We start from the raw sequence: 115,343 nt of genomic DNA on the forward strand, positions 1-115,343 counted from the left end.
ATGTAATGGGCAAATTGTTGCTCACGTTCAGTGACTTGCTCATCTTGGAATAAGATATACTCTAAAGCATTAATACTACGATAAGAGTATTTAAATAAGGCAGTTTTGGGATCATTTGTCCCATTAAGCGCTCGTGTTAATTGGGCTTGCCAGTCTTCCTTTCCTTGTTTAAAAATATCAATACGTCCGGGGGTATCTAAAAATTCTTCATTAAGTTCACCCAATATATAGGTGGTTTGAACGGCTTTCCAGTCTTTGATAAGTTGTAAAAAAGGGGGGCGAACCGTATCAACATGATTAATTTTTTGATCACTGGCTAAAGCGGTTGCTAATCGTTCACAAGAAAGGTGGGCAGATTGTGCATTGGGAAGAATGACTTCATCATAAATATAAGTGAGTGGTTGCGTGAGGTCAGGAGCAGCTATACTAGAAGAAAAACTGGCTAAACTTACCATTGTACTGGATAGGCTTAGGCAAATAAATTGTTTAAGATTAAAGTATTTCATTATAAAGACTCCAAAAATTTAAATAAGTCTTGCCGTTCTTGTTCTGAAAGCTGTCGAAAGGCTTCACGTGCTTGTGTGGCTTGACCACCATGCCAAGCAATAGCTTCTGCAAGGGTTCTTGCTCTACCATCATGTAAGTAAAAGGTTTTATAACTATTTCGCCATAAAGGAGCGGTACGCCATTCTGAGGCACTAGCATCAAACTCGGGACGTTGGTCAGCAAGCTCCTCGCCCATATCATGTAATAAGAAATCGCTATAGGGGTAGAAAACTTTGCCCGTCTCCGTGGTTTGCTGGCTTTGATGACAGTGGATACATTGTGATTTGGCAAAAATTTCTTGCCCTCGCTCTATACTGGCAATTACTTTTTGTTGTGCTTCTTGGGAGAGGCCTTGCTGACGTAAACTAGCCTCTCTTTTAGCAGACGATAGGGGTTGAGGGGGTAAGGGTAATTGCCCTGTATAAAAAGCAATAGAATATAAGCGTTGAGTAGATAAATTAAAAGGTTCTTCACCTGCCAAAATACGTCCTTGAGGGGCATTTAGGCAAGCTGTTTGTGCTGGTGTACATGATTCATGTGGAAAGTACAGAGAAGTTAATCCCATATCATTAAGAGCAGCATCAGCTGACTGCATAACAAGATTGGCTTGTGATGCTTTCCAACCAAATTTTCCGACAGTTTTTTCTTTTGAGATAGCATCATATACCCAATTGACTTTGCCTGCTAACCACGGTGTTTGTTCTTGTTGTTTTTGCTGGGTTTGTAGTAGGTGAGTATTAGGAATGGCTTCGATTAAAGATAAACCAATGGTAAAGGGAGCAAGGCGAATACTCGTGCCAGTTTCTTTTGCAAGAGGCCCGTACCCTAAGTTTTGAAGCTCCAGTTCCCAGTATCGTAGAGGCAAAACCGTACCATCATTAAAAATAAAATCTTTTGTTTTAGCATGAAATAGGGGGGTGGCTTCTGCTGCAACACTGGTTATATTATTGGGCGATAATTGATAACCATAAACAGGATCAGGCACGGTAATTTGAGTAGAGTCTCGCTTAGCGTGTTGGCTTGCTTGGCTTAATTTGACAATTAAGTGTTTCCAATTGGGGTTAAAGTCAATTTTTTGCCGTTCTTCCTGTGTGAAACGTGGTTTTTTGAGTTTGGTTTCATGACAACTGACACAGGCATTTGTATTAAATAAAGGGCCTAACCCATCTCTTGCCGTGGTTGAGCTAGGGGCGGCTACCCATGGTAGGTGAAAAAAGGAGCGCCCTTGAGCAAGAGCGTCCTCTTCGGGGAGTAAGTAGGAGGCATTCGCCCACGCATGGTTCATTAGTGTTAAAAAGCCTACTACAAATGTCCAATATAATGTGCGAAATACCATCACTTTCTACTAACCCTCTATTTTGGTTTCTTCTGAATCGGTTACATCCTCTTCTGATAAATTAATATCAAATGCTTTACCGACCGTAATCATTTGATCACCCAAACGGCGCATCTGATTTTTCATGCTCACAATATTGCGAGATTCTTTTTCATGCTCTGGTTTGATTTGGTAGTCAAAATGCATCTGAGAAGAGGCTAAGGTATTTATTTTCTGAATACGCGATTGAATATCATCAATCAGTTTACTTATTGTGGCTTTATCGGTATTTGATAAGCCATCCCATAGAGCAGGGCCTACTTTTTTACCATTCATTTCCCCTTTGAGAATATCCACAAAACCTTGGAAGTTCTGGGCAATATCGCGGTGTGTATTATCAGAGAAGCAAGAATGCTCATCTTCTTCACTTGGGGTGAGAACGGCAACGGCAACACGTTCATTGGCTAATTCAGACTTCATAAAAACACCTAAGCCAGCAATAATTTGGCGAAGTGCTTCTTTAGGGGGAATATTTTTATCGGCTTCTGCCCCTTTGAGCTGTCCTAGTAAAGCAGCACGGTATAAACCTGTATTGGTGTCTTTTGTATCACGTTCAGGAGCCCATGCTTGCGTAATAGTCGTTAAATCAGCCACTAATTTTTCGGCTGCTGCATTAAGGTAGGCTTTGCGGCGATCCGCAAATTGATCACTCGTATAATCGCTAAGTGGTCGCTGACCTGCTGTTGTAGGACCATGTGTGATGGTATCCGCTACAAAGCTATTATAATCTTGGTCTTGTCCCCATAGTAAGAATTCAATGGCATGGTAGCCTGTTGCGACATTGGCTTCACCACCATTTTCATTGAGATCAGTGAGGACTTCTGGGGTAATTGTATCAATATTAACGGCTTTAGCCTCTTCACCTGTAGGGGTAAATTTACCTGTACTATCAATAATATTGCCAGAGGTACGTTTACCATCTGCATCAATGGTATAGTCAATCATCACCTCATCAAGTGGCCATGCATTGATCTGTGATTCAAGGCTACCATAAGCATCTGCTACCCAGCCTTCTTCGGCATCAATAGGCCCATTAGAAAGACGGAATGGCTCTGTTAAACCATAAGATTCTCGTGATTGAAGCCACGCTTTTTTGGCAGTATTCAGCGTGGCTTCAGTCGGTGTTTGTGTAAAGGCTTGTAGAGCAGTTTGTAGGGCTTTAGCATCTTTTAAGCTATCGGCATAGAGTGTATAAGCTTGTTCGGCATAAGTCCCTAGCACTACTGATGGTGAGATGGCATGTGCATGTTGATGAGCAAAAGCGACTGATGTTGTTGATGGAATAATAGTAGGAACTGTCATTAAAATACCGCCCATCACTAAGGCAAGGGATAAGCGATGAAGAGTGGTAGAGTATTTCATTTTTTCTCCTTTTGATAAATAAGAATTATTCTTATTGTATCACTTATATTACTAAGCTTTACACTTATCTTTATCTTTGAAACAATAAGTTAGGTTTAAAGTATAAGTATTATTATTTTGTATGAGCAGTGTTTCAGTTATGCTAGTGGCAGTGATAAGTTGCTATAAAAATTAAAAAGCAGATAAGTGTTGATAGTGCTTATCTGCTTGTTTAATGGTGTAATACGGTTGCTATTACTTGTTATGGGAGCGCCTTAACGGCGAGCAGGGCAGTCATTGACGCGTCCCCATGCTTTATTGGGCCCACAATATTGTTCTCGTACCCTACCAACACAAGAAGCACGCTCAAAGAATCCTAATTGGCGACATTGTGCCAACTCTTGTCGGAAAGCACCTTCCCAGTTTTGAGTTGTGGCGGTTGTTGTTTCCTGCCGTGCTTGTCCTATAGGACGTGTTTTAATCGATTGATTAACTGAATTAGAGACCGTTACTGTCGATGTTGTTGTCGGTACAGTCGTTTCAACAGAGGCGGTTTTCGCAGAAGTAATATTATCTGCTTTGATTGCCCAATCTACCTTAACCTCATTAGTAGGTATGCCCATTAGTCCACTCATCAGTGGTTGAGCGGGCTGTCTCATAATGGGGAGTCCTTTTTCATCTACTGGTGGTGGAGGGTCATCTTTGCTAACGTTAGGAAGGTTTGCTTGCTTAGGAGCGTGTTCAACCAGCCATTCACCAGCTGAAAGTCCGCCAACGGTTGCAGCACCAGCAAGTACAAGTAAAGTAAAAAATAATAAACGCCAACTCATAGAAAAACCTTTTAAAATCAGTGGTTATCATGAAAGACTTGACCACCATGCTCTCGCATTGCGTGGAATTTGATGTCAGGATTTAATTCTTCGGCTACTCTTAATTGTGCCATAGAACTGATTAAGAAAGCAGGTGCATCCACCACATCATAGGCGATATGTTGTGCATTACTTGTCATAAATTTTTTCAAGGCAGCAGGATTATCGCTCGTAAACCAACGTGCCATGGTATAGCGTGAAGGCATCAAACGAGCATCTACACCGTATTCTGTTTTAAGACGATGCACAACGACTTCAAATTGTAATTGTCCTACCGCGCCTAGTAGCAATGCACCACCTGCCGCTTCTGGTCTAAATACTTGAATAGCCCCTTCTTCCCCTAATTGTGTTAGTCCTGTACGGAGTTGTTTACTACGTAAGGGGTCTTTTACCTCGACTGCTTGGAATAATTCAGGGGCGAAGAAAGGTAATCCTGTAAATTGAAGCTGTTCACCTTCGGTGAGTACATCACCTAAGTGTAATACACCATGATTAGGAATACCAATCACATCGCCGGCATAGGCTTCATCAAGTAGCTCTCGCCGTTGAGAAAGAAAGGAAACCACATTATTAGGACGAATTTCTTTATTGGTACGGCTAACTTTTAGACGCATTCCACGCTCAAATCGCCCAGAACTCACACGGACAAACGCCACTCGGTCTCGATGTGCAGGATCCATATTGGCTTGTACCTTAAAAACAACCCCTGTGAATTTGGCTTCTTCAGGTTCTACCACACGCTGTAGAGCTTGACGAGAGCCTGGTTTAGGTGCCCATTCTACTAGGGTATCAAGCACTTCTTGTACCCCAAAATTATTGACTGCTGAACCAAAGAAAACAGGGGTTTGTTTCCCTGCTAAAAAGGCCTCGGGTGAGAAAGAGGGGGTTGCTTCTTGGATAAGCTCAATTTCTTCAAGGGCTTTTTCGTAGTAAGAACCAAATTTTTCTTTGATTAAGGGGTTATGTAAACCGTCAATGGTTTCTTCATTCTCATTTAATCGCTCTTGCCCTGCTTTAAAAAGACGCATACGGTCATGACGAAGGTCAAACACACCACCAAAATGTTTACCCATACCAATAGGCCATGAGAAAGGAATAGCGTCCATGCCTAGATGGGATTCAATTTCACTGAGTAGGTCAAGGGGTTCTTTTACTTCTCGGTCAAATTTATTCACAAAGGTAATAATCGGTGTATTTCTTGCTCGGCAAACTTGTAGTAAGCGAATGGTTTGAGGCTCAATACCATTGGCGGCATCAATCACCATAATGGCAGCATCAACAGCGGTCAGTACACGGTAGGTATCTTCAGAAAAGTCTTGGTGCCCGGGGGTATCCAATAGATTGATAACACAGTCCTTATACTCCATTTGCATGACAGAAGAGGCAACAGAAATTCCCCGTTGTTTTTCAATTTCCATCCAATCTGAAGCCGCATGACGAGAGGCTTTGCGTGCTTTTACACTACCTGCAATCTGGATCGCACCAGAGAAAAGTAATAATTTTTCAGTCAGTGTGGTTTTACCCGCATCAGGGTGGGAAATAATTGCAAACGTACGGCGACGTGCAACTTCTTGTGCAATGGACAAAGATGACATCTTGATATGTGTAATAAATGAAAGAAACGAGTTATTTTAACTCAAAAAAGCTTAGCTGTATAAAGTAAAGAGAAGATGGTTTAAACCTAAGTAATGGTGGCATGTTATTGCTGTTATGTAGAGGAGGTGGAAGAATAGATAAGGTTGTAGATTTCTGTTGTCTTGATGGGAATCAGTTAGTAAGTGTGTTGGATGAATTAAGTGGTGGCGGTTGTTAAATTTTTTTGCGTTTATGATGAATGATTTTGTGTTGTATGAGGAGTAGGTTAAGAATATTTTTTAATTAAATTATTTTTATTTTTATTTTTTTATTTATTTTTTTTTTTTTTGATTTAAAATTATGGACTTTTAGCATTATAGTGTACCTATTTTTGTAGGAAGAGGAATTATGTCTGAATTAAATCATTCAAGCTATGCTGATTTAAACCCAAAATGGCAAAAACGTTTTGCTTTCTTTGACAAATATGGCACAAAAGAAAGTGCACCAGAATATAAAGAAGCCTATAAAGCACTTTCTTTTAAGGATCGTCGCATACAGGGAATGAATTTTTATGCTTTCTTTTTTGGGTTAATCTACTTCTTTATATTAGGGCTTTGGCGAAAAAATCTTGCTTTGATAGGATTGTTTGTTGGTTTATTCCTTGTTTTGGACTTTGGAGTAGATATGTTATCCATTAATATACCAGAGAAAACAATTGATAGAATATTTAACTTGGTAATCATGTGGACTTATGGATCAATAGCCAATAAAGCGTATTATCTACATAAAGTAAAAGGTTCTAAAAGTTGGAATCCTTTTGAGTCATAATCAGGTTATTTATAGCACGCAAAAGCGTGCTTTTTTATGTTGAGTATAGAGGCAATATTTTTTAGTATCTTGTGATAGTGTGCTTTTTCTCTTCCCAAAAAAGCAAAAAAACCTGAGGCTCAGTGCAATGTCTGGATAATCGACAAAGCGTATTGCTACAGGGTGGATTACTGGACAGTGTAAAAATAGATAGAACAGATGTCAAGTGATTTTTAAAGTTAGGTTAATCTAATTAATATAACCTTTAGGTTTATTATGCTCCATAATGATAGTTGATATTTAGGGGGGTATAAAGGGAAGAGGGATAATGGCTGTTTAGTTATGTCTGTATATATTAAGAACCCCTATTCCTTAAAAGATTTTGCAATACGTATCGATAAAAAGTAAAATAAACTCCATATGTCTTGAATCACTATCATCAAGTAGATATAGTATAGGTGTCAATACAGTATCTGGTTCGCTGAAGTGTGTATTTATTTTAATATTTTGATAAAGAGATTTTATTCATGAAAAAATTCCGTCTTTTACTGGCATTATTTATCACTGCTTTTTTAGCTGGGTGTGGTTATAACCAAATTCAAACATTAGATGAGAGTGTAAAAGCCTCATGGTCAGAGACATTGAACCAATACCAACGCCGAGCAGATCTTGTTCCCCAATTGGTTTCTAGTGTTAATGCTTATATGGTGCATGAGCGTGATGTATTAACGCAAGTGGCTGATGCTCGTTCACGAGTGGGTTCTTTGCAAATATCTGCGGATAAATTACCCACTGAAGAAGAGTTAGCTCAATTCCAAGCGGCACAGAGTCAATTAAGCTCGGCGCTTTCTCGTTTATTAGCAGTATCAGAAAACTACCCTGACCTAAAAGCTAATGCTTTATTCCAAGATCTAAATGTACAACTTGAAGGAACAGAAAATCGTATTGCAACCGCACGAGGACGTTATATCAAAGAAGTACAAACCTATAATACGTATATTCGCCAATTCCCTCAAGTGATTACGGCAAAAATTTTTGGCTATTCGGTTAAACCTAATTTTGGGGTAGAGAATCAAGCTGAAATTATGAAAGCCCCTACCTTACAATTTGATAACCGTCCAGCGACAGCACAGTAATGAAACGCATTTTACGATTATTGCTTGGTCTGTTACTACTGGTAAGTGCCAGTAGTCTTTGGGCGCAAGAACCGGCTATTCCTGCATTAAGTAATTATGCAACGGATACGACAGGGACATTAAGTGCAAGTGAGCTTGAGCGACTTAACAGACAACTCAAAGCACTGGATCAAGAAACAGGGTCTCAGATTTTTATCTTAATGATTCCTACGGTGCAGCCTGATACAATTGAAAGCTATGCGGTTCGTGTATTTGAAGCGTGGAAAGTTGGTCGTAAAGGGATTGATGATGGGGTGCTTTTTGTTATTGCCAAAGAAGACAGACGTAATCGTATTGAAGTTGGCTATGGTTTAGAGGGGGCAATCCCTGATGTGGTGGCTTCTCGATTATTAAGAAATACGGTTGCCCCTTATTTTCAACAAGGTCAGTTTGCACAAGGTATTGAGGCGGCTGTTGCTGAGATGACCCAGCTGATTAAAAAAGAAAATTTACCTCAGCAGCAAATACGTAGTGATGATGTTGATGGTTTAGGTTTGGCAGGTCTCGTTATTATTTTCTTTATTGCGTGTATCTTGGCTGTTTTTATACACCCTATTTTTGGCGCATTTATAGCGGGTCAAGTGGCTTTTGGGCTGTTAGAGTCTGCCGTTATTGCTGTTGGGTTGGCAGCTATTGTATTGATTGTTGCTAGTATTTTACGGACTATTTTTAAAGCACCATTAAGTGCAGTCAGTAAGCAACTGAATTCAAGTAATGCACGTCGTCGCCATAATCCTTGGAAGAATGGAGGTTTTGGCGGAGGCTTTGGCGGCGGTGGTTTTGGTGGTTTTGGGGGCGGCGGCTTCGGTGGAGGCGGTGGCGGCTCAAGTGGTGGCGGAGGTGCTTCAGGTGGCTGGTAAGTGGTTAAATCAAATGGGGCTGACACAATTTTATGGGGTATATTTAAAACATAAATTTTTTACAGATGCCCTATTACAAAGGCTAAGTGAAGCGATTCAAGCCAGTGAACAAAACCATGCGGGTGAATTAGTCTTAGCGATTGAGGTGCAATCCCCTAAAGATAATTTATTAAGTCATGAGCGGGCATTAGAGGTATTTGGTCGCTTAAAGGTATGGGATACACCTTATCGTACGGGTGTTTTGCTGTATCTAAACCTCTCTTTACAAACGATAGAGATTATTGCAGATCGTGGTATTGAGGTCTCTAATACGGTTTGGGAAGAGGTTTGTACACAATTATCGCAACATCTGGCGAATAAGGACTATGAGAAAGGCTTGCAAGAAGCGATAGTAGCGATTGAGCAAGTATTGATTAATGCTTGTGGGCATCTGCCTGTGAATACACCTAATGCGCTATCGGATAAACCCGTAGTATTATAGTGGTAATGGTTACGGCTGTATTTTAGTGATATTTTAGGGCTACCATTAAGTGAGAAGTAGCCCTATTATTTCTTTATCACCTATCAACTATTTAAATATTAAAACTGTTTACTCAAGTTATTTATCGCTTGTTCTCTATCAGCACTGTTTTCAAAAGAAGATGACATACTTGACCATGAGGGATAGGCACGAGCCAGGTGAATGCTTTCAGGGAGCTTGCCTGTTTGCCATTGTGTCAGTGTGGACTGATCTAAGGTGATTTTATGTTGGGCAGCATGACCTCTTTTTTCAAGAATATCTATTAATTGTAATCCCCGTAAACCAAGTAATCGGATAACCGCATCATCAACACTTAATTCTTCATAGCCTTGGATTTTACCGATTAGTCGTTTGCCTACTTTATCAAATCCTTGCCATACACTCCCTACAACACCCCCTAATAAAGCGGCTGCTCCTAGACTTAATCCCCCTGTAAAAACATCGATAGTTGCCCCTGCTGCTGCCCCAGCCGCAAAGCCTTTACCCACTTGAATGCCCATATCGACCAAGGCATCAGGGTGAAATAAGTCCATTCCCCAGCGTTCCCCTTGAATGGGTAAGGGTTGTGCTGGGTAGTCTTGTTCTGCAAATCGGTAGTGTTTTAGTATATCCTTGATAAATTGATGCTCTCTTTTTCGGATGGTCTCTTGTAGAAAAGCCGATTGTACTTGTAGGCTTTCAGCATCTGTTTGGGTACTGACTTTGAAAGCCGCCACATCAATTAAGGTGCTTGCTAACATTGTAAAGGCAATGCGTTTGCGTAATTGACGTTGTTGTTTAATTTGCTCTGCTAGGGTGGTAAGTGATGGTGAGTGTTTATCTAAGACAAGGGCAAGTTTTTGATAGAGTTGTTCCTTTCCGTCTATGGCAGGTGCAACAGTATCAAATTCAATACTCATGTGAATCCCTAATCGAGCAAGGGTATCTCGCCATGCAGTGAGATGATTTTGAGGACTATGAATAAAGTTTAAAATGGCAATCAGTGGTTTACCACATCGGGCAAGAATGGCTAGCTCATCTTTATGTTTTGCCAAAACAGGGTCGCGAATATCGACTACATATAGCCCTGCATCACATTGTAATAGCTGACGTAATACGCGTGCTTCTTGTTCAAATCGACCGTGGCTTTCAGGGGAAGTTAAGAAATAGTGAATACTATCAGGCCCATCTAGTCGTTTGGGGTGGGATTGTTGTAGTTGATCCAGATAATCCCATAAGCCTATACTGTCTTCTATACCGGGTGTGTCATGCAGTTCAATCGTGGCTTGATTATCTATCTGAATTGTTGCCCCTTCTACATGGCGTGTTGTGCCGGGTGCATTTTGTACCTCACCAAAAGCCCGATCTTCTAGTAAGGTTCGCATTAAAGAGGTTTTACCTGTATTGGTATGACCAACAATAGCAAGACGGAGTAAATCAGGTGTTGTCATAAGGCTATCCATGAAGAAAGCTGTTGAGGGTGAGTGAAAAGTCGTGATCGGTCAATACCAATATCGCTTAGTGTTTTTTCCCATAAAGATAGACGGTCTGAAGAAGACGATGTGGTATATAAATAAACGGCTATTTGTTGGCTGTATTTTGCTATATCACGTATAAAATAGGCAATTCCACGATCAGGTGTTTGGGTTGCATCACAAACCAATAATAAGTCTTGTATAGGTTGTTGGATAAGCTGATCGAGTAGTTGATGGCGATCTTCTCGTGATTCAATATTACCTGCTATACTGACCGAGTGATGAAAGGTTAATGAATGTAGTATATCTGGTGTCGGTAGTTCTATGCCAATAACGATGCGTTGCGTTGTCCATTGTGTAATGGTGGAGCTTGGTTCAATCGTTGGTAGTGTATAAGGCGTTGCTGGACTATCTGTTCCTATCCGTTCTGTCTGTAGCTGAAAGCGTTGTGCCAGTGTGGCATATGCTGGTGAAGAAAGGTCGATAGACAGATGTTGAATACTTTTTCTGGTGCGTAATAAACAAAAGAGTAAACTGATAAAACGTACGAATACGCCCCAAATAAGGACTTGCCCCAGTAGCCAATAAGACCAGCTTTTTTGTATATCTACCGTATTATCAGCAGATGAGATCACCATCGTATCGGGTATCGGAAAACCAAAGAAAGAGGGAACTTTACCGAGTAAGTGGGTGAGTGTTGTAAATGTTTGCTGGGATAAGATAGTGGTTTCCCATGCAAAGGTGTAGGATTTGCCTGTCCAGAGTATGAGCAGTGTCAGTGAGGCAGTTGTTAGTATGATAAGCCAAAAAGCATGGCTCAATGTACCTAGTATCCAGCGAATAGCCTTTGCTTGTTTTAAGGCAGAGATAAAAGAATGCGCCACCAACGAGGTATGGGGGCTACGTGCCATTTTTTGGCTTAACCATAACCAGCATTTTCCTAGTGTTGTCTGTGGTGTTTTAAAAAAAGATAATAGCCATAATAAATAGGTAATGGCATGTAAACCAAGTAGTGCTGCAAGGGCAAGTGCTAGGTTAATATGGTTTTGCTGGGTAGCACTGAGTGCAAGGCTAATACCTGTTATCACTCCAAAAAAGGCTAAGAGGTAAAGGGCTAAGGAGGCAGATTTTGTCCATTGTTGAATGATGGTTAATATGCCTTCTCGTTGGGCGATAAGCGTGGCTCGGCGTATGATTTTGTTTTCAATGCTGGGAGAGGTGTCTCGTTGTAATTGACGCATAATGGTGCTGTCATCCAGCGGCCCCCAGTTTTCTTCTTTTTGCCGAATGGTTTCGGTTATCCAAAAATCGTTAAATTGCACGGTGCTTATATGATAAAAATAAAGGTAGGCTTTATTTTAACCTAGAATTTATTTGGGTTTTAGGGGAGAATTGATTATTTTTTATCAAGAGATAATATTGCTTAATCATAAGATTAACTATTTTAGATATGAAGTATTTTTATCATAAGTATCGTATTTATTAAAAATATGTTTCTACAGTGTATAACTATTTATAACACTTATAAAAATATACCATTAAAACCCACTCAATAAAAAAGCTAACCAAAAGGGGACAATCAGGCTTAGCACAGCACCAATATAAATAGCGAGTGCAATAGCATGATTACCTGCTGCTTTTTTAATAATCGGGAGGGTGGTATCCATGGCGGTAGCCCCTGCAATAGCGATAGAGGGGTTAGGGTATAATGCTCCCATAAAGAATAAAACAACAATAGCGATAATTTCTCTAAAGAGATCAGTCAATACGGCAATTGCCCCATAAAATTCTCCCCACTCTGCCGTTACCATTGCCCCTGATAGGGAGAACCAACCAAAGCCACCTGCTAAAACAAGGCCTTGTTGTAACGTGAGATTCATCATCCATGCAAGTAGCATACCGCCAAGAGAAGAGGTTATCAGAATAGCAATAGGCATTAAGAGGAGGGGTTTATGGATAGTCTTAAATGAAAATGGGGCATTAATAATATCAACCCCTATAATAAACAGTAAAAGGTAGAGAAAGGTATTTGATGAGGGCATGAATGAGGTATTCCAACCCAGATACACTAACCCTTGTGCCAATACATCACCTAAGATAATAGCGAGTAATGCAAAGGCACATTCTTTGAGAATATGCCAAATGCTCAGTAGAGAGACTTTATTTTTCTGTTTTTTAATGGGCTGTGGATATAAGAGATAAATACCGATACCGACAAAGAAACTACACCCAATAGAAAAAATAAGTGCTAATTTAATGACATCAACAATATTCTGTAAATTTTCTACCACCAAGCCAAATTTATAGCCAATAGCAAAAAGAAGTACCCAGATAAAGGGAGATAATAATTTAACAATTCGACAAGAGAGTTGTTCTGATCCAAATCGTCCTACAATCATACCCACGAGAAGGGAAAGAAAAATAGGATACAATGCCATCAGAATATCAATCATAAGTGTCTCTTTATAGGGTGTGATGTTGTTCTACTATTGATTTTAAACGTGTTTTATGGGTGGTAGTCCATTCGTCTTTTGTCATGCTATAGACAACAGAATCCCTGACGGTACCATCTCGCCGTAATTGATCGCCTCGAATAATGCCATCTTTTTTAGCCCCAAGACGTTCAATCGCTTTTTGAGAGCGTTCGTTTAGAATATCGGTTCGCCATGCCACGACATTTGCCTTTAGACTTTCAAAAGCATAATAGAGTAAAAGATATTTGGCGGCAGTATTTGCAAAGGTACGTTGGTAGGACTGGGCATACCAGGTATAACCAATATGTAAACGCGCACATTCAGGAATAATAGAATAATAGCGTGTTGTACCAATAATTTCTTTGGTTTTGGCATCTCTAATTGTAAAAACCAGTGCTTTTCCTTGTGCTTGTTCATGTAAAGCCTGTTTGATATATTGTGCTTCTTGGTCTGGTGCAGGCACGGAGGCATAATGTATTTTCCATAGTTCACCATCTTCTGCTGCTTTGGCTAATCCCGGCTCGTGGGCGGGTTTCATTGGTTCTAAAATAAGCCCAAATCCCTCTAATTGCACAGGGTGAAAGGGAAGCGTAAATGGTGTAACGGTGGTCATGTGAGAGGTTTCCTTTTGTGAAATATGGATGCTGTCGTGTGGTGGATAGTAAAAAGATAATGACTACGATGTGTATTCTCGAATAATTTCTTCGGCTAAATAGGCATCACTCAAGCAATGTATATCGGCAATTCCTTCGCTCATTAATTCATAGGTTTTTGAACGCATAAAGTAATCTAGTGCTTGGGCTAATGAGATATGTAATTGCTCTGCAAGTAATACAATAATTCGGGCATACTTGCGTTGTAAGAGAACAGGATTTGCCATCATAATATTTCACTACCTTTGAAAATAAGATGTTGATTTAAAATGGTTTGATTAAGAAAACAAATTTGTTGATTATTTTCTTCATATGTAGAATAAACTAGCGTTGTTTACATTATTTTAAGATAATAGTACGATGAATATACACAAAAACACTCGCTTATTACCTCGCCAAAGAGAAGAGATTTGGCTAGCTTACACGCAAAACAAACAAAATGTCACTTCTTTAGCGAAAGAATACAAGGTTTCTCGCCCCACCATCTATAAGATACTCAAACTCGCTCGTGGTCGATTATTAAAACCTCAGACCAGTATCAATAATCGGTTTAGACAGGCTAAATTTGGGATTAAACGCTTAGCCAAAGTAGAAAAGTCCATCCAAGAACGATTAAAAAAACAAGCCAAACGCTATAATAAATCCTATCCTGGCGAGATGGTTCATGTCGATACAAAACGCTTGCCTTTACTGAAAGGACAACACACGCAAAGTCAAAGGGAATATCTGTTTGTGGCTATCGATGATTACTCGCGTGAATTATATGCGGCTATTATGCCAGATAAAACCGCCTTTAGCGCAGCTACGTTCTTAACCCAACATCTGATAGACCCTTGTCCTTATACCATAGAGGTTATTTACTCGGATAATGGAACAGAATACAAAGGAACAAAAGAACATGAGTTTGGTAAAGCCTGTTATCAACATCATATCAATCAAAAATTTACTAAAGTCGCCAATCCTAAAACCAATGGAAAAGCAGAAAGGGTGATTAGAACCTTAATGCAAATGTGGCATGATAAACATGAATTTACCGATAGCCAGCATAGAAAACAGGAGCTTACCCGATTTATTAATTTCTACAACACCGTAAAACCACATAGTGCTCTTGTTTACCAAGATCAACTTGGTCATAAACGGACACTGACACCTTACGAATATTTAGAAATTTATTTTGCAAATAGTGTAAACAACGCTTGAGTTTCTAACACTTCATACATTAATCGACCTGATGCTTCCTGTTTTGTAATTAAGTTTTCTGTGAGTAATTCAATTGTATTAAAAATACGGTCATTGGCTACCCCTCCCAGTATAATATCAAAAGTTTCAACAGCAATACCTATACGATTGGCTAAGATAAAATCAAGCCATTGTTCACTATAAGAATAAAATGTTTTAGTGTGAAACTGTGTAAATAAGGTTTCATCAAATTCATAGTAATTAAGTACGGCATTTTTCCTAAGCGTTTGAAACGCATCGTCCAATTAATGGCCTGTTGCTTAATCGGTATTGTATAAAAACCTTGTCCGAAGTCTAAGTTTTTGCGTGAAAAGGTAATATTGGGTTGAGTAACTTCTACTGTTGAGCCATGGTACAAAATCATAATAAATTCTTCTCTTGCATTAAACCAATAATATCTTCCACTAAATAGTCCTTGCCAAGCGTATGTAATATTTCGTAATTTGCCACAATATAATCTTGTAATAAACCACTTTTTGCTAATTTTTGATAGATTAAAGTAGTTGGCATACAAAGTTTTTTAGCAATAAAATCAATGCAAAAGAGTACAAACTCAAGCTCTTGTTGGTGATGAATTTGAAATGTTGTGCCAATGTCTTTCATACTGTTTTACTAAAAACTAGCCGTAGTGTTTAATGGGATATATTTTTATTTATTTTAATGGAATGTTTTTCTTTAAGTTTACCACCTATAGGATATGTTTACTAGCCATTAAGGAAAGGGTATAACTATCTTATCAACTTAAATAGGGAATGTAGGCAGAAGGACTTAATTATATGGTATCTACCTAATGCTCTACGCATACAATTAAAAGTAGTTAAGTAAATTTGACTTTTTGTGAGATGATTTTATAATGAAATTTTTATAAACAAAAAAGAGAGGTAAGACAATGCGTTCATTATTTATTGCCATCAGTTTAGCCATGGGGGTTTCAAGTGTCGCCCTTGCGCAATCCTATCAAGAAATCAAAATTGGTACGGCACCAGCCTATGCGCCTTTTGAGTACAAGAATGAACAAGGTGAGTTGGTAGGGTTTGATATCGATGTTGCACATGCTATCTGTGAGCGATTAAAAACCAAATGTGTTTGGGTTGAACAACCATTTGAATCGTTGATGCCTGGTTTGCAAGCGCGTAAGTTTGATATTATCCATTCAGGTCTAACACATAATGCCATGCGAGAAAAGGTGATTAATTTCTCAGAAGATATTTATGCGATTCCCACTCAATTATTGGCAAAAAAAGGCAGTGGTTTTGAGCCAACGGTAGAGTCGCTTAAAGGCAAACGGGTCGGTGCTTTACAAGGGAGTGCACAAGAAGCCTATGCTAAACAAGAATGGGGGAAGAAAGGGGTAAAAATTGTTTCTTATACCGAGCAAGTACAGACCTTTATCGATTTAGCCGCAGGACGAATTGATGCCGCGATTATAGAGAAACCAAATGGTTATGCTGGCTTTTTGAGTAAACCTGAAGGGCAAGATTATGAATATGTTGGAGAGCCTTTAGAGCATCCTTTATTAGCGAATAAAATTGGTATTGGTTTGCGTAAACAAGATAAGCAATTAAAAGCGGATATTGATGCCGCTATTTTGGCATTACGTCAAGAAGGTGTTATTGCTAAATTAGCAGAAAAACATTTTCAAGCAGGTGAGTTAAACCTACTGGATTAGTAAGGATAGTCTATTATCTTTTTATACAAAAAGATAGTATAAATTCTTACGGATGTGATAGTAAAAGTGGCTCGTTTAGTCTAACTAAATGTAGCCACTTTTGCTTGATAGCAGATAGGGGTTTTAATAAAAATAATATATCACCTAAATAGGTTCTGGTGAATGCTATCTTTTGTCGTATTTTTGATGAGAAATCATCTCTTATGGTTATAGGGATTTTCCCTTAGTTAAGGGTAGGGGTAGCAGATGGGTACCCTTATCCTTTTTGAGAGGGTAGCAGTGATCTGATAAGAGCACAAAAAAGAGAGGACGGTATCCCCTCTTTTTTATTAACTCCTTGTTAATATTACGGTATTAGAAAGGTATCCCTTTAATTTACCCTTGTTGATAAAGCGAATAATAGAGCAGAAGATAGTCGTAAAATCGCTTAAATAATGTGTTTTATGATGTTTTCTTTAGGTATAAAAAATAATGTTATGCCAAATAATATACTTGCTCAAATAAATATTGGTTTTTATAATGAGACGTTTCCAACCATAAAGTGAGGTCAGACAATGCGTTCATTATTCATAACTCTTGGCTTGGTGATGGGTTTCACCAGTATGGCTTTTGCAAACCAAGAAAGTAGAGAAATTAAAATTGGTACGGAATCGGCTTATGCCCCATTTGAGTACAAAAATGAAAAGGGTGAGTTAGTCGGATTTGATATTGATGTGGGTAATGCTATTTGTGAAAAATTAAACGCAAAATGCGTATGGGTAGAGCAACCTTTTGAGTCGCTTTTACCGGGGTTACAAGCACGTAAATTTGATATTGTTCATGCGAGCTTGACGCATAATGCAGCCCGTGAGAAAGTGATTAATTTCTCTGAGAGTGTTTATGCAATTCCTACGCAGTTATTAGCTAAAAAAGGGAGTGGTCTTGAGCCAACGGTAGAGTCGCTTAAAGGTAAACGGGTCGGTGCTTTACAAGGAAGTGCGCAAGAAGCGTATGCTAAACAAGTATGGGGTAAGAAAGGGGTAAAAATTGTTTCTTATACCGAGCAAGATCAAACCTTTATTGACCTAGGTGCAGGACGTATTGATGCGGCCATTCTGGAAAAACCAAATGGTTATGCTGGCTTACTCAGTAAACCAGAGGGTAAAGATTACGAATATGTGGGTGAGCCACTTGTCCATCCTTTATTGGCCAATAAAATTGGATTGGGTTTTCGTAAACAGGATAAGCAATTAAAAGCAGAAGTCGATGAGGCAATTTTAGCTTTGCGCAAAGAAGGTGTTATTGCTCAGTTAGCTGAAAAATATTTCCAAAAAGATGAATTAGATTTGCTTGACTAATCTATCAATAAGGTATAAAAAGCGATTATGATCGTGATAGAATGAAGGGCTTATATTGAGAATATTTTTTGCTCTTCATTTCGATCATTTTAAATGAGGTGGTGTGATACATAACAAGTATGTATCGTGCTTTTTAAGAGTGTTATTTAAAAGGCGTTTATGTTTTTAGACGGTTATGCCAATCAGGTCTTGACGGGAACGATAGAGACGATTAAGTTGGCTTTCTTTTCTTTATTAGTTGCTTTTGTTTTGGGGCTTTTAGCCGCAGCAGGCAAATTATTTGGTAATTGGTTTTTTAGAGTATGGGCACAGGTCTATACAACCGTTATCCGAAGTATTCCTGATTTGGTGTTGATGCTATTGGTATTTTTTGGGATTCAACAACTGCTTAATGCGTTTACAGATGCAATACAGATAGATCAGATTGATCTTGATCCTTTTGTAACAGGGATTCTAACGATTGGTTTTATTTATGGTGCTTATTTTGCAGAAACCTTCCGTGGGGCTTTTTTAGCAGTACCTAAAGGGCAGTTAGAAGCTGGAAAAGCCTATGGTCTGACCAAGTACCAAATTTTTATGCGTATTTTATTCCCACAGATGATGCGTTTTGCTTTGCCGGGGATTGGTAATAATTGGTTGATTGTCTTAAAAGCAACGGCATTAGTCTCTATTATTGGGTTAGCGGATATTGTGTTGGTATCACAACAAGCTGGGCGAGCAACTGGGAAGATGTTCTTTTTTATCCTTGTGGCAGGGGTTATTTATCTTATTCTAACAACACTATCTAATCTGGTATTGTGGTGGTTAGAGAAGAAGTATTCAGCAGGGGTTCGAGAGGCTAAATTATGATCGAAGCTGTTGATAATTTTTTAATGATTTTAAATGACTACTGGAAACCCTTTATCTTTTGGGATGGTACAGAGTTCTCAGGGTTAGCGGTAACGCTATGGTTATTGGTTCTTTCGGTAAGTCTTGGCTTTGTGCTAGCCTTACCTTTATCGATTGCACGCGTTTCTAAAAACCGTTGGATGAGTGGTTCGGTTTGGTTATTTACCTATATCTTTCGGGGAACGCCACTTTATATCCAGATTTTGTTAATTTATAGCGGTATGATTAGTTTAGATTGGGTAAAAAATGAACCAATGCTAAACGATTTCTTCATGAGTGGTTATAATTGTGTCGTTTTAGCCTTAATGTTAAATACATTAGCTTATACGATTGAGATTTTTGCAGGTTATATCAAATCCACTAATCACGGAGAAGTAGAAGCGGCTTATGCCTTTGGTATGAGTAAAGCAAAGGTTTATCGCCGAATTATTTTACCTTCTGCTTTACGTCGAGCCATTCCTGCGTATAGTAATGAAGTGATTTTGATGTTGCATTCTACGTCATTGGCGTTTACTGCAACAGTGCCTGATATTTTAAAAGTCGCTCGTGATGCTAACTCAGAAACCTATCTGACATTTACCTCTTATGGTACAGCTGCACTGATTTATATGGTGATGTCATTTATTATTGTGGCAATATTTAGAATGATTGAGCGTAGAGCGCTTGCTTTTTTAGCCTACGAAAAGAAATAGGAAGATTATGTTTAAATTAGATATAAAAGATATTCATAAATCATATGGTGAAAATGAGGTACTTAAAGGCGTATCTTTACAAGCCAAAGCAGGGGATGTGATTGCGATTATTGGTTCAAGTGGATCAGGCAAAAGTACCTTTTTACGCTGCATTAACTTCCTTGAGTTCCCCAATAGTGGTTCTATTTCGCTGATGGGTGAAACAGTAGAGATTATTAAAGATAAACGGGGTAATGGCCGTGTACGAGATGAGAAAAAATTACAATCTTTCCGTACCAAATTAGCCATGGTGTTTCAGCATTTTAATTTATGGGCACATATGACAGCCCTAGAAAATATTATTGAAGCCCCTATTCATGTTTTGGGGTTGAGTAAAGAAGAAGCGATTAAACGGGCGCGTCATTATCTTCAAAAAGTGGGTTTGCCAGAAGCGGTAGAGCACCAGTATCCCTCACAAATGTCGGGTGGTCAGCAACAGCGTGTAGCCATTGCACGTGCATTGGCGATGGAGCCTGAAGTGATGTTGTTTGATGAACCTACCTCAGCATTAGACCCTGAATTGGTTGGTGAGGTCTTAAAAGTGATGCAACAATTGGCAGAAGAAGGGCGAACGATGATTGTGGTAACGCATGAAATGGGGTTTGCACGTAATTTGGCAACACAGGTGATGTTCTTACATAAAGGTTGTGTAGAAGAACAAGGTACACCGGATGAGGTCTTTAATCATACGAAAAGCCCTCGTCTTCAACAGTTCTTATCAGGTAATTTAAAATAAATGACACTAGCGACTGCCCTCTTTTTATTACTTCTAGGGTGTTTTAGTGGCTTTCTAGCTGGTTTATTGGGGGTTGGTGGAGGAATGACGATCGTTCCTTTCCTTACCCTGATTTTTGGTATCTATCAATTAGTACCTAGTGAGTATGTCGTGCATTCTGCTATTGCGACAGCAATGGCAACGATTGTATTCACTTCTTTGTCCAGTATGCAAGCGCACCACCGTATGGGAGGGGTCATTTGGCGAATTGTTCTACAAATAACACCGGGGATTATACTGGGCGGTTTTTTATCGGGTACGCTGATTTTCCAGTGGCTTAATATGGCATGGTTGTCATTTGTATTTGCTTTATTTGTTTTTTATTCTGCCTACAATATGTTGATGAATAAAAAGCCTAAACCTAGTCGCCAATTACCCGGTTGGTTAGGTATGACGGGGGTCGGTGTAGTGATTGGGGCTGTTTCTGGGCTTGTAGGGGCTGGTGGTGGATTTATGTCTGTGCCTTTTATGGTCTGGTCTAATGTTCCTCTCAAAAAAGCGGTTTCTACTTCGGCGGCTATTGGTTTTCCGATTGCTGTTGCCAATAGTTTTGCCTATATTGTCGGTGGGTGGAATACCTTAGGTGAGCATGACGGTATGATTGGATATCTGTACTGGCCAGCCCTTTTGCTTTTAATCTCTATGAGTATGCTATTTGCACCATTAGGTGCAAAATATGCGCAGATATTGCCCGTTGATAAGCTCAAAAAGATTTTTGCTTTATTACTTTTTGTGATTGCGTCTATGATGATGCATAAGGCATTAGAGGCTTTCGGTTTAATCGGCTAATATAAGAAAGGCATGGAGAGGATTCCATGCCTTTTGTGTATCATGATAATTTAATGATTTAGGCTAAAAATAAACAGCCTACTATATAGGCAAAAATATCAATACAAGCTACTTATTTTTTATTAAAAATCACCAAAGGCTCTTCGCCATTCCATGGCATTAAAGGAACGGTTGAAAGGCTATTATAGGGAGAGCCATCAATAATTTTTTCACTTAATACAAGATAAATAATGGCATTATTTTCTATATCGGTGAGACGGGTAATATTAAGATCTTTGAATAAGAAACTCATTTTTTGTGTAAAGACTTTTTCCTTTTTAGGCGGAATACCCTTTGTTGATTTAAGAGGGCCTACTTGATGGCAAGAAAGGGCAAAGCGAGAAGGATTTTCGGCAACCCCTAATGCCCCTGAAATTCCACCTGTTTTGGCATAAGATAGATGACAAACAATACCGTCAATATCAGGGTCTTTAAAGGCTTTGACACATACCTTATCATTATTAACAACACGCCAAGTGGTACTAACGCAAGCAAGCTCTTCCTGTGCTTGTGCTGTTTGAAAAGGACTTAAAAATAAAGTGAGTAAAAAGAACAAAGTGAGGTATTTTTTCATAGCAAATCCTAAGCGATAGAGATAGTCCTTTTATTATAGCGTAAGGTGTTGTTTGGTATAGGCTTTTTGAGTAACCCCCTGACTTTGCTAGTCTTAGCGTAGTGAATTAGGTACAATGAAGCAATGATGATAAAAATTATCGTAAGAGTATCTGAAAAGACAGTAAGATGAGTACCTTAGAAAAACTACGCATTGATAAATGGTTATGGGCGGCACGATTTTATAAAACACGTTCGTTAGCCGCAGATGAAATCGGTAAAGGTCGAGTATTGATTAACGGACAATTATGTAAGCCTGCTCGAGAAGTGAAAGTAGGCGATAGTGTTATCATTCGACAAACGCAAATGGAACGTGAGGTAGAAGTAAAAGCCTTGAGTAGTGTTAGAGGGCCTGCACCTGTTGCCCAAACACTTTATGAAGAAACGGCTGAAAGTATTACCAAGCGAGAAGCCGAGCGAGAGCGCCGCCGTTTTGTCTATGAACCAGCTGATGACTACACCAAAGGGCGACCCACCAAAAAAGATCGCCGAGAGTTAGAACATTGGCGTAGGGTATTTTAATACTTATTATCGATAGATTCTGATGTCATAAGAGGAATATATTTATGCGTACATTGCGTTTTTCAGCAGCCCCTACCGTTTTTTTATTTATCGCGTTGCCTGCTATATTGGGTATATTGGTGATGGTGGTATTGTCGATGTATTACGGGATAACAAAAGGGGGATTAACGTCTCTTGAATGGTATATTAGTCTATTAGTGCTATTACATAGCTTTGGTATGTATGCTGTGCCTTTTTTAGTATTGGGGATTATCACTGTCTTTTTATTGGATAGGGGATTAGGTTCAACAGGGGTACTCTTACTGAGTGTGATATCGGCGGTTATTCTTGCGGTATGGAATATTATTATTAGTGATGAGGTTGTACCTATTGTATTGGTGTTGTTGTTAGGATTTATTGGTGTGTATTGCCTATTACTATGGGCATCTGTACCGATAGAAGAGCGTAAAGTCCCTAAACTCTTTTCTTATGATTGATTTTTAAACCTAGGATTTTCCCTAGGTTTTGTTTTTTTGACCCTTTTTAAAGGGTTTTCCCTCTTATGATAAAAAGTGCTTTATTTATATAATATTTGTCAATCTTTTATAAATATACGATATTTTCCTCTGGAAAAGGAGAGTTTACCTTATGGAATCTTTAAATGAGTTTATTGCGAATATTGGGGGCTTAGTCTGGGGCCCCTATATGCTAACGTTTTTGGTGGGTACGGGAGTATATCTCACCCTACGATTAGCTTTTTTACAGGTGCGTATGTTGCCTTTTGCCTTAAAACAGGCATTTAGTAAACATCCTAATACAGATAATCATGAGGGGGATATTTCACATTTTGGTGCCTTGATGACGGCATTATCAGCGACAATTGGTACAGGTAATATTGCTGGTGTAGCGACAGCGGTGGTGCTAGGTGGTGCTGGTGCGGTATTCTGGATGTGGGTGAGTGCTTTTTTTGGTATGGCGACCAAATATGCAGAAGGTATTTTGGCAGTTAAGTATCGTGTAACCAATAGCAAAGGTGAAATGAGTGGTGGCCCGATGTATTACCTTGAGAGAGGGTGTAATCTTAAATGGTTAGCCATTCTTTTTGCACTTTTTGGGACGATTGCTTCTTTTGGTATTGGTAGTTCAGTACAGTCGAACTCTGTCGCTGCCTCTTTACAAACCAGTTTAGATATTGATACATGGAAAACGGGTATTGTGCTCACCATTTTTACGGGTTTAGTAATTTTAGGTGGTATTAAAGGCATCTCTCGTGCAGCATCTATTATTGTTCCCTTTATGGCAATTGTCTATGTGGCTGGTGGTATTGTTGTTATGTTTTATCATGCGGACTTAGTGATTCCTGCCATTGAAAAAATTCTGTCAGAAGCCTTTACAGGGTCTGCGGCATTAGGTGGTGCTGTTGGTTTAGCCATTCGATACGGTGTTGCACGAGGGGTATTCTCTAATGAAGCGGGGATGGGTTCGGCACCGATTGCAGCAGCCGCGGCTAAAACAGATCACCCTGCTCGTCAGGCTTTTGTATCCATGACCGCAACATTCCTTGATACGATGGTAGTATGTGCGATCACAGGGATTACGATAGTCATTGGTTTATTAACAATACCTGAGGGAACAATTGCTGCAGGTACAACAGGAGCATCTCTAACGGTGCAAACGTTTGACTATTTATTACCCGGGGTGGGTGGTTCATTAGTAACCTTTGGTTTGATCTTCTTTGCCTATTCTACTATTCTGGGTTGGTGTTACTATGGTGAGAAGTGTGCTGGCTATGTATTTGGTGATAAATCAGTACCCGTTTATCGTGTTATCTATGTACTAACCGTTTTATTAGGTACATTAGAATTCCAAGGTGATGCCAAATCAACAACAGAGATTGTATGGGGGTTATCAGATGTATTTAATGGTCTAATGGCAATTCCTAATCTCATTGGTTTAGTCTTATTGTCAGGTGTGGTCGTGAAAGAAACAAAAGATTTCCTTGAGAAACGCCGTAAAGGTGAATTACCTTAATCCAGTTTAGTAATTAAACAAATTATCGGGTTAAAGCAAGGTTTTTAACCCGATTTACTTATCTTGTTAGGTCGAATTTGAGGTTGTACAGGGCTGATAACGTTGTGTTGTACTCAAAAATAGTGTATTGGGTAAATAATTGATAGATATTACTTTTAGCATCATAAAAGATAAATCGCTTGCTTTTACGCAATAGGATGGATAAGTTTATTACAGAAAAAAGATAAAACAGACAAAGCAGATTGGTTATTCAATGGTAGAATCTTGACAGTTAATATTAATACTCATTATTAACAACATATATTTTTAATTAGGGTCTTTATATAGGGAAAGTATCCAAATGAGTTTTTTAAAGAAATTTTTTTCAGGTAATCTTGTTCTACAAATTATTAGTGCCTTAATTTTAGGAACAGTATTAGCACTTATCTCACCAGAGTTAGGCTTAAAAGCTGGTTTTTTAGGTGAACTTTTTGTAAAAGCCTTACAATCAGTTGCACCTATTTTGGTCTTTGTATTGGTGATTGCGGCTATTGCTCGTCAAAATATAGGTGCGGCATCCAATATGAAATCGATTATTATCCTTTATCTAGTGGGGACATTTGCCGCATCAGCAATAGCGGTATTGGCAAGTTTTATGTTTCCAACTGAATTAACATTACCTAAGGATAAGATTGTAGTAAGTGCACCTGCTGAGATTACCTCTGTATTAAAAACAGTTGTTTTAAATATGGCAGATAATCCTGTTAATGCCTTAGTATCGGCTAATTATCTCGGTATTTTGACATGGGCAGTGATGATTGGTATTGCTTTGCGTGTTGCTTTGCCAGAAACCAAAACAGTTGTTGTCGATTTTTCTGATGCTATTACTAAGGTGGTTCAATGGGTGATTCGTTTAGCACCTTTTGGGGTATTTGGTATTATTGCTTCTGTTGTGGCAAAAACAGGGATTGATGGGTTCAAGAGTTATATACAGTTACTCTTTGTTTTAGTAGGGACTATGCTTTTTGTGGCACTGGTGGTTAACCCTATTATTGTATGGTTTAAAATTCGCCGTAATCCGTACCCATTAGTTTTCACTTGCCTAAGAGAAAGTGGGGTAATGGCATTCTTTACACGTAGCTCTGCGGCTAATATTCCAGTAAATATGATGCTCTCTAAAAAGTTAGGATTAAGAGAAGATTTTTATACGGTATCTATTCCTATTGGGGCAACCATTAATATGGCAGGGGCTGCTATTACCATTGCCGTATTAACTTTGGCGGCAGTTTATACAATTGGTATTCAAATTGATGTAGGTACAGCCCTAATGCTTAGTCTTTTAGCAACGATTGCTGCTTGCGGGGCATCAGGTGTACCGGGTGGATCATTATTGCTTATTCCTATGGCGGCAAGTCTTTTTAGTATTCCTAATGAATATGCTTCGCAAATTGTAGCGATTGGTTATATTATTGCTGTCATTCAAGATTCTTGCGAAACAGCCTTAAACTCTTCAACAGATGTGTTATTTACCGCTGCGGTTGATATTGCTGAACGTGAACGTGCCGGTGTGTAATTAATGTAAAAAAGGTATTACGTATCCTTTTTCTGATGATTAAAAACCGTTTAATCTTGATAGGTTAAGCGGTTTTTTTATAGATAATAAGTAGTAAAGATAGTTTATTTATCATTATAAATTTTTGTAAAAAGCATGGAGAAATAATGATTAAGCAAGCGAGTTTTCTGTAGCGAAGCCAAAGAACTGTTTGAGCGACTTAATATTATTTGCAGTGTTTTAATCTATGTATTCTCACTATAGATAGTTTATTTATCGTTATAAATTATGATAAGAAAAAGTACAATACATAAAAAAGGGACTATGATTAAGTCCCTATAAGATATTCTTTAAGAAAACAATATGATTGCTATAAAACCCCTAAAAGAGTAGCGATAACTAATAATAAACCCGTGTAGATATTGGCTTTAAATAAAGCATGGCTTTTTTCAGGGCGTTGTAAATCAAAAGATTTAAGTTGCCAAAAGAGATGAATAGCCACTAAAACCATAGCGACATAGTACAACCAGTGCATAGATAGCGTAATACCAGCAAGTACCCAGAATAGAATACTGACCGCGTAAAAACCACTTAACCAATAAATTCCCTTATTACCAAATCGCCTTGCTGTAGAGCGAAGCCCTAAGCGTTCATCATCTTTAATATCGGTGTAAGCATATAGCGTATCATACCCAATTTGCCATGTTAATGCCCCTAACCACATATAAACAGCACCGCAGGGTAGCGTATTGGCGGTGTCTGTCCATGCCATTAACATTCCCCAATTAAAGGCAGCACCGAGTACAGCTTGTGGCCAGTAGGTAAAGCGTTTACATAAGGGATAAATAATTACAAGAGGTACAAGAATAACAGCCAACCATCGACTATAGCTATTAATAAAAAAGAGTAGTAATGCTGCTGCCCCGAGCTGAATAAAGAGAAAAATAACGGCTTGTTTTAAGGTAACTTGCCCACTGGTGAGGGGGCGAAACCGAGTTCGTTCAACATGCTTGTCAAAATCCCTATCCCAAATATCATTGATTGTTGAGCCAGCACTACGCATGAGTAATGCACCTAAAGAGAAAACCAGTAACCGCCAAAAATCAGGTATGCCATGAGCCGCCTGAATAAGTGCAGCAATACAAGGAAGTAAGGTTAGCCATGTACCAACAGGTCGATCAAGGCGAGCAAGCCTAGCATAGGGCTGTAAAGAAGGTGGCAAATAGCGATCAACCCAGTCATTATGATGAATATCGCTTAAATCTGGTTTCTCAATAGACATATTATTAATTGTTAGTGAAAGAGATAATGGTTTATTGTAACCATTTCTATGATAGGGAAATTATTTTTTAAGAAATTAAATGGAAATAGATGATAGGTTGAATGAAAAAAATAAGAGACACTTTACCTATTGTTGAGTAAGAAAGTTTTTGCTCTCAGATAATTAGGCTAATGTTATACAAGAGAGGGTAGAGAAATAAAAGGCTTATTTTATGCTCTTCTTAATATTTTTTAATAGGACGAATACTCATGTATATAACCGGAAGAAAATAAGGAAGAAAGATAAAATATTTGTAAAGTTATAAAGAAATAAAGTAAAAATACATCATTTTATTCATAAACAATTCATAAAAAAGTCATAAAAAAGCTGATTTTTTGAATATTCTGATGATAGAATGAAGCTCTTTAAATAAAATAAACCCTCTTATATTAGGAAATTCAGTAATGATTTTCAGATAAGTGGTGAAGTAATATGTTTACATTTGAACCAAGTAATCAATCCTCCTCAACTAAAGTAGAAAGGTATCAACTACTTGCTCAGCAACTCAGTAGTCTTTTGGCGGGTGAGTCTGATTTGATTGCCAATGCGGCGAATATGAGTGCCTTAGTGTATCATCAAGTAGAAGGTTTAAATTGGTGCGGTTTTTATCTCTTTGATGGTAAAGAACTGGTGTTAGGGCCATTTCAAGGTAAAGTTGCCTGTGTTCGTATCGCATTAGGTCGAGGTGTCTGTGGTACAGCAGCGAGTATGCGTGAAGTACAAGTGGTCAAAAATGTACATGATTTCCCCGGACATATTGCGTGTGATGTTGCTTCTCAATCTGAAATCGTCATTCCTTTAATTAAGAATGATCAACTTATTGGTGTATGGGATGTGGATAGCCCTTATGTAGCACGTTTTGATAACGATGATAAAGAAGGTATGCTAACCTTATGTAAAATATTCCTAGACTCACTCCATTCATAAAAGGTAAGAAAAATTATGTCAAGTACTATTGAAATTGTTGCGACAATACTTTTTGTATTAGCGATTATCCATACTTTTTCTGTCCCTGTATTTGCTAAATTGGCACATAAAGGTGGCCCTCACGCAGGTATATGGCACTTGATGTCAGAAGTTGAAGCTGTATTTGGAATATGGGCAGCTGTTTTATTAGTATTTATGGCAATTACTTCTGGTGTCGATTCGGCGGTGTCTTATATGGACTCCCGAAATTTTACCGAGCCACTGTTTGTGTGTGTCATTATGGTGATAGCCGGTAGTCGTCCTATTCTTGAAATGGTAAAGAGTATTGTTAGAACGATTGCTAAAAAAGTGCCTGTCCATACAGAGGTTGCTACCTTTTTTATTACCTTGAGTTTAGTGCCTTTACTTGGTTCGTTTATTACAGAGCCTGCTGCTATGACGCTAGCTGCATTGATGCTTAGAGAGGCTTTTTTCTCTCGAACAAGAAGTTTAAGGCTTAAATATCTGGTGATTGGTGTTTTATTTGTGAATATCTCTATTGGGGGGGTATTAACATCATATGCTGCTCCACCCGTATTAATGGTGGCACAAACCTTTGGTTGGGATAGTACCTATATGGCAACTCATTTTGGTTGGCGTAGTGTGATTGCCGTTTTCATTAATGCAAGCCTTGCTACATTTGCTTGTTATCGTGATATTATCGATAATGCATCCAAAAGAAAAGTATATACAACGGCAGAGCAAGAGCGTCCTCCCGTACCCTTTATCTTTATGTTGATTCACTCTTTATTCTTACTCGGGGTTGTTGTCTTTGCACACCATGTAGCAGTCTTTATTGGTTTGCTTATGTTGTTTATTGGTTTTTGTAGTGCTTATAGCAAACATCAAGATCCTTTAATGATTAAAGAAGGGTTAATGGTTGGTTTCTTCTTGGCTGGGCTGATTATTTTGGGTGGTTTACAAAAATGGTGGCTACAAGATATTCTAGCGGGTCTATCACCAATGGCATTGTATTGGGGAACAACTATTCTAACCGCAGTTACCGATAATGCAGCGCTAACGTATCTTGGCTCATTAGTTGATGGGACAAGCGATATGTGGCGTTATATGTTAGTCGCAGGTGCGGTAACAGGGGGTGGTTTAACAGTGATTGCTAACGCCCCTAACCCTGCAGGTTTCTCCATTTTACGAACCAGTTTCCCTGAGGAAGCTATTTCGCCTAAGAGTTTAATTCTTGGTGCATTAATTCCTACTCTGATTGCAGCTATTTTATTTTTGATACCAGTGTAGTTTTCTAAAGGAAAATGTATCTAAAAGCGGTAAAATAAACGGTTAATTTGATTATGTAGAAAGTTATAGATAACTTTTAATCCTAAAAGAGAGAATAACGTGCCTATTTACGCTTATCGATGCACAAACTGTGGCTATAGCAAAGAGGTATTTCAAAAAATGTCGGATGCCCCTTTGCATAAATGCCCAGAATGTCAAAAAGAAACCTTTACCAAGCAAATTACTGCCGCCAATTTTCAACTGAAAGGAACAGGTTGGTATGTAACCGATTTCCGTGGCGGAAATAAGAGTAGTGGTGGAAGTAGTGAGGGGAAATCCTAATTCCACTTAAAAAGTCGTTACCCTTATCGTATGATAAATAAGAGGGTATGCCTTTTCTTTTTAATTTTTCTTTTTAATTTTAATCGCTGTCTTTGCAGTAATTGACGGATTCCATTTATATATTTTCATTTTTACAATGATTTTCGGAGCATATTCATGACTCGTACTTGTTATACAGGTGATGTAAGCCTAGCACAATTAGACCAAACAGTAACTTTATATGGTTGGTGTCATCGCCGTCGTGACCACGGTGGTGTTATTTTTGTGGATTTACGCGACCGTGAGGGGTTGGCACAAATCGTTTTTGACCCTGATAACCAAGAAGCGTTTAACATTGCTGAGGGTATCCGTAATGAGTATTGCCTTAAAATTACGGGTTTAGTACGTCGTCGCCCTGAGGGTACTGTCAATGCCGAACTTAAATCAGGCGAAATTGAAGTATTATGCCGTACAGTAGAAATTCTTAATGCCTCTGTTACGCCTCCATTCCAGCTTGATGATGAAAACCTATCCGAAACGATTCGCTTAACGCATCGTATTATTGATTTACGCCGTCCGGTAATGCAAAACAATTTAAAATTACGTTACCGTGTTTCGATGGAAGCCCGTAAATATTTGGATCAATTAGGGTTTATTGATATTGAAACCCCTATGCTGACCCGTTCTACACCAGAGGGTGCGCGAGATTATTTAGTCCCTTCTCGTGTACATGATGGTCAATTCTTTGCCTTACCACAATCACCACAACTCTTTAAACAAATGCTAATGGTGGCAGGTTTTGATCGCTATTATCAAATTACAAAATGCTTCCGTGATGAGGACCTACGTGCTGATCGTCAGCCAGAATTTACCCAAATTGACTGCGAAACCTCTTTCTTAAATGAAGTCGAAATTCGCGATATTTTTGAAGGTATGATGCGTCATATTTTTAAAGAGGTAAAAGGCATTGAATTAGCTAATCCATTCCCTATTATGTCATGGGATGAGGCAATGGCTCGTTTTGGTTCTGACAAGCCTGATTTACGAGTGAAATTAGAGTTTACAGAACTGACGGATGTGATGCGTGATGTTGAATTTAAAGTATTCAATAGTGCAGCTAACCTGGCTGGTGGTCGTGTTGTTGCTTTACGTGTTCCCGGTGGTGCTGAATTATCACGTAAAGAAATTGATGAGTACACACAATTTGTGGGTATTTACGGTGCAAAAGGATTGGCATATATCAAAGTCAATGAATTAGCAAAAGGACGTGATGGCTTACAATCACCTATCGTCAAAAATATTCATGATGCTGCGATTGCCGAAGTGCTAAAACGTACAGGTGCTCAAGATGGCGATATTCTTTTCTTTGGTGCCGATAAAGCTAAAGTGGTAAATGATGCGATTGGTGCTTTACGCGTGAAAATTGGTCTAAGTGATTTTGCTAAAGCAAAAGGACTGTTTGAGGCGACTTGGAAACCATTATGGGTAGTTGATTTCCCGATGTTTGAATATGATGAAGAAGAGGGACGCTATTTTGCAGCACATCACCCCTTCACAAGCCCTAAAGATGGTCATGAAGATTTTCTATCGACTAACCCAGAAAAAGCCTATGCAAAAGCCTATGATATGGTGCTAAATGGTTGGGAAGTCGGTGGTGGCTCTGTGCGTATTCACCGTGAAGAAGTACAAAGCAAAGTCTTTAAAGCATTAAATATTGATGCCGAAGAAGCACGTGCTAAGTTTGGATTCTTATTAGATGCCTTACAATATGGTGCGCCTCCGCATGGTGGTTTAGCCTTTGGTTTAGATCGTCTCGTTACATTGATGACAGGCTCAGAATCTATTCGTGATGTGATTGCTTTCCCTAAAACGCAGCGTGCACAGGATTTATTAGTACAAGCACCATCACCTGTTGATGAAAAACAATTGCGTGAATTACATATCCGCTTGCGTAATCCAGTAGATATTAAATAAATGTAGTGTCAAAGAGCCTATCCATATGGATAGGCTTTTTTCATATCAGCATTAGCTTATCCAAAGAGTCGTTTAATTTTAAAATCTAATAAAAGACTACGCTAAAATACATCATCATTCTTTTTATTTGTATGACCTATGTCTTTTGAACAAATTCTTTTCTTTATCAGTGTTTATATACCTCCCTTACTCTTTGCGATTGCACTACACGAAGCAGCACATGGTTATGTGGCACGTTATTTTGGGGATAATACCGCCCATATGTTAGGAAGATTAAGTTTAAATCCTACTAAACATATTGATCCTATCGGAACGATCATCTTACCTGCTGTATTAATTTTATTAAAAAGTCCTTTTATCTTTGGCTGGGCAAAGCCTGTTCCTGTTGTCGCAAGAAATTTACGTAATCCTAAGCAGGATATGATTTTTGTTGCTTTAGCAGGCCCCGGTGCAAATTTAGTGATGGCATTATTATGGGCAGTATTATTAAAAATATGGGTCATATTAGATATTCAATCAGAGGTGCTGGTTACGATGGCACTATTTGGCATAAGGATTAACCTTTTATTAATGCTTTTTAATCTTATTCCCGTGCCACCTTTAGATGGTGGACGTATTTTGGTGGGATTGCTCCCTATAAAATTTTCACTGATGCTATCACGTGTAGAGCCTTATGGCATAATGATTGTTTTCGCCTTGATTTTACTGACAGATTTAAGTAATTTATTAGGTATGTTTATTTATTATCTACAAAAAGGTATTTTGCAATTATTCGGGTTTTAATTCGCTACAATAGCAAGTAATTTGCGTTTTAATAAGATTAGATTATCAATGAGTACAAAAATATTAATCGTTCGTTCCTCCTCCCTAGGAGATTTGGTGCATATGCTACCAGCCATCTCTGATATTGCTAAATATGTTCCTGATGCGCAAATTGATTGGGTTGTTGAGGAGGTTTTTCAAGAAATCCCTTCTTGGCATCCTGCTGTTCATGAAGTCATTCCTATTGCTCACCGTAAATGGCGTAAATCATGGTGGTCTCAAGCATCACGTCAAGCACGACAAGCCTTTAAAGAAAAGATGAATCAGCGTCATTATGATGTGGTTTTGGATATGCAAGCCCTCATGAAATCCATCTGGGTCGTCCGACAAACACATGGTAAAAGACATGGTTTGGATTGGAAGTCTGCCAGAGAGCCTTTAGCATCACTGTTTTACGATGTGAAACATCGAGTAGAGTTTTGGCAACCTGCTGTTACGCGTCAGCGTTTGTTGGCGAGTTTGACATTTCATTATACCTATGAGGGAGAGCCTGATTTTGGCTTACAACGGTTTACGGAGGGTGTTGAGATTGAACCTTATGCCGTGATTATGCCTTCTGCTAGCCGTGATGATAAGTTATATCCCGAAAAAGACTGGCATGCTATTTTTGATAAATTAACCGAAAAAGGTTTAAGTTTAAAATTATTGGCAGGTAATGAACGAGAAAGTGAGCGTGCAAAAGCCTTGGTAGCACATTATGATAATGCAGAAGTGTTACCGCGGATGAATCTAACGGGTGTGGCACAAGTACTAGCAAAATCGCGTATTATGGTAGGTTTAGATAGTGGTTTAACGCATCTATCTGCAGCATTAGGTCGCCCAACCATTGGTATCTATTCTGCTTCTACCCCTGTGCGTACGCCATTGGTAGGTGCTGGGTTTACAGCAAGTTTAGGTGATAGAGGTGTCCCACCCTCACGAGAAATTGTATTAAATAAAGTTGAGCAGGCACTATCGCTATGAATCAGTTTTTTTATACCTTATTGCTTCGGTGTTTTAAACCACTTATCCTTAAATTACTTGATCGAAAAGCAAAAAAAGCAGGTGGTGTATGGGATATTTATGCACCAGAACGATTTGGTATTTATACTGAACTAGCCCATGTACAGCAACAAACAAATAGTGTTAAGTTTGAACGACCTATTTGGATTCATGCTGTTAGTATGGGTGAAACAAAGGCGGCACAACCCTTTATTCGTTTATTATTAGACCAAGGCTATCCTGTTTTATTAACCCATATGACGGCAACCGCACGTGCCTTGGGTGAAAAACAGTTTATAGCAGATATTCAGCGAGGACAATTGGTTCAAGCGTGGCTTCCTTATGATTTGCCAGAGGCGGCAAAAGGATTCTTTGCACATTGGAAACCGCGGTGTGGTATTTTAATCGAACGAGAAGTGTGGCCAAATATTGTCTTAGAAGCGACTCAGCAAAAGATTCCCACCATTTTAGCGAGTGCGCGTTTTTCAGCTAAAACAGCAAAACAAGTCAAACGGATAGGCGGTGTTCTCTGTAAAGCCTATCGTTCACTGACTGTTATACTTGCTCAAAGTCATCAAGATGCCGAACGCTTTGAGGAAATAGGTTTGCCTAAACCGATGGTATTGGGTAATTTAAAGTTTGATTTAAATATTGTCGCTTCTCAAGTACAGGCAGGTGAAGTCTTACGTACAGCAATTGATCGTCAAGTGATTGTCATTGCCAGTACACGAGATGGCGAAGAGAATGATTTTATCCAAAGTATTTTAAACCATAAAAATATTCAATACCCTCCACTTTATGTGATTGTGCCTCGCCATCCAGAGCGATTTGCACAGGTAGAAGGGCTTTTACAAAAATCCTCTTTGCATTATGTAAAACAATCTGATCACCCTTCACAAGAAGAACTGCGTTATGTGGATGTTTTATTTGGCGATACATTAGGAGAAATGTTTTTCTACTATGGTTTAGCGGATATTGCGATTGTGGCAGGTAGTTTTGGGGATTATGGGGGGCAAAACCATATTGAGGCTTGTGCCGTGGGTGTGCCAGTAATTGTTGGCCCTCATACAAAGAATTTTGAAAAATCCGTTAATGATGCTTTAATTGAGGGAGCGGCACGTCGTACAGAAAATCCAGAAAGTGCCTTATTATTAGCCCATCAGTTGTTGGGGGATACAACACAGTTATTACGAATGGGTAAAGCAGGCATAAATTGGCTTACCTTGCATCAAGGCGTTAGTCAGCGATTATACAAAATGATTCTACCTTATTTGGATTAAGTATGAATACCACTTTTCTTCCTTCTCCAGATATTATGCAAAGTAGTTTGCGTAGTTGCTTGCCGGATTTTACCTTTGTGCAATGGTTAAGCCAGATTAATTCTACTAATATCTTTTTATTGCAAGCAGCAAAAGATACGCAACAAGAAAGTGTCCGCCCTGCTTTAATAGGGGCACATTATCAAACATCAGGTAAGGGAAGATTAGGACGTAAGTGGGCAAATGAAGCAGGGGGTACATTAATGTTTTCCTGTGCCTATGATGTCTTTCTACCTGATAATAAATTACCCATGTTAGCCCCTGTTGCTGGTATTGTTGCCTGTGAAGAATTGCGTAAAACTGTTGGTGAACGATTTGCGGATCGTTTAATGATGAAATGGCCTAATGATATTCAATATCAAGAGGCAAAATTATCTGGATTATTGGTAGAAACCGTTAGACCCTCATTGTCACGTCAAAATGAAAATCATCGGGTGGTCGTGGTCGGTATGGGAATGAACCTTGCCCATGCGAAAGCATTAAGTATTACACTTGGTCGCCGAGTGGCAGATTGGACATCTGTTTTACAAGATATGTACCAAGATAATCAAGAAGTCAATGTCTCTATTGCTGTATTGGTCGCGCGTATTGCTAAAGCGTGGCAAAAGGCTTTTTCCTTATATGAACAAGAGGGTTTTGCACCATTTGTTCAACGACATACCGTTTTGGATGCCTTAGCAGGTAAACAGATTGATGTTTGGTCAGAAGATAAATTTGTAACACAAGGGATTGCTAGAGGATTAAACGATCAAGCCCATCTATTATTGGAAATGAGTAATGGACAATGTTTACCCTTGATGACGGGTGATATTACCGTTAGACCACATGAATAGTGACTGGTGAGAAAGTATGATGAAAAAGGCATTTATTTTGCTATTAGATAGCGGTAATACCCGTTTAAAATGTCGCGTTATCTCTACCAATCTATCGCAGCAAACAGCGGAAGAAGCGGTTATTGATAACCATACGCCAGAACAGTTGAAAATATGGCTTGAAAAGTGTTTAGTACAGTATGGAATTTTACAGGCAGCTTATGGTGTATCAGTTGCTTCAGTAGATTTACAACAAAAATGGGAACGTATTTTACAAACGGTACAACCCTTATCGCCAGTACAAATAGAATGGTTAAAGGTTGAAGAAAATAGTTTAGGTTTAAAAAATCTATACCATATTCATCAATTGGGTAAAGATCGTTGGTATAGTTTATTGGGAAATTTTACTTTTACAGAGAAAAAGCATACCCCCTTTTTATCAATTAGTTTTGGTACGGCAACGACAATTGATGCCGTTGTTAATCAACAATTTATTGGGGGGGTTATTCTGCCGGGGATTAAGATGATGCAACAGAGTTTGCACCAAGGTACGGCATTATTACCAGAGGTAGGATTACCTTATCAGATTGATGATTTTCCTAAGGCGACACAGCAAGCGATTGAAGCAGGTATTGTACTAGCACAATCGGGGGCAGTATTAATACAGATCCAGAAAGTTTTTCAGCAGTATCAGCAAATCCCCACGCTATATGTGAGTGGGGGGGCTAAACAAAGTATGCTATCAGCAATACAAGAACAGTATCAACAGTGGTCATCTTATCTATCCTTACCTCATTTGGTTTTGATAGAACGGCATTCTCCCGTATTAGATGGGATAGCGGCTTATATTGCTAATCGTAATTGTTGTTGAAGAAGATGCTTTAAAATGACTAACTTACCATGAAAAAAGTGAGTTGCATTGGGAATAACGGTAATAGGTACTTCACGGTCTTTTAACCATTCATAAGCATCTACCAATGGGATAACATCATCTTTTTCACCATGCACAATAAACACATCTTCAGGTAACTTGACCTCTCTATAGGCATAACGCCAGACACCAACCCCCATTAAAATCAATTTTTGTGGCAATGTGATCGCATGATCTTGTAATTCTGCATACAATTGTGCGGCAACTGCCGTCCCAAAAGAAAAGCCACCAAGTATCCATGGTTGATGACTAAACTCAGGGTGTTGAGCAAGAAACTGTTGAATAAGTGCGACCATATCTAGGGTTTCGCCATGTGCTTTATCAAATTCTCCTGCGGATTGACCTACTCCTCTGAAATTAGGACGTAAGGTGACTAAACCATGTGCAACACAAGCCCGTGATAAGGTAGTGATGACTTTATTGGTATTCGTTCCTTTAAATAAAGGATGGGGGTGTAAACATAATGCCCACCCTCTTGGTGGTGAGTCAGGATAATCAATGGCACATTCAATTTGACCTATATGCCCAGAGAAAAAAACAGTATCAGTATGCATGAATCCTCTTAGTTTTTGTTGAGCTGAATATCTTGAGGACGAAATTCTACAAGTGGTTTTGTCTTAACACCCATTGTGGTATCACTTGGGGTGAAACCAAACCAACCTGAACCTAAACCAAAGAGTAATAGGTTAATCAGAACAAGGAAAAATAAGAATTTAAACACCGTCATTCCTAAATCGTCATGAAATAATGGATTATTGTACTATAGGATAAGGATGTGTTGGCATTTTATTTTTACCACAACCCAATGGAATAGGAGAAATATTCTTTATGGATATTGATACCTTATTTAGACGGATATTTCTTTTTATTCTGTTGATGATAAAACTTGCTTTTTAGTGGCGATTTAATCGTATAGAATAGATAAGTTTTGTAAATAATGCCTATTTCATATACATCAGTGTGGAGAGGCTTTTATAATGAAAGGTATTTCCCTTTGCATGACTTTTTTCATTATATAGTGAGCTAAGGCAAAGGGTTTAGTTTATTTATTATTACTTTTTTAATCCATAGATATGTCTCGTAAACTTACTATTATTGGTGCTGCCATTGTTGTCTTGGCGGCTGGTGGTTATTTTGCCATGAATAAGTCATCTGATACAACGACAACCAATACGGCACAAACAGTTACCTCATCAGCGGCAAGTACACCAATGTTTACTATTCCACTGACAGATGCTAACACACCAACAGTACAAAGTTTTTCTAATACGATTGCACCAACGATTAATGCGAAAGCATGGATGGTGATGGACGTTAGTAGTGGGCAGATTATTGCTCAATCTAATCCTGATGAACGTGTTGCGCCAGCGTCATTAACCAAATTAATGACCGCTAGCTTAGTATTTTCTGCGATTGATAATCACCGTTTACGTTTGGATCAGCGAGTAACGGTTTCAGAGAAAGCGTGGAAAACAGGTGGTTCACGAATGTTTATTGAGGTGAATAAAGAAGTATCTATTGGTGAGCTATTACAGGGTATGATTGTTCAATCGGGTAATGATGCTACTATTCAGCTCGCTGAAAGTGTATCAGGTAGTGTGGATGTTTTTGTGGATCAAATGAATAAGCAAGCACAAGCCTTTGGTATGCGTAATACCCATTTTGCTGATCCGACTGGCTTACCCTCACCAGAGACCTATACCACTGTACGTGATTTATCTGTTTTAGCACAGCATATTATCAAAGATTATCCAGATTATTATCACTATTTTAGCCAACAAGAATTTACCTATAATAAAATTCGTCAGCCTAACCGAAATGGTTTGCTTTCGCGCAATTTAGGGGTAGATGGGCTAAAAACAGGGCATACAGATGATGCAGGGTATTGTTTAATTTCAACAGCAAAACGTGATGATCGCCGTCTTGTTGTGATTATGATGGGTACAAAAACAATCCGAGAGCGTGAACAGTTTAGCCAACAATTATTAGATTGGGGCTATCAGAATTTTGAAGCGCGCACTTTTGCACCAGCAGGACAAGCGGTTATTTCTCCTCGTGTATATGAAGGTGAACTAAAGAATGTGAATTTAGGTACGGCAAATGGGGTGGTGGTAACTGTACCGCGAGATCAAGCACAAAATGTTCAAATGCTAACACAACTTAACCGTAAAATGGTAGCGCCTATTGCGAAAGGTGAGGCGTTGGGGACAGTACAATTTGTATTGGATGGTAAGATTGTCAAGCAAGATACCTTGGTTGCTTTAGAAGATATTCCGCAAGCGGGTTTCTTTGGTCGCTTATGGGATAAGGTTGTGCAGTTATTTTAAATATAGATGCTATATTTTTAAAATATGGTGGTTGATATAAAGCATGGTAAATAGCGTTGAGTTGCAGTTTCTCACTTCGTTCGTAAAACTCGCTTTGTCAATCACTGTTTTCCATGTTTTACCTATAATAGCGATATAGATTAAATAGAGTGTTTTATTATCCTCTATTTTTATCAGTTTCATCCTATGAATATATTGCTTAAATAAGCATAGAATGTGCTTATATGCAATTTGAGTTAAACTTAAACTATTACTACTTAAAATATAGTAATACGCTAAGTCAATCATAATGGAATCAAATATGACGGATTTTTTTATTCAAGGTATTCCCCACGATATAACGGTCTATCTTAATGGTGAATATCTGCCGTTAAGCCAAGCTAAGGTATCCGTACTAGATAGGGGCTTTATCTTTGGTGATGGGGTGTATGAGGTTGTACCAGCCTATCAACGTAAACCTTTTCGATTAAAAGAGCATATTGCTCGATTAGTGCGTAGCCTAGATAAAGTGAGTATTCAAACGGGGAAAGATGAGGCTTTTTGGGAAACATTACTCACTGATTTAATCCAACAATCTGATTGGGAGGATAACTATGTTTATCTTCAGGTAACCCGAGGTGTGGCTAAACGGGATCATGCCTTTCCCAATCCGCCTGTTGCACCGACTATTTTTGCGATGACTTGCCCCCTAAAACGCTTAACAGAACAAGAGCGTCAAGAGGGCGTGAAAGCCTTGAGTTACCCTGAAATGCGATGGTTGCATTGTGATATTAAATCTATTTCCTTATTGGGAAATGTTTTGGCTAAGCAATATGCGGTTGCACATGGGGTACAAGAAGTTGTGCAATTTAGAGAGGGAATATTAACAGAGGGTGCTTCTTCTAATATTTGGGTGATTAAAGAAGGTGTCATCTATGCCCCTAAACGGGATAATCGTATCTTAGAAGGTATCCGTTATGGTTTAATAGAGGAATTTGCAACGCAACTGAATATCCCCTTTGTTGAGGCGGATATCGCACAATCCTTTGTTGAAGAGGCGGATGAGTTATTACAAACATCCGCAACACGAGAAGTTGTTGCGATTACAACCTATAATCATAAACCAGTAGGTAAGGGTGTTCCCGGGCCTATTTTTCATCAATTACGTCAAACCTATGATGAGGTATTAGCAAAACTATGAGTACAAAACAATTTGATGCAGAGCAGTTATCTGATTTAGTAAAAGACAATACTTTCGGTTTAAAGGAAATTCCACCAGAGCAATCATTGATTGAATACCCTACGGATTTTCCGATTAAAGTGATGGCACAAGCCCACCCTGAATTAATTGATGTTTTAACAGAATTGGTGCTTGAGCATGATCCAGAATTTAAAAAAGAAACGATTGAAGTACGCCCAAGTTCAAAAGGTAACTATACAGGATTAACCTTTATTGTTAGAGCGACTTCACGTGAACAGTTAGATACGATTTATCGTACCTTACATGGACATGAATTAGTGAAAGTGGTTCTTTAATCATGATTATTCGGCGGCTAGAGGGATTGGCTTTATATGAGCCAACCTTTGAGGCAATGCAAACGTTTACACAGCAACGTACGGCAGAAACAGAAGATGAAATCTGGCAAGTAGAGCATTCCCCTGTCTATACACTGGGGCAAGCAGGAAAGCCAGAGCATATACTTAACCCTAAAGATATTCCTATTGTACAAACCAATAGAGGCGGACAAGTTACTTATCATGGCCCGGGGCAAGTGGTGTTGTATCCTTTGATTGACTTACATCGAGCAAAACTATTTGTGCGTGCTTATGTCAATATTTTAGAAGAGGCGATTATTCAAACCTTAACTTTTTTTGGTATTGAGAACGCACAACGCAAAGATGGTGCTCCCGGTGTTTATGTACCGATGCCAGAAGGGGATTTAGCTAAAATTGCAGCCCTTGGGGTCAAGGTAAGTAATGGCTGTACCTATCACGGATTATCACTGAATGTAAAGATGGATTTGTCTCCTTTTTATGGGATTAATCCTTGTGGTTATGCAGGGTTGCGTACCGTGGATATGGCAACCATGGGTGTTGAGGTAGGATGGCAAGAAGTCGCCGATAAAGTGAGTAGCTTATTAGTGCAGATGATAGAGAATCATCAGCAAAGGGGGGCATAATCGTAGAATATGGTATGTAAATGGTTCTACGTTTTAGGGAAATAAAAAATGGAAGATAATAAAGTTAATAAAATAATCGTTTTAGGCAAAATTGTGGTACTTGCTATGATTGCCATAGCAGTATTTATTATTACCTTCTTAATTGTTAGTAACCTGCGCTCAACCCACTCTTTTTGTGGTGTTGGCTGTTTGGGTGATTTAGTTTATTCCTTTTTTTATGCTGGCATCAGTGCTACTATTGCCGTTATACTGGGAATTATCTATTTTGTCAAAAAGAAAAAACGGTAATTTATTGGTATTTTTGTTTATCATTTGATTCTCAACATTATACTTGCACATATAATGAGCTAAAGAAGTAATAAGATGCTAACCAAAAATGCGTTATCAAAAAAAGAACAACGTTTAATGCGTCGTTGGTTTAGAAAAACCGGTGAAAATACCATTGAACTGAAAGAAAAGCGGTGGGCAGCAGTGAAAATTGTTCATTACATGACACCGATTCGGTATCGCTTGGAGAAATGAGGTAAAAAATGTTGAGCCTTGTACTAAACCACCTAAGCCAAATAAATGGAAAACGCAGAAACTGAAATATAGGAAGAAGAAATTAAAAAGGAGAGTGTGATTACTTTTAAGTATTTTGTATAAAATAGTTGAAAAGCAATCATTAAAAGAAAAGGATTTGAAACTAAAAAAGAAGATTAAATAAAGTATTATGTAGAATACAATTTTAATTATTCAGAAATAAGATGAGTTGAGTATGATATAAAAACTGAATATGGCTTTTCAAATTAAAACGAGGAGGATAATAATATGTTTCAACGTCCTATATCGATAGGTTTGTTATTTTTAATGACATCATGCTTGCCTTTTGATCCATTAGAGGGAGGAGGTGTAGTTTATAATTTTTGTGAATACCCTATTGAATGGAGAAGCGATAATATCCCAGAACATTATTATAAAAATAATCAACACAAGAAAATTATTTATCCTAATGAAACTAAGTATATATCTTTCATCATACAAGATAACTTAGTAGAAGAACAAAATGAAGACAGAAAAAAACTGTATTTTGTCCGAAGTAAAAGTAATGTAAAAAATAGATTTTATATTGATGAGTATTCTCAATTTAGAATAAACCTTATTGCTTGCCATGAAAATGCCAAACCCACAGGTGATGGAAATTGGGTAAAAACTAATTCATCAGAAAATCTGAAAAATATTGAAGAGTAAGCATGAAGAAAATTATTATATTTTTTAGTTTATTTTTAACAGCTTGTTTTTCTAACTTTAATAAACCAGTTAGAATCACCACTTTTTATAATTTTTGTAAAAATGATATTAGACTTCACCTAAGAAAAGGTAGTGATTTTCAATCTACTACCATTCAACCAGAAAAAAGTGTATTTTTTTATGGTTCAAATAAGGATGATAACTTTTTTTATATATCAAATGGAAAAGAATATAATTTTTCCGTGTATCAAAATTCCTCGGAATCTAATAAGGCCTATATAGCTTGCCCTGAAAATAATGAGACGATTAAATAGAACCTTTCTACCATATAGTCTCTAAGATAACCTAGCCAGTGAAGAAGCATTTAAGAACCAATTTAAAAATATACGCCATCAACCCAATGCGACATCAAGAATCATCATAATTGCAAATCCCAATAATAGGCTTAATGTGGCAATATCGGTATTTCCACCACTTTGCGATTCAGGAATTAGCTCTTCGACTACGACAAAAATCATTGCACCTGCTGCAAAGGCTAGGGCATAGGGTAAGATACTTGACATAGAAATGACAAAGAGTGCACCTAATACCGCACCAATAGGTTCAAATACGGCAGAAAGTGCGCCATACCAGAAAGCCGTTTTTCGACTTTTACCCTCTGCCCGTAAAGGCATTGATAAAGCTAGCCCCTCAGGAATATTTTGTAATCCAATCCCCAAGGCTAATCCAACGGCACTAAGTGCAATGGCAGGATTATCACTCGTAAGCCCCATTGTACCAATTGCCCCGAAAGCAACGCCAAGTGCTAAACCCTCTGGAATATTATGGATAGTCATGGCTAAGAAAAGGAGCATGGATTTTGAGAGTTTTTGACGGGTTTGAGGATTGCTCCCCTCAGCCTCTTCAATACTTTTATCTAAGTGTAAGTGTGGAATAATATGGTCGATTAAACGTAAGAATAAACCACCCACTAAAAAACCAATCGTAGTCGGTAACCAGTTCCAAGAACCGTATGTTGTTTCACCAAAATCAAGAGAAGGTTCTAATAATGACCAAAAAGAGGCAGCAATCATCACCCCGGCGGCAAATCCCATCATACTATCTAGCATCTTGCGGTGGATGGTTTTTACAAAAAATACGCCAGCAGCGCCTACAATCGTACAGAACCATGTAAATAGCCCAGCAATAAGGGCTTGCCAAATAGGGTTTAAGCTAAAAAATGATGCTAACATGAATAAAATAAAAAGGTGTATTGTAGAAAATCCCTTTTTAAGGGATAAAATAAAACGTGCTATTCTCTCATTTTATAGATAATTAAGAAACAACCGTAATAGAGTGTAATAGAAAATAATATATTTATGTTAAAGTGAGAGAAGCATTATTTTTATTCAATGGATTTTTCTTAATGGCGAGGGAGTCTTATTTATATGAAAAAAAGGACAAATTAATGTTTAATTTGCCCTTTTGTCTGTGCTTTCTTTGAAAGAAAGTGTATGTAATAAAATATAGTTGAAATTTAAACGTGTTTAAGTAATTTAGCCGCTTCAATCGCAAAATACGTTAAGATGCCATCAGCTCCCGCACGTTTAAAGGCAAGTAGTGATTCCATCATCACCTTATCATGATCTAACCACCCATTTTGAGCAGCTGCTTTAATCATAGCGTATTCACCACTGACCTGATAAGCATAGGTGGGCATTTTAAATTCATCTTTGACATCACGCAAAATATCTAAGTAGGGCATACCCGGTTTAACCATAACTAAATCTGCCCCCTCTTTAATATCGGCGGCTACCTCTCTAAGGGCTTCATAGCGGTTAGCTGGATCAATCTGATAGGTCATTTTATTGGATTTACCTAGATTGCCTGATGAACCCACAGCATCACGGAAAGGACCGTAGAAAGCACTGGCATATTTAGCCGAGTACGCCATAATACGCGTATAGATAAAACGGTTATCTTCTAAGGCTTGACGGATTTTACCAATACGACCGTCCATCATATCACTTGGTGCAACATAATCTGCCCCTGCTTCTGCTTGTACAAGGGCTTGTTGGCATAGCATGGCTAAGGTTTCGTCATTAAGCACATAACCCGTATCATCAATAATACCATCTTGCCCATGACTGGTATAAGGGTCTAGTGCCACATCGCATAAGATTCCTAATTCAGGAAAAGCAGTTTTTAATTGACGAACCATACGGGGGATTAATCCATCAGGGCGAGTAGCTTCAATGCCGTCTGGTGTTTTTTTATCATTTTCAATCGAGGGGAAGAGGGCTAGTACAGGAATCCCGAGTTTGACGCACTCTTCAGCAACAGACATGAGGGTATCTGGTGAATAACGTACAATACCCGGCATTGAGGGGATAGGCTGTAAGATACCTTTACCTTCTTGTACAAAAACAGGGTAAATAAAATCATCTACGCTAAGTGATGATTCACGCACAAGACGGCGAGAAAAATCATCACGGCGATTACGGCGAAGACGACTAGCAGGAAAGTCAGGAACAATAATACTCATTTTAAGCAACCTTTGGAGAAATCCAGTTAATAATGTGGGTAGAGGTTTCTTCTAAGCCTATACGTTCACTAGAAGAAAAGGGAATGACTTTAAGTGCACCAATGTTTTTTAGCTCTTTCGTTACCGCAAATACGGCTCGTACACGCTGACCATAGGGGAGTTTATCCGCTTTTGTTAAGAGGGCTAATACTGGCTTACCTGTAGGGGCAATCCATTCGGCTAAACGGCGGTCAAGATCCGTAACCCCTCGGCGAATATCGATTAAGAGTACAATCCCTGCAAGGGATTGACGCTCGCGTAGATAGTTACCTAGAACATCAGCCCATTCTTCACGCGTATTTTGTGCAACGGAAGCAAAACCATAGCCGGGGAGATCGACCAAGAATCCCATAGCATGATCAGGTGCTTGAGGATTAGGAATACCAAAGAGATTGATTAAACGTGTGCGACCCGGTGTTTTACTTGAAAAAGCTAAACGGCGTTGATTGGTGAGAACATTAATTGCCGATGATTTACCGACATTTGAACGACCAACAAAACAAACCTCAGGAACAGAGGCGGGGGGGAGCTGATTCAGTTTAGCGGCAGAAACAAAGAACTTAGATTGATGTAAAATTGACACAATTTCCCTTCTGTGAGTCAAGGATAAACCATTATTGTATAATATCCGCCATAAAAGCAAGTAAATTTCCTCTAATCGGTTTATACTCATACGTTAAAGGGTTATTTTTTATAAAATAGACACTGTGCATCAGTCTATTAAAACAAACAATTTGATCTGTAATTGAGGGTCTGCATGAAACAAGTTTTTTCTAAAGTTCTGCTAGCGAGTAGTCTAGTAATGGGTTTGACCGCAACAGTAGCACACGCGGCAGATGTAACACCACCAGATATTCAACGTGGTGAAACACTTTATATGCAAGGTGATGTTTCGCGTGGCATCTTAGCCTGTGTTGCCTGTCATGGCGTGGGTGGTAATAGTGCTATTCCTATGTACCCCCATGTAGCAGGTTTACCTGAAGGGTATATTGTTAGTCAGCTCAAAAATTTCCAAGTACCAGCAGGGCAAAGCAAAAGTGCCCGTATGAGTATAGATGGCGCACCTACTATGATGGCTCCTGTTGTGGCACAGATGACAGATGCCGATATGCGTGATTTAGCCGCTTATATTTCGCAACAAAAACTCACTAGCCCAGCATTTGCTAAACAGGCTAATGATTTAGACTTTGTTCACCGTGGTCGTGAGATTTGGCGCGCAGGTATTCCAGAGCGTAATGTTCCAGCCTGTGCTTCTTGTCATGGTGCTGATGGCAAAGGTATGCCAGAGCAATTCCCTGCTTTATCAGGGCAACATCCAGAGTACATCTTAGCGCAGTTACAAGCCTTTTCTGAAGGGGCGCGTACAAATGGTGGTGCTGAGAACATGATGGGTACGATTGCTAATCGTATGAGCAATGCTGATATGAAAGCAGTTGCTGATTATGCGGCAGGTATTCGCTAATCTTTTTTAGCGTGAATAGTAGCCATTATAAAATTGAAATTTAATCAAAGGGATGCCACAGGTGGTGTCCCTTTTATTTGCGAAATGTATGGGAAAAGCACAACAAAATCATCGACATTGGCGGACAGAACTATTTGAACTTTTTAGCTCAATGCGATTCGCAATTGCTCTTTTAGTCGTTATTTGTATTGCCAGTGCGGTTGGCACACTGATAGAACAAAACCGAGAAGAGATTTTTTATATTGATAGATTTGGTACATACTGGTATCAGGTATTTAGCAAATTTAGTATTAATCAGATTTATAACACATGGTGGTTTTTACTGGTAATGGGATTTTTGGTGATTTCTACCAGTTTTTGCCTTGTTCGTAATGTGCCTAAAATTATTAAAGATATGCGTTCGTTTAAAGAGCATATTCGTCAAGGTAGTTTTAGAGCCTTTTCTCATAAATTATCTCTTCAAACAGATTATTCTGCTGAACAAGCCAAACCTATGATACAGGTATGGCTTAAAAAGCATGGTTATGTATTCAAAGAAAAAGAAGTTGATAATACACTGACCATTGCGGCGAAGAAAGGTAGCAGTAATCGTTTGGGGTATATTTTTGCGCATCTTGCTATTGTAACTATCTGTATTGGTGGTTTATTGGATAGTGAGTTACCAAATCGCTTGCAATTATGGATGGGTGATAAAGCTCCTATCCCTCCAACCGCACGCTATATGTCAGATGTACCTGAACAGTCCAAATTTGGTGTAAGTAATATCAGTTTTAGAGGCAATATCTCAGTGAGTGAGGGAGAAAATGCGAATCATGCCCTGTTATTATTGAGTGATGATCGTTATTTACAAAATCTACCTTTTGATATTCATCTTAATCGTTTTATTATTGAATATTACGAAACCAATGGTATGCCAAAACGGTTTGCCAGTGATGTAACGATTACAGATTTTGCAACAGGTAAAAAAGAAAATAAAATTATTGAAGTAAATCACCCATACCAATTGCATGGAATTACCCTATATCAATCCAGTTTTCATGATGGAGGCTCTAAGTTAGATTTAACCCTTTATCCAATCAAAGGGAAAAATACTGAAACGCAAACCATCAAAACAAAAGTTGGAGAAACCACTGAATTAAAAACAACCCTAAATGATGTGGAACAAACATATCAACTGACAATAAATGATTTTAGACCGATTAATGTTGAGAACCTATCTAATGCAGGTAGTGCACAGCCTAAAGATTTTGAACATCAAATTTTAGCGGTAACGGGGAGTGCTGCCAGCAAAGTGGCAAATGATAGTGTAAATGTAGGGCCTCTTTTTCAATATACGCTGACGGATGAAAGTAATCAGTCTGTACAATATCAAAACTATATGCTTCCTGTCCAATTAGATGGACGTTTAGTCTTTTTGATTGGTATGAAATTACCGACGGATGCTGGGTTTAGCTATGCAAGAATTCCTGCGGATGAAAAAGGCACCATGCAAGAGTTTTTAGCCTTAAAAGCCGCTTTTGAAAATCCTGAAATGCGCCGTCAAGCGGCACAGGCTTATGCGGATAAGCTAGAAGAAGATCCACGGATAGATAAACAAAATATCGTAGTATTGGCATCAATGGCATTAGAAATTTTTGCTAATAATGGTTTTAAAGGTTTAGATGATTATATTGAAGGGAAAGGTATCCCTGAAGCAGAACGTGTACCAGAAGCATTACGCGCTCCTATGAAAAGTATCCTTCGTGATTATTTAATCTTTTCAGCGATTGATTTACGCAATATGGCTCGCCAGACGATTGGTTTACCTGCACTTAGTTATGTCAATCAAAGTGATGCAGAGCAACAGGCTTTATGGTTTGATAGTGCGATTCGGGCTTTATCGGATATGACTTTTTATCCTGCTCCGATGATATTGCAACTTAATAGTTTTGAGCATATTCAAGCGACTGTCTTACAAGCAACACGATCTCCCGGTAAATGGATTGTGTATTTAGGCTGTCTCTTTTTGATTATTGGTATTTTCCAAATGTTTTATATTCGTGAGCGACGTCTCTGGATTTGGTTGACCCCACTAGATAATGGTAGTGAAATTAAAGGGGCAATGACTTCTGTTAAACGTACGCTTGATTTCCAACGAGAGTTTACACAGTTTCAGCAAGACTTTAGCGAATTAGCAAGGAAAGAGTGATGATGTCTTCTCAATTAACCAATCCTTCAGTGCCATCCGATAAGTGGGTAGAAAATAAATCTGAGAAAAAACGTCTTAATTGGACAGATGCTGCTTTTTTTGCCGTATTGATGGCAGCGGCTATCTATATTTTAAGAACTTGGTCTCAATCAATGGATAGTTATGAAAAATGGATTCTCATTGCCACGACTTTCTTTCTCACTTGGTTAGGGTGGTTATGGCGACCATTACGCACATTAAGTATAGCGGTTTTCTTAATCGCATTATTGGCGATAGGTTTATATGATGGGAATCTTAGTCATGCTCAAGAGAAGTTTTTATTAAAGTATCTCATCTCTTCACAATCTGCTATTTTATGGATGAGTGCCTTAATGTTTATGGCAACGATTGTCTATTGGGTATCGTATTTCTATCCAAAAGTAGATTGGATGGGGACAATATTTACATGGGCTGGGGTTGTTTTTGGTTTTGTTGGGCTGTTGGTTCGTTGGCGTGAGGGGCATCTTATTGCATCCGATATGGGGCATATTCCAGTCAGTAATTTATATGAAGTGTTTGTCCTTTTCTGCTTATTAACGGCTTTGTTCTATCTTTATTATGAAAAGCGATATAACACCCGAGCATTAGGTGGATTTGTTTTATTGGTGATTACTTCGGCAATTATCTTTTTGATGTGGTACACCTTTGAGCGTGATGCGGCAACCATTACACCGTTAAATAATGCACTAAATAGCTGGTGGATGAAATTACACGTTCCTGCTAATTTTGTAGGCTATGGTACATTTGCCTTATCGGCTATGGTGGGATTTGCCTATCTGGTGAAACATCATGGTAATACAAACGCTTGGTTACCGATGACCCCCTTACTACTGATTGGTGCGGCATTAGTGGCAGAAGTATTTATCTTTGGTGGACAACAAGTGCGACCCAGTGCGGAGTTTTCAGGGTTTTGGTTAGTGTATTTTGGGATTAGTATTATCCTTGTTGCTTTAATCCTAATGATGCGTAAGCGGATTGCTGAAAAACTTCCCTCTTTTGAAGTCTTAGACGATATGATGTACCGCGCGATTGCAGTAGGGTTTGCTTTCTTTACGGTGGCGACTGTATTAGGGGCATTATGGGCGGCAGATGCGTGGGGAACGTACTGGCAATGGGACCCTAAAGAAACATGGGCATTAGTGGTATGGCTAAATTATGCGGCTTGGTTGCATTTACGCTTGATGAAAGGAATGCGAGGTGTCGTAGCGGCTTACTGGGCTTTAGCGGGTTTAGTGATTACGACCTTTGCTTTTATTGGTGTTAATATTTTTCTCTCAGGATTACATTCTTACGGGGAATTATAGGTTTTAGTCAGAAATATAGAGTGAATAAAAGCAGATGTGAATAGCATCTGCTTTTTTGTTGGTTTAGCAGTAGGTCAGTTTTATCCTACCTTGATATTACACTATTTAAATATTGAGTAACACTTGCTAAACTAAAAATAACATGATATCCCAAAAACTATATATTCCTTATGCCTAAAAAATTTATTAATATTCATATTCCAGCGTTTTTTACAGAAAAAACAATATATAAAAGTATCTCTAAAATACTTTCTAAAAATAACTTTTTAGAAGATATTGTTCTTCTAAATATTGATTTAACTTCTTTGAAAACTATAGATATTATTGGGATAACAGCGTTATCTAATTTGATTGAATGGGTGAGACTATATAATATTCAAGTTAATTTTTCTTATGATAAAGAAAATATTACTAGGTTACTGGAAGAAAGTGGATTTATAAAACGCTACATAAAGACAGATAATCTATTTTTTAAAAAATGGCATATACTTGCAATAGAAGTAGTCCGTACTGAGGAAGTTGTTAAACATCTATCATATAGAATAGTTCCTTGGTTTTTAGACTGTTTAGAAAAAGAAACACAACAAAAAAATCTTTGCTCATATCAATTAAGTTCTATTCAAACAGCACTACAGGAAATCTTTAATAATATTAATGATCATTCATTCAGTAAAATAGCTTGTTATTGTGGCTATTATGATGCACAACAACGGATTTTTAAATTATGTATTTCAGATTTTGGAATAGGTATTCCATCAAAAATTATTAATTTAAATCCTACATTAACGGATAGTCAAGCTATTGAAAAGGCATGTGAGAATGGATATACTACAAAAAGCACTCCTAATAATATGGGTGCTGGACTTGATATATTATTAAAAAATAAAGTAATTGCTAACAAAGGTGCATTGACTATTTATTCTCTCAAGGGTGCTTTCTCTGCAAGATTTTATGAGGGGAAAGTGATTCAATTACCTCAAATAGAAAGAGAGAATAATATTTTCCCGGGAACAATGATTATTATGGAATATCCTATTGATAGGATACAATTAGATGAGGTTCAAGAGTTTTCTTGGTAAAGAGAAATGATCAGGATTATTGCTAAAAATCATATAAATCGATTCCTTACGAACGAGGATGGATTCTTGCTATTCCATATTATTCACCCTTATTTAGAACAAGGTGAGCAAGTAATAGTCTCTTTTGATGGTGTAGATAGTCTGCCAAGTTCTTTTGTGAATACAGCATTATTACCCTTACTACACCATTTTTCGTTTAAAACAATTAAAGAGTCATTGTTTTTTGAAAATACAAATTCTCAAATTAATACAATGATTAAAGATAGATTCAAAAGTGCGACTGAAAAGCAACTAATAATACCTATGGTAAGTGAGCCAAAACAGCCACTTGCCTGATAATAAGTATTGATCAGATGAGTTTTGATAACATAATTTAAATCGTTAAAACCTGCCCTGCTAATCCTGAACAGAGTATTGCTACTTGCTCATTGAGTGTAGGTCCTTCTTCTCGAGTATTAACCCATTGTTCCTCTTGGAGACGATAATGAAAAGCACCGCTTGGTGCGGCTAACCACATTTCTTGTAGGGGTGTCTGTGCATTAATCACCACATGAAATTTAGCATTAAAAATTAAGGTAAGGACATAACCCTCACGTTTTGCATCAACGTCAATATCTTTTTCTTCAAACCAATAATCGGCTTTTTCTTGAATATGGCGTAAAATCTTATCTGCACGGACAAGGAATTCTGTTTCTGTCATAATAAAACTCTTTCATTAATTAGGAATTAAGGCAAAGGTGAATATAATGATACACCGACATAAGCTTATTGTAACGCTCATTTTAATGAGTATTGGTATTTCGGCTTGTGGATATAAAGCGCCAGTTTACTATCCAACAGAGGCACAACGTCAAGAGCTGGCTGAAAAAGAAGCACGTATTAAAGCACGTAAACAAGCTAAGAAAGCACAGCAAGAAGCAAACCAAACACAGAAGAAACCATCATCTGTCGCCCAATAAATGATAACCCTTATTTTATCCTGTTCTTTTTATGATGACTACTTTACCCATACCCGTAGCTAGCCCTTTTTTTCACTACCACCAAAATCAACTGTTTGTAGAAAATTGTTCAATAAAAGCATTAGCTCAACAATATGGTACGCCGCTTTTTGTGTACTCTAAAGCTGCCTTAGTACATCAATGGCATACTTACCAAAAAGTGATTGATACTTACCCTAATACGTTGATTTGCTATGCCGTAAAGGCAAATTCAAATTTAGCCATTCTAAACCTATTTGCCAAGTTAGGGGCAGGTTTTGATTTGGTCTCTGGTGGAGAGCTTTTTCGTGTACTAAAAGCAGGAGGCGATCCTGCAAAAGTTATTTTTTCTGGGGTAGCAAAACAAGTCTGGGAAATAGAGGCTGCCTTAGATGCGGGCATTAAGTGTTTTAATGTTGAGTCTATTCCAGAACTTGATTTAATTGCTCAAGTAGCACAACGATTAGGAAAAAAAGCGCCGATTTCGTTGCGTGTAAATCCTGATGTTGATGCAAAAACTCATCCCTATATCTCAACTGGACTAAAAGAAAATAAATTTGGTATTGATATTAATGTAGCAGCAGCGATATATCAAAAAGCATTGGATAATCCCTTCCTCGAAATTAAAGGGGTGGATTGCCATATTGGATCTCAAATTACAGAGGTTGCGCCCTTTGTCGATGCGGCGGATAAGGTGATTGCCTTATTACAACAGCTTAAAGAAAAGGGTATTGCATTAAGCCATATTGATATGGGCGGTGGTTTGGGTATTCGCTATTTGGATGAGGAAGTGGTTGAACCATTAGAAATGGTAAGACAAATTAAAGATAAATTGCATAAAGCAGGATTTGATAATTTACAACTTGTTTTAGAGCCAGGACGCTCTCTTGTTGGTAATACGGGGGTGTTACTCACACAAGTGCAGTTTATTAAACCTACAGAAGCACGTTGTTTTGCCATTGTTGATGCGGCTATGAATGACTTAATCCGTCCTACGTTATATGATGCCTATCATGGTGTTTTACCAGTGCTTATTCAAGATATCCCTAAGCAAACCTATGATATTGTTGGGCCTATTTGTGAAACAGGGGACTGGTTAGCCAAACAGCGAGAATTAGCTATTCAATCAGGTGATTATTTAGTCGTTGAATCAACAGGTGCGTATGGGTTTTCTATGGCGAGCCAATACAATACACGCCCCAGAGCGGCAGAAATATTAGTTGATGGTGAGCAGTCCTATCTTATCCGAGAAAGAGAAACTTTAGCACAGCTTGTTGCCTTAGAACATATCGTGGAATAATATTTTTGGTTTTCATCTGATAGAGGGATATATTTTTACCTATTTTAAAGGGGCTAGTCTTAATGATACATTGTTACGGCTTCCTTGATGGATTTAATCATCGTTTTTGTTGTAGGTAAAATATCATCACCCTTTATGATGCGATATTAAAAAGCCTTCTCTCTTATAGAAGAAAGAAGGCTTTATTTTCAGACGTGTTTAGTAAAATAATATTTCTACATCATCTCTTTTTTTAGAACCGTACAGGAGGCCCACTAGGTGAGGGAGATTGACTAGGGTTCAACGTTTTTATTAAATTCCCGATATCATCAGAAGAGGTATTTAACTCAAAAACCTTAGCTTGACCACCTGTTGAGGGACTACTACTGCTGACCCCTGCAGTACCAACTGTGCGAATAGCCTTTCCAGCAGGGAATTCTTTATAGTAGAAATTATCCCCTACCTTGCTAAGTCCCTCTGGCATTTTACCTTGAGGGGTAACAGGAATATCTTTAAGGGCTTTTCGCATAAAATTTATCCAGATCGGCATAGCGGCACCACCGCCTGTTTCACGATCCCCTAAAGAGGTAGGCTGATCAAATCCTAACCATGTAACAGCCACTAATTTAGGTGTATAGCCTGCAAACCATGCATCAACAGAGCGATTAGTCGTCCCGGTTTTCCCAGCAATATCTGAGCGACCAAGCGCTTTTGAGGCAGAGGCAGCCGTACCTGAACGAGCTACACCACGCAATAAATCATTCATTACATAGGCAGTACGGGCATCAATGACACGGTTTTTCTCATCACCTGCTTTTAAGGGATTCGCTTTCATTACCGTAGCACGGCTTCCTTCTTGGATATTGATGTCTTCGACATAGTCAATAATATAGGGATTCACACGATATCCACCATTCGCAAAAACAGCATAAGCAGATGCCATCTGGAGAGGGGTAACATTGCCAGCCCCTAAAGCCATAGTAAGATAAGCCCCTTTAGGTGGTTGACGCTTCATATCAAAGCCTAATCGCTCAATAAAATTGGCGGCATAATCAGGGCCTACTGCTTCTAAAATGCGGATAGAGACCATATTTTTAGATTTGTATAAACCTTGACGTAGTGTTAGGCTATCCACATAACTATTACCATAGTTTTTGGGTGTCCATGCCTTGCCACCAGCGTATTTAGCAGGTAGTACAAAGGGTCTATCAGAAATCTGTGTTTCAGGTGTAAGACCACGTTCTAAACCAGAGGCATAGACAAAAGGTTTAAATGTAGAACCCGGTTGTCGCCATGCTTGCGTAACACGATTAAAATCACCTAAATAAAAATCAAAACCACCAATCATTGCCTTGATAGCACCGTCTTGTGGATTAAGAGCAATTAATGCGGCTTGTACCAGTGGAAGGTTAATAATACTCCATTGATTGTTGAGTTTTTCAATATAGATAACAGAGCCACGCTTGATCTTGCGAGAAGGGCTTACCTTATCGACAAGTGAACGCTTAGCATTGTTTAGTGATGTTCCTGTTAATTCAATCACTTCATCAGGGCTTCGCATCACAACAACCTTATCTTTACTGGCGGATAGGACAACCACTGCAAGAATATCATCACTATCAGGGTGTTTTTCTTGCATGGCTTGTAGGAAAGCAATCATTTTTGAGCGATCATTTTCCATGCCTTCAGGTAAATCAAGCTGTTCGGCTGGCCCTGTATAGGGTTTACGGCGAGTGTAAGAGAGTAAGCCTTGACGTACGGCTTCATAAGCGGCTTGTTGTTCATCAGAACGAACAGTGGTATATACCTTGAGACCACGACCATAAAGACTATCACCGTATTGAGTGTACATCAGCTGACGTGCTAGCTCTGCCACATATTGCCCATGGCGTGCGGTACGTGCTTCTTTATCATCCTTTTTAGTGCTTTGAACGATGAGTTTTTCGGCTTTTGCTTGTTCGTATTGCTCTTGCGTGATAAATTTTAAGGCAAGCATACGGTTTAAGACGTAATGCTGACGATTAATAGTGGCATCTAAATTTGTAATCGGATTAACGCGAGAGGGTGATTTAGGAATACCAGCTAATGCTGCCGCTTCTGCAATAGAAATCTCTGATAGGGGTTTCCCAAAATAACGGCGAGCTGCTGCCGCAAAACCATAAGAACGATGTCCCAGATAGATTTGGTTCATGTAGAGCTCAAGAATCTGGTCTTTAGAGAGTTTTTCCTCAATTTTATAGGTTAATAATAACTCATAGAATTTACGTGTAAATTTTTTATCCGAAGAGAGGTAAAAATTACGCGCTAATTGCATGGTAATGGTACTTGCCCCCTGTGCTTTAGCACCAGAGGTGAGATTAACGAGTGCTGCTCGACCGACACCAGCCCAATCAACCCCCCCATGCGTATAAAAACTATCATCTTCTGCTGCCAAAATAGCATGACGCATAACCAAGGGAATTTCTTGTAAATTAAGTACATTACGGCGTTCATCACCATATTCGGCGAGTAACACCTTGTCAGCGGAATAAATATAGAGGGGTAAACGAGGGCGATATTCCGTCATTGCTTTAAGGTCAGGCAGAGAAGACCATGTTAAGCGAATGGCGAGAATACCCAGTAAAAGTAAGCAAACCCCTATGCCACAGAGAAAAACAAGTGGTTTTAGGATAAATCGACTAAAAATAGAGCTTTGCTGTTTTTTGGGTGTTTTAGTATTCATGCTTTGGAATGCATCTCATGAAAAAGAAAAAAGACATCCTAGTGTATCCTAGTACATTTATAGGGATTTTACCCGAGTTTAGTGGAAAATGGATGGGTGATTGCGTCTCTATACAAAATTCAAAAAAGTATAAAATTCAACTTTCTTAAAACAATCATCGTAGACGAGAGGTAGTATAGTTGCTGTTATACAAGTGTTATCTATGTATTGATCATAAGTAATTATATGAAAAGATATTGATGTGTCAGTCATTTTTTTGTAATAAAGCGAAAGAATTAAAGTCCTATTTTGGGTGTTTATTTTTACACATTGAGTCCCTGTTATTTTCATCAGACATAATAGGGTCAGGGTATTGAATGTGTTATTTACCTTTAAAAGCAAAGATTTTTTTGGTGATTAGGTATATTTACCTAAGAAAAGATACGCCTAATGGTAATATTTCTTTCTATATACCATTTTTATATTTATCCATGACAAAAACAGCAGTAAATGAACAAATATATCCCCCATTAATTATTTTTATCGGTATGATGGGAGCAGGCAAAACAACGATAGGACGAGCGCTAGCAAGAGAATTGAATATTGAGTTTATTGATTTAGACCATGAAATTGTTCAACGATGCGGTGTGGCTATCCCCACCATCTTTGATATTGAGGGAGAGGACGGATTTCGTAAGCGTGAAACGGCGGTTTTAGCGGAAGTGATACAACAAAAAAATATTGTTTTAGCAACAGGAGGTGGCGCTATTTTAGCCACAGAGAATCAAGCCTTACTCAAAAAAGGATTGGTCGTTTACCTTAAAGCCTCTGCAGATGAACTCTTTTGTCGGATTGCAAAAGACAGTAATCGCCCTTTACTTAAAACCGAGAATCCACAGGATAAAGTGAAACAATTACTTGCTGTGCGTAGCCCTATTTATGAAAAACTAGCCGATATTACGGTAGAAACAGGTAATCAAACGATTTATGCAACAGTAAAGAAATTAAAAAAAGCTATTATTGCTTTACAGGAGAATACATGAGTCTTGTCAATGTTAATACACTAGGGGGCAACTATCCTATCCGTATTGCCCCTAAAATGCTTCAACAGATAGCGACATCTGTACCTGAAAATGCCAGTAGTGTAGTGATCATCAGTAATACAACCGTGATGCCACTGTATGGTGAACAGGTGCAACAATCATTGCAAGGGATTCATAAGCCCATATATACATTGGTGTTACCTGATGGAGAATCCTTTAAAACCCTAGAAACGCTTAATACCATTTATACCTTTTTATTACGTCATAAGGTTGATCGTAAAGCAGTGATAATAGCCCTAGGGGGTGGTGTAATAGGGGATATGGCAGGTTATGCGGCGGCGAGCTATATGCGAGGGATTCGTTTTATCCAAGTACCTACCACCCTATTAGCGCAGGTGGATTCTTCGGTAGGAGGAAAAACAGCGGTGAACCACCCTCTGGGTAAAAATATGATTGGTGCGTTTTATCAACCCATTGCAGTAGATATTGATATTGATGTACTTCACACATTACCCTCTCGAGAAGTGAGTGCAGGGCTAGCAGAAGTAATTAAATATGGCATGATTATGGATGCTGATTTTTTTGCTTGGTGTGAGCGTCATGTTGAACAATTGCGTGCCTTAGCACCAGAGATAATAAGCTATGCGATTCAGCGTTCTTGTGAATTAAAAGCCTATGTGGTAGAACAAGATGAAAAAGAATCAGGATTACGAGCGATTCTTAATCTAGGGCATACCTTTGGTCATGCCATTGAAACAGCACTTGGCTACGGTACATGGTTGCATGGTGAAGCGGTGGGTTGTGGTATGGTACAAGCAGCAGAATTATCGGCTCAACTACTGGGTTTTCCGAGAGAATCGGTTGAACGTATCCGTGCTTTGGTGAAAGCGATTGGTTGTCCAACAATTGCCCCAGATCTTGGTATGGATAAATGGATAAGTTTAATGCAAGTAGATAAAAAATCAGAAGCAGGTCAGATTAAGTTTGTATTACTTAATCGTATCGGTGAGGCGACTATTAGCACCGCACCGATTGATGCGATAGAGGCAGTATTAGCCCGCACCGTTGAACGATAGAAAGAGGGAATATGACATTAGCCAGCTATGCTAGCCACAATGAAGCCAGTAAGGGAAGAGTATATCCTGAACCATCTGATCCCAATAGGGGGCCTTATCAGCGAGATAGAGACCGTATTATTCATTGCAGTGCCTTTCGCCGATTAGAATATAAAACACAGGTATTTGTAAATCATGAAGGGGATTTGTTCCGCACACGCTTAACACATAGCTTAGAGGTAGCACAGATTGGACGGGCTATTGCACGGAATTTATCTTTAAATGAGGATTTGGTTGAAGCCATTGCATTGGCACATGATTTAGGTCATACCCCATTTGGTCATGCAGGTCAGGATGTTCTTAATGAATGTATGCGTGATTATGCCCCTACTATTGGAGGTTTTGAGCATAACCTACAAAGTTTGAGAATTGTAGATGAGCTGGAAGAACGTTATGCAGATTTTAATGGACTAAATCTTACTTTTGAGACAAGGGCAGGTATCCTTAAACATTGCTCTATTCATCATGCCAAACAGTTAGGTGAAGTGGCGCAACGCTTTATTGATAAAAAGCAGCCTAGCTTAGAAGCACAATTAACCAATCTAGCGGATGGGATTGCCTATAACAACCATGATATAGATGATGGTTTACGTTCAGGCTTAATTACGATTGAGCAGTTGCGAGAAGTCCCTATTTTTAATGAACATTATGAAAGAGTGCTTTGGCAGCACCCTGATTTATACGGTCGTCGGGTAATTTCTGAAACCATTCGCCGAATGATTAATACCCTTATTGTGGATTTAACACAGACAACATTAGCGAATATTCAGCAATATCAAGTGCGTACGATAGAAGATGTGCATCATGCCCCTATGCTAGTCGCTTTTTCAGCGGCAGTAAAAGAACAAGAGCGAGAACTTAAAAAATTCTTAATGGATAACCTATATCGCCATTATAAAGTGATGAGAATGTCGGCTAAAGCATCAATGATTATTCGTTCCTTGTTTGAAGCCTTTTTGTTAAACCCTAAACTATTGCCAACAGATTACCGCCGAGAAGATGATATCGAACAAAAAAGAGCAATTGCCGATTATATTGCTGGTATGACAGATAGATTTGCGATACGAGAATATCGGAATTTATTTGAAATGTGAAGTAATTATTTGTTCATAGATGAGATATAAGTTGGTTTATTGCAAAAAATATAGTAAGTATTCCGTAATGGCGTAAGTAGGGTATTTATTGAGTATAAAAGATAATGAATAAGAGGCTATGTATTAATCTTAATCGTATGTATTAGTTTGAATATTTATACCGTATTTGCTAAACTAAACAGATAACTTACTTTACAGAGTAAAGGAAATAGAATGAAATTTCTTAGTCGCTTGACAACAAGTTTACAAATTGTTCCCAGTGTTCTTTTAGCTGCTTCAAACTACCGTTCTCTAAAAGATGGTTTTGTAATAGATAAGAGTAATTTACGAAATGATGCAAAAACAGTAGTGAAATCTTTAAACGATAATATTAAGAAATATGGCTACAAAGAGTACTCACGTTAAAGCTAAAAGTACATTGGGAGATGAAATTAGCTTATCACACAGCCAAACAGATAGCCCTGTTCTGGATGTTAATGCACTGGAACGTTTGCATCAGTTTCGTCCTGATATAGTCGATTTTATTATTGAACAGACAAGTAAAGAAGCTGAGTTTCGAAGAAAAGAAGCAAAACGCATAAACTCTTTTACTTTTGTAGAGCGTATAGGAGCACTAGCTTTAGCTACTATTATTGGCGGTGGAAGCATCTATGGTTCGATTTATGCTGCACAACAAGGTAATAGCAAATTGGGTATTGCTATTGCTGTAGTAGGGTTAGGATCTTTGGCTGTTGCATTTTTAAGACGTAACAAATAAAAATGTAGCTTATCTTTATAATCGCCCACCTAACCATATTACTACAAATACTTCTCCAAATATTTTCCTGTCAAACTCTGAGGGTTTTTGACAATATCAGCAGGTATACCTGTTGCTATAATTTGTCCGCCATTTTGCCCCCCTTCAGGGCCTAAATCAATGATCCAATCTGCGGTTTTGATAACATCTAAATTATGCTCAATAATAACCACCGAATTACCTGCATCAACCAATTGATTAATCACTTGAAGGAGTAACTCAATATCCGCAAAATGTAACCCTGTTGTGGGTTCGTCAAGAATATAGAGTGTTTTGCCTGTACTTCGTTTTGACAATTCTAACGATAACTTAATACGTTGTGCCTCACCACCAGATAGGGTTGTAGCACTTTGACCAAGTCGAATATAGCCTAAACCAACATCAACAAGGGTTTGTAAACGGCGAGCAATAGCTGGTACGGCAGAAAAATAAGTCAGGGCAGTACTAACGGTCATATCCAGTACCTCACTGATATTATGCCCTCGATAGCGTATATCTAATGTTTCTTGGTTGTAGCGTTTTCCTTTGCACGTATCACAAGGGACATACACATCGGGTAAAAAGTGCATTTCTACCTTGATGACGCCATCACCTTGGCAAATTTCACACCGTCCCCCTTTTACATTAAAAGAAAATCGCCCTGCATCATAGCCCCTTGCTCTGGCTTCTGGTGTACCTGCAAATAGCTCACGAATAGGAGTAAATAAGCCTGTGTAAGTAGCAGGATTACTACGAGGTGTACGACCAATAGGACTTTGATCGACATTGATAAGTTTATCTAATACCTCAATACCTTCAATGCTTTCATAAGGGGCAGGTTCAGTATGGGCACGATTTAAATCTCTCATAAGAATTGCCGCAAGGGTTTCATTAATAAGCGTAGATTTCCCTGAACCAGATACCCCTGTAACACACACTAATTTACCAAGAGGAATGGCTAAATCAACCGATTTAAGATTATTCCCTGTACAACCTTTAAGATGTAACCATTTAGTATGCTCATCAATAGGACGAAAATGAGTGGATTGAATCCGTTTACGTCCACTAAGATAATTGCCCGTTAAAGAGTGTTTTTGTTGCATCAACGCCTTAGCCGTTCCTGTCGCAATAACCTCTCCGCCTAGCTCACCGGCACCGGGGCCCATATCAATCACCCAATCGGCGGATCGAATCATATCTTCATCATGCTCTACAACAATAACACTGTTTCCTAAATCGCGTAAATGTTGTAACGTTTGAATTAATCGATCATTATCCCGTTGGTGTAAACCAATAGAAGGTTCATCAAGCACATACATCACACCTGTTAAACCAGAACCAATTTGTGAGGCTAACCGTATGCGTTGTGCCTCTCCTCCTGAAATGGTATCGGCACTTCGATCGAGTGATAAGTAATTAAGACCCACATTATTCAGAAAAACCAATCGAGATTGAATTTCTTTTACAATCCTTTCGGCAATCTCTTGTTTAGTACCAGTGAGTGTTAGTTGTTCAAACCATGCTAAACAATCGGATAGTGATAAGGCTTCTACCTCATAAATCCCTAGTCCTTTTTTCTTGTCATTAGGACGTATATCATTGCCTACCATGACATAGCGAGCAGCTTCTTTTAAACGTGAACCATGACAAGTAGGGCATATTACCGTTGAACGATATTTCGCCAGTTCTTCCTTAATATGTGTAGATTCACTTTCTGACCAACGGCGTTCTAGGTTGGGGATAATTCCTTCAAAAGTATGTTTTTTTATCGTGGTACGACCATCATCGTTTAAGTATAAAAAATCAATTTCTTCTTCACCAGAACCATGTAATAAGATATGCTGAATCCGTTCGTCCAGTGCATTAAAAGGTGTTTCAATATCAAACTGATAATGTAATGCCAGACTATTTAATAACATTTGGCTAAAGCGATTTCTTGCATCCCAGCCTGCAATAGCACCACTCTTGAGACTTAGCTCTGGAAAAACAACGATACGTTTCTCATCAAAAACTTGTGTAACCCCCAATCCATCACAGCTAGGACAAGCCCCTACAGGATTATTAAAACTAAATAGACGAGGCTCTAAGGTATCAATACTGTAGCCACAAATAGGGCAGGCATATTTTGTAGAATAGGCAATCTCTTCTTCTGTATCCATATTAAAGAGAAGAACTTGTCCATCACTGAGTTTAATCGCCGTTTCAATACTATCTGCAAGACGTTGACGGTTACTTGTGCGTACCTTGAGGCGATCAACAACAACTTCAATCGTATTTTTTTCTTGAGGGTTGGGCAGTGTTACCGTATCAATATCTTGTATCTCACCATTAATTCTGACACGGATAAACCCTTGTGTTTGTAGTTGGATCAGTTTATCTTCAATATTGCCTTTTTTATGACGAATAATCGGCGCTAGTAAACTAATACGCGTATCTTCGGGTAAAGCAAGAATGGTATCTACAATATGAGAGACACTTTGTGCTTCTAAAGGCTCTTGATGAATAGGACAATGCGGCGTACCAACTCGAGCATAAAGTAAACGCAGATAGTCATGAATTTCTGTTACTGTACCGACTGTGGAGCGAGGATTATGTCCAGCTGTTTTTTGTTCAATCGCAATAGCGGGTGAAAGCCCTTCAATTAAATCCACATCCGGCTTATCCATGAGTTGTAAAAATTGCCTTGCATACGCAGATAGACTTTCTACATAGCGGCGTTGCCCCTCAGCATAGAGTGTGTCAAAAGCAAGCGAAGATTTTCCTGAACCAGATAGTCCTGTAAGAACCACTAGTTGATGACGAGGAATATCAATCGAAATATTTTTGAGATTATGTGTTCTTGCCCCTCGAATACGGATAACTTCTTGTAAAGAAAGAGAGGGTTCATGATCATGAAAAACGGTCATATCAGTAGGCATACAAAATGAATAAGCAACCTATTACTATAACTGAGTAAATCTTTCTGGTAAACCCCATCAGCTCATAAAACATAAAACCCTATGCTTTCAGGGTAGTAAGAAATCTCAATACACAATATGGGGTACAATAAATTCTTAATTGATTATGCTTTTATATGGATATGTCTGATACCTTACATAATACCGATCATACCTCAACACATCAGCAAGAAGCACGTATGCCATTGACCCCTCAAGAAAGAAAAATTAGTGCAAATTTGGCATTACTTTTTGCAGTAAGAATGTTGGGTTTATTCCTATTAACACCCGTTTTTGCGGATGCCGCTAAACAGTTATCGGGAGGGGATAATACCGCTTTAGTGGGTTTTGCCATTGGTGTTTACGGATTAACACAAGCCGTGATGCAAATTCCTTTTGGTATGTTATCCGATCGATTTGGGCGCAGACCCATCATTATGATAGGTATGGTGATGTTTATTGTCGGTGGTATCATTTGTGCCATGACAGACTCTGTAACAGGTATTATCATAGGTCGTGCCATTCAAGGATTAGGAGCTATATCGGCAGCTATTACGGCATGGATTGCTGATGCTACTCGTCCAGAAGTGAGAGCAAGAGCAATGGCAATGGTAGGAGGATCAATTGGATTATCCTTTGCCCTTTCATTAGTTTTATCCCCCTTATTAGTAGATAGTGTTGGATTGAGTGGACTCTTTTGGGTAATTAGTTTACTTGGTTTTGTCTGTTTATTACTCACTACTTTTTTTGTACCAACCGTTCCTATGCATCAGCAAGTGATCGCCGATGTTAAAGCCAAAGAAGTTCTCAAAAATCGACAGCTTTTTGGCTTAAATGCAGGCGTATTTTGCCTACATTTTACGCTGATGTCACTTTTTGTGGTATTACCCTCTTTATTATTACAGCTAGGTCAAATCCCCCTGGGTGATTTATGGAAAGTCTATCTTCCTGTTATCGTTATTGCCCTAGTATTAATGGTGCCAGCAGTATTTTGGATAGAGACCAGAAAACAACATATACGAGGATTACTACTATGTGTGGGGGGACTGGTTGGGCTATTGTTTGTATGGCAGTTTGTGAGTGCCTCTTTCTGGGCAAGCGTTGTGGCACTAGGGGTGTTTTTTGTGATTTTTAATATTTTAGAAGCCCTTATTCCCTCAATGATTTCACGTGCAACACCACCACAACATAAAGGATTAGCCCTTGGTTTATACAATATGTTCCAAGCCCTAGGCGTAGCGACAGGGGGGGCTGTTGGTGGCTTATTAGTGCAGTATTTTTCAGCTAATACCGTTTTCCTCTTAGCGGCAATGTTATGCTTAATATGGTTATGGATAACGTATAAAACACAATAGGTAGTAAGTAGAGCATACCTTACACTCAAAATAGAAGTGCAATGATTTAAAAGAAGAATGACATAATGCCCTATGCCATACATGGCTAATTTTGTCCCAGTCTATCCATAAGGGGCTAGTCAAGTCCATAAAAATCAGCGAGAATAAAGACTGTTTTTTTGGAGGTAATAATTATGGCATCTGTTAATAAAGTGATTCTTATCGGTAATTTAGGTCGAGACCCTGAAATTCGTTATAACCCAAATGGTATGGGTATGGCAACATTAAATCTGGCGACAACACAAGCGTGGACAGATAAACAAACAGGTACACGCAAAGAGACCACAGAGTGGCACAGAGTAGTGGCTTTTGGTGGATTAGTTGATGTGATTGAACGCTATCTTAAAAAAGGGAGTGCAGTGTATATAGAAGGACGCTTACAAACCCGTAAATGGCAAGATAAAGATGGCAAAGACCAATACACGACCGAAGTGATTACTGAACAATTACAAATGTTAGGCAGTCGTCCAACAGAAGAAGCCCCTAAAGCAGAAGAAGATACTACTAATAAAGCCGTATTAGAGGATGAAGAAATGCCTCCGTTTTGAGGTGGATTTTTATAAATATAACCTAACAACCCTCATAATGGTATATAAACAATGAGGGTTAGTTATTTAGTCTTTTTTATTTAAGAGACAATAAAAATAAATCACCATCTTATCTATCTATACATAAGTAAACTTAAAAAGAAAAGAATTTCTCAAGAGTAATTTATCATTGACAGGTTATAATGCCATAATGAGTAGCGAGGTGAGTGTATTGATTCACCCATCAAAATTTATATAGGAAAGAGAATGGCATCCGTTAATAAAGTAATTTTAGTGGGCAACCTAGGGCGAGATCCCGAAGTAAGATACCAACCCGATGGGTTTAATGTTGCCAATATTAGTTTAGCGACAACCTCTGTTTGGAAAGATAGAAACACAGGTGATCGCCGAGAAGAAACCGAATGGCATCGAGTCGTTTTTTATAATCGTCAAGCAGAAATTGTAGGGCAATACCTAAGAAAAGGTAGCTCAATTTATGTTGAGGGTCGCCTAAGAACCCGTAAATATATTGATAACAATAATATTGAGCGTTACACCACAGAGATTGTGGCAGAAACCATGCAAATGCTTGGTGGCCGTGGTAATACGGGTGATGCTGAGTTTGCAGGTGGCGGTCAATATCAACAAGGTAATTATCCGAATAATGCTGGGGTATCAAGTGGTGCAAGAGCGAACTATCCACAAGATGGTGGTTTTTCTTCTAATACTCCTGCACCAAGTGCTTATGGTAGAGGGGTATCGAGTCCTCAGCCAACCATGCCACCTAATGGTACTCAACCGACTAGCCCAGCTCCACATACAAACACAGCGACACAAAGTCCTGCTCCTACTATTCCTTCAGCGAATAATGCTCCTCGTCCAGCCGCTCCTAAAGCAGCCGATGCAGGGCTAGCTGATTTGGGTGAGGATATTCCATTCTAAAGTTATGTATAAATTAAAAATATAAACCCTTATATTTCAGAGAACCCTTTAAATAAAGGGTTTTTTTATTAAATGGTGTATTAAGACTTCTTCGTTTCTTTTCCTAAATGGCAAATGCTTGTCATTACTTTGGTTAAAGGTATATGGATAAATAGTTTGGGTAGTTGAATATCTTAAATTATTTAGGGTTATACCCCTAAAAACTTTAAATAGTTAAATATTTTTATGGTGATAACTAAAATATAACGCCATTGAATTTAAAAAAATTACAAAATTTTCTTAAAACGCCATGCCTACTTACTCATCTAGTCACTTCAAGAGAATGAAAGTAACCTTTCAAGATTTTTCTGTTGTGTTTTAATTTGACGTGGCTATTGAGGCTTTACGAGAAAAAGGCTCTGTGAATGGCTTAGGTTAAAAGAGAATCACTATTCTTCTTGAATGACCTAAAAATCTTTCTGCTTATCTTCTTGAATAGTGAAAGTATCCTATCGAACAATCCCTAAAAAATAATCATTTCTAATTATCATGATAGGTGAAAACTATTAAAAGTAAGTTTGCAATAGAATTTTATTTTTTTCAATTTGAAATAATTTGATATATTTTTCATATTTAAAATTATTTATTAATAAAAATCAATGATTTATATCAAGTGAAATTTAAAAATTACTTCTCTTTTAAAAAATTCTAAGATGTTTTTTCACAACAACAAAAATTTTAGGTAGAAAAGATAGTGTTAGAATATCCCACCTTTTAGCCATACCTCACGCGTTTATAAGGTTGATGGTGAGAATAGTTAATGAGAAACGGTTAAAAGAAATTTGTTTTAAGCATTAAGTTTTTAACAATTAAGTATATAAGAGCAAAATAAATATGATTGATAAACAGTCATTTTTATTTTGTCCTTACGTCTAGGACTAAGTCGTTATGATTTCTCTATATCAATAGCACAGGAAAGAATAACGAATTTATAGTGTTTTTAATCATTAGTTGAGCAATTAAATGGTTATGTATTTATGAAGAAGGTAATCATAAATCAAACCCATTGCTAATCGTATAAAAGCTGTTTGTAGTACCCCATAGGGTGGTTTACTAGTTATTCATGGCTTTTATTTTCTTTAAGGAAAACAGATGAATAAAATATTTAAAGTAATTTGGAACCATGCGACACAAAGCTGGGTGGCAGTCTCTGAACTTAACAAAACAAGAGGTAAAACAAAAGCCGTATCGCTAGCTAAAGAAGAGGTGAGTCAATCCGCTTCAGTCCTACTCAAATTCTCTTTAATTGCATCTGGTTTATTGCTTGCAAGCGGTCAGGTGATGGCAGCTGTAGGTACGGATAATACAGCAGCTGGTCAATGTTATTACGATACAGCAACGAATAGTGTTGTGTGCGGAGATAGCACCACAACAACAAACGGTAATGGTTCAAATAAAGTTGCCATCGGTACAGGTGCACAAGCCAATAATAACAACGATATTTCGATTGGTAATAGAGCAGGTTTTGGCTTTAACGATAAAGGTTCAAACTTTAATGGTTCTGGTAAATTCTCTTTTGTTGGTCAAGGAACTTTTACAACTAATACGGCAGAAACCATCGCTACTCACAGTAATCTTGCCATCGGTATTAATGCGGGTACAAATGCAACAGGTATAAGAAATATCGCTATTGGTGAAAACGCAGCAACCCAACACTTTGGTGATGAATCTATTACCATTGGTTATGGTGCGAATAATTTCAGTGGTGTTCGTAAAAATACTGATGGTACCGCATTAGCTGCTGGAGATACCTATCGTGCCAGACGTACCATTGCAATTGGTAAAGAAGCGATGACCTATGGTGAAGAATCTATTGCGATTGGTTATGGTGCAAATACAAAACAAACCGCTTATAACAATCGTGCTAATTATACCAATGCAGCTAGTGCAGTTGCACTAGGACGTGGTGCGACAGCGAGTGGAGATAGCTCTTTTGCTCAAGGTTACTTTGCTTCTGCACAAGGTCAAGGTGATATCGCTATTGGTATAGCTGCAAGAACATTATTAGATCCATCTTTACCAAATGGAGCGAGGAATTTCAGAATTGCTATCGGTCGTGAGGCTAAAATCGGTGAGGCTGCACTTAGCAACTCACTCGCTATTGGGAGCAGTGCTAAGGTCCTCGGAGGGAATAATGGCGTAGCTTTAGGTGCTTCTTCACAAACCATTGGTAACAATTTAAATGTGGCATTAGGTTCTTTTAGCCGTACATGGGGCGACCGTCCGAATGCGATTGGTAACTCAAACACCGCAGGGGGATTTGACTCTTCTGCTATTGGTGCTGCTTCTCATGTGCTAATGCGTTATGGCACAAACGGGGATACGTCAAATAATGGCGTTGCGGTAGGTGCAGGTGCGGTATCTGGCAATAGCTATGCTGTAGCACTCGGTAATGCGGTAGCCGTATTTGGTCTGAACTCAGGAGCTTTATCTGCTTCAAGTAAAAACCCTAATGCGATTAATTCACTTAATTTGGGTGATACAACTCAAGTGGGGAGTGCAACGAATACTAAATCGCCAATCACTATTATTGGCGGTGATGAAAACTTTGCGATTGGTAATAATAATGTTATCGGTTCAAGCTCACATAATAATATGGTGATGGGTAACCGTATCGCTGTGGGGGCAAGCAGCGCAACGACCAATGGAACGATTAATATCTACCGTTTAGCCATCAGAGATTCGGCAACCGGTCAAGTAACAGCACCTGCAACGGCTTATATTAAAGAAGGTAATGGAAATAATGCGATTTATTATGCCTTTGACCGTAATGCCGCAGATTATAAAGGTGCTCAATTAGATATGACCGGCAAAGCAGTAGCGGATGAAGTACCGTTTGTGCATATTGTTCCAATCTTTAATAACACTAAACCAATTAACCGTGCCGTGGCGATTGGTCAATCGGCTTCTGTCAATGATAATGATACCATTGCAATGGGTTCTGGTGCTGTTGCCGGAAATGCAAGTAAAGCGGCTAATACAACAGCTAATGCTATTGCGATTGGTAATAACGCAAAAGCAACAGAAATAAATGCTATTGCACAAGGGATGTCTGCCAATGCTTCAGCAGAAAATGCGATTGCATTGGGTAAATCAGCCAACTCAACTGGTACTCAAGCGATTTCAATCGGTGATACCTCAAAAGCATCAGGCAATGCAAGTGTGGCATTAGGTCCATCCACTAATTCAACAGGTGTAAGTTCAACCGCATTGGGTGATGGTTCTCAAAGTACACAGCGTTACGCAACAGCAGTCGGTGCTTTTGCCAAATCTTCTGGAGCAAGTTCAGTGGCATTAGGGCATGATGCTAATGCATCAAAAGCAAGTGCTGTTGCGGTGGGTCAAAATGCGAATGCTTCAGGAACAAACTCTCTTGCCTTAGGGCAAAATGCTAATGCAACACACAACAATGCGGTTGCCTTAGGTAGTAATTCTGTTTCAGCTGCTGCCAATCCAACATCAGAAGGTTTGGTAAGAGGCATAAAATATGATGGTTTTGCTGGAACAAATCCAACCTCAACCGTTAGTGTAGGTTCTAGTGGTAATGAGCGACAAATTACCAATGTCGCAGCAGGTCGTATTTCGGAAACATCTACTGATGCCATTAACGGTAGCCAGTTATATGCCGTTGCCAATAATATCAGTTGGAATATTACCTCATCCGCCTCTACTGGTGGAGAAGTCAGTGGGAATACTGAAGAGCGTGTTTATGCCGGTGAGCAGGTAAAACTGGATGCGGGTAAAAATATTAAGATTACGCAGGCTGGTCAAAACTTTACCTTTGCAACACGAGAGAATGTATCCTTTACCAATGTGACAACTGGTAATACTTCTCTAGATAATAATGGATTAAAAGTGGGTGATATTACAGTTACAAATACATCAATTACGGTTGATGATATGGATATTACTAATATCAACGATGCACTTCAAAGAACGGCTAAACAAGCCTTTAGCCCATTGAGTTTCAGGGGGGATGAAGGTAGCGCAACGCGCAAGTTAGGTGAGACTTTGCACATTGTAGCGGGTAACGCAGCCAATACCAGTACCAAAAACTTGAAGACAACCGTTACTAACATACAAGACGAGGGATACGCGGCAGTTGAAATCAGTATGTCTGAAAACCCTGTATTTAATTCAGTGCAAGTAGGCGGTGATAATGGTCCTAAGATTTCAGCAGATACAAACAACCCGAACAGCATTGCTATCGGTGATAAAGACGGTAACCCAACCAGTATTACCAATGTAGCCGGTAACTTAGATGGTGCAAAAGCGAATACAACAGCACCAACAACGGTAGGTACAGCACCAGATACAGCCACATTGGCTAATATTAGCAATAATGCCGCAACTGTAGGCGATGTACTTAATGCCGGTTGGAACTTGCAAGGAAATGGCGAAGCGAAAGATTTTGTAAGAGCCTACGATACCGTAAACTTTGTAAACGGTACAGGTACAACAGCTAGTGTAGAGAACAGTGATGGTATAACAAGTACGGTTACTTTTAACGTTAAGGCTGCTGACAGCTCTGTTGTAGTAGATGATAATGGCGTAAAAGTTAATATGGGTAATATCACTGCAGCGGTTAATACACCTGTAACAGATGCTGATGGTAATGTTGTTACTCCGGCAGGTAAAGTAACCGTAGCTGATGCCGATAAAGGTAAGGTAGCAACGGTTGATAATGTAGCGGAAGCGATTAACAGTGCAGGCTGGTTAGTGAATACAGGAGAAGCCACAGATCAAAATGCTTTTAACACAAGCTCACTTGAGAATGATCGTAAGGTCAGTGCTGGTGATAAAGTTGTCTTTCAATCTGGTAAAAATATGGCTGTAAAAGCAGATGCCGATGGTAATATTATCTATGCTACAAAAGATAATGTAACCTTTACCAATGTAACTGTTGGCGAGACTACTATCACAACAGATGGATTAACCATCAATAATGGTCCAAGTATTACTAACAACGGTGTAGATGCTGGTAATAAAGTGATTACCAATGTAGCTGATGGTGGAATAGGTCCAGATAGTAAAGATGCTATTAATGGTAGCCAGCTTTACCAAACCAATCAAAATGTAGCGAATAATACGCAAAATATTATTAACAATGCTAATACTATTGCGAATAACACAAAAGCTATTGCAAACAATACGCAAAATATCACAAACAATACCAATGCGATTAATAAATTAGCTAATAACACCATCACACTGGGTGGTGATGCGGATACAACAACGGATGCGCAAACCTTAAATAAAGAAGGTGGCATACAGTTTAATATCAAAGGTAGCAACGGCTTAACGACTAATGCTAATGGTGCAGATGTTACTGTTTCAATTACCCAATCAACCATTACAGCAGATGAAAACGGTAATGTAACAGTGGGTACTGAGGGTAACGCTTATGCGACAGCAGAAAATGTTGCCAAAGCAATTAATGATGCCCAAAAGACAACGATTGTGACTGCAGGTAAACATACAACCGTTGAGGGTAAGACAGAAGGTAAAGTCACTACTTACACTGTCAATGCCGAAAAAACAACCGTCAGTAGTACAACGGATAAATTAACCGTTACCGCAGGTGCAAAAGATGCTGATGGTGTAACAGACTATGCGATTGATTTAAGCCAAGAAACAAAAGACCTTATTGATAATGCGGCAAATAAAGACTTGAGCAATATCACTGATAACGGTAAAAATGTGATCAAAGGTTTAGTCGCCATGGAAGATGGTGAAAATACAAAAGTAACCACTGCAGATAAAGATGGTGTTAAAACATTTAAAGTTGATGTTGCTACGACCAATATTGCAATGAATGGTAATACCGTTCAATCAACCAATTCAACAGGACCTGTCTCTGCCACATCGGTAGCAAATGCGATTAATAATGCCGCATGGGTGGCTACCGCCTCAAAATCAGAGGGTGGTGAAGTCTTAAGTGCATCACAGCAAGCAGTCAAGGCAGGTACAACTGTCACCTTTGATGCCGGTAAAAACATCAAAATTACCCAAGATGGGGCGAAGTTTAGTTTTGCAACCAGGGATAACGTTACCTTTACCAATGTGGATGCGACTACGGTGAATGCAAGCACTGTCAATGTAGGTAATACCACCATGACGACAGATGGCTTAACCATCAATAATGGCCCAAGCATCACCAATAAGGGCATCAACGCAGGTAATCAGAAAATTACCAACGTAGCCAATGGCACAGCACCAACTGATGCCGTGAATGTGAGCCAATTAAATGCGGCTAAAACAAATGTGGTAGGTACACAAGGTGTGACCGTTACCCCGACACCTAGTGCTGATGGTGGTACGACATACACGGTTGCCGCTAAAACAGACAATGCCACGATTAGTGTGGATGCAACAGGCAATATCACGGCAAATACAGGCACAATTACCATTGCCTCTGACCTTGATGTAACTGATGCTTCTGGCAATATTATCCCTGCAGGTAAAGTAAGCGTTGCTACAGATAAGGGCGGTAAAATCGCCACGGTGGGTGATGTGGCTAATGCGATCAATAGTGCAGGTTGGGTAGTGAATACGGGTAAAGCTGCTGATCAAAATAGCTTTGATACCAACGCCATTACCCATCAACCAGCTAAAGTGAGCACAGGTGATAAAGTGACTTTCCAAGCAGGTAAAAACATGGAAGTCAAACGTGAGGGTGAAAACATTGTATATGCCACATCTGATAACGTGAGCTTTAACACCGTCAGTGCGGCTAATATCAATGTGAGTAATAACATTGTGGCAGGTAATAGTATCTCTATCGCCAATGGTGGGCCAAGTCTTTCAACACAAGGCATTGATGCCGCAAATAAAGTCATCAGCAATGTCGCACCGGGGGTAAGAGACACTGATGCGGTAAACGTAAGCCAACTCAAAGGAGCGGTGAATAATATTAATTCACAACTCAATAAGATGGATAAACGCCGTAAAGCAGGTCATGCGTCAGCCTTAGCGACAGCGGGACTTATGCAAGCCTACCGTGAAGGACAATCTGCCTTAACCGCCGGTGTGGGTCAATACCAAAGCCAAAGTGCAATTGCAATTGGTTACTCTCGTATTGCGGATAGTGGTAAATACGGTATCAAAGCAAGTGCAACCGCCAATACACAAGGGGAAGTAGGCGGAACACTAAGTGCAGGTTACTTCTGGTAATCCAATCGGTTAAGTATTAACTGTATTCAACAATAAAGACCCGTTTTAGCAATAGAACGGGTCTTTTCATATGCATAATAAAGAATAAACGGATAGATATACCCTTAATAACAAAATTTATAACGGTTAGTATAGAAAAAGCGTTATTTCATTATAAATAAAATCATTAAAGCACAAATAAAATGGATCGGATAAAAGACTTGAATGGAAAAGATATAAAGTATCACAAAAGTCAACTAAGCGATATTTGTAAAATAGTGTAAACACAAGATAACCCTATTCTAATAATGGGTATAGAAGTATTTTATTTCTTTAACGCAAATAGTATGAATATAAAGCAACAGACTAGATAAAAATTAATATTGTTTAGAAATAGTGTATTGATTTTATGAATAATTAAGTATAGTATAACCCAATTTTTATACACTAATTTAGATAATAGATACAAATATCTTTTAATTTATTATAATGTAATTTATTTTAATTAGATAATAAAATTTACATTTAGGTAATAGATTAGTAAGTAATTTTTCAATGCAGTATTAATAAAGAAAACAGGCTATAAAAGCATGTTTTCTTTATATTTATATGGTGAACATTTATGAATAAAATATTTAAAGTTATTTGGAATCATGCGACACAAACATGGGTTGCTGTATCAGAATTACAAACAGCAAGAGGCAAAACAAAGACTTTATCTTCAAGTAAAGTCTCCGTCATCGCATTATCATTAGCGACTACAGGGGCGACACTGATTGGTGGTGAGGCACTGGGTGCTGTTGTTGTAAATGATGGGTTTACTGGAGGTGGTGGTAATGCTCAAGCGACAGGCTCTAGTGCGATTGCAATTGGTTGGGGGGCGAAAGCTGGAACTAATACTTCTTGTAATACGGTATCTAGACAAGCCATTGCTATTGGTAATGAAGCGAATGCAAGCGGTGAAATGTCTGTTGCAATTTCATCTTCCGCAAATGCATCTGCAAATGATGCGGTAGCTATAGGTAATAGATCAAATTCTGCAGGTTCTAATGGGGTGGCTATAGGTAGTCACGCAAGCTCATCAAGTGAGCATTCAACCGCAGTTGGTTCTCACGCAAATGCAGTAACAAGAGGATCGGTAGCGATTGGGAAATATGCTCAGGTAATCAATGGAACTATTGTTGATAATAACCCTCAAGAGCGTAATCCGGATGGCACGCTGAAGCCGACGTTACTAGATCATTTTCAGTGGATAAGAGGAAAACAGGGTGATTCCCCAACGGTTGGAGAAAATAGTACAGGCGGATTTGCGTTGGGTGCTTTTGCGGTTGCTTATCCTACCGGTACGGCAATTGGTAATAATGCTTTCTCACAGCCGGATAGTCTTGCGTTTGGTAATGGTGCGGTGTCATTAAGTAAGCCTTCTTCAGGTGGTACATCATTACCCGGAATGGCGTTAGGTTTGACTGCATGGTCATCCGGGCAAGGTGCTCAAGCAATCGGTACAGGCACTCGTGCTGATGGAGCTTATTCAATTTCTCAAGGTTCAAAAGCTACAACATCTCGAGGTGGATCTGTTGCTATTGGTTATGAAGCCGGTGGAAAATCAGCTACTTCAGGTGATAGACGACAATTCCCAGCTGGTTCATTTGCAACTTATACGCTTCAAGAAACTCCGGAAGGATTAACTTCTACCTCTATCGGTGCTACAGCTCGTGGTCTTGCAGATGGCTCTGTTGCTATTGGTCGTTCAGCAAATGTTGATTCTAACTATAAACTTTCTGTTGCGTTGGGTACAGGCTCGGAAGTAACAGAAGATGTGCATAGCGGTAATGAGGCGAAATTTGTTACTTATAAAGACGCAAATGGTAATAATGTTACTCAAAACTTCACAGGTACTTACAAAGCGATTGAAGGTTTAGGTACAAGTAGTACAGGGCTTTTAACATCAAGCAATGCAAAAGGTACAAGTGTTTTATCTGTGGGTAGAGCAGGCCTAGAACGCCAAATCCAACACGTTGCCGCAGGTCGTGTAGCAGATGATTCGACCGATGCGATCAATGGTTCACAGCTCTATAATATTTTAAATTATATGGGCTTTAACGTGCATGAGAAAAACAACTCAGTAGCTCGTATCAACAATAACCAATTTATTAATTTTATTGATGGCAACTTAACGTCTGTCACCGTTACACCAAATAACGGCACCAATCCAAGCATTAAATATGATGTCAAACAAGGGACATTTGGCACAACAACAAACGGTACGTTAAGTTCTGGCAATCCTGGTGTGGCGACGGTTGCTTCTGTTGTCACTGCTGTAAATAATTCAGGTTGGTGGACAAATGCTGGCGGTAATGTTGTCGGAAGCTCAACGAATACATTGATTAAGCCTGGAAATGGCGTTAATTTTGTCGCAGGATCTGGCTTAACCATTGCACAAAGTGTGGTGAATGGTGTCGTAACCTATACGCTTACGGCTAACGCAACAGGCGGAGCGACCGGGGCAACGGGCGCGACTGGTGCTACTGGGGCAACCGGTCCACAGGGTGAGAAAGGTGATACCGGTGCGACAGGTGCAACCGGAGCAACCGGCGAGAAAGGTGATACCGGCGCAACAGGTGCAACCGGTGCAACCGGTCCGCAAGGTGAAACAGGAGCTACTGGGGCAACCGGTCCACAAGGTGCAACAGGTGCTACTGGGGCAACCGGTCCACAAGGTGAAACAGGTGCTACTGGGGCAACCGGTCCGCAAGGTGAAACAGGTGCTACTGGGGCAACCGGCGCACAAGGCGAAAAAGGTGATACCGGCGCGACAGGTGCAACTGGTGCACAAGGTGAGAAAGGTGATACCGGCGCGACAGGTGCAACTGGTGCACAAGGTGAGAAAGGTGATACCGGCGCGACAGGTGCACAAGGCGAGAAAGGTGATACTGGTGCGACAGGTGCAACCGGTGCACAAGGCGAGAAAGGTGATACTGGTGCAACAGGTGCAACCGGTCCACAAGGTGAGAAAGGTGATACCGGCGCAACAGGTGCAACCGGCCCACAAGGCGAGAAAGGTGATACTGGTGCAACAGGTGCAACCGGTGCACAAGGTGAGAAAGGTGATACCGGCGCAACAGGTGCTACTGGTGCTACTGGGGCAACCGGCGCACAAGGCGAAAAAGGTGATACCGGCGCGACAGGTGCAACTGGTGCACAAGGTGAGAAAGGTGATACCGGCGCGACAGGTGCAACCGGTGCACAAGGTGAGAAAGGTGATACCGGCGCAACAGGTGCAACCGGCGCACAAGGTGAGAAAGGTGATACCGGCGCGACAGGTGCAACCGGTCCACAAGGTGAGAAAGGTGATACCGGCGCGACAGGTGCAACCGGTCCACAAGGTGAGAAAGGTGATACCGGCGCGACAGGTGCAACCGGTCCACAAGGTCCAGCAGGTAAAGATGCCAAAGCGAATGTAACCTCAGATGAGGCAAACGGTACCCACACCATTACGATTGTGGACGGTAACGGTACGACAACCTCAGCAGTTGTAAAAGACGGTCATCACTTTGTTAAGACTGAGAAATCTCAAGATAGTATTTCTGGTAAACCAAATGATGAAGGAAGCAAAGTAAATACCGGTGATAATGTGACCTTTGTTGCTGCGAAAAACTTAGAAATCGCTCAAGATGGTAACAAAGTGACTTATGGTTTATCTGATCAAGTTGAACTTGGTCAAAAAGGTGAACCGGGTCAAGATGGTCAACCGGGTAAAGACGGTGTTGATGGCTCTATCGGTGTAAACGGTAAAGACGGTTCAGCGGTGGTGATCAACGGTAAAGATGGTTCAATTGGCTTGAATGGTAAAGACGGTAAAGACGGTTTAACCTTCAAATCAGCTGACGGTCCTCAAGGCGTTCAGGGTGAGAAAGGTGAGAATGGTTTACCGGGTGCAAACGGTACAACCCGTATTGTTTACCAACCAACCGATCCGGATGGTACGCCAAAAGGTGATCCTGAGCAAGTGGCAACACTCAATGACGGACTTATCTTCACTGGTAATAACGAAGAGCTAAATCGTCACAAATTAAATACCGTGGTGAAAATTGTCGGTGAAGGTGTAAATAAAGAGGCTTCAGATAAGTTTACATCTGCGACAGGCAATATCAATGTGAAAGCAGATGGTGCGGATACATTAGAAGTTCAATTGAACAAAGATTTAGACCTCACATCAAATGGTAGCGTAACAATTGGTGATACGGTTATTAAGAATGGCAATATAACATTTACCAATAATAATGGTACTGTTTCGGGTCTAAAAGATCATTTAACCGCTCCAGTTACTGCACCAACAAGCAATGTAACACAAACCACCGTACCTGATACCATTACAGAGGATCAGAAAAACCAAGCGGCTACAGTGGGTGATGTACTTAATGCAGGTTGGAACTTAAAAGCCAATGGTCAAGCTGTAGATGCTGTAACCCATGGTAATACTGTGGACTTTACAAGCAAAAATGGTAGTGTAACTATTAATGCAACAACTAATGGCAGCGTTTCAACCGTTGATTTATCGGTAGCAACAACCAATATTGCGGCGAATAACACAACAGGTCAAGCACAGATTGTGGATGATAAGGGCGACCCTATCACCAATAAAGATGACTTGGATAAAGCAAGCAATAAAACAGTTACGGCAGGCGATGTTGTCAATACCATCAATAACAGTGGTTGGACGACCAACAATGCCAAAGTGATTGATGAAAATGGCAATGTTGTTAAAGATGCTGATGGTAATGATGTAACTAAAAATGTTGTTGTTAACCCGGGCGATCAAGTCAATTACGTTAATGGCAAAGGTAGTACCGCTAATGTAACGGTAACGACTGATCCATCATCAGGTAAAGATACCGTTAACGTATCTTACGACGTGAAAGCCGGTGATAGCACCATTACCGTGGATGATGACGGTGTGAAAGTGAATACCGGAAATATCACAGCAGCAAGCGATCAAGACGTGAAAGATGCTGCCGGTAATGTTACTACTAAAGCGGGTCAAGTGAGCGTTAAAGGTACACCTGTTGGTGAAGAAACCCAAGCTGATGCAGATGCTCGTGAGGGTAATAAAGTTGCTACTGTGAAAAATGTTGCGGATGCCATTAACAGTGCAGGTTGGATCGTGAATACCGGTAGAGCAGATGATAAGAATATGTCATTTGAAACCGAAAAAGGTACAGCTGAGAAAATCAGTGCCGGTGATAAAGTTAACTTCCAAGCGGGTAAAAACTTAGAAGTGAAACGTGATGGTGAGAATATCATCTACACGACCTCGAAAGACATCGAAGTTCAAACTGTGACAGTAACAGGTGAACCGGGTAAAGACGGTCAGCCAGGCAAAGATGCTTCTGTTGTTGTTGGTCAAAAAGGTGAACCGGGTCAAGATGGTCAACCGGGTAAAGACGGTGTTGATGGCTCTATCGGTGTAAACGGTAAAGACGGTTCAGCGGTGGTGATCAACGGTAAAGATGGTTCAATCGGCTTGAATGGTAAAGACGGTAAAGACGGACTCACCTTCAAATCAGCTGATGGTCCTCAAGGCGTTCAGGGTGAGAAAGGTGAGAATGGTTTACCGGGTGCAAACGGTACAACCCGTATTGTTTACCAACCAACCGATCCGGATGGTACGCCAAAAGGTGATCCTGAGCAAGTGGCAACACTCAATGATGGACTTATCTTCACCGGTAACAACGAAGAGTTAAATCGTCACAAATTAAATACCGTGGTGAAAATTGTCGGTGAAGGTGTAAATAAAGAGGCTTCAGCTAACTTTACATCTGCGACAGGCAATATCAATGTAGTTGCTAATAAAGCGGATACATTAACGGTTAAATTGAACAAAGATTTAGACCTCACATCAGATGGTAGCGTGAAGATTGGTGATACGGTTATTAAGAATGGTACGGTTTCTAATTTAACCAACCATATTAATAATGCGAAAAATGTCACAGGCGGTGTGGATAATGCAACCCAAACAGCACCGATTACCAACATTACCGAGGCAGAGAAAAACCAAGCGGCTACAGTGGGTGATGTACTTAATGCAGGTTGGAACTTAAAAGCCAATGGTCAAGCTGTAGATGCGGTAACGCATGGTAATACTGTGGACTTTACAAGCAAAAATGGTAGTGTAACTATTAATGCAACAACTAATGGCAGCGTTTCAACCGTTGATTTATCGGTAGCAACAACCAATATTGCGGCGAATAACACAACAGGTCAAGCACAGATTGTGGATGATAAGGGTGACCCTATCACCGATTCAAAAGAATTGGCTGATGCCGGTAATAAGACCGTTACGGCAGGTGATGTCGTCAATACCATTAATAACAGTGGTTGGACGACCAACAATGCCAAAGTGATTGATGAAAATGGCAATGTTGTTAAAGATGCTGATGGTAAAGAAATCACTAAATCTGTTGTGGTGAATCCGGGCGATCAAGTCAATTACGTTGATGGCAAAGGTTCAACTGCAAATATCACAGTGACTACTGATCCTACAACAGGTAAAGATACCGTTAACGTATCTTATGACGTGAAAGCCGGTGATAACACCATTACCGTGGATAATGACGGTGTGAAAGTGAATACCGGAAATATCACAGCAGCAAGCAATCAAGACGTGAAAGATGCTGCCGGTAATGTTATTACTAAAGCGGGTCAAGTGAGCGTAGTTGGTACACCTGTTGGTGAAGAAACCCAAGCAAAAGCCAATGCACGTGAAGGTAGCAAAGTTGCCACCGTACAAAACGTAGCCGATGCCATTAACAGTGCATATCATACAGTTAATGCCTCAAATAGTGATATTCAAGTAGTGGCTAGTAATGGTACAACAACGGTGAGAGCAGGCGATACGTTAAACTTTGAAGCAGGTAAAAATCTGGTTGTAAACCAAACAGGTAAGAATATTGCCTTTGGTTTGGTAAAAGATATTGACGTTCAAACAGTAACGGTTACAGGTGAACCGGGTAAAGACGGTCAGCCGGGTAAAGATGCTTCTGTTGTTGTTGGTCAAAAAGGTGAACCGGGTAAAGATGGTCAACCGGGTAAAGACGGTGTTGATGGTACTATCGGAGTGAACGGTAAAGACGGTTCAGCGGTGGTGATCAACGGTAAAGATGGCTCAATCGGCTTGAATGGTAAAGACGGTAAAGACGGTTTAACCTTCAAATCGGCTGATGGTCCTCAAGGCGTTGAGGGTAAAGCAGGTAAAGATGGTTTACCGGGTGCAAACGGTACAACACGTATTGTTTACCAACCAACCAATCCGGACGGTACGCCAAAAGGTGATCCTGAGCAAGTGGCAACACTCAATGATGGTCTCATCTTTGCCGGTAATGACAATGTTAAGAAACGTCATAAACTCAATACTGTTGTTCAGGTGAAAGGTGAAGGTGTTGATGAAGCCGCTTCTAAATCATTCCAGTCGGCAAGTGGTAACATCAATGTCAAAGCGGATGATAACGGTACATTGCAAGTTCAATTAAATAAAGACTTACAAAATATCAATACCATCAGCAATGGCAATACACGCATTACCCTTAACCCAGGTGGTGGTACAACCATCAGTGGTGGTAATGTAAGTGTTGATGGTAACCGAATCACCAATGTTGCTCCTGGTCGTGATGGAACAGATGCGGTTAATGTTAATCAGCTGAACCAAGTGACTAACAACATCAACAAGAAAGTAGGTGATTTGAATAAACGCATTAAAGGTGTTGGTGCGAATGCAGCAGCAACTGCAGCATTGCCACAAGTCTTCTTACCGGGTAAATCAATGGTTGCCGCTGGTGCAGGTACATACGAAGGTGCTTCTGCGTTAGCAATCGGCTACTCACGTGCGAGTGATAATGGTAAAGTTATCCTCAAACTTAACGGTACTGTTAATACACAGAATGAGTACTCAGCCGGTGTTGGTGTTGGTTACCAATGGTAAGCTAGACAAGGAGTAAAATGAATGCTACAATTTAGAAGTTAAATTTTAGTTTTTTCATAAAACTCCCTTAAACCCCGATAGCATTTTGCTGTTGGGGTTTTTTTATTTTTCTAAGGTATTTGGATGTTTTATGACTAGACAAAAAATATGATTCTATTTATAATTGGGTTGAGGGCAACTGCTGCTGATAGTTACCCCTTACTTGTTGTAAAAAGCTACTTAGTAAGCATTATTCATGCATATTAAGAGCAAAACCAACAAGAGAAGAATTTGAAGGTATAGCTTCATTTTCAACTCCCTTTTATAGCCCATCTAAAACGGTGGGCTTTTCCGTTTGTTGAGCCACCTCAACGCAATGACTATCCGAGGATAGCCAAATACTCAGATCCCAACAAAGGAAGTGCAGCTATTCTACTGTATTTTATGGTTTAGGAAAATAAGGGTAAAAAGTAGGGTGGCTAAAAATAGCCTAGGGAATTATCATTAGAAGAGAGTTTTTTAATTAGGAAAAATAATATCCCCTTCTTCAAAAAATAGTGAAAAAGGGGAGGATGTGTTTTGAGAGTATAATATTGTTATTCTCTTTTATGGGTATTAAATTACTCTTTTTCTTGAGGAATAATCATCACGGGGCAAATTCCTGCATTAATAATGGCATAACTAACGCTACCGAGTATGCCACTAAAGAAAGGGCTTGTACCGCGAGATCCCATAATAATTAAATCAATAGGACTATCTGTCTGACGGCTTGCTTTTACTAATTCCACAATGACTTCTTTAGGGTCGCCTACCCCCATTTCTAAAGTAGCAGGAACACCTGCTTTATCTAATAGGGCTTGAACACCTTGAGTAGCTTCATTAAAGAGCTGTGTTTGATATTCTTCAATATCTTGTTTGGTAAATAATGTTTTGGCATGCGCAGTATGAAAACTAGGCTGAACATTAATCACACGAATATTTGCCTCTAATCGTTTGGCATTTTCAATTGCCCAAGCAAGGGCTTTTTTAGCATAATCAGATGCATCATAAGGTACAAGATAGGTATGTGTCATAAGTATCTCCTTTTTATAACAATACTATTAAGGTTTCTCTTTCTATTCTACCTTATTCATGATGGTTTGTATGCTTATGACGAGTTCTTTATAGATGAATAATTTAAATCTAAATAAAGTATGATAAAAAATCCAGAAAGTATAGTATTATTAAAAATATAATATAGTTTAAATTTATTGAATTACTATAAATAATAGTAAATTATTAAAGTTGTTTTTTATATATTGTATAAACTTGCTTTATCATCCTAATTTTACAAATTAGGATGATAATGGAGGAAATAATATGCGAGGGAGAGCTTTATATTATTAGAGGATTTTTTATTAGGTTTTTCTGAGTAGACAAAAATACCTAGTCTAATTTAATGTCTTGAAAAATCAAAAAATATAAACATAATATACACCTATTATTTCAGTATAATTTACCTAAGAATATTGAAAAAATTTGACTTAAAATGGTTATTGTTAAGTTTATTCTGTTGAGTTGGATAAATTTTCGTTTATAATTTTTATACGTTTCTATCTATTATCTGTTAAGCCTAGAAGGCAATAAAATGAGAGCGGAATTACATATTTCTCCAAAAATTATTCATTGGATTGCAGACTTGGAACATATTGATCCACAAGTGCTGGCGGATGAGCTTGCTCCTAAAAAAACAGATGATTTTTTAAATGGTGTCTTAACTAAAACTACGGCAGAAAAACTAGCAAAGAGAGCGAATATTCCGTTTGGTTATCTTTTTTTGCAAACACCTCCAACTGTACCGGCAATTAATATACCTGATTTACGTCAAGTAGTAGGGGCAGAACCACTTAGTAGAGATTTTATTGATGTATTGCAAGATATTGAATATAAACAAGAGTGGTTCAAAGATTACTTAATTGAGCAAGGTAATGAGGAATTACCGTTTGTAGGTAAATTTCCGTTCTGTATCAACGTAAATCCTAATGATGTCGCTAAGGATATTTTAGACACTTTAGGAATTCAGGATTTAATGGATCATATTAGAAAACTAAAGCGAGAAGATTACTTTAAGTTTTTAGCAACAGAATTTGAACGCATTGGTATTTTGGTTTTTAAAAATAGTGTGGTTAAACATAACAATAATAGAAAATTAAATATTAATGAGTTTCGAGGTTTTGCCTTAGTTGATGATATTGCCCCTGTTGTATTTATTAATGGTGCGGATTATCCTGCCGCTCAATTATTTACACTTATTCATGAGGTTGCTCATATTTGGATAGGTAAATCTGGTGTTTCTTCTTGGAATCAGGAACAAGCTGTTGAAGCCTTTTGCAATAAGGTTGCTGCAGAATTTTTGATGCCTACGATTGAATTTTATCGATATTGGAAAGAAGATGATGAGGAATTTAGTTTAGAAAAGTTAAGTAGCATATTTAAAGTTAGTCGACTTGCTGTTACTATCAAGGCGGTAACTTTAAATCTATTAGATCCAAATAAAATCGCTAAAGAACGAGAGAAATTAAAAACATTAAAGAAAACAAGTAGTGGTAGTGGTGATTTTCATCATACAGTTAGAGTACGGCAGAGTTATCGATTTAGTAATACGGTTATTAATCAGGTAATAAGTCGACATATTCCTCTTAGAGAGGCAGGAAAATTATTAAATATTCAAGCGGATACGCTAATATCTATTTATAAAAAACAACTGAGGAATGTTGAATGAAGCGTTACTTAATGGATGCTAATATTTTTATTACAGCAAAAAATACCTTTTATCAGTTTGGATTTGCTCAGTGTTTTTGGGATTTAATACTTGATCTACACAAAAAAGGAATTATTTATAGTATTAAAGCAGTGAAAGATGAAATCTTAAAACCATCAAAAGCAGATGAATTACAGAACTGGGTAGCGTTTTTACCCACTCAGTTTTGGGAAGATCATTTTTTATCCATAGCAAGCTATAGTAAATTAATGCAATATGCTCAAACGCTTAATGTAAAAGATATTGCGAAGCGGGAATTTGCTGAAATTAATAATGCAGATGCTTGGATTATAGCTCATGCCATGAATTATAATTTTGCTATTATCACAGAAGAAAAGTATAATCCTGATGTAAAAAAGAGAATTATGATTCCTAATGTAGCAAAAGTTCATAATATAGACACAATTACTTTATTTGAGTTTATGGAAAAATATGTGGGGCATAATTTTTCTATAAAGTAGATGAGAGGAACGTTAGGTATTATATTATTCTGGTAGTAAATAAACAGTATTAAAAATTATCAACAAAAGCTACTTTTCAAATACAGACTTATTTTTCTTTATATAATGGAAAAATATGATTTCTACAAAGGATGATCTGATGAAGAAATATACAAAAGTATTATCATTTGCCACTATGATGATGGTAGGTGCGATTGCTTTTGCTCAAGAGCAAGGGAGTGCAACGGGTGAAGTTCGCCGTATTGATGCACAAAAGGGTAAGATTGCCATTAAGCATGGCCCTATTGCCGATTTAAAATTATCAGCCATGACCTTGGTTTATGATATTGATAAAAAGTTATTAGTACCAATCAAAGCGGGCGATAAAGTAAAGTTTACCGCAACACATAAAGATAATCGCTACATTATTGATGAAATTGAAGTGAATAATTAATATTTTTGTTCGCTATATTTTACTTATAAAATTAGGATGTAATAAGCCCCTCATTTGAGGGGCTTTACGTTAGGTTTAAATAAAGAAAAATTAATTTTGTCCAATAAAATCAGGTAATGCTAATGAAATCTCAGGAATATACGTAATTAAGATGAGGAACAATAGCATAATGGTTAACCAAGGCATGGTGGCTCGGATAACGTGAGATAGTGGTAGTTTGGTAATCACAGAAGCCACAAAAAGGTTAAGACCAATAGGTGGTGTTAAAAGACCAATTTCCATATTGACCACCATAATAATACCGAGGTGAATAGGATCAATGCCTAAATGGGTAGCAATCGGGAATACAATAGGTGCTAAGATAAGGATAATGGCAGAGGGTTCCATAAAAGCACCTGCAAACAATAGCACAAGATTGACAATAATAAGGAATTCCCATGCTTTTAAATCCATACCCGTAACAATTTCTGTTAATTGTTGAGGGATTTGCTCTGTCGTAAGGACATGTGCAAAGAGCATGGCATTGGCAATGATAAACATTAGCATCACACTGAGTTTACCCGCCTCTAATAATACTTTAGGACATTCTTTTAGTTTAATATCTTTAAAGACAAAGACGGCAATAAAGAAAGCATAAACTGCTGCTACTGCCGCAGCCTCTGTTGCTGTAAAGATGCCTGAATAAATCCCACCTAAGATAATAACCATTAAGGTAATCCCCCAGAAGGCTTCTCTAGCCGCTTTTAACCATTCACGGAAAGTGGCACGAGGTAAAGCAGGGAGATTTTTCTTGCGAGCAATAATGTAGATGGCAACCATTAGAATAAGCCCTAATAAAGCCCCCGGTACAACGCCAGCCATAAATAAACGCCCTACGGATTGTTCGGTCGCTGCGGCATAGACTACCATCACAACAGAAGGTGGAATTAAAATCCCTAGTGTCCCTGCATTGGTAATAATCCCTGTACCAAATTCAATAGGATAGCCTGATCGAACCATACCTGCAATAGCGATAGAACCTACGGCTGCCACAGTAGCAGGACTAGAACCCGATAAAGCGGCAAAGAGCATACAAGATAGTACAGAGGCAATGGCTAAGCCCCCACGGATATGACCTACTGTTGCATTGGCAAAGTCAATTAACCGTCTCGCCACGCCACCCGTTGTCATAAAGACACCTGCAAGTAAGAAGAAAGGAATGGCTAATAAGGTATAGTGTTCAGAGGTTTCAAAGATTTTAACCGCAACAGAACTTAATGAGTCATTACTAAAGAAGATAATAACGACTGAACCTGCTAACCCCAATGATATAGCGATAGGTACACCAATAATCATGAGGAGGAATAATGTACTGAATAAAACGATAATAGACATTTTTATTCCTTATATTCTTCGTTAATTTTTAAGGCATCACTTGCTTCATCTGCCAGTCCTAAATCACTTTGCTGACCTTTGAATAAGCGGATAAGGATTTCAGTAAAACGCATAAAAATAAGGGCATAACCAAAAGGAAGAATAAGACCGATATGCCATATTTTGAGATGAAAAGTGTGTAAATCTTCTGCCCCTACATCGGCTTCATACATCACTTGAAGCCAATCATGACTTGCATAGAGAATAAGTCCTACATAGGTTAGGCAGAGTAAACAAGCAATAATACTGATAAAACGGCGCGTTTCTGTAGAGAACTTTTTAATAACAAAATCTACCCCAATATGTCCTGCCGTACGAACACCATAAGAAGCACCCAAAAAGATTAATGCACCAAAGAATACTTTTGTAATGGCGACACTCCATGTCATATCCATTGCCAGTGTCATAATAAAAATACCAATGGGTTCTGCAATAGGTTTTAAAGAGTCGTATTTTTCGGCAAGGAATAAAAAGGGTTGATAAAGACTATTCAGAACAACATAAATAAACGTAACTATTGTCATGATAGCCAGTGATAGAACAATACTTATTTCTTCTAATTTATTCCAAAAGCAGGAAAGGTATTTCATGAAAAATCCTTTATAAACAAGTAGGGAGATGCCTCCTGATAGTGGTCTATCTCCCTACTTGATGTACTACTACAAAATCATTATGGATTATTCGCCGCTTCGGCAGCAGAGATTAAATCTTTACCGATTTGTGCTTCAAATTTTTTCCATACAGGACGCATAGCCTCTCGCCATTTAGCGCGTTCTTCAGGGGTAAGGGTGATGATTTCAGTTTTACCACTATCAAGAATTTTTTGTTTATCGGCAAGATTAAAGTCATGAGAAATTTTATTCGTTTCAACAGCAACTTGGTCTAATGCTTCTTGTAAACCCGTGCGAATATCTTCTGGTAATCCTTCCCAGAATTTTGTATTCACAATCACCATATAAGAGAGTAAACCGTGGTTAGATTCTGTAATGTATTTTTGAACCTCGTGGATTTTTTGTGAATAGATATTTGAGTATGGGTTCTCTGCACCATTAACAACACCTGTTTGCAAGCCTTGGTACATCTCACCAAAAGCCATTTTACGTGGAACGGCTAAGATTTGCTTAAATTGGGCATCAAGTACCTCAGAGTTTTGAACGCGGAATTTTTGACCACGGGCATCTGTTGGCACACGAAGTGGTTTATTAGCAGAAAGTTGTTTAAGGTCATTGTTCCAATAAGTCAAACCTGTGATGCCTTTATCACGCATGACATTGAGTAACTCTTTCCCTTTCGCACTAAATTGGAATCGCTCTACGGCTTTAATATCATCAAAAAGAAAGGGTAAATCAAATAATTGAATTTTAGGGGTGTATTTATCAAATTTGGCTAAAGAGGGAGCAAGCATTTGTACATTATTGGTTAATAAGGCTTCCATCTCTTTCCCATCACCATAGAGTGAAGAGTTTGGGTAGATCTCAACAACAACACGTCCCGGAAACTTTTCTTCGGCAAGTTTTTTAAAGAGTGTTGCACCCTGACCTTTAGGTGTTTCTGCCGCAACAACGTGTGAAAATTTAATTACAATTGGTGCGTCAGCTGCAATGGCTGAATTTAGGGTAAAAGCACCAACTGTCGCCATAAATAATGTTTGTAGAAGTGTTTTTTTGAACATCATTATTTCCTTAAAAATATCCTAATGATGCATCTTAGAACACTTTGATATATTTATAGTCATTTTTTTATTAATATAGGGTTTATACTTAGAGCTATTGGATGTCCCGCATCTGGATTGACGATTTCTATCCTATAAGGCAATAATCTATTTGTATCATGTAGAATGTCATGGTAGGATAAGTGATAGTGAAAGATCTTTACTATCAAGTGGTAAAGGTATTGGGTGATAAAAGAATATGATGAATGGTTTTTTAGAATCTTTAAATAAGAAGAAGTTAATTTTTATTTTTGGTACTGGTGGCGCCGGCAAAACAACGCACGCAGCGAGCTTGGCTTTACAATTAGTGGCTTCAGGAAAAAAGGTATTTTTACTCTCTGCCAATGAAGAGGGTAGCTTATCAGAGATTTTGCAACGTTCACTTTCTTCAAGACCAAAGGAATTACAAGAGGGATTCTGGGCAACAGAAATAGATACGCGATCAAGTATATTAGCCTTTCTGAGAAATATAGAAATTACGGGGCATAGTGTTGCTTCATCTGGGCTACATCCCTTACCCTTATTGGAGGATTATTTATTACAGGCAAAAAATTTATCGGCTGATCATATTATTTTAGATTTAAATGATATGGCAATGATACAGTTTTTTTCACGATTTGCCGCTGTTGATAAAGGGTTATTTAATAGCACACAAATACAAGCAATAGGGGTAATGACTGCCACACAATTATCTTTAGTGTCTATGCGTCATATGCTTCAGATTTTAAAAAATTATAACGTAGCGTGTGATCAATTGATTATTAATAAATTGATGCCATTTAAGCAAGATGAATGGGCAGAATATGCGCACCGACAGCAATCCGTTCTTTCCTTATTAGAAGATGATTTTGAAGGATTTATTTATTACTATGTTGGGTTTTTATCATCAGATTTAAGAGGTTCTGAAGCCTTACTCGCCTTAGGGGAGAAAGGTGTGCTAAGAGAGGCAACATGGACACCACCGAGTGCCGGTATTTTTGCACGACATCAGATGGGTTGCCCTTGTTGTATGCCTTTATTAGATGATGGCGAGGACTAAGCTAGGTATGATGAATGAATAGATAAAGCATTTGCTGCTTTTACATCAAAATACTATACAGGCTGGCTATAAATAACCCCCACTATTTGGTATAAATAATGGGGGTTAATGCTAAGAATGGGATAAGTAGAAAGTGCTTATCATAAGGTGAGTTAGGGCATTATAAATCACCACGGATAAGCTAAGTATTTTCTCTTTCCTCTCGCTATTTAAAGTACATAGCGAGAGAGGTCTTGGCTACTAGCCGTTTCTTGAAGTTGTTGATTGACATAGTGGGCATCAATAACCACTTCTGTTCCACTCTTGGTAGTGGCATCAAAAGAAATTTCTTCAAGTAGTTTTTCCATGACGGTATAAAGACGGCGAGCACCAATATTTTCTGTGCGTTCATTCACTTCATAAGCAATTTCGGCAATACGTTTTAAGCCGTCATCAGTAAAGGTTAGGCAAACACCTTCTGTTTCAAGTAAAACAGAATATTGCTTAACGAGTGAGGCATCTGTTTCATTTAAGATTAAAACAAAATCCTCAGCAGTAAGTGAATCTAACTCAACACGAATAGGGAAACGCCCCTGTAATTCAGGAATTAAGTCAGATGGACGTGAAAGGTGGAAAGCACCAGAAGCAATAAAGAGGATATGGTCGGTTTTAATCATACCGTATTTGGTATTAACCGTTGTCCCTTCTACAAGCGGTAGTAAATCACGCTGTACCCCTTGGCGAGATACATCAGCACCACCATGTTCTGCACGACTAGCGATTTTATCCACTTCGTCTAAGAAAACAATACCGTTTTGTTCGGCATTACGAATGGCAATATTACGGATCTCTTCTTCATTGATACGTTTAGCAGATTCTTCTTCAACTAAGGCTTTAAAGGCATTTTTAACCGTCATTTTGCGAGGTTTTGTATTCTCTTTTCCAAGATTAGAGAATAGCCCACGGATTTGTTCGGTCATTTCTTCCATGCCAGGCATACCCAACACTTCTAGTTGAGGGCTAGCTTGTGCGATCTCAATGTCAATTTCCATATCATCAAGTTTTCCTTCGCGTAAGCGTTTACGGAAGGTTTGACGTGCGGTATTTTCTTCTCGGATAGGCTCACCATGTGCATCACGAGCTGGTGTTACTAATACATCTAAAATACGGTCTTCTGCCGCATCTTCTGCTTGTGTTTTCACACGGCGCATTTCGATATCACGTGTTTGTTTGACAGAGATATTGACTAAATCACGAATAATGGTATCGACATCACGTCCAACATAACCAACTTCTGTAAATTTGGTTGCCTCTACTTTGATAAAAGGGGCATTAGCAAGTTTAGCCAAACGGCGAGCTATTTCTGTTTTACCAACACCTGTAGGCCCAATCATTAAAATATTTTTAGGCTGAATTTCATGGCGTAGTGGTTCTGCTACTTGCTGACGACGCCAACGGTTTCGGAGAGCAACAGCGACTGATTTTTTGGCTTTATGTTGTCCGATAATATGTTTGTCTAGTTCTGAGACAATTTCTTTTGGGGTCATTACACTGATTTCGCTCATGACGGTATCCTATAATTAAAGTTTTTCAACGATATGATTTTGATTGGTATAAATACATAAGTCACCAGCGATTTCTAAGGATTTTTTAACAATTTCCTCAGGTGATAATTCTGTATTATATAAAAGGGCTTGTGCTGCGGATTGTGCATAAGCACCGCCTGAACCAATAGCGGCAATACCATGTTCAGGTTCTAGTACGTCTCCATTGCCGGTTAGTACAAGGGTATGCTCTTTATCGGCTACGATAAGCATTGCCTCTAGTCGGCGAAGTACACGATCGGTACGCCAGTCTCGTGTAAGCTCTACTGCCGCACGCATTAGATGACCTTGATGTTTTTCCAGTTTGGCTTCAAAGCGTTCTTGTAGGGTAAATGCATCAGCTGTTGCTCCAGCAAATCCAGCTAATACAGTGTCTTTATATAGACGGCGAATTTTACGGGCAGTCCCTTTGATAACGATATTACCTAGGGTCACTTGACCGTCTCCACCAATAGCGACTTCATTGCCTCGGCGGACACAAAGAATAGTAGTTGCGTGAAATTGTTCCATAATCATTCCTAAAATTTTTCACTATATGGGGGGGATATATGTATTTTCAAGGTGTTGATGGATAGAAAGTTCTGCTTATCATTTATCCGTTATGATTTCTAGTGGTGATAAATAATCGTAAGGTTAAGGTGTTATATTGCCTCTTATATCATCAAGTTATTATTTAAATCTTATCCTTTTATTTTAAATTTAAGGGTTTTTCTACACAATAGAAAGTGTGTTAGCGGTATAACAACTCATATACTATGCTAACTTATACTGTCTGATATTCTTTAGGTTAAATATGAATTTTTTTGTATCGGTAAAGAATAAAAAAGGCGAGTAAATTGCCTCGCCTTTCGTTATTGTTTATTAATCACCATAGAGTTTTTGACGTTTCTCACGGCGTTCCTGTGCTTCAAGTGAAAGGGTTGCGGTAGGGCGAGCGAGTAAGCGACCCAAACCAATAGGCTCACCTGTTTCTTCACACCAACCGTACTCTTTACTTTCGATTAGTTGTAAAGATTGCTGCACTTTTTTGAGTAATTTTCGCTCGCGATCGCGTGTTCTTAACTCAAGTGCGTGTTCTTCTTCAATCGTTGCTCGATCGGCTGGGTCAGGAACAAACTGTGTTTCCCGTAAATTTTCTGTGGTAATATCCGCTTTATTAAGAATGTCATGCTCTAGCATTTTAAGACGATGTTTAAAGAATGCTAGTTGAACATCATTCATATAATCGTCTTCAGACATTGCTAATAATTGCTCTTCCGTGATAACAGTTTCGTTATCAGGGGTTATCTCTTTTTTTGATGATTTTGCCATCCTTCAGTCTCCTAGATTAATACGGTTATTAAAACTACAGCTACCTTTACTACCTTTAAGCTAGGCACTGCATAAGTCCTTGTTGGAAGATTTCTTGGGGAAGTTTTCGTCCAATAAAGACAATTTTGGTTTGTTTTTGCTCTTTACTTGCCCAAGGTTTACCAGGATTTGTACCTAAAATCATGTGAACCCCTTGAAGTAAGTAACGAACAGGAGCGCCTTTAAGGTAAAGAATACCTTTATAGCGATATAAATCAGGACCATATACCTGTACTAAACCACTGAGAAAATCGTCTAGTTTAACAGGATCAAAAGGTCGGTCTGATGTAAATAAGAAAGCACCAATCTCATCATCATGATGTGCGTGATGGTGGTGATGGTGATCATGATGGCAGTGTTCATCACATTGATGGTCGTGGTGATGTTCATGATGGTGATGTTCATGGTCACAATCAGGGCCACACTCATGATCGTTTTTTTTAAGGAAATCTGGGTCAATCTCGAGAACTGAGTTTAAGTTAAAACCAGTGATATCAAGAATGGAATGTAAATCGACTTCACCAAAATTAACCGGTGTAATTTTAGCGCGAGGATTCATTTTAATAAGCCGTTGACGTAATGCTTGATATTCGGCATCACTCACTAAATCGAGTTTAGATACCAAGATACGATCCGCAAAACCGACTTGTTGTTGTGCTTCTGGTTGTGTATCAAGTGTTTCCATACCATGTTTGGCATCAACAACGGTTAATACAGCATCTAACATATAGTAGCTAGCCACTTCTTCATCAATAAAGAAAGTTTGGCAGACAGGGCCTGGATTGGCTACACCTGTGGTTTCAATCATCACGCGTTCAAACTGTAGCTCACCTTTTTCACGGCGTGCTTTTAGGTCAAGTAAGGTGCGTTGTAAATCACCGCGGACAGTACAACATACGCAGCCATTATTAAGTTCGATAATTTCTTCTTCGGTGTCTTGAACCAGTAATTCATTATCAATGCTTTCTGGCCCAAACTCATTTTCAATGACGGCGATTCGGCGACCATGAAACTCGTTAAGAATACGTTTCAAGAGCGTTGTTTTTCCTGATCCTAAAAAACCAGTAAGTACCGTAACCGGGATCATTTCTGTAGCCATTCTGAATTCCTAATTGAAATTAATTGGATGCTAATATTAAATAAGTTAAGTGTAGAAGTCTACCATAAAATTTGTTACGGTAACATGACAATATGCGATTAAAAATATCACTGCATCACAAAAATAAAAATATCAGCCCTATATGGGGGTAGGGGGTGAAAAAAACAAGTATTTTTTTATAGTTTTATTATCTTTTACAATCCAATACCGATAAGTGACTAAATATATTTGGTAAATTTTGTTATAAATTAAGGTATGTGTTTTGAAAAAATAGATAAGTGTTATTAAAGCACAGTAAATAGCATTAAGTTACTCAAACAGTTCTTCCGCTTTGCTTCAGAAAATTCAGAAAACTCGCCTTATTAATTGCTTTGTGCTGCTGAAAAGGTAATGTTAAAGATAATTTAAGTATAAAGTATTTTGAACAAAAGAGGTTTATCACTTTTTATGAAAAACGTATCTTTTACGCATAGGTATAAAAGATACGTTTTTGTAACGTGCTATTGATTATTCTTCTTTATGTTGTTGGCAGTTAGGACAAGTTGCTCGAATTTCTGTTTGTGGTGCGTTTTGGCTAAAACCGACTGCTTGGAGTAAGTCTTTCAATTGTTGATTAATTTCTGGAGCACTGATTTCTTGTACTGTACCACATTCTGTACAAACGGCTAGTAAATCATGGTGTTGATGTGCATCTTCATGGATATGCTGACAGGCTGTCCAGCCATTAATAGCATCTAGGCGGTGGATAAATCCTTCTTCTTCTAAAAACTCAAGTGCACGATAGATGGTGGCTGGTTTTGAGCTAGGATGGATAGCCTGCATTTGCTCAAGTAATTCATAGGCTTTAAGCCCTCGTCCATTCTTGAGCATAAGTGTTAAGACTTGTTCTCGAATAGGGGTAAGTCGTTTACCTCGTGCCATACATAAGGAATTGGCTTCGGCTAGGCTTTGTTCTATAGAATGAGGGTAGGGACATGTCATCGTAAAATCCATTTCTGTCTCTCTTTATGCAGTACCTGATTTTATAAAAATGTGATACTATCACTTATGTTATATTATAACATATGATACAATATCTCAAAATCATAATACGCAGGTGATAATGTGCATTCTACCGTAAAACCAACACTTTATGTCAATACATTCGCTTCTAATAATGTCATGCATTCAACCAAAAATACGCTCTCAGGTATAAAGAAGAGTATTTTAACGGAATCTGTTTTTGCTCGTTTAGCCGGGGTAGGTATTGCTTTGGTGCTACTTTGGGGTATTGTTGCTTATGCTTTGGGATGGCTCTAAATGTTTGCTATCCGTTTAGATGGTGTGTGTGTTGGTAAACGTGAGAATACCGATGATTTTATCCTAAAGGATATTACGGGACAATTTGAACAAGGATCTATGACGGCTATTTTAGGGCCTAATGGCGCAGGTAAGTCCACATTAATTAAAACGATTAGTGGGTTTTTAAAGCCTATTCAAGGTAGTATCACCATTGCCGATACTTTAAAAAATCAGCTCAGTTTATTACCTCAACTCAGTGAGATAGATCGCTCTTTTCCTATTACTGTATATGATTTGGTCGCATTAGGGGCTTGGCGAAGAGTGGGGGCTTTTAGAGGGTATAGTCAGCAAGAAAAAGAAAAAATTGCGACAGCCTTAGAGCAAGTTGGTCTAACGGCTTATGCGAATCAATTAATCGGAACACTATCAGGTGGACAGCTACAGCGTGCTTTGTTTGCACGTTTAATTGTTAGAGATCCTCAAGTATTCTTATTAGATGAGCCATTAACGGCGATTGATGAAGATACAGAAGAGCAATTGGTTCAGATTATGCAAGGGTGGTATAAAGCAGGTCGTACGGTTATGGCGGTATTGCATGATGCTGCATTGGTGCAACGTGTGTTCCCCCAAACTTTATTACTGGCAAGTGAAGTCGTTGCATGGGGTGAAACATCAACTGTTTTACAAGAAGAAAATCTGCAAAAAGCGCGCCGTCTCGTATTAAGGGGATTTTAATGCTATATGAGCTTTTTATTGCCCCTTTTACGATGTTTGATTTTATGGCAAGGGGCTTGTTTGGCGGTATATTTTTGGCTTTATCTGCTAGTTCGCTTGGTGTTTTTTTGGTATTAAGGCGAATGAGTCTTGTGGCAGATTCTATGTCTCATACGATTTTACCGGGGGTTGCACTAGGTTTTTTAGTGGCTGGTATGTCAATGGGAGCCATGTTATTGGGGGGGATGATAACGGGTATTTTAGTGGCGTTATTAGCAGGATTTATTGCACGAATAACCAGTTTAAAAGAAGAATCAAGTTTTGCCGCTTTTTATCTGATTTCATTAGGGTTAGGGGTAATATTGGTTTCATTAAGAGGGACGAATATGGATCTTTTACATGTGCTTTTTGGTTCTGTATTAACACTCGATAATGAAAGCCTATTAATGATTATGGTGATGAGTAGTCTCTCAATTATTGTTCTCACGATGATTTATCGCCCCCTTATTATTGATTGTTTAGATCCTGCTTTTTTACGGGCAGAAGGAGGGGGAGGTAGTATGACACACGTAGTTTTTTTACTCTTACTGGTGGTTAATTTATTAGCAGGATTTCAAGTATTGGGTACGTTAATGGTGGTAGGAATAATGCTTTTACCAGCAATTGCGGCTAAATTTCTAGGAAAAACATTAATGACGCAGATTGTGTTGGCAGTACTGATTGGTATATTGAGTGTTTACTTTGGTCTTGTTTTTTCCTTTCATATTAGTTTACCTGCCTCCGCCTGTATTATCTTGACGGCAGGTGTAATTTATATACTCGCCTTATTATTTGGTCGGTATGGTGGACTATTACATCGAATAAATTTCTAGTCGTTATTCTTCTTTAGCAAAAGGTTTATAGGGCTTATTTAAATGGTTTCCTATTTTCCCTATGTTTAGAGAGTATGCCGTTTATTATTCATTATTGATATAGAGGTTTTATATGAAAAAAAGTTTAATGGCGCTTGGATTAGGCTTATGGTTAAGTGCTTCTGCTTATGCGCATAATATCACGGTAGCAACAAGTTTTTCTATTTTAGAAGATATGGTTAAAAATGTTGGTGGAGAGCATATAACGGTAGTCAATATATTAGGGGCCGATAAAGATGCACATCATTACGAATTTAAACCAAGTGATGTAAAACAATTTGCTTCGGATAAAGGGGTTAAAGTCTTTTTTACGAATGGACTTGGTATGGATCCGTGGGCAGATGCTTTAGTAAAGGCAAGTGGTTTTAAAGGAAAAGTTGTTAAAGTTTCTGATGGTGTTGAGCTTCGTTTATTTGATGCAAATAAGGGAGCAGAGAAAGATTCTCACCAACATAAGGAAACAGTGGATATCCATCATCATCATGATGGAGAGCATCACCATGATCACCACTCACATGATACACATGATCATAGTGAGAAACACGATCATGAACATCATCACCACGGTGCTATTGATCCACACGCTTGGCAAAATTTAAAGAATGCACAAATCTATGTGGATAATATCACTAAAGCATTAAGTGAATTAGATGCTGATCATGCAGAGATTTTCCAAAAAAATGCACAAGACTATAAAGAAAAAATAGCCGAATTAGATAAAACACTTGCTAAGGATTTTGCGCAGTTACCAGAAAATCATCGCTATTTAGTAACATCACATGAAGCACTGGGGTATTTTGCCGATGCATATGGACTAAAAGTATTGACCCCATTAGGGATTTCAAGTGATGCAGAGCCTTCCGCAAAAGAAATGGTTGATGTTATTAATACGATTCGTTCTTTAAAAATACCTACTGTATTTTTAGAAAATGTTAAGAATCCAAAATTATTAGAACAAATTGCAAAAGAAAGTGGTGCTAAGATTGGTGGAGTTCTTTATACAGATGCCTTATCAGCAAAGGGAGAAGGTAGCACTTATTTAGGTATGATAAAAGCGAATGCTAAGACTATTTTGGAGGGATTGAAATAAAAATCCTTTTTAAAATAGTTTAAGGTTAAATAATTATATCCCCTAAGATAAAGTTGCTTAGGGGATATTTTTTTGCGAAAAAGAATAGGGGGTGACATAGTTGAGTGTAGAAGAGTATTTGTTATGATGTGTGGTAAATATAATTCTCTATGAATAGGCTGTTGTTTTAATTTGATTTAAGGGGGAATTATTCGAAAATAGCATTTAATAATTATCCCTTATTTCTTCCTCTTTGCACGAGGGTGTGCTTGATCATAAACTTTGGCTAAATGTTGAAAATCTAACCTTGTATAAATCTGTGTGGTGGCAATATTGCTATGTCCAAGTAGTTCTTGTACGGCTCGCAAATCTTGTGAAGATTGTAAGAGGTGGCTTGCAAAGCTATGACGAAGAATATGAGGGTGGATATTGGCAGGAATATTACTCTTTATCCCTAGTTTTTTGAGCTGTATTTGTACGACACGGGGGCTAATTCTTGCACCTCTTTCGCCCAAAAATAAAGCGTATTGATCTTTGGGAGGGGTCGAGGGTTTAAGTAAAAGGGGGCGTTTGCTGAGCCAGTATTCAATGGCTTGAATGGCTTTTTCACCGAGTGGTAAAAGGCGTGTTTTTTTACCCTTACCAATGACGGTGACTTCTTTTTCGTTTAAATCTAACCACCCTTGTGATTCATATTGTCCCTCTTTATGAAATTGGATATCAACGTTTACTAATTCAGAAAGACGTAATCCACTAGAGTAAAAAAGCTCAAACATGGCTTGATCTCTTGCAGCGATAGGGTTGTGGCTGCTGAGATTAAGTCCTGTATCTAAAAGTGTTTTTGCTTGATCAGCAGATAGTGCCTTTGGCAAAGTACGCGGTACTTTAGGAGCTTTGACATCTACGGTAGGATTGATGGTTAAATGGTGATGAATACTAAACCATTTATAAAAGCTACGCCAAGTAGATAAAATCCTTGCTAATGAACGAGGCGTATAGTCTTGTGAATGTAAACGGGCGATGGCAGAGCGAATTTGAGTGTTTTGTATTTTATCTAGGGGTATGGAGGGGTATAGCCCTAAGAGTATTTGTATATCCCGTTGATAAGCATTTACCGTATGCGTCGAATAGCGTTTTTCAGCAGATAAATAGCGTAACCAATGTGTAACGGCTTCTGGTAATACGGTTATCTTTTCAGTTGTATTCATAGAATGTATAAGGATAAGAGGATATACTGGTATGAATAGTTTTTCATAGGGTGGATAGGTATTAAACCATACCTATCCGATGGATTTCATTAAGCAGGATTAAGCTCAGGGTAATCATCATCCGCTTTTTCTTCTGATGATGTTTTGAGATCTTCTTCGGTAATAGGCTCTTCGCTATCTTGCGTTTCATCGTCAGGATAATCTTCTTCCATTAATGAGGGAGCTAATCGAGAAATTGCTGCACTCGTAAGAAAACCGAGTGTTTCTAAAAAGAGTGTACCCATACCCTCATAAAAATGACTATTATCTTTACTACCAAAGATTAAAGCCCCTACTGTATTATCGTTTACATAAATAGGAATAACCGCAATAGAAGCGGGGGTTTCACTTAACCATGCGGTAATGCCTTGGTGTACCTTTTTACCTGTATAGGGGATAGAGAGTGACTGAATATAGTCTTGTACTTCTTTGTTATCTTCTACTTGATAACTTTCAAGACGTTCTAAGCCCCATAAAATTAACTCAACTTCTAAGTCAGGGAAAGCATCTTGTAATCCTGTCACAATAGCGGCAGGGAGTAGCTCTTCTTCTTTTTGAGCCAGTAATGAGGCACACCAATCGGTAATGGTATCGTTAATTCCTTGGTTTTCATAAGCAATATGACCAAGAGCTTGAAGTTCTGCCTGATTATTTTTGAGTTGCTGGCGTAGTGTAGTGACTTGACGTTCTAAGAGAGAGAGCGTACCAGAACCATTTGGATCGGGTACACGAATTTCTGCAAAAACATCAGCGTGTTCGATAAGAAAATTAGGATTTTGACGTAGAAACTCAGCAATAGACTGAGCATTAAATAGTGTATCTGTCATGGATATATAACCTATTTAGGAAATGTATTGACAAGGGCATCAATATCAACAATGCCTTCAAATACTGTTGTAGCAGGGCCAGTCATTACAATCGATTGACCATCATAATGAATGCGTAAATCCCCCCCTCGAGTATGTACAAGTACAGGACTTTGCAATAAACCTCGGCGAATACCAGCAACAGCAGCGGCACAAGCACCTGTTCCGCAAGCAAGGGTTTCTCCTGCTCCTCGTTCATAAACACGAAGATTAATCTCTTGAGGATTAAGCACTTGCATAAAACCAGCATTGACACGGTTTTTAAAACGAGGGTGTGATTCAATAAGTGGCCCTTGTTCTTCAACAGGGGCTGTTTGAATATCATCAACTATTTGAACAGCATGAGGGTTAGAAATGCCGACAAGTGATAACGCAACGGTATCACCATTATCAAGGGGAAGTGTCCATACGGTATCTTGTGCGATTTGTTTAGAGGATAAACCATTCACATCAAAAGCAACAGCCTCTGGTGAAAAACGAGTTTGCCCCATTTCTACACTGACCGTATGATCATCGTGTTCGGTGAGGGTAATTAAGCCTGTTGCAATTTCTGCTTTAAGGGGATTGTGTCCAGAAAGTTTTTGTTCATGTACAAAACGTACAAAGCAACGCGCCCCATTACCACAATGCTCTACTTCACTACCATCGGCATTAAAAATACGATAGCGAAAGTGTGCTTCTGGGTGACTAGGATCTTCTACCAACAGTATTTGATCTGCGCCAATGCCGAAATGACGATGAGCAAGTGCTCTGGCACGTTCGGGTGTCATTTGAATGGATTGTCGCACACCATCAAGAACGATAAAATCATTCCCAACACCGTGCATTTTGGTAAAGTGCCATTTCATACTGAACCACCTTATGCGAGTTTTTGTTTTAAAAGTTCATTGACTTGAGCAGGATTTGCTTTGCCTTTTGCTGCTTTCATTACTTGTCCCACCAATGAGTTAAAGGCTTTTTCTTTGCCTGAACGGTACTCTTCAACAATGGCAGGGTTAGCAGCAATCACTTCATCAATCATTTGATTAATAGCGCCTGTATCACTGATTTGTTTTAAACCTTTAGCATCAATAATGGCATCAACCTCACCATTATTTTCACCTTGCCATAAGGCTTGGAATACATCACGAGCCATTTTATTTGAAATGGTATTATCGCTAATACGTTGTAATAATTTGGCTAATTGAGTGGGTGAAACAGGGCTTTGATGAATTTCAAGTGCATCACGGTTAAGGCTTGCCATTAGCTCACTCATTACCCAGTTAGCGGCTAATTTAGCTTGTGCTTGTCCTGCTGCTTCTACCACTTGTTCAAAATAATCAGCCGTAGCACGATGAAGCGTCAATTGTGCGGCATGATAGGCGGATAAGCCGAATACTTGTTGATAACGTTCACGGCGTTTAGTAGGTAGCTCAGGCATTTGGGCTTTAACTTCTTGCATCCACTCTGCTGAAATGACCAAAGGCGGTAAGTCTGGGCAAGGGAAATAGCGATAATCATGCGCATCTTCTTTGCTACGCATACTGCGAGTTTCATCTTTGGTTTCATCGTAAAGACGTGTTTCTTGAACAACCGTACCACCATCTTCAAGTAGTTCAATCTGACGGCGAGCCTCAAATAAAATGGCACGCTCTAAGAAACGGAATGAATTCACATTTTTAATTTCAGTGCGTGTACCAAATTCTGTTGCTCCTTTTGGACGAACAGAAACGTTAGCATCTACACGGAAAGAGCCTTCTTGCATATTCCCGTCACAAATACCTAACCACACGACTAAACCATGTAAAGCACGTGCATAAGCAACGGCTTCAGCAGCAGATCGTAGTTCAGGTTCTGAAACGATTTCAAGAAGAGGCGTACCCGTACGGTTTAGGTCAATCCCTGTTGATAATTCACCTAGGGGGCCGATAAAATCATTATGTAAAGATTTACCTGCATCTTCTTCTAAGTGTGCGCGGGTTAGGTTGATGGTTTTTTCTTCTTCACCCACAAAGAAACTTAATTGACCACCAATTACAACAGGATCTTCAAATTGACTGGTTTGGTAGTTTTTAGGTAAATCAGGGTAGAAGTAGTGTTTACGAGCAAAGATAGAAAGAGGGGCAACTTTGGCACCAATGGCAAGACCAAAAGCAATGGCTTTGGCGACTGCTTCACGGTTCATTACGGGTAAACTACCGGGTAATGCCATATCGACAAGATTGGCTTGTGTATTGGGTTCTGCACCAAAAGCGGTGCTACTACCCGAAAAAATTTTGGATTGAGTCGATAACTGAACGTGTGTTTCTAGACCAATAACGATTTCCCAACTCATTATTTCACCTCCGCTTGACGTAGGTGCCAGTCAGTTTGCTGCTGATAGCAATCACCTAACGCTAATAATTGACCTTCATTGAAGTAGTTACCAATAATTTGTAATCCGATAGGACGATTGCCTTTTTCACCACCAAATCCGCATGGAATAGAGAGTGCAGGTAATCCTGCTAAACTAACCCCTAAGGTATAAATATCGGCTAACCAGTCGGCGGTAACATCTTCTTTATTGTCACCAATATTTTTGGCAACGGTTGGTGTAACGGGCCCCATAATGACATCACATTTTGATTGTAATGCTTCTTGGAAATCATTCGCAATCATACGGCGGATACGTTGTGCTTGTAGATAATAAGCATCATAATAGCCTTGAGAAAGCACATAAGTCCCTAGCATAATACGGCGTTGTACTTCTGCTCCAAAACCTTCTGTACGAGAACGGCTCATCATTTGCTCTAGTCCTGTATAGGCTTTACTACGATGACCATAACGGACACCATCATAACGAGAAAGATTACTAGAGGCTTCGGCAGGTGCAATGACATAATAAGCAGGAATAGCTAAAGCCGTACGAGGTAGGGATATATCAACACGTTCTGCCCCTAAACTAACAAATTGAGCAATCGCTTGTTCAACAGCGGCTTTAACCTCTGCGCTAATTCCTTCGGCAAAGTATTCTTGAGGGACACCAATGCGTAAACCTTTGAGGGGGGTACTACCATTGGTTTGATAGTGGGCAACGGCTTTTTCAAAAGAGGCTTTGATGCGTCCTTGTTGGTTAGCATTACCATGACACTGCATAACACTTGTTGAGTCTTTAGGATCAAATACACTCATCACATCTAATAATTCAACAAGATCGCGTGCATTGCGAGCAATAGGGCCTGCTTGATCTAAGCTAGAGGCAAAAGCAATCATACCAAAACGAGATACTGTACCATAAGTTGGTTTGATACCCGATACACCGCATAGTGCTGAAGGCTGACGAACTGAACCCCCTGTATCTGTTCCTGTTGTAGCAAGGACAATATCCGCCGCCACTGCAGCTGCTGAACCACCTGATGAACCACCAGGAACGGCATTGGTATCCCAAGGGTTTAAGCAAGCACCAAAAGCAGAGTTTTCATTGCCTGAACCCATGGCAAATTCATCGCAGTTGAGTTTACCAATATTAACGCAACCTGCTTGTTTGAGTAAGCTGACGACAGTCGCATCAAAAGGACTGGTATAGTTAGCTAACATTTTACTGGCAGCTGTTGTTCTCCAACCCTTGGTCACAAAAACATCTTTATGAGCAATAGGGATTCCTGTGAGTATGCTTTGTTCACCTTTAGCGATTTTATTATCAGCGGCTTGTGCTTGAGCAAGGGTCAAGTCGGGATCAATATGTAAAAAAGCATTTAAATATGAAAGGCGTTCGGCTTTAGCCAAAGCCTCTTGTGCAAGTTCTACCGCACTAGTTTGCTTACTATCTAGTGCTTTGCGTGTGTCGAGAATAGTTTGAAAAGACATAATTATTCGATAACTTTAGGAACTAAGAATAGACCATCAGATTCAGCAGGTGCATTTGCCATCAGTGCTTGACGTGCTTCAATAGAAGAAGGCTCTGTTACCTGATCTTCTCTTAAACGTAGGCTTACTTCTTCATGAACAGATAAAGGATGTGCTAATGGTGCAACACCAGTTGTTTCAACAGATTGCAAGGTTTCAAATAAATCTAGCATACTATTGAGTTCTTCTAATGCCTTAGCTTGCATCGTTTCATCTAATTCTAGACGAGCAAGACGGGCAATTCGGCTAACATCGTTGGGTGTAAGAGACATAAAAATAAAAATTAATAATGTTAAAAAATTAAATTTACTCACAAAGCATATATCTTTCTATATGCCAAAAATGATAAAATTACGAAATATGTTCCATTATAAGTTAATATTAAGAGTTATCCAATTTATAACCCCTTAATAAAAAACTCTTTTTGTTCACCCTACACCAAGATAGTAAAAATGTTCGGATTTTTAAGAAATTATTTATCAACAGATATGGCAATTGACTTAGGTACAGCCAATACCTTAATTTATGTACGTGGTAAAGGCATTGTGCTTGATGAGCCTTCAGTCGTTGCTATTCGTCATGATGGTGGCAATGGTCGCCAAGTTATTCAAGCAGTAGGACGTGCTGCTAAACAAATGTTAGGACGTGTGCCAGGCAATATTAATGCTATTCGTCCTATGAAAGATGGTGTGATTGCCGATTTCTCTGTTACAGAGCAAATGATTAAACAATTTATCAAGATTGTTAATCCAAGAAGTTTCTTATCACCCAGTCCTCGTATTATTGTGTGTGTTCCTTGCGGTTCAACGCAAGTCGAACGCCGTGCTATTCGAGAAGCGGCTTTGGGTGCTGGTGCTAGCCAAGTCCACCTCATTGAAGAGCCAATGGCGGCGGCTATTGGTGCTGGGCTTAATGTATCAGATGCTAGCGGTTCGATGGTGGTGGATATTGGCGGTGGTACGACAGAAGTGGCGATTATTTCACTTGGTGGTATGGTGTATAAAGGTTCTGTCCGTGTAGGTGGTGATAAATTTGATGAAGCCATTGTCAATTATATTCGCCGCAGTAAAGGTATGTTGATTGGTGATCAAACGGCTGAGATTATCAAAAAAGAAATTGGATCGGCTTTCCCCGGTACAGAAGTACGTGAAATTGAAGTAAAAGGTCGTAATCTCTCCGAGGGTGTGCCACGTAGTTTTACCGTTACCTCAACAGAAATTTTAGAGTCATTGACTGATCCCCTTAACCAAATCGTCTCTGCCGTTAAGATTGCTTTAGAACAAACACCACCAGAGCTTGGTGCTGATATTACCGAAAAAGGAATTGCCTTAACAGGTGGCGGTGCTTTATTAAGAGACCTTGATCGCCTTATTCAAGAAGAAACAGGTTTGCCCGTCATGGTAGCAGAAGATCCGCTTACTTGCGTAGTACGTGGTTGTGGTGAAGCCTTAGAACATCTTGAATCTTTAGGCCCTGTGTTTATTAACGAATAACGATTATTCACTTTTATCACAAAGTGGTTTAGGTGAGTAAATGCAGCAAGAGAAGTCATTGCGCCTTTTTAAACAAGGTCAGGCAACGGGTGTCAAACTTGTTTTTTTAGGTATCCTTTGTATCGTATTGATGGTAGTAGATTCGAGAACGGATCTACTCGTCTCTTCTCGTCAGTTAATTGCTTCTGCACTGAATCCGTTACAAAGAATGGTGTTATGGCCACGTAATGTTTTTACGCAAGTCTATAATTGGTCAAATGCTGTAGAGCTTGCTCGTATCCAGACAGAAGAAGCAGAACGCCAACGTATTGGTAACACACAGTTATCCGTACAGGCAGCACAGATGGCACAAGAAAATATACAGTTACGGCGATTATTAGGTATTAAAAATGCTGTTGCTACTCCCTCGGTTGCGGTAGAAATCCTTTATAACGCCGCTAATCCATTGCATCAAACACTCGTACTGACCAAGGGATCTAGTGATGGTATTGCTCCCGGAATGCCTTTGATCGGTGAGGGCGGTGTTGTTGGGCAAATTCAGCGTGTTACACGGCATACATCAGAAGCAGCATTGATTACAGATGAAAGAATTTCTTTACCGGCTATTGTGTTAAGAAATGGCTTGCGTGTTGTTGTATTTGGTACAGGGAGACCGGGTTTAGTAGAAGTGCGTTACCTTGCTTCTGGTGCAGATATTCAAGAGGGTGATCAGTTAGTCACCAGTGGTATTGGGGGGATTTATCCTTCTGGTCTTGCTATTGGACGTGTGAGTAAAATAGAGCATAATTCAGCCCAAGGGTTTATTAGTGCTTATGTTGAACCATCGGCTTATCCTGAACGTTATTTACACTTTTTGGTATTATTGACACAAGTTGCTAAACCGGATGAACAACAAGAAACGGTAGAACCATCTAAGGAAGGTGAGCATGAGTCATAAAAATATTAAAAGCCTTCGTCCTATTGATACTGGTGAAGATGTCTTTTTACCGTCCACTAAACTTGCATGGGTAAGTATCTTTATTGTTTTTCTTGCCTCATTACTGCCTTGGCGAAACTGGTCTGCTGCTCCTGATGTGTTGCTAGTTGTCATCGCTTTCTGGTGTATGCATAGTACAAAAGGGGTTGGTCTTATTCTTGCCTTTGTGATGGGTATTCTGATGGATGTACATGATACGAGTGTACTGGGGCGATATGCACTTTACTATGTATTAGTAATCTATAGTGTGATGATGATGCGGCGACACATGATACAATTTTCTGTGCTGGCGCATTTTACGGTAATGTTGCCTGTTTTTGTTTTAGCAGCGATCCCAGGGCGTTTTTTTGAAGCATGGTTGGCTGGTATATGGTCAGGCTGGGGGTGGTTGTGGTCAGGTGTTTTTACCGCATTACTCTGGTTTATTGTCGATCTTTTATTTAAGTTTCTTTCTCGTCCTACCGTAGATAGCAATGGCTTAGAGTAAAAGGATCGGGTATGTTAGCGTTTGGTCAAAAATCCAGTGTAAATCGCCGCCGAATTATTATTCGAGTCGTTGTCGCCAGTTTCTTTATTCTTTTTTGTTTTGGCATCCTTATTTATCGCCTTTGGGATTTACAAGTGGCGAGTTACCAAGGCTTATCTGAACGTGCTGAGCGAAATCGGCTATCATTAGTCCCCATTTCTCCACGGCGAGGGGATATTGTTGATAGGAATGGGGTAGTGTTGGCACGTAGCTACCGTGATTACACTATAGAGATTGTTCCTGCACAGATAAAAGATGTTAATGCTTTAATTGAGCAACTACGAGAAATTATTCCTATATCTGATTTGGAAGTTCGCCGATTTAAGCGTCGTTTAGCGGGAGCGCATCGCTTTGGTTCTGTGATTGTTAGGCATAATATTACCGATGAAGAGGCGGCTTTATTTGCGGCACATTCTTACCGTTTTTCAGGTGTTAGTCTAAAAGCTCGTTGGGTAAGAGAATATCCGCAAGGTGAGTCTGCAGCCCATTTAATTGGTTATATTGGACGTATATCAGATAAGGATAAAGAATACTTAGAAAAAGAGGGTTTAGAGGGTGAGTATCGAGGTACTGATGTTATTGGTAAAAAGGGGATAGAAGCTAGTTATGAGCGTCAGTTACATGGTAAACCAGGGTGGGAAGAAGTAGAGATTTCTGCCTCAGGTCGTCCTGTTCGTGTGCTAAAAAGAACGGATCCTATCCCGGGTGATAATTTACGTTTATCCATTGATTTAGGTTTGCAGAAAATGGCAGAAGGATTATTTAATAATCCTCGCTCTCCTCAGCGCGGTGCACTAGTGGCTATTGAACCAAAGACGGGCGAAGTGCTTGCTTATGTTTCAGCTCCTTCTTTTGACCCTAATTTATTTATCGATGGAATTGATGTTGAGAATTGGCGGCGTTTAGCTGATTCGGAAGATGCGCCTTTATTAGACAGGCCTATTTCTGGTACGTTTCCTATAGGTTCTACTTATAAACCCTTTGTGGCATTAGCCGCTTTAGAGTTAGGTGTGCGTAGTGCAGAGACACGAGTACCTGATCCGGGGTATTTTGAATTTGGAGGGCAGCGGTTCCGTAATGCAGGACGTGCTGTTTATGGCCCAACTAATATGCATAAAGCGATTGTGGTTTCTTCAGATACCTATTTTTTTAGCTTAGGGCCTTTGCTGGGTGTTGATCGATTGCATGATTTTGCCATACAGTTTGGTTTTGGTAAACAAACTGGGGTAGATTTACCCGGTGAAAAACGCGGTATCCTTCCCTCAAAAGAATGGAAACGTAAAGCCTTTAAAGATCCTAAGAAACAGGTCTGGCATACGGGTGAAACGATTTCAGTGGCTGTAGGACAAGGCTATAATGCATTGACAATTATGCAGCTTGCTCAAGCAACAGCGGTATTAGCAGCAAATGGGGTCTATATGCGACCTCATATCGTTAATTGGTTAGAAAATCCCATTACACGTAAGGCAGAACAAGTGGTTAAATCTCCTGAATATACCATTCCTTTAAAGCCAGAGCATTTACGAGTGATTAAATCCGCTATGACGGCAGTGACACGTTCAGGAACGGCAAGATCGGTTTTTGCTGGGGCTAATTATGTCTCTGCAGGTAAGACAGGAACTGCTCAGGTCTTTAGTCTAAAAGGAAGTCGTTATAATGCGGCAGCTTTAAATAAACGTCTTCATGATCATGCACTTTATATGGGATTTGCCCCTGTCGATAATCCTAAAATTGCTGTTGCATTGATTGTTGAAAATGGTGGCTGGGGTGCTAGAGTGGCTGCCCCTATAGCAAGAAAGGTATTTGATTATTGGTTATCACCAACCAGACCAATAACACCAGAATATGTTTCTCCATTTGTTGATGAGGACGCTGAAGCAGAAAGCTCTCCTGATGTAGAAGTCCCTGCTGAAACACCCAAAAACCCAGAGGATAATATGAGTGAAGTTATTCCTGATATTTTAGGCGCAACATCGGATCCCCATCATCGGGATAATACTTCATCAGAGAATAGGTAAAAAATGTTAAATACTGTATGGAATGGTGTTATCCGAGCCTTTAAGGCAATTGATTGGCCTTTAATGATTATTTTATTTCTATTTGCCTGCCTAGGAATGACAGTGATGCATTCAGCCGTTGGGCATATGGAAGGGCGTTTTGAGGGGCAACTACGTAATTTCTTAATTGCTTTTGGGGTGATGTGGTTTGTGGCATTATGGCCGCCTCCTAAGGTAATGAAAATCGTCATTCCTATCTATATCATTGGGTGTGCTTTATTACTAGCAGTGCTGTTATTTGGTTATACCAGTAAGGGGGCGACTCGGTGGTTAGATATTGGTTTTTTACGGATTCAACCCTCAGAGATGATGAAACTTTGTGTCCCTATGATGCTGGCATGGTATTTTGATAAGCACCGTAGTGATCTTAAAGTTTTAGATTTTTTTGTAGCAGGTGTTTTATTACTGATTCCCTTTTTTCTGATTATTAAGCAGCCTGATTTAGGTACGGCATTACTGGTATTTGCCACAGGTTTTTTTGTGATTTATTTTGCGGGTTTATCGTTTAAATTGCTAGCACCTATTTTTATCTTGGGACTGATTGGTATTGGTTTAATTCTTTATTTTGAACCTGTATTATGTGCGCCTGATTTTGATTGGGTGATTCTACATAACTATCAAAAAACCCGTGTATGTACTTTGCTTGATCCCAATCTCGATCCATTAGGTAAAGGGTTTCATACGATTCAAGGTATGATTGCCATTGGGTCTGGTGGTATTTATGGAAAAGGTTATTTACAAGGGACACAAACGCATTTAGATTTTATTCCTGAACAAACAACAGACTTTATTTTTGCGGTATTTGCGGAAGAGTTTGGGCTTTATGGCAGTATTTGCTTATTGATTTTATACACACTATTACTGATTCGTTGCTTTATGATTACCATGAAAGCCAAAACACAATTTGGTGCTTTATTGGCAGGTGCATTGACCATGATGTTCTTTTTCTATGTATTTGTCAATATGGGAATGGTGATGGGTATTTTACCGATTGTGGGTGTGCCCCTTCCTTTTATGAGCTATGGGGGGACGGCATTAGTTACCTTGGGAATTGCTTCTGGTTTGTTGATGAGTATTTCTAAGTATAAGCCGAAGAAGGGTTAATGTGGTTAGGGTGTTTTATTCTATTTCACATCTATTCAATATAACTTGTATAATCATTTGAAAAAATTACTCTAAATAGAGTTGAGTTTCCTGTCGTACTTGTAACTTTTACCCTCTACTCTATTATCGTTTTAACTTTCTTAATTTATCAACTAATTCATGAACTTGAGTTGAAGGATTAAAATTGTTCTCACTATTAGCTTGTTTAAGTACTTGTTGAGCATTGTTTATTGCTATGCCTAATTTACTGAGTAATAATTCGTATGGATTATTCAGATTTTTAGAATATGCTTGTCCGAACTCAGTTTTCCAGTATTGATTTAATATATGCACACAGTTATCACCCGCACTTTTATTGCCTGTTTGTTCAATGGGGGAGCGAGAAAGAACAAAATGACAAATATACCAATATTCAAAACTTGGATAAGAAATAATTAAGTCTATATTATGTTCTTTTGCCTTATTAATAGCTTGCTCAAAATGATGATGCTTATCTCTATCAATAACGCAATACACTTTATCAAAAGCGAGATATTTCTTTTGCTCTTCTAGTTTTTCTATCGCAGTATCTACTACTGAAATAGGATCAGTACCATCACCAGAAATAATAGATATATTCACAGATGATAAATCTTCGACCTTACGTAAGTTGTTAAAATATAAAGGCTCTGTTTTTTTGTCCTCACAAACAATTAAAATTACTTCATAAGGTTCTTTTTTTGCTTTTGAACGATTTAAATCACGACTTTTGCGTTTAGATGCCATTATTGTTCATCCTCCCAGAAATTGCTAGGGAATTGGAACTCTGTTAATAAAGGTTTTGCACCATAACGACCATGTAAATAATATTCTTCGATATTTTCACGACTAATATGTGGTTTAAAATCGGTTAATGGATATAATGTTGTGCTCCTATCCTTATTTTTTTCACAAAACCAAATTTGATCGCGACGTAATAAATCCTTACGCAATACAGAGGTTTCATGTGTTGTAAAAATGAGTTGAGCATTTTTTTGATTAATAGGAGAATTAAATAATTTAACTAAAAACCTTACTAAATCAGGGTGTAAACTTTTATTTAACTCATCAATTACCAAAATATAACCATTTTGTAAAACCTCTAGCATGAGACCAGCAAATTCAAATAGTTTTTGTGTTCCGTCTGATTCATTTCGTAAGTTAATTTTTTGTTTATTTTTCATATCGTCAATATAAACAAAAAAAGTTTCATTTTGAGCAACTATTTGTTCTTCTAAATCATTGAGAATTTCTTTTCTTATAGAATCAGGTAGGTTATCAGGTAGATTTTCAAGTGAAATATTTGGTTTCTCAAAAATAATATTATCTACTTCTATACCAGCTGATTTTAAGAAAGAAATAATAATTAGTTTATCCTTTTCTGAGTTTTTACAAATAGTTTTAGATAACTCATTACTAATTCTATCTGTCTGAATAATACCGATATTATTTGTAAAAAATTCATAAATAGGTTTTAATTGTTCACTATTTCTATGTGTTGCCATAGATAAGAATAATTGGTCAGGGCGAGTTTGATTTTTCCAACTTTCCTTTTCACCTTTTAAATAGTCAGATATTTTCCAATCATATTCTTGTTTGTCTGCTTGATATTCACGGTGAAACCAATTTCTTTCGCGTCCTTTAGGATAAATGCTTAACCACTCTTCATAAATTTTTGAGCTATCTACCACAAAACCATAATCAACACGCATTTCTTGTAATACGCCTTCATCATTTTGAAGGGGCATGATGATAGAAATATCATATACGGTAGGTTGATGTCGAGTAATACTATTGAATAAAAAACTTTCTGTTGGAATAGTATTACCAATCTTTTTATCAGCTGAGTTTTGGATGATATCAAGCATTGCCCCTAATGCTTTAATCATATTTGATTTACCTGAGGCATTTGCACCATAAATCACTGCAGATTTTAATAACGGTGGTGTATTAGGTGCAGAGCTTTCAAAAAAATTATCAGGTTTTTCTGTTCCTGTACTTTTAACTAAAGATAAGGTTTGTTCTTGTTTAATCGAACGATAATTTTCAACAGAAAATTGAATAATCATAGAGTATTTTCCTAATTTAAGCAATTTTTAGGAAATTTTTACTTAAAAATCCTATTAGTTTATTTTAGCATGAAGAGTTTAAAATAAAGTTTTTTCATTTTTATGTTTTGATTATTGTCAATTAATTTTTGTGAATATAAGTGTAGTTTTATTTAAAGTAAAGAAATAAGAAATTCTACCCAATACTATTGATAGTGTTTTTTCCTAATAAAAACATAATTTAGTATATAAGAATTTACTTACTAGTACTGAATAAATTCTTAATGTATAAACTTACTTTATCCTCAAATGTTAAAACAAACGCAATGTCCCCATTCCCTTCAATCCCTCAATAATTTTCATTACAGGGCTAGGTAAGGCTAATTGGTCAGTATTGGCTAATGGATACCATTGACTATTTTCAACTAGAAAACTCTCTTGAACGGTATGTGAACGAGTAAATTGAATAAGAATAGGGTGTATCAATAAACGATAATGCGAAAAGATATGCTCAAAACTTGCCATAGGTGAGGCAGTTGCACTAGGGTGAAGAGCTAGCCATTTTTCCATCTCTGCCGTATTACTTAACTCAGGTAAGGATAATAACCCTCCCCAAATACCTTTTTCTGGACGTTGCTGTAAGAGAATACTGTTCCCTACTTGAAGTACCAGCATAATGGTTTCTTTTTGAGGAATTATTTTTTTAGGTTTTTTTTGTGGCAATTCTGCTTGCTTATGGTGCTTAAAGGCGAAACAGTCTTTTTGCAGAGGACAGGATGTACATATTGGCTTTGTACGAGTACAGATTGTTGAGCCTAAATCCATTAGCCCTTGATTGTATTGTCCAATATTTTTTTCACCAATTACATTTTGATAGGCTTGCTCCCAAAGGCGTTTATTGGTTTGGCTATCATAGCCCTCAATCCCATAAAAACGGGTAAAGATACGTTTAACATTCCCATCCATAATAGGGGTAATCGCATCAAAGCAGAAAGCAGCAATGGCATTTGCTGTCGACTCACCAATACCGGGTAATGCTTGTAAGTCTTTAGGAGAAGAGGGAAATTGCCCCTGATATTGTTGAGCAATGACTTGAGCACATTTATGAAGATTCCTTGCTCTCGCATAGTAACCTAAACCAGCCCAGTATGGCATGACCTCAGCTTGCGAGGCTTGAGCAAGGCTTAATACGGTCGGAAATCGCTCTAAAAATCGGTGGTAGTAATCAATAACTGTACTTACCTGTGTCTGTTGTAGCATGATTTCGGATAGCCATACCTTATAAGGGTCTTTTGTTCCTTGCCAAGGTAGATGATGGCGACCAGAGGTTTGTTGCCATGCCTGAATACGTTTAACAAAACTTGTCATTAGAATTTAGAATGTTTAGTGACAGACCAGATAGCCGATAGTGAGGCAATTATCATCACCAAAATAATCGTCATAATTAACCAAGAGAAAGGGGGTAAAATTAATGAAAAGGATTGCCCATAACTCTCGGATAAAACAAGAATAGCACTATTCATCATACTCAGTGCAAGTATGGTGAGACCAATAGATAAAATACTAGCACATAAACCCGTAATAGCCCCTAGGTATAAGAAAGGACGGCGGACAAAAGCCTCTGTAGCTCCTACTAAACGAGCAACGGCAATTTCATCTCGCTGTACTAAGGCTTGCATCCGTACAGTATTAAAAATGGTAACGATGACAATAGCAATAACCCCCATAGCGAGGATAATTAATAGCATCTCAAAGAAATATAAAATACCTTCCAATTTTTTGGCAAAATCACTATCAAACTGCACCATCTCTACTGCGTTATCTTTACCCCATGCTGCAGCAAGTGAATTAGCATGATCCGTATTGGCTTTTTCAGATAAGGTAATAATAATACTGTGTGGTAAAGGATTGGCTGGCAATACATTAAGTGATTCAGCCCATTCTTTTGATGCTCTTAGGGTATCTAAGGCTTGTTGCTTAGAAATAACGTCAATATGTTGAATATCTTCTGTGTATTCTTGTTGAAGTTGCTGGCTAAGTTCTTGTGTTTGCTCAATAGATATTGTATCTTTCATAAAGAGCGTAACAACAGGATTAAAAGAGACAGATTTAATCGCTGGTGCTAGTGAAGTAACAATAGAACCTACACTAAGCGGAAGCGACAGTACAAAAGCAATCACAATAATATTGGTAACGCTTGAAAAGGGGGTTAGCCAGAGGCGGCGAATCGCTGTTTTTAAAGCATAAATATGATGACGTAACCAAGTTTTCATGCGTGGTATCCTAAATCGGTAAAACGACCGGGTTCAATAAGTAGAGTACGATTAGAATGTTTTTGTAATAAGGGACGATCATGAGAGGCAATTAAGGTTGTCGTTCCCACACGGTTAAAATCACGAAAAACCTCTAAAATAAGCTGTGCGTTTTCTTGGTCTAAGTTAGCGGTAGGCTCATCGGCAATGAGAATCTTAGGGTGATTGACAATTGCTCTAGCAATGGCAAGTCGTTGTTGTTCACCGCCTGATAATTCAATAGGATTTAGTTTTTCTTTGCCACCTAACCCTACTTTAACAATTGCTGCTCTTGCCCGTGAGAGTGAAGTGTGATGATCAAATCCCATTACAGCAAGCGGTAACATCACATTATCAAGGGCACTACGATCATACAAAAGATGGGTATCTTGTAGAATAATCCCTACCGTACGCCGTAGATAAGGAATCGCACGTTTGGTAATATGGTCAATACGTGTATCTTTAACCGTAATTGCCCCTCGACTAGGAGGCTCTAAACCTGCAATAAGTTTGAGTAAGGTAGATTTTCCTGCCCCTGATGGGCCAGAAATAAAGACGAAATCACCACTATTAATTTTAAAATTAATATCGGCAAGGATATTTGCACCTCTACCATAAGATTTAAAAACGTGCTGAAATTCAATCATATAGAAAACAATAAATCTAAGTAATGTAAGCGTATTTTAACATTAGGGTGTTTTAACGTTTTGTTTTTACCTATGATAGCGGACTATTTTTCATTAAATAAGGGAAGAAGTCATGAAATTTAATGTATCTTTAATGTGTTACTTTGAATAGAGATGAGCGTAAAAATTATCCTATCCCTGCAGCTTATGATAAAAATAATCTCATACTGTATCAGGAGGTGTGTTAATGGCTCTACTAACTATTCACACTTTTTTTGAGTATAAAGCTACATTATTATTTTGAATAAATGTTATATTCTCTGTTCTACCGTGGAATAAGTTGATGATGAAAAAATTGCAATTTTCTTGGCATGATACTCGTTTTCGTTCGTTGATCTATCAAATAATTATTTTGGGAATCGTTATTTGTGTTGTTGGCTATTTAATTCATAATACCCTACAAAATCTATCTGCCCGAAATATTCAGACAGGATTTGCTTTTTTAGATAAAGAGGCAGGTTTTGCTATTGGGGAGACACTTATTCCTTACCAATTGACAGATACCTATTGGCAAGCTATTAAAGTCGGATTATTCAATACCTTATTTGTTTCGATTATGGGTATTATTTTTTCTACTCTCTTAGGAACGGTGGTGGGGATTGCCCGTTTATCTAGCAACTGGTTATTAAAAAATGTAGCCTCTATTTATGTTGAGGTAATGCGTAATATACCCTTATTAATTCATTTATTCTTCTGGTACGCCTTATTAACAGAAACATTACCATCACCTCGTCAGGCACTTAATCCGATAGAGGGGGTTTTCCTGTCTAATCGGGGGATTAAAGTTCCTGCACTAGAGGGGAGTGCTTTACCGTGGGTGAGTATGGGTATTTTGATGGCATTGTTAGGTATTTTTATCTTGGCATATTGGGCAAAACATAAGCAAAACCAAACGGGGCAAACAAGCACTTTATGGCGCTGGTATCTTGTTTTATTCATATTGTTTCCTGTATTGAGTTTCTTCTTATCAGGGGGGCAATTAAGCCTTGATTACCCTGTATTAAAAGGATTTAATTTTGTAGGTGGTTGGTCGTTTAGTCCTGAACTAGCGGCTTTAGTGATAGGTCTTGTGCTTTATACAGCAGGTTTTATTGCAGAGATTGTGCGTTCAGGTATTCAAAGTGTGAGTAAAGGGCAATGGGAAGCGGGTGAATCATTAGGTTTGACAAGGCTGCAAACTTTACGCTTAATCATTATGCCTCAAGCCCTAAGAGTAATGATTCCCTCTCTCAGCAATACCTTTATGAACTTAACTAAAAATAGTTCTTTAGCAGTTGCGATTGGTTATCCTGATATTGTATCAATTGTAAATACCATGCTCACACAAACAGGACAAGCTATTGAAGCCGTGATGATTATTATGGCAGCTTATCTAACCATTAGTTTAAGTATTGCCTTATTAATGACTTGGTATAACAAAAAAATGGCATTAGTGGAGAGATAATTTATGGTAAAACCTCAAGCGTTATCCCCATCAAACGGTATATTTTCATGGTTAAAGGCTAATTTATTTGCAACACCTGCTCATGGATTAGCCAGTATATTAATCTTAT

General features: G+C 38.8%; 104 protein-coding genes and 2 pseudogenes (2 of these 106 cut by a window edge). 64 read left to right on the plus strand and 42 right to left on the minus strand.

The window, feature by feature from the left end; translation table 11 throughout:
- From F9B76_RS07285 to F9B76_RS07305, 5 genes are all read right to left on the minus strand, one after another.
- On the minus strand, nucleotides 1-506 hold the 5' portion of the coding sequence (locus F9B76_RS07285; RefSeq protein WP_159991519.1) for an imelysin family protein. Its footprint begins 523 nt before the window's first position; only the first 506 of its 1,029 coding nucleotides appear in the window; it begins with the start codon at nucleotides 504-506; its stop codon lies beyond the left edge, outside the window.
- A complete protein-coding gene (locus F9B76_RS07290; RefSeq protein ID WP_243140621.1) occupies nucleotides 506-1,882 on the minus strand; it encodes a di-heme oxidoredictase family protein in 1,377 nt (458 codons plus the stop codon). Before F9B76_RS07290 ends, F9B76_RS07285 begins: the two co-directional genes overlap by 1 nt.
- 9 nt (nucleotides 1,883-1,891) lie before the next feature.
- The gene (locus F9B76_RS07295; protein WP_159991520.1) at nucleotides 1,892-3,283 is read right to left on the minus strand and encodes an imelysin family protein; all 1,392 of its coding nucleotides are present in this window, start codon (nucleotides 3,281-3,283) and stop codon (nucleotides 1,892-1,894) included.
- Between the two features lie 254 nt (nucleotides 3,284-3,537).
- Complete coding sequence (locus tag F9B76_RS07300; protein ID WP_159991521.1) at nucleotides 3,538-4,092, minus strand: hypothetical protein; 555 nt, start codon at nucleotides 4,090-4,092, stop codon at nucleotides 3,538-3,540.
- Nucleotides 4,093-4,109: 17 nt separating this feature from the next.
- Nucleotides 4,110-5,717, minus strand: a complete 1,608-nt coding sequence (locus F9B76_RS07305) for a peptide chain release factor 3 (RefSeq protein WP_201289387.1) — start codon at nucleotides 5,715-5,717, stop codon at nucleotides 4,110-4,112.
- A 397-nt stretch (nucleotides 5,718-6,114) separates the two neighbouring features.
- On the opposite strand from F9B76_RS07305, the gene F9B76_RS07310 reads away from it, so the two are divergent.
- The 4 genes from F9B76_RS07310 to F9B76_RS07325 all read left to right on the plus strand — a co-directional run bounded on the left by F9B76_RS07310 (nucleotide 6,115) and on the right by F9B76_RS07325 (nucleotide 9,029).
- Nucleotides 6,115-6,534, plus strand: coding sequence for a DUF2628 domain-containing protein (locus F9B76_RS07310; RefSeq protein WP_159991523.1), 420 nt, complete (start codon nucleotides 6,115-6,117; stop codon nucleotides 6,532-6,534).
- Nucleotides 6,535-7,040: 506 nt separating this feature from the next.
- The gene (locus F9B76_RS07315; RefSeq protein WP_159991524.1) at nucleotides 7,041-7,649 is read left to right on the plus strand and encodes a LemA family protein; all 609 of its coding nucleotides are present in this window, start codon (nucleotides 7,041-7,043) and stop codon (nucleotides 7,647-7,649) included.
- The gene (locus F9B76_RS07320) at nucleotides 7,649-8,548 is read left to right on the plus strand and encodes a TPM domain-containing protein (protein ID WP_159991525.1); all 900 of its coding nucleotides are present in this window, start codon (nucleotides 7,649-7,651) and stop codon (nucleotides 8,546-8,548) included. Before F9B76_RS07315 ends, F9B76_RS07320 begins: the two co-directional genes overlap by 1 nt.
- Nucleotides 8,442-9,029 (plus strand): TPM domain-containing protein, encoded by a 588-nt coding sequence (locus F9B76_RS07325; RefSeq protein WP_243140622.1) that lies wholly within the window; start codon nucleotides 8,442-8,444, stop codon nucleotides 9,027-9,029. The genes F9B76_RS07320 and F9B76_RS07325 overlap by 107 nt, the downstream gene beginning before the upstream one ends.
- 98 nt (nucleotides 9,030-9,127) lie before the next feature.
- On the opposite strand, the gene F9B76_RS07330 is transcribed toward F9B76_RS07325, so the two are convergent.
- The 5 genes from F9B76_RS07330 to F9B76_RS07350 form a co-directional block, all read right to left on the minus strand.
- Nucleotides 9,128-10,498 carry a DUF3482 domain-containing protein gene (locus F9B76_RS07330; RefSeq protein WP_159991527.1) on the minus strand — a complete coding sequence of 457 codons (1,371 nt, stop codon included), beginning with the start codon at nucleotides 10,496-10,498 and terminating at the stop codon, nucleotides 9,128-9,130.
- Nucleotides 10,495-11,844 carry a DUF2868 domain-containing protein gene (locus F9B76_RS07335; protein ID WP_159991528.1) on the minus strand — a complete coding sequence of 450 codons (1,350 nt, stop codon included), beginning with the start codon at nucleotides 11,842-11,844 and terminating at the stop codon, nucleotides 10,495-10,497. The genes F9B76_RS07330 and F9B76_RS07335 overlap by 4 nt, the downstream gene beginning before the upstream one ends.
- Nucleotides 11,845-12,060: 216 nt before the next feature.
- On the minus strand, nucleotides 12,061-12,975 hold the full coding sequence (locus F9B76_RS07340; protein ID WP_159991529.1) for a LysO family transporter: 915 nt from the start codon (nucleotides 12,973-12,975) through the stop codon (nucleotides 12,061-12,063).
- A gap of 10 nt (nucleotides 12,976-12,985) precedes the next feature.
- Complete coding sequence (locus F9B76_RS07345) at nucleotides 12,986-13,609, minus strand: GNAT family N-acetyltransferase (RefSeq protein ID WP_159991530.1); 624 nt, start codon at nucleotides 13,607-13,609, stop codon at nucleotides 12,986-12,988.
- A 63-nt stretch (nucleotides 13,610-13,672) separates the two neighbouring features.
- Nucleotides 13,673-13,879, minus strand: a complete 207-nt coding sequence (locus tag F9B76_RS07350) for a DUF3791 domain-containing protein (RefSeq protein ID WP_159991531.1) — start codon at nucleotides 13,877-13,879, stop codon at nucleotides 13,673-13,675.
- A gap of 130 nt (nucleotides 13,880-14,009) precedes the next feature.
- Between F9B76_RS07350 and F9B76_RS07355 the strand changes: the two genes are divergently transcribed.
- The gene (locus F9B76_RS07355; RefSeq protein ID WP_159990754.1) at nucleotides 14,010-14,849 is read left to right on the plus strand and encodes an integrase core domain-containing protein; all 840 of its coding nucleotides are present in this window, start codon (nucleotides 14,010-14,012) and stop codon (nucleotides 14,847-14,849) included.
- Here the strand turns inward: F9B76_RS07355 and F9B76_RS07360 are convergent.
- Both F9B76_RS07360 and F9B76_RS07365 read right to left on the minus strand, forming a co-directional pair.
- Nucleotides 14,819-15,252: pseudogene (locus tag F9B76_RS07360) on the minus strand (DUF3990 domain-containing protein). The gene F9B76_RS07355 and the pseudogene F9B76_RS07360 sit on opposite strands and share 31 nt — an antisense overlap.
- The gene (locus F9B76_RS07365; protein ID WP_159991532.1) at nucleotides 15,249-15,491 is read right to left on the minus strand and encodes a DUF3791 domain-containing protein; all 243 of its coding nucleotides are present in this window, start codon (nucleotides 15,489-15,491) and stop codon (nucleotides 15,249-15,251) included. Before F9B76_RS07365 ends, F9B76_RS07360 begins: the two are co-directional and overlap by 4 nt.
- 286 nt (nucleotides 15,492-15,777) lie before the next feature.
- On the opposite strand from F9B76_RS07365, the gene F9B76_RS07370 reads away from it, so the two are divergent.
- From F9B76_RS07370 to F9B76_RS07395, 6 genes are all read left to right on the plus strand, one after another.
- The gene (locus F9B76_RS07370; protein WP_159991533.1) at nucleotides 15,778-16,557 is read left to right on the plus strand and encodes a transporter substrate-binding domain-containing protein; all 780 of its coding nucleotides are present in this window, start codon (nucleotides 15,778-15,780) and stop codon (nucleotides 16,555-16,557) included.
- A gap of 554 nt (nucleotides 16,558-17,111) precedes the next feature.
- Nucleotides 17,112-17,894, plus strand: coding sequence for a transporter substrate-binding domain-containing protein (locus F9B76_RS07375; RefSeq protein ID WP_159991534.1), 783 nt, complete (start codon nucleotides 17,112-17,114; stop codon nucleotides 17,892-17,894).
- A 159-nt stretch (nucleotides 17,895-18,053) separates the two neighbouring features.
- On the plus strand, nucleotides 18,054-18,743 hold the full coding sequence (locus F9B76_RS07380) for an ABC transporter permease (protein WP_159991535.1): 690 nt from the start codon (nucleotides 18,054-18,056) through the stop codon (nucleotides 18,741-18,743).
- Nucleotides 18,740-19,474 carry a histidine ABC transporter permease HisM gene (hisM, locus tag F9B76_RS07385; RefSeq protein ID WP_201289296.1) on the plus strand — a complete coding sequence of 245 codons (735 nt, stop codon included), beginning with the start codon at nucleotides 18,740-18,742 and terminating at the stop codon, nucleotides 19,472-19,474. The genes F9B76_RS07380 and hisM overlap by 4 nt, the downstream gene beginning before the upstream one ends.
- Before the next feature lie 7 nt (nucleotides 19,475-19,481).
- Complete coding sequence (locus F9B76_RS07390; protein ID WP_159991536.1) at nucleotides 19,482-20,249, plus strand: ABC transporter ATP-binding protein; 768 nt, start codon at nucleotides 19,482-19,484, stop codon at nucleotides 20,247-20,249.
- A complete protein-coding gene (locus F9B76_RS07395; RefSeq protein ID WP_159991537.1) occupies nucleotides 20,250-21,077 on the plus strand; it encodes a sulfite exporter TauE/SafE family protein in 828 nt (275 codons plus the stop codon).
- A gap of 112 nt (nucleotides 21,078-21,189) precedes the next feature.
- Here the strand turns inward: F9B76_RS07395 and F9B76_RS07400 are convergent, their stop codons facing one another.
- Nucleotides 21,190-21,690 (minus strand): CreA family protein, encoded by a 501-nt coding sequence (locus F9B76_RS07400; protein WP_159991538.1) that lies wholly within the window; start codon nucleotides 21,688-21,690, stop codon nucleotides 21,190-21,192.
- A 167-nt stretch (nucleotides 21,691-21,857) separates the two neighbouring features.
- Between F9B76_RS07400 and F9B76_RS07405 the strand changes: the two genes are divergently transcribed.
- The 4 genes from F9B76_RS07405 to sstT all read left to right on the plus strand — a co-directional run bounded on the left by F9B76_RS07405 (nucleotide 21,858) and on the right by sstT (nucleotide 25,812).
- Nucleotides 21,858-22,250 (plus strand): RNA-binding S4 domain-containing protein, encoded by a 393-nt coding sequence (locus tag F9B76_RS07405; protein WP_159991539.1) that lies wholly within the window; start codon nucleotides 21,858-21,860, stop codon nucleotides 22,248-22,250.
- Between the two features lie 44 nt (nucleotides 22,251-22,294).
- Nucleotides 22,295-22,726 (plus strand): hypothetical protein, encoded by a 432-nt coding sequence (locus F9B76_RS07410; protein WP_159991540.1) that lies wholly within the window; start codon nucleotides 22,295-22,297, stop codon nucleotides 22,724-22,726.
- A gap of 151 nt (nucleotides 22,727-22,877) precedes the next feature.
- The gene (locus F9B76_RS07415) at nucleotides 22,878-24,260 is read left to right on the plus strand and encodes an alanine/glycine:cation symporter family protein (RefSeq protein ID WP_159991541.1); all 1,383 of its coding nucleotides are present in this window, start codon (nucleotides 22,878-22,880) and stop codon (nucleotides 24,258-24,260) included.
- A 340-nt stretch (nucleotides 24,261-24,600) separates the two neighbouring features.
- On the plus strand, nucleotides 24,601-25,812 hold the full coding sequence (sstT, locus tag F9B76_RS07420) for a serine/threonine transporter SstT (protein ID WP_159991542.1): 1,212 nt from the start codon (nucleotides 24,601-24,603) through the stop codon (nucleotides 25,810-25,812).
- Between the two features lie 349 nt (nucleotides 25,813-26,161).
- Here sstT and ubiA read toward each other — a convergent pair whose 3' ends face one another.
- Nucleotides 26,162-27,073 (minus strand): 4-hydroxybenzoate octaprenyltransferase, encoded by a 912-nt coding sequence (ubiA, locus tag F9B76_RS07425; RefSeq protein ID WP_159991543.1) that lies wholly within the window; start codon nucleotides 27,071-27,073, stop codon nucleotides 26,162-26,164.
- A gap of 471 nt (nucleotides 27,074-27,544) precedes the next feature.
- On the opposite strand from ubiA, the gene F9B76_RS07430 reads away from it, so the two are divergent.
- The 9 genes and pseudogenes from F9B76_RS07430 to F9B76_RS07470 all read left to right on the plus strand — a co-directional run bounded on the left by F9B76_RS07430 (nucleotide 27,545) and on the right by F9B76_RS07470 (nucleotide 36,408).
- Nucleotides 27,545-28,039, plus strand: a complete 495-nt coding sequence (locus tag F9B76_RS07430) for a GAF domain-containing protein (RefSeq protein ID WP_159991544.1) — start codon at nucleotides 27,545-27,547, stop codon at nucleotides 28,037-28,039.
- Between the two features lie 15 nt (nucleotides 28,040-28,054).
- Complete coding sequence (locus F9B76_RS07435) at nucleotides 28,055-29,329, plus strand: putative Na+/H+ antiporter (protein ID WP_159991545.1); 1,275 nt, start codon at nucleotides 28,055-28,057, stop codon at nucleotides 29,327-29,329.
- Nucleotides 29,330-29,428: 99 nt separating this feature from the next.
- Nucleotides 29,429-29,635, plus strand: a pseudogene (locus F9B76_RS07440) (FmdB family zinc ribbon protein); the annotation flags it as partial.
- A 171-nt stretch (nucleotides 29,636-29,806) separates the two neighbouring features.
- On the plus strand, nucleotides 29,807-31,603 hold the full coding sequence (aspS, locus tag F9B76_RS07445; protein WP_159991547.1) for an aspartate--tRNA ligase: 1,797 nt from the start codon (nucleotides 29,807-29,809) through the stop codon (nucleotides 31,601-31,603).
- 138 nt (nucleotides 31,604-31,741) lie between these two features.
- Nucleotides 31,742-32,386: a site-2 protease family protein gene (locus F9B76_RS07450; RefSeq protein ID WP_159991548.1), complete on the plus strand. Its 645-nt coding sequence runs from the start codon at nucleotides 31,742-31,744 to the stop codon at nucleotides 32,384-32,386.
- A gap of 48 nt (nucleotides 32,387-32,434) precedes the next feature.
- Nucleotides 32,435-33,388 (plus strand): lipopolysaccharide heptosyltransferase I, encoded by a 954-nt coding sequence (gene waaC, locus F9B76_RS07455; RefSeq protein WP_159991549.1) that lies wholly within the window; start codon nucleotides 32,435-32,437, stop codon nucleotides 33,386-33,388.
- Complete coding sequence (locus tag F9B76_RS07460; protein WP_159991550.1) at nucleotides 33,385-34,686, plus strand: 3-deoxy-D-manno-octulosonic acid transferase; 1,302 nt, start codon at nucleotides 33,385-33,387, stop codon at nucleotides 34,684-34,686. The genes waaC and F9B76_RS07460 overlap by 4 nt, the downstream gene beginning before the upstream one ends.
- A gap of 2 nt (nucleotides 34,687-34,688) precedes the next feature.
- The gene (locus F9B76_RS07465) at nucleotides 34,689-35,558 is read left to right on the plus strand and encodes a biotin--[acetyl-CoA-carboxylase] ligase (RefSeq protein ID WP_159991551.1); all 870 of its coding nucleotides are present in this window, start codon (nucleotides 34,689-34,691) and stop codon (nucleotides 35,556-35,558) included.
- Nucleotides 35,559-35,574: 16 nt separating this feature from the next.
- Nucleotides 35,575-36,408, plus strand: coding sequence for a type III pantothenate kinase (locus F9B76_RS07470; RefSeq protein ID WP_159991552.1), 834 nt, complete (start codon nucleotides 35,575-35,577; stop codon nucleotides 36,406-36,408).
- Here F9B76_RS07470 and F9B76_RS07475 read toward each other — a convergent pair.
- A complete protein-coding gene (locus tag F9B76_RS07475) occupies nucleotides 36,381-37,022 on the minus strand; it encodes an alpha/beta hydrolase (protein WP_159991553.1) in 642 nt (213 codons plus the stop codon). The genes F9B76_RS07470 and F9B76_RS07475 overlap by 28 nt on opposite strands.
- Nucleotides 37,023-37,030: 8 nt before the next feature.
- Nucleotides 37,031-37,189: a hypothetical protein gene (locus tag F9B76_RS07480; RefSeq protein ID WP_159991554.1), complete on the minus strand. Its 159-nt coding sequence runs from the start codon at nucleotides 37,187-37,189 to the stop codon at nucleotides 37,031-37,033.
- A 352-nt stretch (nucleotides 37,190-37,541) separates the two neighbouring features.
- Between F9B76_RS07480 and F9B76_RS07485 the strand changes: the two genes are divergently transcribed.
- From F9B76_RS07485 to F9B76_RS07520, 8 genes are all read left to right on the plus strand, one after another.
- Complete coding sequence (locus F9B76_RS07485) at nucleotides 37,542-38,795, plus strand: D-alanyl-D-alanine carboxypeptidase family protein (protein WP_201289297.1); 1,254 nt, start codon at nucleotides 37,542-37,544, stop codon at nucleotides 38,793-38,795.
- 301 nt (nucleotides 38,796-39,096) lie between these two features.
- Nucleotides 39,097-39,975 carry an aminotransferase class IV gene (locus F9B76_RS07490; RefSeq protein WP_159991555.1) on the plus strand — a complete coding sequence of 293 codons (879 nt, stop codon included), beginning with the start codon at nucleotides 39,097-39,099 and terminating at the stop codon, nucleotides 39,973-39,975.
- Nucleotides 39,972-40,310, plus strand: a complete 339-nt coding sequence (locus F9B76_RS07495; protein ID WP_159991556.1) for a DUF493 family protein — start codon at nucleotides 39,972-39,974, stop codon at nucleotides 40,308-40,310. The genes F9B76_RS07490 and F9B76_RS07495 overlap by 4 nt, the downstream gene beginning before the upstream one ends.
- 5 nt (nucleotides 40,311-40,315) lie before the next feature.
- Complete coding sequence (gene lipB, locus F9B76_RS07500) at nucleotides 40,316-40,954, plus strand: lipoyl(octanoyl) transferase LipB (RefSeq protein WP_423805514.1); 639 nt, start codon at nucleotides 40,316-40,318, stop codon at nucleotides 40,952-40,954.
- Between the two features lie 48 nt (nucleotides 40,955-41,002).
- Nucleotides 41,003-41,242: a hypothetical protein gene (locus tag F9B76_RS07505; RefSeq protein WP_159991558.1), complete on the plus strand. Its 240-nt coding sequence runs from the start codon at nucleotides 41,003-41,005 to the stop codon at nucleotides 41,240-41,242.
- Between the two features lie 75 nt (nucleotides 41,243-41,317).
- Nucleotides 41,318-41,476, plus strand: coding sequence for a hypothetical protein (locus tag F9B76_RS07510; RefSeq protein WP_159991559.1), 159 nt, complete (start codon nucleotides 41,318-41,320; stop codon nucleotides 41,474-41,476).
- Between the two features lie 288 nt (nucleotides 41,477-41,764).
- Nucleotides 41,765-42,184, plus strand: a complete 420-nt coding sequence (locus F9B76_RS10280) for a hypothetical protein (protein ID WP_201289298.1) — start codon at nucleotides 41,765-41,767, stop codon at nucleotides 42,182-42,184.
- Between the two features lie 2 nt (nucleotides 42,185-42,186).
- Nucleotides 42,187-42,498 (plus strand): P-loop NTPase family protein, encoded by a 312-nt coding sequence (locus F9B76_RS07520; RefSeq protein ID WP_159991560.1) that lies wholly within the window; start codon nucleotides 42,187-42,189, stop codon nucleotides 42,496-42,498.
- Between the two features lie 78 nt (nucleotides 42,499-42,576).
- On the opposite strand, the gene F9B76_RS07525 is transcribed toward F9B76_RS07520, so the two are convergent.
- The 3 genes from F9B76_RS07525 to yihA form a co-directional block, all read right to left on the minus strand.
- Nucleotides 42,577-43,416 carry a ZIP family metal transporter gene (locus tag F9B76_RS07525; RefSeq protein WP_159991561.1) on the minus strand — a complete coding sequence of 280 codons (840 nt, stop codon included), beginning with the start codon at nucleotides 43,414-43,416 and terminating at the stop codon, nucleotides 42,577-42,579.
- Between the two features lie 284 nt (nucleotides 43,417-43,700).
- Nucleotides 43,701-44,708, minus strand: a complete 1,008-nt coding sequence (gene hemB, locus F9B76_RS07530; RefSeq protein WP_159991562.1) for a porphobilinogen synthase — start codon at nucleotides 44,706-44,708, stop codon at nucleotides 43,701-43,703.
- 1 nt (nucleotide 44,709) lies between these two features.
- Nucleotides 44,710-45,330 (minus strand): ribosome biogenesis GTP-binding protein YihA/YsxC, encoded by a 621-nt coding sequence (gene yihA / locus F9B76_RS07535; RefSeq protein WP_159991563.1) that lies wholly within the window; start codon nucleotides 45,328-45,330, stop codon nucleotides 44,710-44,712.
- Nucleotides 45,331-45,504: 174 nt separating this feature from the next.
- On the opposite strand from yihA, the gene F9B76_RS07540 reads away from it, so the two are divergent.
- The 5 genes from F9B76_RS07540 to F9B76_RS07560 all read left to right on the plus strand — a co-directional run bounded on the left by F9B76_RS07540 (nucleotide 45,505) and on the right by F9B76_RS07560 (nucleotide 51,155).
- Nucleotides 45,505-46,209, plus strand: coding sequence for a c-type cytochrome (locus F9B76_RS07540; protein ID WP_159991564.1), 705 nt, complete (start codon nucleotides 45,505-45,507; stop codon nucleotides 46,207-46,209).
- An 88-nt stretch (nucleotides 46,210-46,297) separates the two neighbouring features.
- Nucleotides 46,298-48,397, plus strand: coding sequence for a cytochrome c biogenesis protein ResB (locus tag F9B76_RS07545; protein ID WP_243140623.1), 2,100 nt, complete (start codon nucleotides 46,298-46,300; stop codon nucleotides 48,395-48,397).
- Complete coding sequence (ccsB, locus tag F9B76_RS07550) at nucleotides 48,397-49,740, plus strand: c-type cytochrome biogenesis protein CcsB (RefSeq protein WP_159991565.1); 1,344 nt, start codon at nucleotides 48,397-48,399, stop codon at nucleotides 49,738-49,740. Before F9B76_RS07545 ends, ccsB begins: the two co-directional genes overlap by 1 nt.
- Nucleotides 49,741-49,910: 170 nt before the next feature.
- Nucleotides 49,911-50,819, plus strand: a complete 909-nt coding sequence (locus F9B76_RS07555) for an STAS domain-containing protein (RefSeq protein ID WP_159991566.1) — start codon at nucleotides 49,911-49,913, stop codon at nucleotides 50,817-50,819.
- A gap of 66 nt (nucleotides 50,820-50,885) precedes the next feature.
- The gene (locus tag F9B76_RS07560) at nucleotides 50,886-51,155 is read left to right on the plus strand and encodes an STAS-like domain-containing protein (RefSeq protein WP_159991567.1); all 270 of its coding nucleotides are present in this window, start codon (nucleotides 50,886-50,888) and stop codon (nucleotides 51,153-51,155) included.
- Between the two features lie 37 nt (nucleotides 51,156-51,192).
- Here the strand turns inward: F9B76_RS07560 and cyaY are convergent, their stop codons facing one another.
- Nucleotides 51,193-51,519: an iron donor protein CyaY gene (gene cyaY / locus F9B76_RS07565; RefSeq protein ID WP_159991568.1), complete on the minus strand. Its 327-nt coding sequence runs from the start codon at nucleotides 51,517-51,519 to the stop codon at nucleotides 51,193-51,195.
- Between the two features lie 46 nt (nucleotides 51,520-51,565).
- Between cyaY and F9B76_RS07570 the strand changes: the two genes are divergently transcribed.
- Nucleotides 51,566-51,778, plus strand: coding sequence for a hypothetical protein (locus tag F9B76_RS07570; RefSeq protein WP_159991569.1), 213 nt, complete (start codon nucleotides 51,566-51,568; stop codon nucleotides 51,776-51,778).
- Nucleotides 51,779-51,809: 31 nt separating this feature from the next.
- A complete protein-coding gene (gene lysA, locus F9B76_RS07575) occupies nucleotides 51,810-53,096 on the plus strand; it encodes a diaminopimelate decarboxylase (RefSeq protein WP_159991570.1) in 1,287 nt (428 codons plus the stop codon).
- Nucleotides 53,097-53,328: 232 nt separating this feature from the next.
- Here the strand turns inward: lysA and F9B76_RS07580 are convergent, their stop codons facing one another.
- Nucleotides 53,329-55,797 carry a penicillin-binding protein 1A gene (locus tag F9B76_RS07580; RefSeq protein WP_159991571.1) on the minus strand — a complete coding sequence of 823 codons (2,469 nt, stop codon included), beginning with the start codon at nucleotides 55,795-55,797 and terminating at the stop codon, nucleotides 53,329-53,331.
- Nucleotides 55,798-56,267: 470 nt separating this feature from the next.
- Between F9B76_RS07580 and F9B76_RS07585 the strand changes: the two genes are divergently transcribed.
- From F9B76_RS07585 to F9B76_RS07605, 5 genes are all read left to right on the plus strand, one after another.
- Nucleotides 56,268-56,819, plus strand: coding sequence for a shikimate kinase (locus F9B76_RS07585; protein ID WP_159991572.1), 552 nt, complete (start codon nucleotides 56,268-56,270; stop codon nucleotides 56,817-56,819).
- Nucleotides 56,816-57,895: a 3-dehydroquinate synthase gene (gene aroB / locus F9B76_RS07590; RefSeq protein ID WP_159991573.1), complete on the plus strand. Its 1,080-nt coding sequence runs from the start codon at nucleotides 56,816-56,818 to the stop codon at nucleotides 57,893-57,895. Before F9B76_RS07585 ends, aroB begins: the two co-directional genes overlap by 4 nt.
- Nucleotides 57,896-57,906: 11 nt before the next feature.
- Entirely contained in the window at nucleotides 57,907-59,028 is a 1,122-nt protein-coding gene (locus tag F9B76_RS07595) for a deoxyguanosinetriphosphate triphosphohydrolase (protein ID WP_159991574.1), read from the plus strand.
- A 213-nt stretch (nucleotides 59,029-59,241) separates the two neighbouring features.
- The gene (locus F9B76_RS07600) at nucleotides 59,242-59,433 is read left to right on the plus strand and encodes a hypothetical protein (RefSeq protein WP_159991575.1); all 192 of its coding nucleotides are present in this window, start codon (nucleotides 59,242-59,244) and stop codon (nucleotides 59,431-59,433) included.
- The gene (locus F9B76_RS07605) at nucleotides 59,408-59,785 is read left to right on the plus strand and encodes a hypothetical protein (RefSeq protein ID WP_159991576.1); all 378 of its coding nucleotides are present in this window, start codon (nucleotides 59,408-59,410) and stop codon (nucleotides 59,783-59,785) included. Before F9B76_RS07600 ends, F9B76_RS07605 begins: the two co-directional genes overlap by 26 nt.
- A gap of 41 nt (nucleotides 59,786-59,826) precedes the next feature.
- On the opposite strand, the gene uvrA is transcribed toward F9B76_RS07605, so the two are convergent.
- A complete protein-coding gene (uvrA, locus tag F9B76_RS07610; protein ID WP_243140624.1) occupies nucleotides 59,827-62,721 on the minus strand; it encodes an excinuclease ABC subunit UvrA in 2,895 nt (964 codons plus the stop codon).
- 161 nt (nucleotides 62,722-62,882) lie between these two features.
- Here uvrA and F9B76_RS07615 point away from each other — a divergent pair, with 161 nt between their 5' ends.
- From F9B76_RS07615 to F9B76_RS10440, 5 genes are all read left to right on the plus strand, one after another.
- Nucleotides 62,883-64,094 carry an MFS transporter gene (locus F9B76_RS07615; protein ID WP_159991577.1) on the plus strand — a complete coding sequence of 404 codons (1,212 nt, stop codon included), beginning with the start codon at nucleotides 62,883-62,885 and terminating at the stop codon, nucleotides 64,092-64,094.
- A gap of 173 nt (nucleotides 64,095-64,267) precedes the next feature.
- Nucleotides 64,268-64,681 (plus strand): single-stranded DNA-binding protein, encoded by a 414-nt coding sequence (gene ssb, locus F9B76_RS07620; RefSeq protein WP_159991578.1) that lies wholly within the window; start codon nucleotides 64,268-64,270, stop codon nucleotides 64,679-64,681.
- A gap of 246 nt (nucleotides 64,682-64,927) precedes the next feature.
- Nucleotides 64,928-65,602: a single-stranded DNA-binding protein gene (gene ssb / locus F9B76_RS07625; RefSeq protein WP_159991579.1), complete on the plus strand. Its 675-nt coding sequence runs from the start codon at nucleotides 64,928-64,930 to the stop codon at nucleotides 65,600-65,602.
- A gap of 1,131 nt (nucleotides 65,603-66,733) precedes the next feature.
- Nucleotides 66,734-72,814: an ESPR-type extended signal peptide-containing protein gene (locus F9B76_RS07630; RefSeq protein ID WP_159991580.1), complete on the plus strand. Its 6,081-nt coding sequence runs from the start codon at nucleotides 66,734-66,736 to the stop codon at nucleotides 72,812-72,814.
- Nucleotides 72,815-73,415: 601 nt separating this feature from the next.
- A complete protein-coding gene (locus F9B76_RS10440) occupies nucleotides 73,416-80,771 on the plus strand; it encodes a YadA-like family protein (protein ID WP_159991581.1) in 7,356 nt (2,451 codons plus the stop codon).
- A 599-nt stretch (nucleotides 80,772-81,370) separates the two neighbouring features.
- Here the strand turns inward: F9B76_RS10440 and F9B76_RS07640 are convergent.
- The gene (locus tag F9B76_RS07640; protein WP_159991582.1) at nucleotides 81,371-81,823 is read right to left on the minus strand and encodes a universal stress protein; all 453 of its coding nucleotides are present in this window, start codon (nucleotides 81,821-81,823) and stop codon (nucleotides 81,371-81,373) included.
- Between the two features lie 554 nt (nucleotides 81,824-82,377).
- On the opposite strand from F9B76_RS07640, the gene F9B76_RS07645 reads away from it, so the two are divergent.
- From F9B76_RS07645 to F9B76_RS07655, 3 genes are all read left to right on the plus strand, one after another.
- The gene (locus tag F9B76_RS07645) at nucleotides 82,378-83,511 is read left to right on the plus strand and encodes an ImmA/IrrE family metallo-endopeptidase (RefSeq protein ID WP_159991583.1); all 1,134 of its coding nucleotides are present in this window, start codon (nucleotides 82,378-82,380) and stop codon (nucleotides 83,509-83,511) included.
- Complete coding sequence (locus F9B76_RS07650) at nucleotides 83,508-84,011, plus strand: DUF4411 family protein (protein WP_159991584.1); 504 nt, start codon at nucleotides 83,508-83,510, stop codon at nucleotides 84,009-84,011. The genes F9B76_RS07645 and F9B76_RS07650 overlap by 4 nt, the downstream gene beginning before the upstream one ends.
- Before the next feature lie 139 nt (nucleotides 84,012-84,150).
- Nucleotides 84,151-84,444, plus strand: a complete 294-nt coding sequence (locus tag F9B76_RS07655; protein ID WP_201289299.1) for a copper-binding protein — start codon at nucleotides 84,151-84,153, stop codon at nucleotides 84,442-84,444.
- Between the two features lie 90 nt (nucleotides 84,445-84,534).
- Here F9B76_RS07655 and F9B76_RS07660 read toward each other — a convergent pair whose 3' ends face one another.
- From F9B76_RS07660 to F9B76_RS07670, 3 genes are all read right to left on the minus strand, one after another.
- Nucleotides 84,535-85,818 carry a TRAP transporter large permease gene (locus F9B76_RS07660; RefSeq protein ID WP_159991585.1) on the minus strand — a complete coding sequence of 428 codons (1,284 nt, stop codon included), beginning with the start codon at nucleotides 85,816-85,818 and terminating at the stop codon, nucleotides 84,535-84,537.
- Between the two features lie 2 nt (nucleotides 85,819-85,820).
- Nucleotides 85,821-86,447 (minus strand): TRAP transporter small permease, encoded by a 627-nt coding sequence (locus F9B76_RS07665; protein WP_159991586.1) that lies wholly within the window; start codon nucleotides 86,445-86,447, stop codon nucleotides 85,821-85,823.
- 80 nt (nucleotides 86,448-86,527) lie between these two features.
- On the minus strand, nucleotides 86,528-87,496 hold the full coding sequence (locus F9B76_RS07670) for a TRAP transporter substrate-binding protein (RefSeq protein ID WP_235914932.1): 969 nt from the start codon (nucleotides 87,494-87,496) through the stop codon (nucleotides 86,528-86,530).
- A gap of 271 nt (nucleotides 87,497-87,767) precedes the next feature.
- On the opposite strand from F9B76_RS07670, the gene F9B76_RS07675 reads away from it, so the two are divergent.
- Nucleotides 87,768-88,607, plus strand: coding sequence for an ArsA family ATPase (locus tag F9B76_RS07675; protein ID WP_159991588.1), 840 nt, complete (start codon nucleotides 87,768-87,770; stop codon nucleotides 88,605-88,607).
- 209 nt (nucleotides 88,608-88,816) lie between these two features.
- Here F9B76_RS07675 and hslU read toward each other — a convergent pair whose 3' ends face one another.
- The 5 genes from hslU to F9B76_RS07700 form a co-directional block, all read right to left on the minus strand.
- Complete coding sequence (gene hslU, locus F9B76_RS07680) at nucleotides 88,817-90,151, minus strand: ATP-dependent protease ATPase subunit HslU (RefSeq protein ID WP_159991589.1); 1,335 nt, start codon at nucleotides 90,149-90,151, stop codon at nucleotides 88,817-88,819.
- A gap of 15 nt (nucleotides 90,152-90,166) precedes the next feature.
- Nucleotides 90,167-90,700, minus strand: a complete 534-nt coding sequence (gene hslV / locus F9B76_RS07685) for an ATP-dependent protease subunit HslV (RefSeq protein ID WP_159991590.1) — start codon at nucleotides 90,698-90,700, stop codon at nucleotides 90,167-90,169.
- Between the two features lie 351 nt (nucleotides 90,701-91,051).
- The gene (gene dksA, locus F9B76_RS07690) at nucleotides 91,052-91,501 is read right to left on the minus strand and encodes an RNA polymerase-binding protein DksA (protein WP_159991591.1); all 450 of its coding nucleotides are present in this window, start codon (nucleotides 91,499-91,501) and stop codon (nucleotides 91,052-91,054) included.
- A 55-nt stretch (nucleotides 91,502-91,556) separates the two neighbouring features.
- Nucleotides 91,557-92,639: a CobW family GTP-binding protein gene (locus F9B76_RS07695; RefSeq protein ID WP_243140625.1), complete on the minus strand. Its 1,083-nt coding sequence runs from the start codon at nucleotides 92,637-92,639 to the stop codon at nucleotides 91,557-91,559.
- Nucleotides 92,640-93,146: 507 nt separating this feature from the next.
- Nucleotides 93,147-93,620, minus strand: a complete 474-nt coding sequence (locus F9B76_RS07700; RefSeq protein ID WP_159991592.1) for a Fur family transcriptional regulator — start codon at nucleotides 93,618-93,620, stop codon at nucleotides 93,147-93,149.
- A gap of 123 nt (nucleotides 93,621-93,743) precedes the next feature.
- Here F9B76_RS07700 and F9B76_RS07705 point away from each other — a divergent pair, with 123 nt between their 5' ends.
- The 4 genes from F9B76_RS07705 to F9B76_RS07720 all read left to right on the plus strand — a co-directional run bounded on the left by F9B76_RS07705 (nucleotide 93,744) and on the right by F9B76_RS07720 (nucleotide 96,635).
- Nucleotides 93,744-93,938, plus strand: a complete 195-nt coding sequence (locus tag F9B76_RS07705; RefSeq protein WP_159991593.1) for a hypothetical protein — start codon at nucleotides 93,744-93,746, stop codon at nucleotides 93,936-93,938.
- On the plus strand, nucleotides 93,939-94,655 hold the full coding sequence (locus F9B76_RS07710; RefSeq protein WP_159991594.1) for a metal ABC transporter ATP-binding protein: 717 nt from the start codon (nucleotides 93,939-93,941) through the stop codon (nucleotides 94,653-94,655).
- Complete coding sequence (locus F9B76_RS07715) at nucleotides 94,655-95,506, plus strand: metal ABC transporter permease (protein WP_159991595.1); 852 nt, start codon at nucleotides 94,655-94,657, stop codon at nucleotides 95,504-95,506. The genes F9B76_RS07710 and F9B76_RS07715 overlap by 1 nt, the downstream gene beginning before the upstream one ends.
- A 112-nt stretch (nucleotides 95,507-95,618) precedes the next feature.
- Nucleotides 95,619-96,635, plus strand: a complete 1,017-nt coding sequence (locus F9B76_RS07720; protein ID WP_159991596.1) for a metal ABC transporter solute-binding protein, Zn/Mn family — start codon at nucleotides 95,619-95,621, stop codon at nucleotides 96,633-96,635.
- A 218-nt stretch (nucleotides 96,636-96,853) separates the two neighbouring features.
- On the opposite strand, the gene xerC is transcribed toward F9B76_RS07720, so the two are convergent.
- The 6 genes from xerC to gatC form a co-directional block, all read right to left on the minus strand.
- Nucleotides 96,854-97,822: a tyrosine recombinase XerC gene (gene xerC / locus F9B76_RS07725; protein ID WP_159991597.1), complete on the minus strand. Its 969-nt coding sequence runs from the start codon at nucleotides 97,820-97,822 to the stop codon at nucleotides 96,854-96,856.
- A gap of 89 nt (nucleotides 97,823-97,911) precedes the next feature.
- Nucleotides 97,912-98,688 carry a DUF484 family protein gene (locus tag F9B76_RS07730; protein WP_159991598.1) on the minus strand — a complete coding sequence of 259 codons (777 nt, stop codon included), beginning with the start codon at nucleotides 98,686-98,688 and terminating at the stop codon, nucleotides 97,912-97,914.
- An 11-nt stretch (nucleotides 98,689-98,699) separates the two neighbouring features.
- Nucleotides 98,700-99,575: a diaminopimelate epimerase gene (gene dapF / locus F9B76_RS07735; RefSeq protein WP_159991599.1), complete on the minus strand. Its 876-nt coding sequence runs from the start codon at nucleotides 99,573-99,575 to the stop codon at nucleotides 98,700-98,702.
- Between the two features lie 11 nt (nucleotides 99,576-99,586).
- Entirely contained in the window at nucleotides 99,587-101,041 is a 1,455-nt protein-coding gene (gatB, locus tag F9B76_RS07740) for an Asp-tRNA(Asn)/Glu-tRNA(Gln) amidotransferase subunit GatB (protein ID WP_159991600.1), read from the minus strand.
- Nucleotides 101,041-102,552, minus strand: a complete 1,512-nt coding sequence (gatA, locus tag F9B76_RS07745; RefSeq protein WP_159991601.1) for an Asp-tRNA(Asn)/Glu-tRNA(Gln) amidotransferase subunit GatA — start codon at nucleotides 102,550-102,552, stop codon at nucleotides 101,041-101,043. Before gatA ends, gatB begins: the two co-directional genes overlap by 1 nt.
- Nucleotides 102,553-102,554: 2 nt before the next feature.
- Nucleotides 102,555-102,863: an Asp-tRNA(Asn)/Glu-tRNA(Gln) amidotransferase subunit GatC gene (gene gatC, locus F9B76_RS07750; RefSeq protein WP_159992155.1), complete on the minus strand. Its 309-nt coding sequence runs from the start codon at nucleotides 102,861-102,863 to the stop codon at nucleotides 102,555-102,557.
- 180 nt (nucleotides 102,864-103,043) lie between these two features.
- Here gatC and F9B76_RS07755 point away from each other — a divergent pair, with 180 nt between their 5' ends.
- From F9B76_RS07755 to rodA, 5 genes are read left to right on the plus strand one after another with little or no spacing between them, the layout of a single operon-like run.
- Nucleotides 103,044-104,084: a rod shape-determining protein gene (locus tag F9B76_RS07755; RefSeq protein ID WP_159991602.1), complete on the plus strand. Its 1,041-nt coding sequence runs from the start codon at nucleotides 103,044-103,046 to the stop codon at nucleotides 104,082-104,084.
- Between the two features lie 40 nt (nucleotides 104,085-104,124).
- Nucleotides 104,125-105,021, plus strand: a complete 897-nt coding sequence (gene mreC / locus F9B76_RS07760) for a rod shape-determining protein MreC (protein ID WP_159991603.1) — start codon at nucleotides 104,125-104,127, stop codon at nucleotides 105,019-105,021.
- Nucleotides 105,011-105,547 (plus strand): rod shape-determining protein MreD, encoded by a 537-nt coding sequence (gene mreD / locus F9B76_RS07765; RefSeq protein ID WP_159991604.1) that lies wholly within the window; start codon nucleotides 105,011-105,013, stop codon nucleotides 105,545-105,547. Before mreC ends, mreD begins: the two co-directional genes overlap by 11 nt.
- A gap of 11 nt (nucleotides 105,548-105,558) precedes the next feature.
- Nucleotides 105,559-107,604, plus strand: a complete 2,046-nt coding sequence (gene mrdA / locus F9B76_RS07770) for a penicillin-binding protein 2 (protein ID WP_159991605.1) — start codon at nucleotides 105,559-105,561, stop codon at nucleotides 107,602-107,604.
- A gap of 3 nt (nucleotides 107,605-107,607) precedes the next feature.
- Nucleotides 107,608-108,747: a rod shape-determining protein RodA gene (gene rodA, locus F9B76_RS07775; RefSeq protein ID WP_159991606.1), complete on the plus strand. Its 1,140-nt coding sequence runs from the start codon at nucleotides 107,608-107,610 to the stop codon at nucleotides 108,745-108,747.
- 123 nt (nucleotides 108,748-108,870) lie between these two features.
- Here rodA and F9B76_RS07780 read toward each other — a convergent pair whose 3' ends face one another.
- From F9B76_RS07780 to F9B76_RS07800, 5 genes are all read right to left on the minus strand, one after another.
- Nucleotides 108,871-109,512, minus strand: coding sequence for an RloB family protein (locus F9B76_RS07780; RefSeq protein ID WP_159991607.1), 642 nt, complete (start codon nucleotides 109,510-109,512; stop codon nucleotides 108,871-108,873).
- The gene (locus tag F9B76_RS07785) at nucleotides 109,512-110,834 is read right to left on the minus strand and encodes an AAA family ATPase (protein WP_159991608.1); all 1,323 of its coding nucleotides are present in this window, start codon (nucleotides 110,832-110,834) and stop codon (nucleotides 109,512-109,514) included. Before F9B76_RS07785 ends, F9B76_RS07780 begins: the two co-directional genes overlap by 1 nt.
- A 291-nt stretch (nucleotides 110,835-111,125) precedes the next feature.
- Nucleotides 111,126-112,181, minus strand: coding sequence for an A/G-specific adenine glycosylase (gene mutY / locus F9B76_RS07790; RefSeq protein WP_159991609.1), 1,056 nt, complete (start codon nucleotides 112,179-112,181; stop codon nucleotides 111,126-111,128).
- Entirely contained in the window at nucleotides 112,181-113,086 is a 906-nt protein-coding gene (locus F9B76_RS07795; protein ID WP_159991610.1) for a cell division protein FtsX, read from the minus strand. Before F9B76_RS07795 ends, mutY begins: the two co-directional genes overlap by 1 nt.
- Nucleotides 113,083-113,751, minus strand: coding sequence for a cell division ATP-binding protein FtsE (locus F9B76_RS07800; protein ID WP_159991611.1), 669 nt, complete (start codon nucleotides 113,749-113,751; stop codon nucleotides 113,083-113,085). Before F9B76_RS07800 ends, F9B76_RS07795 begins: the two co-directional genes overlap by 4 nt.
- 325 nt (nucleotides 113,752-114,076) lie before the next feature.
- Between F9B76_RS07800 and F9B76_RS07805 the strand changes: the two genes are divergently transcribed.
- Both F9B76_RS07805 and F9B76_RS07810 read left to right on the plus strand, forming a co-directional pair.
- Nucleotides 114,077-115,234 carry an amino acid ABC transporter permease gene (locus tag F9B76_RS07805; protein ID WP_159992156.1) on the plus strand — a complete coding sequence of 386 codons (1,158 nt, stop codon included), beginning with the start codon at nucleotides 114,077-114,079 and terminating at the stop codon, nucleotides 115,232-115,234.
- A gap of 3 nt (nucleotides 115,235-115,237) precedes the next feature.
- On the plus strand, nucleotides 115,238-115,343 hold the 5' portion of the coding sequence (locus tag F9B76_RS07810) for an amino acid ABC transporter permease (RefSeq protein WP_159991612.1). 971 nt of this gene lie beyond the right edge of the window; 106 of the gene's 1,077 nt are visible here — the first part of the coding sequence; its start codon is at nucleotides 115,238-115,240; the stop codon falls past the right edge of the window.

The organism is Pelistega ratti, assembly GCF_009833965.1.
GTDB classification, from domain to species: Bacteria; Pseudomonadota; Gammaproteobacteria; order Burkholderiales; family Burkholderiaceae_B; genus Taylorella; species Taylorella ratti.

Coding starts and splice junctions, on each gene's coding strand:
- F9B76_RS07290 (WP_243140621.1), bottom strand. CDS start 1,882: ATGGTATTTCGCACATTATATTGGACATTTGTAGTAGGCTTTTTAACA.
- F9B76_RS07295 (WP_159991520.1), bottom strand. CDS start 3,283: ATGAAATACTCTACCACTCTTCATCGCTTATCCCTTGCCTTAGTGATG.
- F9B76_RS07300 (WP_159991521.1), bottom strand. CDS start 4,092: ATGAGTTGGCGTTTATTATTTTTTACTTTACTTGTACTTGCTGGTGCT.
- F9B76_RS07310 (WP_159991523.1), top strand. CDS start 6,115: ATGTCTGAATTAAATCATTCAAGCTATGCTGATTTAAACCCAAAATGG.
- F9B76_RS07315 (WP_159991524.1), top strand. CDS start 7,041: ATGAAAAAATTCCGTCTTTTACTGGCATTATTTATCACTGCTTTTTTA.
- F9B76_RS07320 (WP_159991525.1), top strand. CDS start 7,649: ATGAAACGCATTTTACGATTATTGCTTGGTCTGTTACTACTGGTAAGT.
- F9B76_RS07330 (WP_159991527.1), bottom strand. CDS start 10,498: ATGACAACACCTGATTTACTCCGTCTTGCTATTGTTGGTCATACCAAT.
- F9B76_RS07340 (WP_159991529.1), bottom strand. CDS start 12,975: ATGATTGATATTCTGATGGCATTGTATCCTATTTTTCTTTCCCTTCTC.
- F9B76_RS07345 (WP_159991530.1), bottom strand. CDS start 13,609: ATGACCACCGTTACACCATTTACGCTTCCCTTTCACCCTGTGCAATTA.
- F9B76_RS07350 (WP_159991531.1), bottom strand. CDS start 13,879: ATGATGGCAAATCCTGTTCTCTTACAACGCAAGTATGCCCGAATTATT.
- F9B76_RS07355 (WP_159990754.1), top strand. CDS start 14,010: ATGAATATACACAAAAACACTCGCTTATTACCTCGCCAAAGAGAAGAG.
- F9B76_RS07365 (WP_159991532.1), bottom strand. CDS start 15,491: ATGAAAGACATTGGCACAACATTTCAAATTCATCACCAACAAGAGCTT.
- F9B76_RS07370 (WP_159991533.1), top strand. CDS start 15,778: ATGCGTTCATTATTTATTGCCATCAGTTTAGCCATGGGGGTTTCAAGT.
- F9B76_RS07375 (WP_159991534.1), top strand. CDS start 17,112: ATGCGTTCATTATTCATAACTCTTGGCTTGGTGATGGGTTTCACCAGT.
- F9B76_RS07380 (WP_159991535.1), top strand. CDS start 18,054: ATGTTTTTAGACGGTTATGCCAATCAGGTCTTGACGGGAACGATAGAG.
- hisM (WP_201289296.1), top strand. CDS start 18,740: ATGATCGAAGCTGTTGATAATTTTTTAATGATTTTAAATGACTACTGG.
- F9B76_RS07390 (WP_159991536.1), top strand. CDS start 19,482: ATGTTTAAATTAGATATAAAAGATATTCATAAATCATATGGTGAAAAT.
- F9B76_RS07395 (WP_159991537.1), top strand. CDS start 20,250: ATGACACTAGCGACTGCCCTCTTTTTATTACTTCTAGGGTGTTTTAGT.
- F9B76_RS07400 (WP_159991538.1), bottom strand. CDS start 21,690: ATGAAAAAATACCTCACTTTGTTCTTTTTACTCACTTTATTTTTAAGT.
- F9B76_RS07405 (WP_159991539.1), top strand. CDS start 21,858: ATGAGTACCTTAGAAAAACTACGCATTGATAAATGGTTATGGGCGGCA.
- F9B76_RS07410 (WP_159991540.1), top strand. CDS start 22,295: ATGCGTACATTGCGTTTTTCAGCAGCCCCTACCGTTTTTTTATTTATC.
- F9B76_RS07415 (WP_159991541.1), top strand. CDS start 22,878: ATGGAATCTTTAAATGAGTTTATTGCGAATATTGGGGGCTTAGTCTGG.
- sstT (WP_159991542.1), top strand. CDS start 24,601: ATGAGTTTTTTAAAGAAATTTTTTTCAGGTAATCTTGTTCTACAAATT.
- ubiA (WP_159991543.1), bottom strand. CDS start 27,073: ATGTCTATTGAGAAACCAGATTTAAGCGATATTCATCATAATGACTGG.
- F9B76_RS07430 (WP_159991544.1), top strand. CDS start 27,545: ATGTTTACATTTGAACCAAGTAATCAATCCTCCTCAACTAAAGTAGAA.
- F9B76_RS07435 (WP_159991545.1), top strand. CDS start 28,055: ATGTCAAGTACTATTGAAATTGTTGCGACAATACTTTTTGTATTAGCG.
- aspS (WP_159991547.1), top strand. CDS start 29,807: ATGACTCGTACTTGTTATACAGGTGATGTAAGCCTAGCACAATTAGAC.
- F9B76_RS07450 (WP_159991548.1), top strand. CDS start 31,742: ATGTCTTTTGAACAAATTCTTTTCTTTATCAGTGTTTATATACCTCCC.
- waaC (WP_159991549.1), top strand. CDS start 32,435: ATGAGTACAAAAATATTAATCGTTCGTTCCTCCTCCCTAGGAGATTTG.
- F9B76_RS07460 (WP_159991550.1), top strand. CDS start 33,385: ATGAATCAGTTTTTTTATACCTTATTGCTTCGGTGTTTTAAACCACTT.
- F9B76_RS07465 (WP_159991551.1), top strand. CDS start 34,689: ATGAATACCACTTTTCTTCCTTCTCCAGATATTATGCAAAGTAGTTTG.
- F9B76_RS07470 (WP_159991552.1), top strand. CDS start 35,575: ATGATGAAAAAGGCATTTATTTTGCTATTAGATAGCGGTAATACCCGT.
- F9B76_RS07475 (WP_159991553.1), bottom strand. CDS start 37,022: ATGCATACTGATACTGTTTTTTTCTCTGGGCATATAGGTCAAATTGAA.
- F9B76_RS07485 (WP_201289297.1), top strand. CDS start 37,542: ATGTCTCGTAAACTTACTATTATTGGTGCTGCCATTGTTGTCTTGGCG.
- F9B76_RS07490 (WP_159991555.1), top strand. CDS start 39,097: ATGACGGATTTTTTTATTCAAGGTATTCCCCACGATATAACGGTCTAT.
- F9B76_RS07495 (WP_159991556.1), top strand. CDS start 39,972: ATGAGTACAAAACAATTTGATGCAGAGCAGTTATCTGATTTAGTAAAA.
- F9B76_RS07505 (WP_159991558.1), top strand. CDS start 41,003: ATGGAAGATAATAAAGTTAATAAAATAATCGTTTTAGGCAAAATTGTG.
- F9B76_RS07510 (WP_159991559.1), top strand. CDS start 41,318: ATGCTAACCAAAAATGCGTTATCAAAAAAAGAACAACGTTTAATGCGT.
- F9B76_RS10280 (WP_201289298.1), top strand. CDS start 41,765: ATGTTTCAACGTCCTATATCGATAGGTTTGTTATTTTTAATGACATCA.
- F9B76_RS07520 (WP_159991560.1), top strand. CDS start 42,187: ATGAAGAAAATTATTATATTTTTTAGTTTATTTTTAACAGCTTGTTTT.
- F9B76_RS07525 (WP_159991561.1), bottom strand. CDS start 43,416: ATGTTAGCATCATTTTTTAGCTTAAACCCTATTTGGCAAGCCCTTATT.
- hemB (WP_159991562.1), bottom strand. CDS start 44,708: ATGAGTATTATTGTTCCTGACTTTCCTGCTAGTCGTCTTCGCCGTAAT.
- F9B76_RS07540 (WP_159991564.1), top strand. CDS start 45,505: ATGAAACAAGTTTTTTCTAAAGTTCTGCTAGCGAGTAGTCTAGTAATG.
- F9B76_RS07545 (WP_243140623.1), top strand. CDS start 46,298: ATGGGAAAAGCACAACAAAATCATCGACATTGGCGGACAGAACTATTT.
- ccsB (WP_159991565.1), top strand. CDS start 48,397: ATGATGTCTTCTCAATTAACCAATCCTTCAGTGCCATCCGATAAGTGG.
- F9B76_RS07555 (WP_159991566.1), top strand. CDS start 49,911: ATGCCTAAAAAATTTATTAATATTCATATTCCAGCGTTTTTTACAGAA.
- cyaY (WP_159991568.1), bottom strand. CDS start 51,519: ATGACAGAAACAGAATTCCTTGTCCGTGCAGATAAGATTTTACGCCAT.
- F9B76_RS07570 (WP_159991569.1), top strand. CDS start 51,566: ATGATACACCGACATAAGCTTATTGTAACGCTCATTTTAATGAGTATT.
- lysA (WP_159991570.1), top strand. CDS start 51,810: ATGATGACTACTTTACCCATACCCGTAGCTAGCCCTTTTTTTCACTAC.
- F9B76_RS07580 (WP_159991571.1), bottom strand. CDS start 55,797: ATGAATACTAAAACACCCAAAAAACAGCAAAGCTCTATTTTTAGTCGA.
- F9B76_RS07585 (WP_159991572.1), top strand. CDS start 56,268: ATGACAAAAACAGCAGTAAATGAACAAATATATCCCCCATTAATTATT.
- aroB (WP_159991573.1), top strand. CDS start 56,816: ATGAGTCTTGTCAATGTTAATACACTAGGGGGCAACTATCCTATCCGT.
- F9B76_RS07595 (WP_159991574.1), top strand. CDS start 57,907: ATGACATTAGCCAGCTATGCTAGCCACAATGAAGCCAGTAAGGGAAGA.
- F9B76_RS07600 (WP_159991575.1), top strand. CDS start 59,242: ATGAAATTTCTTAGTCGCTTGACAACAAGTTTACAAATTGTTCCCAGT.
- F9B76_RS07605 (WP_159991576.1), top strand. CDS start 59,408: ATGGCTACAAAGAGTACTCACGTTAAAGCTAAAAGTACATTGGGAGAT.
- uvrA (WP_243140624.1), bottom strand. CDS start 62,721: ATGCCTACTGATATGACCGTTTTTCATGATCATGAACCCTCTCTTTCT.
- F9B76_RS07615 (WP_159991577.1), top strand. CDS start 62,883: ATGTCTGATACCTTACATAATACCGATCATACCTCAACACATCAGCAA.
- ssb (WP_159991578.1), top strand. CDS start 64,268: ATGGCATCTGTTAATAAAGTGATTCTTATCGGTAATTTAGGTCGAGAC.
- ssb (WP_159991579.1), top strand. CDS start 64,928: ATGGCATCCGTTAATAAAGTAATTTTAGTGGGCAACCTAGGGCGAGAT.
- F9B76_RS07630 (WP_159991580.1), top strand. CDS start 66,734: ATGAATAAAATATTTAAAGTAATTTGGAACCATGCGACACAAAGCTGG.
- F9B76_RS10440 (WP_159991581.1), top strand. CDS start 73,416: ATGAATAAAATATTTAAAGTTATTTGGAATCATGCGACACAAACATGG.
- F9B76_RS07640 (WP_159991582.1), bottom strand. CDS start 81,823: ATGACACATACCTATCTTGTACCTTATGATGCATCTGATTATGCTAAA.
- F9B76_RS07645 (WP_159991583.1), top strand. CDS start 82,378: ATGAGAGCGGAATTACATATTTCTCCAAAAATTATTCATTGGATTGCA.
- F9B76_RS07650 (WP_159991584.1), top strand. CDS start 83,508: ATGAAGCGTTACTTAATGGATGCTAATATTTTTATTACAGCAAAAAAT.
- F9B76_RS07655 (WP_201289299.1), top strand. CDS start 84,151: ATGAAGAAATATACAAAAGTATTATCATTTGCCACTATGATGATGGTA.
- F9B76_RS07660 (WP_159991585.1), bottom strand. CDS start 85,818: ATGTCTATTATCGTTTTATTCAGTACATTATTCCTCCTCATGATTATT.
- F9B76_RS07665 (WP_159991586.1), bottom strand. CDS start 86,447: ATGAAATACCTTTCCTGCTTTTGGAATAAATTAGAAGAAATAAGTATT.
- F9B76_RS07670 (WP_235914932.1), bottom strand. CDS start 87,496: ATGGCGACAGTTGGTGCTTTTACCCTAAATTCAGCCATTGCAGCTGAC.
- F9B76_RS07675 (WP_159991588.1), top strand. CDS start 87,768: ATGATGAATGGTTTTTTAGAATCTTTAAATAAGAAGAAGTTAATTTTT.
- hslU (WP_159991589.1), bottom strand. CDS start 90,151: ATGAGCGAAATCAGTGTAATGACCCCAAAAGAAATTGTCTCAGAACTA.
- hslV (WP_159991590.1), bottom strand. CDS start 90,700: ATGGAACAATTTCACGCAACTACTATTCTTTGTGTCCGCCGAGGCAAT.
- dksA (WP_159991591.1), bottom strand. CDS start 91,501: ATGGCAAAATCATCAAAAAAAGAGATAACCCCTGATAACGAAACTGTT.
- F9B76_RS07695 (WP_243140625.1), bottom strand. CDS start 92,639: ATGGCTACAGAAATGATCCCGGTTACGGTACTTACTGGTTTTTTAGGA.
- F9B76_RS07700 (WP_159991592.1), bottom strand. CDS start 93,620: ATGACATGTCCCTACCCTCATTCTATAGAACAAAGCCTAGCCGAAGCC.
- F9B76_RS07710 (WP_159991594.1), top strand. CDS start 93,939: ATGTTTGCTATCCGTTTAGATGGTGTGTGTGTTGGTAAACGTGAGAAT.
- F9B76_RS07715 (WP_159991595.1), top strand. CDS start 94,655: ATGCTATATGAGCTTTTTATTGCCCCTTTTACGATGTTTGATTTTATG.
- F9B76_RS07720 (WP_159991596.1), top strand. CDS start 95,619: ATGAAAAAAAGTTTAATGGCGCTTGGATTAGGCTTATGGTTAAGTGCT.
- xerC (WP_159991597.1), bottom strand. CDS start 97,822: ATGAATACAACTGAAAAGATAACCGTATTACCAGAAGCCGTTACACAT.
- F9B76_RS07730 (WP_159991598.1), bottom strand. CDS start 98,688: ATGACAGATACACTATTTAATGCTCAGTCTATTGCTGAGTTTCTACGT.
- dapF (WP_159991599.1), bottom strand. CDS start 99,575: ATGAAATGGCACTTTACCAAAATGCACGGTGTTGGGAATGATTTTATC.
- gatB (WP_159991600.1), bottom strand. CDS start 101,041: ATGAGTTGGGAAATCGTTATTGGTCTAGAAACACACGTTCAGTTATCG.
- gatA (WP_159991601.1), bottom strand. CDS start 102,552: ATGTCTTTTCAAACTATTCTCGACACACGCAAAGCACTAGATAGTAAG.
- gatC (WP_159992155.1), bottom strand. CDS start 102,863: ATGTCTCTTACACCCAACGATGTTAGCCGAATTGCCCGTCTTGCTCGT.
- F9B76_RS07755 (WP_159991602.1), top strand. CDS start 103,044: ATGTTCGGATTTTTAAGAAATTATTTATCAACAGATATGGCAATTGAC.
- mreC (WP_159991603.1), top strand. CDS start 104,125: ATGCAGCAAGAGAAGTCATTGCGCCTTTTTAAACAAGGTCAGGCAACG.
- mreD (WP_159991604.1), top strand. CDS start 105,011: ATGAGTCATAAAAATATTAAAAGCCTTCGTCCTATTGATACTGGTGAA.
- mrdA (WP_159991605.1), top strand. CDS start 105,559: ATGTTAGCGTTTGGTCAAAAATCCAGTGTAAATCGCCGCCGAATTATT.
- rodA (WP_159991606.1), top strand. CDS start 107,608: ATGTTAAATACTGTATGGAATGGTGTTATCCGAGCCTTTAAGGCAATT.
- F9B76_RS07780 (WP_159991607.1), bottom strand. CDS start 109,512: ATGGCATCTAAACGCAAAAGTCGTGATTTAAATCGTTCAAAAGCAAAA.
- F9B76_RS07785 (WP_159991608.1), bottom strand. CDS start 110,834: ATGATTATTCAATTTTCTGTTGAAAATTATCGTTCGATTAAACAAGAA.
- mutY (WP_159991609.1), bottom strand. CDS start 112,181: ATGACAAGTTTTGTTAAACGTATTCAGGCATGGCAACAAACCTCTGGT.
- F9B76_RS07795 (WP_159991610.1), bottom strand. CDS start 113,086: ATGAAAACTTGGTTACGTCATCATATTTATGCTTTAAAAACAGCGATT.
- F9B76_RS07800 (WP_159991611.1), bottom strand. CDS start 113,751: ATGATTGAATTTCAGCACGTTTTTAAATCTTATGGTAGAGGTGCAAAT.
- F9B76_RS07805 (WP_159992156.1), top strand. CDS start 114,077: ATGAAAAAATTGCAATTTTCTTGGCATGATACTCGTTTTCGTTCGTTG.